Genomic DNA, 114953 nt, shown 5'->3' with positions numbered 1-114953 from the left:
GGAGCGAAGCGTTGTCATGGTCAACGTTGTAACGCATCGGTGCTGAACGTGAAATGAACGGTGAAGGCTACTGAAAACATGCCCGCCACACCCCTTGCAACTCGAGACATTCAACCTGAGATTTCACCGCCCAACCCGGTGAAACCGGCGTAAGTCCAGTCTAGACTCCGTTTCACCGATATTGAAAGCGCTCAGGCGTCTTCCCGCGTGATGGCGCGAAAGCGCAGCAGCCCATGATGGACGGCCAGATCCTCGTCATAACGGGCCTCGGCGAACTCCAGCGACAGCCGTGTCTGGCCACGCGGGCCGATGACCAGCGCCGCGTCGGCGAGGCGCGCCTTGATGCGGTCCATGATGGCAAGCGTCTCGGCTTCGCCATGGGCCTTTGACCAAACATGCAGTGTCACCAGCTGATCGGCGTTGTTATCGGCGCCAGTGTCCCAATCAAAAGCGCTGGTCAGGCCGCAGGTCACGTAGGGAAAGGCGACGTTGTCGGTTGCCTGCTCAAGCAGGCCGGCGCCAGCCAACAGCGCCGACAGCGGCGCATCGCTTTTCAATCTCTGGAACAAGGCCTGCTGCAAATCGCCGGGCGCCGTCATTCGTCATTCCCCTCGCCCTTCGCAGTTGAACAGGCTGCGCACCCGTCAACGCTTTCTCGTTCCAGCCTAACCGCGCTGATGTTCCGGCGCTAGATCACGCCGGTCGTCATGTGCGGCCCTTGGCGGCAGCGGCGCCCCTTACGGCCAAGCTGGTTTTTATTTGGTATGCAAGGTGTTTGAAAAACGGTGCTATGACGGCGCTTGGTCTTCTCCAAAACAGTCGAGGTCATTTTCGTGCGCGAGCCATCGGTGCTGCCTGTCTTCGGAAGACTCGGGGTCAAGGCGCCGGTCGTGATTGCCGCGCCGACCGCGTCGAAGGGACTGGAGAAGACGATGACCAGCCTGCGGGCGGCCCTGTCTGCACATGGTGGCCTGGTTTTGAAGCTGTCCGTGGTGGTCTGGACAGTCGTTGTGCTGGCGGCGGTGTTCTTCATCACCAAGGCCTGACACCAGCGCGTCGGTCGCTCGAACGTGGCAATCAAAGGACGTCAGCATGGCAAACCGCTACGCACTGCGCATGGAGCAGCCTGGCAGCTGGACCATTTTCGATATTTTCACCGGCCAGCCCGTCGAGCTCAAGCACCAGGTGATGGTCGGCATGAACATGCGTGACGCCGAGGCGACGGTCGACCGGCTGAATAGCCGAGACGTCAAGCGGCGGGCGAAAGCAGACCGCGGGACCTGATCGTAACCCGGGCGGATTACCGCGGAAGGGTGCGCATCGGCTGAATGTTCTACAGACAGGGGGTTGCCGTGAGACCGAGCCTGAAACAGAAGGTCCTGGACGTCTGCGACCGCAAGATCGCGGAGAAAGGCGCCGGCGTCAGCCTGTCGTTCTATGCGTTCTTTGCAAACAGGAATGACGACCCCGAACTTCTCATGGAAGCTGCGGAATGGTGGATCAGAACCCACCGGCTCGACCATTTTGAAAGGGCCGTGAAGATACGGGCCATGGTCGAGGAGATGGACGCCGGCTGATCCTAGATTTCATACACGTCGTTATCCCAAAAACGCTGCGCAGTTTTGGGCGACGTGCATTAGCCGAAATCAGCCGCGGTCAGCACATACATGCTCCTGCGGGTGCGGGCATAGGCGTTCCTGGCAATGTCGTGGATGGAGCTGGACGCCGTGTCGAAGGCCGCCAGATAGGTGGCCTCGGAGGTCGCCGTCCCCGATGGCGCCTTCGAGATGGCATCGGCGGTGACAGAGAAGGAAATCTGAAACATGCCGTCATGGCCGACAAAGCGGATACGCTTGCCCGCCTCGTCATAGCTGCGGCTTCGGTTGGGGAATGTAAGGCTCATGATTTTACTCCCTTTGGCGCGGCGACGGCTTTCTTGACTGCCGCCCGCTTCTTCTTCGGCGTCGGGTTCAAGGCTTCCGCCACCCGGTCGGCCTCTTCCTTGGCCAGCCGCAATTCGCGCAGCCTGGCCGTCTTGATGACGCGGAGCCTCGCCTCGGACATATATTCGGCAGTCGCCTTGCTGCGCTCGGCGGTTTTCTTCTGCTTGTCGACGAAGCGTGCCTCAGCTTTTTCCATGATCGTTTGAGCGACTTCAGCCATGGACGAAATCTCCTTTTTGACGCGAGAATGTGAAAATGCGTTTCCCCGCTAAAATAGGCACTCGAAAGCGAAATTTCAATTTTCGGATTATTTTGCGATCTTCGAATTCCCGGAATTGAACGGGTCGAATAATACTACCCAATATTTCTGCCGTCCCGCGATTAATTTTTGGCACTCCTATCTATCGAGTGCCAACGGGCCTATATGGAGGCAGCGGCCGCCTATGCCGGCCCCAGAAAGAAGTTCCCATGAAATTTCGGCCACTCCACGACCGCGTCGTCATCAGGCGCGCGGAAAGCGACACCAAATCCAAGGGCGGCATCATCATCCCCGACAATGCCAAGGAAAAGCCGCAGGAAGGCGAAGCGATCGCCGTTGGGCCGGGCGCACGCGACGAAAGCGGTGCGCTGATTGCGCTCGACGTCAAGGCCGGCGACTTCATCCTGTTCGGCAAATGGTCCGGAACCGAGGTCAAGATCGATGGCGAGGACCTTCTGATCATGAAGGAAGCCGACATTATGGGCATCATCGACAAGAGCGAGACCATCGACAAGACCGTGGCGACCAAGAAAGCCGCCTGACGACGCTGTCCATGCCTTACTGCTCTCCAAACGAACTGGATGAAAAATCATGTCTGCCAAGGAAATCAAATTCTCCACCGATGCCCGTGACCGCATGCTGCGCGGCGTCGAAATCCTCAACAATGCCGTCAAGGTGACGCTCGGTCCCAAGGGCCGCAACGTCATCATCGACAAGGCCTATGGGGCGCCGCGAATCACCAAGGACGGCGTCACCGTCGCCAAGGAAATCGAACTTGCCGACAAGTTCGAGAACATGGGCGCGCAGATGGTGCGCGAAGTGGCCTCGAAGACCAACGACCTCGCCGGTGACGGCACCACCACCGCCACGGTGCTGGCCGCTTCGATCCTGCGCGAAGGCGCCAAGTTCGTTGCCGCCGGCATGAACCCGATGGACCTCAAGCGCGGCATCGACCTTGCCGTGACCGCCGTGGTCAAGGAAATCCAGGCGCGTGCCAAGAAGGTCAAGTCGTCGGCAGAGATCGCGCAGGTCGGCACGATCGCCGCCAATGGCGACGCCACCGTCGGCGCCATGATCGCCAAGGCGATGGACAAGGTCGGCAATGACGGTGTCATCACCGTCGAGGAAGCCAAGACCGCCGACACCGAGCTCGACGTCGTCGAGGGCATGCAGTTCGACCGCGGTTATCTCTCGCCCTATTTCGTCACCAATGCCGAGAAGATGCGCGTCGAGCTGGAGGATCCCTACGTCCTCATCCATGAAAAGAAGCTCGGCAATCTGCAGGCGCTGCTGCCGATCCTCGAAGCGGTCGTGCAAAGCGGAAAGCCGCTGCTGATCATCTCCGAGGACGTCGAAGGCGAAGCGCTGGCGACTTTGGTCGTCAACAAGCTGCGCGGCGGCCTCAAGGTCGCGGCCGTCAAGGCGCCAGGCTTCGGCGATCGCCGCAAAGCGATGCTGGAAGACATCGCCGTGCTCACCGCCGGCCAGATGATTTCCGAGGATCTCGGCATCAAGCTGGAAAACATCACCATCGACATGCTCGGCCGCGCCAAGCGCGTGCTGATCGAGAAGGACACGACGACGATCATCGACGGCGCCGGCCCGAAGGCGACCATCCAGGCGCGCGTCTCGCAGATCAAGGGGCAGATCGAGGAAACCACCTCGGACTACGACAAGGAAAAGCTGCAGGAGCGTCTGGCCAAGCTGTCGGGCGGCGTTGCCGTCATCCGTGTCGGCGGCGTCACCGAGTCGGAAGTCAAGGAAAAGAAGGACCGCATCGACGATGCACTGAACGCCACGCGCGCGGCGGTTGAAGAAGGCATCGTTCCCGGCGGCGGTGTCGCACTGCTGCGCGCCAGGTCGGTGCTCAACGGGATGACCGGCGCCAATGCCGATGTCAATGCAGGCATCTCGATCGTGCTTCGGGCACTCGAAGCGCCGATCCGCCAGATCGCCGAGAATTCCGGCGTCGAAGGCTCGATCGTCGTCGGCAAGCTCTCCGACAGCAAGGATCACAATCAGGGCTTTGATGCCCAGAACGAGATCTATGTCGACATGATCAAGGCCGGCATCGTCGATCCGGCAAAGGTGGTGCGCACCGCATTGCAGGACGCCGGCTCGATCGCTGCCCTGTTGATCACCGCCGAAGCCATGATCACCGACATCCCGGCCAAGGACGCCGCGGCTTCGGCCGGTGGCGGCATGGGCGGCTACTGACCATCGCCTGAAGTGCCCGCCCGGCAAGCCGAACGGGCCAAACCAGAACAACGGCCGCCGGGAGCACTTCCCCGGCGCGCCAAGGATTTCCGCCAGTCAGGAAGACTTCCATCAGTCAGCAACGACAGGGAGATCGACAGATGATTACCTTCGTCCCGAAGCCAAATGGCGTTCCTGCGACCAAGCCGGCCGAGGAAAGCCGCTTCGACCGCATCCGCAGGATTGCCGCCGACAAGCACAGACAGACCGACACCGGCACGATACGCCGCGATCCGCAAAAGGCCGGCGACAAGCGCCCGATGTGAGGCGGCGGCGCGTCCCTCAGGGGGCGCTGCGGGCTGATCAGTTCCAGGGAAGCGGATGATGAAACTGCTGATCTTTGGCGCCTCGGGTGCGACTGGACGCGTCCTCGTCTCGGCGGCGCTGGCAAAAGGCCATGCCGTGACCGCCTTCGTTCGCACCCCGAGCAAGCTTGCCGTCAGCCATGAAAACCTGACGGTGATTGTCGGAGATGTCGCCGATCAACAGGCGGTGAAGCGCGCCATTGCCGGTCATGAGGCAGTTTTGAGCTGTCTCGGGGTCGGCGTGCCCCTGAAACATGACCCGGTCGTGGTTGCCGGCATCGGCTTCATCGTCGATGCCATGCAGCGGACCGGCCCTGCCCGGCTCATCTATCTTTCCTTCCTTGGCGTCCGCGACAGCCGGCGGCAATTGGGGCCGCTGCTCGGCGGTGTCATCGTGCCGCTTGTGCTGCGTCATGAAGTGGCCGATCACGAGGCCAAGGAAAACCTTATCGTCCGATCCAATCTCGACTGGACCATCGTGCGGCCACCCAAGCTCATAAACGCTGCGGCAACTGGCAAATTCCGCCACGGCAATGGTATCCGGGCAGCGTCCCTGCTGCCGACATTGGCACGTGCCGATGTGGCAGCCTTCATGCTCGGCCAGCTCGACGATACCACCTACTCGCGCAAGGCGGTCGCCATCCTGCGCTGACCTCCCGGGGGCAGGTCCTTGAAGGCCATTTGAAGCGTAATTATATCAATGACTAAGCGTGCGGTGCACGCGAAACGCAGTGCTTTGGTCAAGCTTCTCTATGGAGGTTGTCATGGCCAATAAACTCATGGAAGGAAAACGTGGCCAGGATCTGATCAATCTGATCCTTGCCGTTTGCCTGTTCGTCTCACCCTGGATAATCGGTTTCGCCGCTGAAACCACTGCCGCTTACAACGCCTGGATTGTTGGCGTTGTGCTCGGTGCGCTGGCTTTCGCGACGCTCTCCGTATTCGCCGAGTGGGAAGAGTGGGTGAACCTTGTTCTCGGACTTTGGCTGATCGTTTCACCCTGGCTGCTGGGGTTCGTGCCCAACGCTGACGCGATGGCGACGCATGTCATCCTGGGCGTGCTGGTGGTTGCCGCATCGGCCTGGGCAGTCTGGGACGTCCATCACCCGCACGCGCATGCGTGATCGGTGACGACAAAGGAGGGGCCCGGCGCGTGAGCGGCGGGCTCCGCTGATCGCAAAGAGCGATGCGCCGGCCGGCACCACCTCACGAGACCGGCGCCGCGCCGCCTTGTTCAGTGCGCCGGGCGATGAACTCATCGAGAATGCCGGCGGTGGCGACGGCGGACACCGGCGGCGTGAAATCGGCAAGCGTCCGTTTCCAGATGCCGGTGGCGCGCTCGGTCGCTGTCTTCGACCCTGAAAGCGTCCAGTTGCCGAAATTCGACCAATCGGCCACCAGCGGCTCGTAGAAAGCGGTGCGGTAGCGCGCCATTGTGTGTCCGGCCGAGAAGAAATGCCCGCCTGGCTGCACCTCGGCGATGGCCTCGAAACCGATCGCATCATCGTCGCCGGGTGTGGCGGCGCAGAGTTCCGCGACCGTTTGCAACGCCTCGATATCGGTGATCAGTTTCTCGAAGGAGACGCTGAGGCCACCTTCGAGCCAGCCCGCGGCATGGATGCACACCGTGGCACCGGCCAGCACCGAACCCCACAGCGCGAACTGCGTTTCATGCGCAGCCTGCACATCCGAGATGTTGGCGGCGCTGCCGCCGCCGGAGCGCCAGGGCAGGCCGGTGAAGCGCGCCAACTGGCCGGCGCCCAGCGTCGCCTTGACATGCTCGGGCGTGCCAAAGGCCGGCGCTCCCGACTTCATGTCGACATTGGACGAGAAGGAACCATAGACCACCGGCGCGCCTGGCCGCACGATCTGCGCCAGCGCCAGCCCGGCCAGCGCCTCGGCATGCTGCAGCGTCAGCGCGCCGGCGACGGTGATCGGCGCCATGGCGCCAGCCAGGCAAAACGGCGTGATGATCGACACCTGCCCTGCCCGGGCAAAGTCGATGATGCCTTGCGCCATCGGGATGTCGAGCTGGCGCGGCGAATTGGTGTTGATGACCGTATAGCAGTGGGCACCCAAACGAAACGCGTCCTCGGACAGACCACGCGCCAGCCGCAGCATCTCAAAACTGTCCTCGACCTGCGGCGTGCCGCGGGCGAAGACGAACGGGAATTTGTCGGACAGTGTCAGCTGCGCACGATTGACGGCATAGTGACGGAAGCGATTGTCGACGTCCTGCGGCTCGATGCAGGGTCCAAGCATGTGCAGCACGTCGAAATGCTGCACCAGCCGCATGAGGTCCTCGAAATCAGTCAGCGTTCCCGGCCGCCGGCCACGTTCGAGATCGGTGACGTTGGGCGCGCCGGCTCCGGCCAGGAACGTCATCGAACCCAGTTCGAGCATCAGGTCGCGGGAACGGTCGCCGGCCAGCGCCCGGATCGATTTGGGCGCCGAGGCCAGTGCCGCCGTGACGATATCGCGACCGATGCGAACCATCTGGCTGTCCTCGTCGACCAAGGCGCCGGCGCGGGTAAGGAGGGTGCGCGCTTCGGGCAACAGAACCTTGACGCCAAGCTCCTCGAGCACCCGCAGAGCCGTGTCGTGGATGGCGGCGACCTGGTCGTTCGTAAAGATCGGTTGCGGCAGGAACGGATTCTTCAGCGAACGGTAGTCCGGCCGACGGCTGGACTCGCTGCCAGCTTCGCCGGTTCGTCCGCGCCGGCGCTCGCGCCTGACGTCACGTGCGGCGTCATCGACCATGGCCATACCTCCTCATTGCCGCATCGCCTTCCCCTCGGGATCGTAGGGAGAGGCCGGGATGATGCGCGCCGGCCGCTCTACGCCGACAATATGCACCGACAGCGCCGTGCCTTCGCCAGCGAACTCGCGATCGACAAGCGCCAGCGCCAGGCTCTTGCCGACCGTATAGCCATAGCCACCCGAGGTGACGAAGCCTACGCGCCGGCCGTTGTGCCAGACCGGTTCGAAGCCGCTGGCGTCGGCGTCGACGGCGTCGATTTCCAGCGTCACCAGGCGTTGTTGGGCGCTGCCATCGTCCCGTTGCCGCAACGCCGCCTCGCGACCGATGAAGTCACCCTTGCCGAAGGCGATGAAACGGTCGAGGCCGGTTTGGGCTGGCGTATAGGCCTGGGTGAATTCGCGCGACCAGATGCCAAAGCTCTTTTCCAGCCTGAGCGCATTCAGCGCATAGAAGCCGATCTCGGCAAGGCCGAGATCCTCGCCGGCGGCGAGCAGTGTTTCGCGCAAAGTGGCATGCATGCTGGCCGGACAGTTGATCTCGAAGCCGACTTCGCCGGCGATGGAAAGGCGGGCAACCCGCGCGCGCACCATGCCGATGTCGAACTCGCCGCAGGCCATGAACGGCAAGGCACTCGACGAGGCATCCTGATGCGTCGTGCGCGCCACGATGGCCCGCGCATTCGGTCCGGTGACGAGAAAACCGGTCATGATGTCGGAGAGGTCGGTGACGGTCACGCCGTCGGCCGCATGCGCCTCGAACCAGCGCATGTGGAACTCCCGGAGATAGTAGGAGCCCATGATCCAGTACGTTCCGCCGCCCCAGTTGAAGACGGTGAGATCGCCCTTCAGCCGGCCGTCATGGCCGAGCATCGGCGCGAGTTTTGCCTGCCCCGGCTTCGGCACTTTCGAGGCAAGCAGCCGGTCGAGCCAGGCTTCGGCGCCCGGACCTGACACCGCGTAGCGCGAAAAGGCTGAGGTATCGACGAGGCCGGCGGCGCGGCGCACCTGCAGCGCCTCGTCGCGGACGATGTCGAAGGCGTTGGAGCGCTTCAGGGTGGTGTTTTCGCGAAAGCCCATCGGTGCGAAATAGGCCGGGATTTCCAGGCCCCATGACGACGTCCATTCGCAGCCCGCCGCGGTCATGCCGTCATAGGCGCCGGGCCGTTTCAGCGGCCGGCCGGCGGGCAGGCGCTCGTTGGGAAAGGTCATGACGAAGCGGCGCGAATAGAACTGGCGCGTCGTCTGTTTCAAATACTCGCGGTTGGCGGCAAAGGCGCCATAGCGGGCGATGTCCATGCCAAAGATGTCGGCTTGCGGCTCGCCGTGGATCATCCACTCGGCCAGTGACTTGCCGACGCCGCCGCCCTGGCTGAAGCCGGCCATGACGCCGCACGCGACCCAGTAGTTTTTGAGGCCGCGCACCGGACCGACGAGCGGGTTGCCGTCCGGCGTGAAGGTGAAGGCGCCGTTGACCCATTTGCGGATGCCGGCCGTCGCCAGGCAAGGAAAGCGCAGATAGGCCTTGGAGAGTTCCGGGCTGATGCGGTCGATGTCTTCCGGGATCAGTTCGATGCCGTAGTCCCACGGCGCGCCGTCGATGTTCCAGTGTTTCGGGTTCTGCTCGTAGACGCCGAGCAGGACGCCTTTGCGCTCCTGTCTCAGATAGGCAAAGCCGTCGAGATCGACGGCGAGGCCGAGTTCCTTGTCGAGTGCGGCGACCTCCGGAATTTCCTCGGTGATGAAGTAATGGTGCTCCATCGGCGTCACCGGCAGGTCGACGCCGACCATGCGGCCGACCTGCTTGGCCCACAGACCACCAGCATTGACGACATGCTCGGCAACGATCGTGCCTTGCTCGGTCAGCACATCCCAGCTGCCGTCGGCGCGCGGCTTGAGGTCGAGGACACGGTTGCGCAGGATGACATCGGCGCCGCGCTTTTTCGCGGCTCCGGCATAGGCATGCGTGGTGCCGTAGGGGTCGAGATGGCCCTCGTTGGAATCGTAAAGGCCACCCAGCACGTCGCTGACATCGACGATCGGGCAGATTTCCTTGATTTCTTCGGGGGTCACCAGCCTGGCGGTTTCGATGCCGACCGACTGGAACACCGCCCAGGCCGATTTCAGCCATTCCCAGCGGGCGGGATCGCTAGCCATGTTGACGCCGCCGGTCATGTGCAGGCCGGCATTCTGGCCGGATTCGGCCTCGATCTCGCGGTAGAGCTTGATCGTGTAGTCCTGCAGGGCGGCGACGTTGGGATCGGCGTTGAGCGCATGGAACCCTGCCGCCGCGTGCCAGGTCGAACCGGCGGTCAGTTCGGCGCGCTCGATGAGCGCGACATCACTCCAGCCGAAGCGCGCCAGATGGTAGAGCACCGAGGCTCCGACCACCCCACCCCCGATGACGACTGCACGATAGTGCGACTTCACGAGCCTCTCCCTCTCGTTGGAAGCCTCATCATACAAACTCTGTACACATGTGTCTAGACACTTGTGTACAGTTGGCTTGCGCACCGCTTCGCACCATGCCACTTGTGTGTCCATGATCATGATCGCTCCGCAAGACGAGCCGGCGCCCGGCAACATCAAGGTGACGCGCTGGGACTGGATCAATCTTGCCCTGCAGACACTGATTTCGGATGGCATCGAAAGCGTGCGCATCCTGCCGCTCGGCCAGAAGCTCGGCGTGTCGCGCTCCAGCTTCTACTGGTATTTCCAGAGCCGCCAGGATCTGCTCGACCAACTGCTCGCCCACTGGCACGACACCAACACCAAGGCGATCGTCGAACGTGCGCAGCGGCAGGCGCAATCGATCATCATGGGCGTCATGAACGTGTTCGAATGCTGGGCCGACGAGCGGCTGTTCGACCCCAGGCTCGACTTCGCCATCCGCGAATGGGCGCGCCGCTCCGACGATGTGCGCCGGGCGATCGACAAGGCCGACAATGACCGGCTGGGCGCCATTCGCGACATGTATCGCCGCCACGGCTATGACGAGGAGGACGCCTTCATCCGGGCGCGTGTGCTCTACTACATGCAGATCGGCTATTACGTGCTTGACCTCAAGGAGCCGGTCGAGGCGCGGGTCAGCCATCTGGCCGCCTATCTGCGCAGCTTTACCGGCCTGGAGCCCAGCGAGGCTGATGTCGCGCATTTCATGCGCTTCATCGCGGCACGGTGAGCTCCGCCTGACGATACCAGAATCAAAGCCATCTCTACCCGGTCAACAAACCGTGCCGTGTGGCTTCGCCGCCCTTGTGAGCGGTGCTAAAATGGACGAATAGTCTTGCCTGGTGCGCCGCCCTGAAATTGCCCGCAAGCGGGTCTCAGGTAACGGCGTGGGGCGGAATTCTGGAATGACCAGTCCTTTGGAACCGCGCAAGAGAAGAGGTCCGATCGCCGCAACACTGCTGGCGGTGGATGCGTGGCTCGATTCCTCGCTCTACGAGATCGGCTTCAAGGCCAGTCAGTTCTGGGAAACGGCCACCATCTTTTTCCGGCGCTTCCGCGTGACCGGCTGGCGCCGCGGCATCATCGAAGTGTTGAGCGAAGGTTTTACGATGGGCGCCGGCGGCATCGTCGTCCTTTTGGCGCTGGCCTTGCCGGCCTTCCAGATTACCACCGGCGACTGGCGCACGCAGGGTGACTTCGCCGTCACCTTCCTCGATCGATACGGCAACGAGATCGGCCAGCGCGGTATCATCCAGCGCGATTCGGTGCCGGTCGACGAGATGCCCGACCATGTCATCAAGGCGGTGCTGGCTACCGAGGACCGGCGCTTCTTCGAGCATTACGGCATCGACGTGCTCGGCCTGTCGCGCGCTATCTTCGAGAATGTGCGGGCAAATTCCGTCGTGCAGGGCGGCTCGAGTATCACCCAGCAGCTGGCCAAGAACCTGTTCCTGTCGAATGAGCGGACCTTGCAGCGCAAGATCAAGGAAGCCTTCCTGTCGCTGTGGCTGGAAGCCAATCTGTCGAAAAAGGAAATCCTGCAGCTCTATCTCGACCGCGCCTATATGGGCGGCGGCACTTTCGGCATCGAGGCGGCGGCCGATTTCTACTTCGGCAAGAGCGTCAAGGATTTGAACCTCGCCGAGGCGGCGATGCTGGCCGGCCTGTTCAAGGCGCCGACCAAATACGCGCCGCACATCAACCTGCCGGCGGCACGCGCCCGGGCCAATGTGGTGCTGTCGAACCTGGTCGATTCCGGCTTCATGACCGAAGGCCAGGTGCTGCAGGCGCGGCTGCATCCGGCCGAAATCGTCGACCGCGGCGAGCAGAAGAGCCCGGACTATTACCTCGACTGGGCCTTCGACGAGGTCAAGAAAATCGCCGCCAAGACCGGCCAGCATTCGCTGGTCGCCCACACCACCTTCGACGCCAACATCCAGAAGGCGGCGGAGGAATCGATGGAATTCCATCTGCGCCAGTTCGGCAAGGAGTACAACGTTACCGAGGGCGCGGTGGTCGTCATCGAGACCAATGGCGCGGTCAGGGCCATCGTCGGCGGCCGCGACTACGGCGCCAGCCAGTTCAACCGCGCCACCAAGGCGCTGCGCCAGACCGGCTCCTCGTTCAAACCCTATGTCTATGCCACGGCGATGGAACACGGCTTCACGCCGGACTCCGTCGTCTCAGGCGGGCCGATCACCTGGGGCGGCTGGTCGCCCAAAAACTACAGCGGCGGATCGGCCGGCAATGTCACGTTGATCACGGCGATCGCCAAATCGATCAACACCGTGCCGGTGCGGCTGGCCAAGGACCATCTCGGCATCGCGCCGATCAAGGCGATGGCCGAATCATTCGGCGTCGAATCGCCGCTCGAATCGCACAAGACGATGGTGCTCGGCACGTCGGGCATGACGGTGATGGACCAGGCGACAGGCTACAGCGTGTTCGCGCAGGACGGCTTCGTCGGTTCGCGCCACGGCATCACGCAGCTGGTCACCCGAACCGGCGAGGTGGTCTACGACTTCGCCAAGGATGCGCCGCCGCCGCATCGGGTGCTGTCGGAACAGGCGCTCATCTACATGAACACCATGCTGGCAGCGGTGCCGGTGATCGGCACGGCCCGGCGGGCCCAGCTTCCCAACATCGTCGTCGCCGGCAAGACCGGCACCACGCAGTCCTACCGCGATGCCTGGTTTGTCGGCTTCACCGGCAACTACACGGCCGCCGTCTGGCTCGGCAATGACGACTTCACTCCGACCAACAAGATGACCGGCGGCTCGCTGCCGGCGATGGTGTGGCAGCGGCTGATGGTCTACGCCCACCAGAACATCGACCTCAAGCCGATCCCCGGCCTCGAACACCCCTTCATCGACGCGGAAATCGCGGCCAAGGCCGAGGAAGCGGAGAAGAAGGATGCCGATCAGGCAGCCGCCGACGCAGCTGCCGAGCGCCCGGCGGTGCTGTCCAGCCGGACCACGCAGACGCTACGCGACATGACCAGGCTGTTCCAGACCGCGCCGGTGCTCGAGAGCCCTGCGACGCCGGAGACCCTGTCGGCGCTGTGACCAGGCAATTGCGCGACGCCCGCTTGCCACATGCCCCTGCGCCGCGATATCCCCGAGCGGCAATCCTGCTTGTCCCCGGCCTTTCATGCTCAAGAACGCCTTCCTGACGCTCCTCGCGCTTGCCATAGCCATCGGTGGTGGCGGCGGCAGCGTCTGGTATGCGCTCAAGGTGCAGGACGGCGTCGGCGCCATCAGGATCGGCCAATGGACCGCATTCCCCGATATCGGCACGCAAGGCGCGGACCCCTATTCGAAGGCGCGCGTGGCGCGCGAGGGCGTGCTGGCGCTCGGACAGGCCGAAGGGCTGTCCTTCATCGCCGAGCGCGATGCCGGCGGCGACCAGCTGAAGCGGGAATGCGCCTACAGGATCGAAGGCGGATTTCCCACCGCCCGCTTCTGGACCCTCTATGCCGCCGATCAGTCGCTTGGCGTGGTCGAGACCGGCAAGCCGAGGTTGGCGGCGTTGCAATCCTACCAGGTGCTGCGCCAGCCCGACAATTCGGTGATCATTTCCGTCGGCAACCGCCCCACCCCCGGCAACTGGCTTTTGACCGACGGCTTTGGCCGGATGTATTTCGTGCTCACCTTCTACGACACGCCGATCGCCTCAAGCACCGGGCTTTCGGATGTGACGCTGCCGAAGATCGAGAAGGTCGACTGCAATGCGTAGGTTGCTGCACGCCGTCCTGCTTGGCCTGGTCGGCGCCGGCATCGTGCACATCGTGGTGCTGCTCTTGGTGCCGGAGTTTTCCGAACGCGACGCCTGGTCGCGACTGGCCATGGCCTCGGACCTCTACAAGATGACCAGGCTCGATGCCGAGGCCGGCGGCGCGCCGGTGGTCAAGTCCGTCGATCCGCTATTCTATGCGGCGGCCTGCCGCTTCGATCTCGCCGAGGGGATGGTGCGGGTCAAGGCGCCGGGCAATGTGCCGTTCTGGTCGGTGTCCGTCTATGACCGCAACGGTCACAATTTCTATTCTTTCAACGACCACACCGCGACCGGCGGCGTGCTCGACACCGTCGTGCTGACGCCGGCGCAGATGATCGAGGTGCGCAAGGAACTGCCCGAGGATCTGCAGGGCGCGATCTTCGTCGAAGCCCCGATCGACGAAGGCATATTCGTCATCCGCTCGTTCGTGCCCGACGACAGCTGGAAGCCTGTCGTATCGCGGTTTCTCGAGCAGAGTTCCTGCGAACTGCAGGACTACTAAGCCTACCCCGAAGTCGACTCAGTGATGCGGTACCGGCATCGATCCCGGCGAGCCCGGTGACCCCGGCTTGTCCGGACCGGCGCCGCCTGGCCGTGCCTCGCCCGCCAGCGACCGCTGTTCGTAGCGGACGCCGGGGAAAATGATGACTGCCGCCGGTGTGCCGGTGGTTTGACTTGCTCTGCTGGTTGCCGCCGTTCGCGGCACGAAAGACAGGACCATGCCCATGGTTCGCGTATTCCTCTCGGTTGCCCCGGAGCACAACGCAACGCCTCCAAATGTGATTAAGGCAGGCAGAGGGTTAACGGAGCGCTAACGGATCAGCGCTAACTTGATCTTTGTTCTAGACGTACGCGAAACCGACACAGTCCCGGTCGAGCGTGGTCCAGATTGTGTCGAGTGTCGGGCGTATCCTTCGTGTCAGCTTCGGATTTCAGGCAAATCGCTATACGGGCTGAATCGGGAAAGGCCGAAAGGCTGTTCCGCGCGGTGGTCTCGGCGTTCTGTTGCCTGACCCGTCCTTCGCGCCGCGAGATCGCCCAGCTCGAGGATCTGACGCTGCCGCTGTTCGACAATGTGTCGGTCGAATCGCGCCGCTACGTCGCCGCCGCCCTTTCCGAATGCGAATATGCGCCGGCCGCGTTGGTGCGGCGGCTTTGCGAGGAACCAGTCGACATTGCCGCCCCTTTGCTCATCCGCTCGCGCGCGCTCAGTGACATCGACCTTATCGCGCTGATCGGACGTCACGGCCTGCCGCATGCGCGCGCCATAGCGCGCCGCAAGGACCTCAACCCGACCATTGCCCAGCTGATCAAGGTGCTTGAAAAGCCGACACTGGTGCGGGTGCGGCCGCCGGAAGCGGTCGTGAAACCGGCGACCGAAAGCGCCGAAGCCACGACCGTTGCGTCCGACCGGCAGGAGACCTCAGGCGTTGCCGCCGAAAACGCCCGGCAGCGGCTGCGCTCGATGATGCGCACTGATGCCGTGAGTGAAGGGGTTGCCGCAAATGCGTTCGTCGGCTCCAGCACCTATGCCAGGCTGCGCGAGACGGCGCTGACCGGTAACGCGGCCTTCTTCCAGACCGCGCTTGCCGACGCGCTCGAAATCGATTTTTCGACGGCGCGATCGCTGACGGAAAGCTCTACCTATGCCTCGCTGCTTGCCGCCTTACGAGCGCTCGACCTCAGCGAAGACAGGGCATTCCTGATCACGGTTGCCGTCTATCCCAATGCGTTTCCGCACCCGCAGGCCATTCGGACCTTCCTTGATCGCTACCATCTGCTGCATCGCGAGGCGGCAGTGGACAAGGTCCGCAACTGGAAAGCAGAGACGCTGTCGAGGGCGGTTCGCGCCACCGCCAACACCGCCGTGAATGCCGATGCACGCAAGGCATCGAACAGCGACGACGCTGCCGGCAGCCTCAAGGCGTCTTGACGGAGAGAAGCTCCTCGACCGGAACCGCGCCGGCCTCGATCTCGACCACCCAGATGTCGGGATCGAATTTTTTTTCCCGCTCCAACCTGGCATCGAACAGGGCGGCGTCATCGCCAGTGCCGAGCAGGCTGAAAAACCGGTCGTCGGGCTTGGCCGAATCGTAGCTCGTCTGCGGCGCCGGGCCGAACAGGGTAATTTCACCCAGCCTGCCGCGCGCCAGCACAAAGACGGCACCCGCCTCGGTGGCGCCGCGCTTGACGACAGCGGCAAAACCGCCGGCGCCGAAAACCCGGCGCAGCAAAGCCGACACCCATAGGTCGGTGGTCACGCGCATGACAGGGCTCCGGACGACATGCGACGGGTCTTAGCCGGATTTTCGCCGATCGGCGAGCCTCGTTTCGACCGTCAGTTGGTCAGACCGATCTCGCGCATCTTGACGTAGACGACCTCGTCGGGCTCGCCGGTCTGCGGCAGGCCGAACAGCGACTGGAATTCCTTGATCGCGGCCTTGGTGCGGGCGCCGACGACGCCATCGAGCTGCATGTCGTCATTGCCGAAGGCCTTCAGCCCGGCCTGGATCTTGACGATGCGGGCGTCAGGCGCCTGAGCGGATGCGGGCGCCGAGACCGGGATGGCAACCGGTGCAGTCGCTGGCGCGGCGGCAGGAGCAGCGGCCATATCCACCGGGCGCGGGACCGGATGCGGGATGCCCGCTGTCGTCTGCTTGGCGCCGAGCTGGTCGAGCAGAACGGCGTCGATCTCACCGGTTTCAGGCAGCCCGACCTTCTGCTGATAGGCCTGGATGGCCTTGCGCGTGTTGGGGCCGGAAAGGCCGTCGACAGTGCCGGAATAGAAATCGAGGTCCTTCAATATGCCCTGGACCTGTTCGACGACCGGGTCGCTTTTGACTGGGCCTGGCCGCACAATGTTGATGGTGGTCTCGGGTTCGTCGCTGCCCGCCCGCGAAAAGCTCTCCATGCTCCTGGTGGCGAAGAATGCGCCGGCATGCGGAAAGGGCTGGTACCACAAGGCGTTGGCCGAGACGTAGAATAGCGTCACCAGGAATGCGGTGGAGCCGCCGACCAGGACCGGATTGCGCGAGATTATGCTGCCGACAGCCAGCGCCCCGTCCTCGAAGGCGTTGCTGCGGTGCTTGACCGCCTTAAGCTGTTTTGCGGAGCGAGCCATTCCTGTCCCCTTTCGCTTCCCCCTTCGTCCAGGCTTTGGGCATCGGCAACACGCCGGTCTTGTCGGTCGAGCGATCTTTCGGTCCGTTCACCGGAAAGCTGATCGCAACCGTGGTGCCCTCGCCCGGCATGCTCTCGATCGACATCGTGCCCTCGTGCAGCGCCACCAGCCCCTTGACCAGCGACAGGCCAAGCCCGGTTCCCTCGAAGCGGCGCGTATAGTCGTTCTGGATCTGCATGAACGGCTTGCCGAGATTGGCAAAGTCCTCTTCGGCGATGCCGATGCCGGTATCCTTGACCCAGAAATGCAGCCGCGAGCCGATGCGCTTGGCGCCGACGACGACAGCGCCGCCATCGGGCGTGAACTTGATCGCATTGGAGACGAGGTTGATGAGGATCTGCTGCACGGCGCGGCGGTCGGCGTTAATCTCGCCGGCGTCCGGTGCAATCTGCGCCTGCAGATCGATGTTCTTTGCCTCGGCCTGCAGCTGCATCATCGACTGGCACATTTCCACGGCGTCGATGAAGCGGAACGGCTCCGGCTGGGTCGCGTAGGCGCCGGCCTCGATCCTGGACACGTCGAGGATCGAGGTGACGACGTCAAGCAGATGCTGGCCTGAATCCCGGACCAGGCCGACATATTCCTTTTGGCGCGGATCCTTGAAGCCGCCGAACATCTCATGCAGCAGCATGTCGGAAAAACCGATGATGGCGTTGAGCGGCGTGCGCAGCTCATGGCTGACGATCGCCAGGAACCGTCCCTTCGCCACCTCAGCCGACGCGGCCGCTTCATTGGCAACGGCGAGATCCTCGCGCAGCCGGGCAATTTCGCCGTCCTCGCGCAGCACCAGCGTGAAGATGTCCTGCTGCAGTTCGCCCCGCACCAGTTCGAGAAAAAAAGGCCGGTAATTGTCGGCCGTCGGGCCGTCGCCGTTCTGCGGCAGCCGGACGCGAAGATCGAGCCGGCGCGCCGGCGCGCCATCACGCATATCCGCGAGCGCGCTGAGATAGGCGACGCGATCGGACAGATGGATACGATCGAACAGGCCGGTGCCGAACAGCAGCTCCGGCGGCAGCTTCAGGATCGTGCGTGCCTTTGCCGACGCGTCGACAACCTCGCCTTGCCGGGTGATACGCAGGACGACGGCGTCGATTGTGTCCTCGAGCCGGTCGCTTGCGGCCAGCGCGGGCTGTGCCTGCGCGGCATCGCCGAAGGCGGCAAGCCGGGGGACCAGCGTCAGCCCCCAGGCTAGCGGCAGCAGCCAGTGCCACGCGGCAATTTCCATGGCACCGAAGGGCAGGACGGAGCCGGCAAAGGGCTGCAGCAGCACGGCGAGCAGAGCGGAGACGCCGCCCCACAACACTGCGCGCCGCGAGGCGCCGATCCACCAGGCTTCGAATGGCAGCGCCACGGCAAGCAGGGCGACCGGCGAGGCGAGGCCGCCCGCCGCGGCAATGACAGCGGCAAGCGCAAGACCGCCCACGCCAAGGGCGACCTGGCTGGCGAGCGCCATCTTGCCCGAGGCCGCCACCAGCAAGGCGGCGAACCAGCAAAAGCCGAAAGCGGCGAAGATCGTTGCGACCGTGACGGCCGCGCCCATGCCCGAAGTGACCAATGTGACCGCGGCACCGGCGGTGAAGAACGGGGCAGCCAGCATGACGCCGATGAAGCGGCGCTGGCGCAGGCGGTCATCCCGCCCGATGATATCAGGGTGAACCATACGTTCACAGCTGGCAGCCAGCGCGCCAGGCAATCCAACGTATCTGGCCGAAATCGAACTCAATGCAACGCACTCGCACCCGGTCGTGAACTGCCCTGCTTCGCAGGTGGCTTTTGTTGATTTGAAACTCGCATCCAGCGTTTAAGGAATGGATAAGGCTGAACGGACCAACGCCCGCCCTGCGGCAAATATTGTGGTGCGGTGCCATGAAATCCCAGGCAATTGCCGCCATAGTAAACGGAGCGTTATCCGCGCGGAGCGCCCTGATGCCGACGACAGTCAGCGCCGACGTTTCGCCATTTTCAGAAATACATAGAGAAAACAGTTAGATAGATGGTTACTGAGTACTGAAGAAAACCAGCGGCATTTGCGGCAAATCTATTGCAAAACGCATGGTTTCGAATTTGCCTAAAATTTGCGGAAAATTCTCACTGTCCCTGCAAGCCGTCCTTTGCGCGTCTGTGACAGTGTCGTGTCCATAAAAGAGGTCATGCCGCATGGACGCATGATCCGGCTACGGACGAGAGGGCATTGAGATGGGCTTTCTGATAAGAATGGCTTTCTGGTTTTCGCTGGTGCTTCTGGCGCTGCCGCTGACCGTCGGTCCCGACGAGGCAGGCCGCGAGAGTGTCGGCCCGCTCCAGGCCCTGTTTGCGGCGCGTGAAGCTGTCGGCGACATCGCCGGCATCTGCGAACGCAAGCCCGATGTCTGCGAGACCGGCAAGTCGGCGATGCACACGATCACCGCCCGGGCCAAGGAGACCGCCAAGATCGCGGCCGCCATGCTGGACGACAAGACAGCCACCGAACCCGACACATCCGTTTCCACCGGCAGCGTGGCCGAGCAGATCGTCCTGCCGGCAACAGTCAACATTCCGGCGAAAAACTGAGACAGCTTCCAGCCGTGTCTATGGCTACACCGCAGGCCCGCAGACCTCTCGGCGCCTGCGGTGCTTTCTTCTTTTTCCGTGACGCGGCGGCGCTGGATCACTATATCCGGCGTGATGACGACAACGATCCAGACGATCCGTGACGACTTTTCCCTGCTCGACGAGTGGGAAGACCGCTATCGCTATGTGATCGAGCTGGGCGAGGCCCTGCCGCCGTTTCCCGACGCGGAACGCAACCCGGCCAATAAGGTGCCGGGCTGCGTCAGCCAGGTCTGGCTGACCACCGAACATGGAGCAGGTGCCGACCCGGTCATCACCTTCACCGGCGATTCGGATGCCCATATCGTTCGGGGGTTGGTCGCCATCATGCTGGCGCTGTTTTCGGAACAACCGGCCAGTGAGATTCTGAAAACCGATGCGGAAGCCACGTTGAAAGGGCTCGGCCTTGACGAACATCTTTCGCCGCAGCGCGCCAATGGCCTGCGCTCGATGGTCAAGCGCATCAAGCGCGACGCCGAAGTGGCGCTGAAACAGACCGCCTGATCAGATCTGAGGCGAAGGATGATCGGGCGCGCGATTGCGCGTCGGCATGGAGAGCCGGGCATCAGCTGGACGCATCCGCCAAAAAGCAAAAACGGCGCCCACAGGCGCCGTCGATGGTCGAAATTTAGGAAACGAAGCCGGTATCAGCGCCCCTTGCGCTTGCGGCCAAGACCCATCTTCTTGGCAAGCTGCGAACGGGCAGCAGCATAGTTGGGCGCAACCATGGGATAGCTTGCGTCCAGGTTCCATTTTTCACGGTATTCGTCGGGCGTCAGACCATAGTGGGTCATCAAGTGACGCTTGAGCGACTTGAACTTCTTGCCGTCTTCAAGACAGACGATGTAGTCGTCATGAACAGAGCGTTTCGGGTTCACCGCAGGCTTCTGCTTGTCGGCAGGAGGCGCTTCGGCGACCCCGCCCACACGCCCGAGAGCGGCATGCACATCGGCAATAAGGTTCGGCAGTTCGCCGACAGGCACGGGATTGTTGCTGACATAGGCGGCCACCACATCGGCGGTCAGTTCGATCAGCGCATCGCTATTTCGGGAAGGCGTTTCGGCGATATCCATAGTGTTCAAGACCCCAACGAGGTTGTTTCTGTCTGCGCCCTTTTTCAGGAAACGGGCATCGCGCGAATTTCAGGCAGGAAGAACCTCCACGATTCGCGTCGGGGCATCTTAATGAGCCAGTCAACCAAGTAAGTCAATTCGCTTGTTGCGCTATATTCAACGATATTAGTCAAACATTCCGAATTCAGCTTCAATCTTCGGTGCACTGTGTAACTTTGCGATATTTTTCTGGTCAGGCCAGCAACGGCTGACGCTGCGTCACGTCCACCATTACATCGGCGGCGTGAGGTAAAATGGTTCGAATGCTTCGGCTATGCTTGGTCGCGCCATGGGCCAGCCGGTTATCAGGCTCTAATGAAATCACAGGTTGAAAACCATTACTGAATGTTCATGATCGGATATGCCGGCGCCGCCAAGGCGAGCCTCATCAGTAAGGGGTGATGTATTTTCCATACACCCAGCCGGTGGTGAAATTGCCGTTCTGCGCCGGATCGTGCCAGATTTCGCACCAGCGATAGCGGATTGTCTGTTCCTGCTTCCAGTGCGGTTGATTGGCGATATCGAGCAGGTTTGTCCCGCCTGTGCACTTGCCGGTCATCTGCAGAACCGTCCCGTTGGGATAGGCGGCCTGCTTCTGGGATGCGCCCGACGGGTATTTGCGCACGTTGAGCGTGTCGCCAAACGGCACGCCGGTCACTTGCCAAGCTGCGAACGCAGTTGCATGAGACTGGCCAGCGAAGGCCAAAACTGTCGAAGCGACGGCCAAAGCCGCAGCTGTGCGAATATAGAACTTCATCATTCTCTCCTCCCGGCCCCTCTGCCTGGAGCCCGACGACGCCAATAGAGCCTGGCTCTTGAACCCGCGCTGATCGGCGTGTTCATTCGCCATTCAAGATTTCTGCCACAGCGAGACATAATGACCAAATCTCCAGCATTCCCGACCGCCAGCCCACCACAGCCGGAGAAACGGCCGGTCTTCGACACACATCATGGGATCACGCGGAGCGACGACTACGCCTGGCTGAGGGCCGACAACTGGCAAGAGATGTTCCGGGATCCTTCCCTGCTCGATGGCCAGATCCGTGCCCAGCTCGAAGCCGAGAACGCCTACCAGGCGACGCTGATGGCCGACACCGTGCCGTTGCAGAAGCAGCTTTTCACCGAGATGAAGGGACGCATCAAAGAGGATGACTCCACAGTGCCGATGAAGGATGGACCCTATGCTTATGGTTCCTCCTTCAAGCTTGGCGGCGAGCAGCCACGCTACTTCCGCATGCCACGCGACGGCGGCGACGAGCAGATCCTGCTCGACGGTGACGCCGAGGCCGAGGGCAAACCCTATTTCCGCCTCGGCGAGGTCGACCATTCGACCGATCACGGCAGACTGTTGTGGGCGTTCGACGACAAGGGCTCCGAATTCTTCACGCTCAGAGTGCGCGACCTCGCCAGTGGCGAAGAGCTGGCCGACATCATCACCGACACTGGCGGCGGCGGCGTCTGGAATGACGGCAATGACGGTTTTTTCTACACACGCCTCGATCCCAATCATCGTCCGTCCAAGGTGCTGTTCCATGGCCTTGGCGACCAGCCTGGAAACGATCGGCTGATCTATGAGGAAACCGATCCCGGCTTCTTCATGAGTGTCGGCGGCACGCGTTCGAACGAATGGATCATGATCGGCATCAACGATCACGAGACTTCCGAATATCGGCTGATGCGCGCCAGCGAGCCGTTCGCCGAACCCAGGCTGGTCGCAGCGCGCGAGACCGGCCTGCAATACGACCTTGAAGAAGGCGGCGACATCTTCTTCATCCTCACCAATGCCGACGGCGCCAAGGACTTCAAGATCATGACGGCGCCGGCCAGCGACCCGGTGCGCGCCAACTGGCAGGAACTGGTGCCGCACGAAGCTGGCCGGCTGATCCTTTCGGTGATCGGCTTCAAGGGTCACATGGTCAGGCTCGAGCGCAAGGAAGGCCTGCCGCGCATAGTCGTGCACGACCGCAAGAGCGGCGAGGAGCACCTCATCTCGCTCGACGAGGAAGCCTTTTCGCTTGGCCTGTCGGGGTCCTACGAATACGACACCGAGATCATGCGCTTTTCCTATTCGTCGATGACGACGCCGGCGCAGGTCTTCGACTACAACATGCGCAGCCGCGAACGCGTGCTGCTCAAGACCCAGGAAGTCCCGTCCGGCCACGATGCGAACCACTATGTCACGCGCAGGCTGATGGCGCCCGCCACTGACGGCGAACTGGTGCCGATCTCGCTGATCCATCACCGGCAGACGCCGCTCGACGGATCGGCGCCTTGCCTGCTCTACGGCTATGGCTCCTACGGCATCACCGTGCCGGCGGCGTTCAACACCAACTGCCTGTCGCTGGTCGACCGTGGCTTCGTCTATGCGATTGCCCATGTGCGTGGCGGCAAGGACAAGGGCTATGGCTGGTACGACGACGGCAAACGGGCGCACAAGATGAACACGTTCACCGATTTCATCGCGGTTGCCCGTCATCTCGTCGCCGAGCGCTACACCACCCATGACCGCATCGTCGCGCAAGGCGGCTCGGCCGGTGGCATGCTGATGGGCGCGGTCGCCAACATGGCGCCGGAGTGTTTTGGCGGCATCGTTGCCGAGGTTCCCTTCGTCGACGTGCTGACCACCATGCTCGACGCCACCTTGCCGCTGACACCGCCTGAATGGCCCGAATGGGGCAATCCGATCGCTTCGGAGGAGGACTACCGGACGATTTCAGCCTACTCGCCCTATGACAATGTCGCGGCACTCGATTACCCGCCGATCCTGGCGCAGGCCGGCCTCACTGATCCGCGCGTCACCTACTGGGAGCCAGCCAAATGGGTGGCGCGGCTGCGCGAGCGCAAAAGCGGCGACAATCCGGTGCTGTTCAAGATCAACATGGACTCAGGACACGCCGGCGCATCGGGCCGGTTTTCGCGGCTCGAGGAGATCGCCTTCACCTATACCTTCGCGCTCAAGGTTACGGGCAAGCCTGAACCCGAGGTGACGGGGAAGGCCGATCTTGTCGCACACGAAGTTTTGAGCTGATTTTCCACTCGCAATTGCTACCGCCGCGCGCTACCCAGTGCGCGGCTTTTTTACAGCCACGTCATCAAATCTCGCAAGGTTTCGCCATGTTGCTCGTTGACGTCTATCTCGACAAATCGTCCATCCAGGGCATCGGTGTGTTTGCCAGGGCCCACATTCCGCGCGGCACGCTGATCTGGAAGCTGGACCCGCGTTTCGATCGGATCATCGACGTGGAAACTTACGAGAGCGAAAGCGGATCGGTGAAAAGCTATCTCGACCGCTATTCCTACCCCGACCGGCGCGACCCGAACTACATCGTCTTCGAAGCCGACGATGCGCGCTTCATGAACCATGCCGATGAGCCGAATTGCGACGTCTCCTCGCCTGAGGAAACATACGCCTTGCGCGATATCGCGCCCGGCGAGGAACTGACCTGCGACTACAATCATTTCTTCGAGACGGGCTTCGACTTTCTCGGCGACCGCCATTTGTCGCCGGAAAACTAGACACGAGTATCAAGGCAACATTCGTACCGTAGGGTTCGGGTATACTTGGCGTACTCCAGTCTAGAAGCCAGTCAACCCGAGACAGAAAGCCGAAGTGGCTGTCTTTGCCACAATGTCCGCGGCTGCTCGCGATCATGCCCTGACACACCACCGCAGAGCTTCAATAGGTCACCACATTATCGACGCAGCCCTGCACTCCCTGAGCCAGGCGCCGGCCGGCCGATAGAACGCTGATCTCAAACACATTCAGTGCGGCCAAGACTTTCAGTGACCTGATTCGGATGGGTTGATTCGATTATGTCGCACGCCCGGGCAAGACCGGAGAAAAGGTTTTGGTCAGCGTACTCGACCCCACGTCGGCAATAATCAGCCGCCTCGATCCCACAGAGCCGAGCCAACGCCCGGACAAACTCGTCGAGATCAAAAGGCTCTTGGAGAACGACCCCTGCGCCGCTCTTGGAGATGTGGTCTGAAAATCCGCAGACGCTGGTGGCAACGACCGGCAAGCCGTTGACTATGGCTTCGAGGATTACCCCACCCGTGACATCTGCGCGCGCCGGGTGAGCAAGCACATCGGATGCGCTCAAAACAGCCTTGAGACGGGCATCGGACGCATATCCAACGAAATGGACCCTGTGTTCCAAACCGAGCCTGGTGACCGTAGCCCTGTAGGGCCTAAGCTTGGGACTGGAGACTTCGAGACCCGCGACCACCAAATGCGCGTCGTGGGACTTGGCCAGTGCCTCGATCACGCGGTCCAGACCTTTTGTATGCGGCTGTAGGGCCAGCCAGAGCCACACCTTTGCGTCGGGCGGCAGCCGAAGCTCGCTGCGCGATGCCGCGCGCAGATGGGAAGCGCGGGCATCTGGATAAACCCGGTCCCGCGAAACCGTTGGTGGCAGAACAAGAATTCGATCTTTCACTGCAGGGTATGCGCTCTTTGCGGCATCCAGTTGCCGCGAAGACAGGCACAGAACCACAGTCTTTGATCGAGGTCCGAATGCGTTGGCTTCAATACGAAGCAAAGTCTGATAACGCGGAGTAAGCCGTTTCCAGAGTGGCAGATTGGGCCTGTTGAGTATCGGGTCCGCCAGGAACAAAACATCAACTGCAGCCATCATCTGGAACGCTACCGTTTTGTCGAACCCACGCTTGGAGGCCTCCACGAAGTTCTGACCAAACCGCCTCATTCTCTCATGATTCGTGAAAGCGTTGTCATTCATCGAAAGGCAAACGGTTGGAAAAGGTATCGGATTTTTTGCTCGCGCGACGAAGAAGACGGGTTCATGACCTCGTCGAGACAATTCACCCGCAAGGCGCAGTGCCGAATCCTCGAGCCCACCGCGCGGATCAAGCGAAAAAATTCCCAGCGCAATCTTCACGGGCGGCACCAAACCGTTTATTTGCCAAAGCCATATGGTTTTGCAGCGTCGATGTCGGCGCCTGAGAAAGCGCTGTGTGTGGTCGCGCGATGCCCAGAAAACTCTCTGACTATGGTCTGAACGATTTCTTGCATCTTAGGCCTCTCACCCAACGGTATAAGACGCTCCGCTACCGTCTTGTCGATGACAAGTATGTGAAGATGCCTGTCCAGTCGACTGAATTCGCCGATATCGTAAGGTGTATCCGCGGCAAGAACGTCATAGCGACGGTCGCCTTTGAGGATCCTGACTGCCTGGCGCTTCACTTGGCTCTTCTCAGGAAATACGTCGTTCTGGATCAGGTGATCGTGTTCGACAATTCCAGGCTTGAAAAGACGCGCGTCGTTAACGCCGAGGTCGCGAACGCTTACCATGCGAACTATGTTTGCTTGCCTCCCAATCCCTGGACAGGCCGTAACGGCAGCCGGTCCCATGGCACAGCCCTCAACTGGATCTGGCACAACGTCCTGAAGCCGGGAGAGCCGAACGCCTTCGGCTTTGTTGATGACGACCTCTACGCCATCGCCCCTACCAATCCGTTTGCTCCCCTGGACAAGTATCCGTACTACGGCGATATCCGCGTGGCAGCAGACCGTTGGTTTCTTTGGGCCGGATTTTGTTTCTACCGTTTCGCCAGCGTGAGCGATCAACCGCTGGACTTTGGGCTCGATTGGTTCGTCGGGCTCGACACTGGGGGCGCAAACTGGGATGTTCTGTATAAGCACTTGCCACGCGACACGTTGCCAGCACGTCCCGTGGAATGGATGTCCATCCTGGCCGGGGTCGACGATCACCAAGCAGGGATCGAACGGCGAGGTGATTGGATCCATGAAGTCGGATGGACCTGGTCGATAGATCCGGTGCTAAATTATCGCAAACGAAAAGCGGTGCTGGAGTTGCTGGCGCCGCATCTGCCGGCTAATTTTCACCTTCCGTGCGAAAGAATGAGCGACCCGCGTTGGGAGCCCGTAAAGTGATGATGTGGTGAGCAGGTTCAGCGCCGAAGTCGCCGTCGTCTTACCCGTCCGCAATGGCGGCATTTTCCTGGACGCTGCGATTGGCAGCATCCGCGATCAGACATTCAGCGATCTTGAGATAATCGTCGTCGATGACGGTTCGACTGACAATACCGCAGAGATAGTGGCCGTCCATGCCGCTCAAGATGAGCGCGTCACGCTCCTGAAAACATCAGGGCAAGGGATCGTCGACACACTCAATACGGGGCTGGCACACACGATCGCGCCACTTGTCGCCAGGATGGATGCCGATGACGTCGCCGAGGCCAGTCGCATCGATTTGCAGCGCAAAGCGATGATGCGAAAACAGGATCTGGTTGTTCTCGGAAGCTCGGCATGGACGATAGACAGCGATGGCAAGTTGGGCGCGCCCATCGACATGCAGATCGATCCTGACCGCATAAGACACCAGCTTCGCACGCAAAATCCAATTCTGCACCCAACCGCAATGATAAGAAATGCGGCCTTAAGGAAAGTGGGCGGATATCGGGGCGGCTTTCCCTATGCTGAGGACTACGATCTATGGCTGCGGCTTTCCCGTGAAGGTCCGATCGGTTCCCTGCCTGATCGATTAATGCGTTTGCGCAGGCATCGCAACCAGACGTCCAGGCTCCACCGGTTGGACCAGAGGGCGGGGGCGGCATTGGCGAGACTTCGATTCTTCAGTCCCCTTGCCGTTGGGCCGGAGACTGGAGTTGCTGCCACCAATGATCCCTTCACCAGCTATCTGACCGCGCGAGTCAACTCAGGCGTCGCATTCGGCGAAAGTRATTGGAAGGAGATAGCCTTGATTCTTCGCGCGTGTCAGGGACGACGAATGTTGGGCAAGAAGCTCAGGAGAGAGATTATCGCGATGCTCTCGGGCCAACTGTCGGTGGCTTCGCTCCTTGCCTTGCGCGTGAAACTGTTGGCCCGCCAGTGAGCCGTCTTGTCATCGATCTGTCGACCCTGCTGCAATGGCACGGACCCGCGGTCGGCATCACGCGCTGCCAGCAGCAATATGCTCTGTATGCGTATCAAAACATCCCAGGAACGGTATTTACCGTCTTTGACCCATCGCAGCTCTGCTTGCGCCCAATCTCGCATCACCTTGTCGAATCCGTGATTGAGGGGCGCACGAAGCTCTACCTCGGGATGTCGAAAATCCCTGGGGAAACGAAAGTTCGTTTCGTCGACACGATTCCACAGTCCTTGCGGATGCCTTTCTTTTGGTTGACGAAATTCAGGCGAACGCTCGCGCTCGCGCTTGAAGAGCGCCGCATTGCTGCGGTCTCGCCAATCGCCGCAAGCAGATGGGCGCGACTGCAAGAGCGGATTCTCAGCCCAAAATTGCGTCGAGTCTTTTTCGACGACCGGGGTCAGAGGGTCAACCTCCCCAGTCTCGACCAGTTGGCCGGCCAAGCCCTGCAATTCGGCAAGAACGACGTCACTGTGGCTATCCAGAACGACTGGACGCATACGGCGATTGGGCCGATTCTGGATCAAAGAGATCGAACGGGCTCGCGACATGTTGTCCTGTGTCATGACATCATTCCGATCCGATTTCCGGAATGGTTCGCTCCACATGATGTCGTGGCTTTCCGCCGCTATTTCGACCTGGCGTTCGCTCGTGCCGATCGCTGTGTTTTCACATCCCGAAACACCATGAAAGATGTGGAGCAGCATTGTCTGGCAAACGGTCTCGAAATGCCTGATTGCCGGATCGTCCCGTTGGGGTCAAACCCTTTCATACCGATCACGCAGCCTTCGCCACTCCCAGCAATGCTGCATCCCAACAGGTTCGCGTTGTTCGTGTCCACGCTGGAACCGCGCAAGAACCATCGCCTCTTGATCCGAGTCTGGCGCCAGCTGATCGAGGACGGAACTATTGGGCGCTCCGGGTTCAAGCTGGTTTTTGTCGGCCGCAAGGGCTGGATGATGGACGAGTTGTTCGCCGAACTCGAAGGCGACGCCATGCTGTCGTCGACTGTCATCCATCTGGAGGGCGTCGATGACGCGACACTGAACTCTCTTTATGAAGCCGCTGCTTTTTGCCTCTATCCACCGCTCTACGAGGGCTTTGGACTGCCACCTGTCGAGGCGCTTCAGCATGGCAAGGCACTGATCGCGTCGAATACAGGTCCCATACCGGAAATTGTCGGCGACTTTGCCATCTGCCTTGATCCAAACGATGAGCAGGCCTGGACCCGGCGGCTGCGCGCCTGGCTCACCGGCGACGCCGAACCTCGAAGACTCGCCGCACACACCAAAGCAGTCTTTCAGTCCGTGACCTGGTCGCAGTCGGCTCGGTTATTCTTTGAGGCAGCTTTGTCTTCGACCTCACGACCGCACTGACACACGGCTGCAAATGCTAAGCGCGCCTTTGTCACCGATTAGGACGGATGCTATCTCGCCAAACTCCCTGCTCGATAAGGGTTATGACCCAGAGCCAGGAATTTAAGCCGGACCACATGAAAAAATCCGGGCCATGGAGAGGAAGGAGCCAGTGCTCTTGGATAGCGGAGATAAGTCCAGGACGAAATCGTAGAAAACGCGTGCTCGGCTCAAATCTTCCTTTGCCTTCGCATCAAAACATCGACATAGCGCACGTCAAAAGCCTCCATAATACAACTCGCAAGGGAAAAGGCCGTGGCAAAAAGGACCGCATTGATAACGGGCATCACCGGTCAGGACGGAGCGTATTTAGCCAGGCTACTGCTTGACAAGGGATACCGTGTAGTCGGCTCCATGCGTCGCACGTCGGGGATTGGAACGTGGCGCTTGCAGGAATTGCAGGTTCTTGGTGACATCGAATTCGAGTCGATGGAACTGACCGAGGAATCTAACGTCCGAACGATTCTGGAGAAGGTCAAACCGGATGAAATATACAACCTCGCGGCTCAAAGCTTTGTGGGGGATTCGTTCACGCAGCCCATTTACACAGCCCAGGTTACCGGAATTGGCGCTTTGAGACTGCTGGAAAGCGTCAGGACCGTCCTTCCCACGGCGAAATTTTATCAAGCTTCAAGTTCCGAAATGTTCGGCAAATCGCAACAGGTTCCGCAGACCGAAAAGACCCCCTTTTATCCGCGCAGCCCTTATGGGATCGCCAAGCTTTTCGCGCATTGGGCCGTCGTAAACTACAGAGAGGCGTTTGGACTACATTGCTGCAGCGGCATCCTGTTCAACCATGAATCGCCCTTAAGGGGGAAAGAATTCCTGCCTCGAAAAGTGAGTCTGGGCATGGCAAAATATGCCGTGAGAGGGGAAGGTCCTTTGAGGGTTGGCAACCTTGAGGCAAAGCGGGATTGGGGTCACGCCAAAGACTATGTCGACGCTATGTGGAGAATGCTGCAGTCGACGCCTGCAATGGATTTTGTTGTCGCGACGGGCAGAACGCACACCGTTCGTGAGTTCATCGAAATGGCCGCTGACGCCAGCGGAATCGCCTTGGATTGGAAAGGAACCGGGCACGACGAGTTGGCAATCGACAGAGCAAGCGGAAACATCATTGTGGCTATCGATCCGACTTTTTATAGACCATCGGAAGTTGACCTGCTTGTCGGGGATCCCTCTCTGGCGAAAGACGTGCTTGACTGGAGGCCATCTGTTCGATTGGAGGATCTGGTCGCCGAGATGGTAGAGGCCGATCTCCGGCGTGTATCTTCAAACGAGATTTCAGGTATCTAGCTCGCCGGCTTTTTGCGCGGCGGATAGCCGTTGGGGTGCGGTGGTATCGCCTTCAGATAGGCTGATATCGCCGCACGATCTTCCGGCGTCAGCTCGGCCATATTCTTCTGCACATCGACCATGGCGCCACCGACGGAATCGAAATCAGGCTTGAAGCCGGTTTCGAGGTAGTTGGCGATGTCGGCCTCCGACCAGTCGCCAATACCGCCCTCGCCCGATGTGATGTTCGGCACGATGCCGCTGCCCTCGGCGGCCGCGGCGCCCGCCAGCCACTGGCTTTTCTTGCTGCCGCCGGTGAAGGCGCGCGGCGTATGGCATTCGCCGCAATGGCCAGGCCCCTCGACTAGATAGCGGCCGGCCTTCACCGGATCCGGCGTGCCGTCGGGCAAGGGAACGACCGGCTGGTCACTCAGATAGAGGCGTTTCCAAAGCCCGAGACCGCGACGGATGTTGAAGGGAAAGCTCAAGGCGTGGTCCGGCGCCTTGCCAGCGACCGCCGGAAGCGTCTTCAGGAAGGCATAGAGATCGGCAATGTCTGATGGTTTCATGCGCGCATAGGAGGCGTAGGGAAAGGCCGGGTAAAAATGCTCGCCGGTCGGCGACACGCCCTTCAGCATGGCGTTGGCCAGATCTTCGACCGACCATGCACCGATGCCGTCCTTGGTATCCTGCGAGATGTTGGGCGGCACGAAGGTGCCGAACGGCGTCTTCAGTTCGAGGCCGCCAACCAGTTGAAGGCGGGCGTCACCCTTCGAGCCCGGCTTCGAATGGCAGGATGTGCAGCCGCCGGCGTTGAAAATGCGCTTGCCCCTGGCGGCATCGCCGGGGCCGAGCTTTGCCACGGTCTCGGCGTCCAGCCTGACCGGCGCCGACAGCACCCAGCCGGCAACCGCGCCGACGCCACCCAGAACAAGGGCGGCGCCGATGAATTTTTTCAGCCAGGGCATCGGCTGCGATCAGCCTTTTTTGACCCTGTAGGTTTGATGGCAGGTGCCGCAATCGCTACCGAGGGTGCCGATCTGCGCCTTGAGCGCGTCGACATCCGCAGGCGCCGCAGCGACCGCCGCTTTGACGTCGGCGATGAATTTGTCGTTGGTTGCCTTGAAGCCGGTCATATCTTCCCAGATCTTCGGCGATGCCGTGGTGTCGCCAGCGTCGCTGCCGGCGGGGAAGAGCGCGTCGACATCGACCTTCTCGGCATTGGCCTGCAGCGCCTGCAATGCGGTGAGCACGGCAGCGGCGTCGAACGGATCCTCACCTTTGACCACTTTCGACAGGCCGCCGACGATCTTTCCACGTTCCTTCATCAGAGCCTGCCGGTCGAGGACCGGATCGGCAAAGGCCGCCGAACCGGCGAGAGCGAACATAGAGATGGCGAGGACAAGCTTTCTCATTCATTTGGCTCCATGATGGACAGAGTTTGGGACAGAACGGTAACGGCGACGATGGGTTGAATATTCCCGGATTTGACCTCGAGGCTGCGTGATTTCTGAAATTATCGGTTTTCTGGAATGTCAGCCCTGGACCCGAAAAAAGAAAAGCCCCGGTTGCGCCGGGGCTTTTCAGCAAATCGATCAGGCCTTGGCCTTCTCGTAAAGCTCGAGGACATGGTCCCAGTTGATGAGACTGTCGACGAAGGCTTCGAGATATTTCGGCCGGGCGTTGCGGTAGTCGATGTAATAGGAGTGTTCCCAGACATCGACGCCGAGGATGGGCGACGCGCCATGGACGAGCGGGTTCTCGCCGTTCGGCGTCTTCGAGATGGCCAGCTTGCCGTCCTTGACGGAAACCCAGGCCCAGCCCGAGCCGAACTGGGTGGTGCCGGCGGCGATGAAGTCGGCCTTGAACTTGTCGTAGCCGCCAAGGTCGCTGTCGACGGCCTTTTGCAGGGCGCCCGGCAGTTTGGTGCCGCCGCCGCCCTTCTTCATCCACTTCCAGAAATGGATGTGGTTGTAGTGCTGGGCGGCATTGTTGAAGAGGCCGGCATTCTTGCCAAACGACTGTTTCACCACGTCCTCGACCGAGAGATCGCCGAGGCCCGCTTCGGCGGCCAGCTTGTTGCCGTTGTCGACATAGGCCTTGTGGTGCTTGTCGTGGTGATACTCCAGCGTCTCCTTCGACATGTAAGGCTGCAGGGCCTCGTAGTCGTAAGGCAAGGCGGGCAATTCAAAAGCCATCGGTCATACTCCTCGTGGAAAAAATCCGGTGTCGATACCGGATAAACATAGGTCTGGATTGGTCTGGAACAACTCCGGGATGAAGCGCCGGTTCCCTTTTTAGCGGCTCAGCCGGCGGAAGTCGAATGCGCCCAATCCCAATAAAGTTCGCGCGCCTTCTTGGCCACCGGCCCGGATTGCAGGTTGCGATCTTCGATGCGCGTGATCGGCACGACTTTCGAATGGTTTCCGGTCGAGAAGATTTCATCCGCTTCGAGGAAATCGCGCACCGACAGCGTCCTTTCGGTGGTCTTGAAGCCGTATTCGCCAAGCAGCGTCATCGTCCTGGAGCGGGTGATGCCGGACAGAAAGGTGCCGTTCGGCGCTGGCGTCAGCACGTGGCTGTCCTTGACCAGGAAAATGTTGGAGCTTCCGGTCTCGGCGACATTGCCCAGCATGTCGAGCACCAGCGCATTGTCGAAGCCGCGCATCTTGGCTTCGAGGATGGCCCTGCCATTGTTGGGATAAAGGCAGCCGGCCTTGGCATTGGTCGGCATGGTTTCGATGGTCGGCCGCCGGAACGGCGACACCGTGACCGAAAAGCCGGTCGGCGAGATCATCGGCGATTCGTAGAGGCACAGGCAGAAACGGGTCGAGACCGGGTCGGCCGGCACGCCCATATAGCCGCCATGCTCGGCCCAATACATCGGCCTGATATAGACCGCCGTCTTGCCGTCGAATTTCTTCAGCCCGTCCCAGGTCAGCCCGACGATCTTGTCGGGGCTCATCGTCGGCTTGAGGCCAAGGGCGATGGCCGAGGAATTCACCCGCGCGGCGTGGAGCTCGAGGTCGGGAGCCACCCCTTCGAACCAGCGGGCGCCGTCGAAGACGCTGGTGCCGAGCCACATGGCATGGCTGCGCGGTCCTAGAATGGCGACGTTGCCTTCATGCCAGTCGCCATCGACGAAGGTCCATGTCACGGATTGCGCCGCTGCCGCCAGTGTCATTGCTTGGTTCCGTTCCGATCCTATCGCGTTCGGTCATTGGAAGATGCTTTGGCCGGCGCCGTCAACCGGCATGAGCCAGATTTTGTTGAGGCCAGCAGAGCTTAGCTACAATCAGCGCTTGCACCTTGCCTTGCCGCGCCTCAAGACTGTTGCCATGCACCATGCAGCCTATGTTTTCGACGCCTACGGCACTCTGTTCGACGTGCACGCCGCCGTGCGCCGTCACGCCGACCAGATCGGACCGGACGGCCAGCTGCTGTCAGAGATCTGGCGCGCCAAGCAGCTGGAGTATTCCTGGGTGCGGACGCTGATGGGCGCCTATGCCGATTTCTGGCAGCTCACCGAACAGGCGCTCGACTTCGCCTTGCGCAAGGTTCCCTCGGCGGACAAGGGGCTGCGGGCCAAGCTGCTCGAGGCCTATTGGCGGCTCGACTGCTACCCGGAAGTACCGGCCGTGCTCAAGGCGCTCAAGGCTTCGGGCGCCAGGCTGGCGATCCTGTCCAACGGCTCGCCTGAAATGCTGGAAGCGGCGGTCAAATCCGCGGCACTCGACCAGGTTCTGGACGACATCTACTCGGTCGACGCGGTCAGGCGCTTCAAGACCGACCCTGCTGTCTACGAGATGGTGACGACGGGCTGGCGCCTCTATCCGAGTGCGGTGTCGTTCCAGTCGTCCAACCGCTGGGACATTGCCGGCGCCACCAAATTCGGCTTCCGGACGGTCTGGATCAACCGCTCAAACCAGCCCGAGGAATACCGCGATTTTCCGCCGGCCCTGATCCTGCCGTCGCTCGAAGGGCTCTTGACCGGCGGCTGAACACCTGTTGCCGCCCAGCAACAGTGGCAGAGCCGCCACAGCTTTGCCTTTGTTTGCCCACCCTCAGGCCAGAATCGGAACCGCCTATCGCGCCGGGCATTGGTAGGGTTAGCGCCGTACCGGCTAGCGTATTGACGCTTTGTTTCTACTTGAGACTTCATAAAGGCAACCATGTTCACAACCGAAATCGAATCCTATCGTGTGAGCCGTCGCGGCTTTCTCAATGCCGCAGCGCTTGGCGCCGCCTCGATTGCGGTTTCCGCTTGCGCCACGGTGGCGCCGCCGGTCGAACCGCCGCCGCCGGCCTATGAAGAGCCCCCCCTCGGTGACTATGCGACAATGTACGGCCCGATTTCAGACAGCGGCTTCGACCTGCCGGCCATCCCGATCAACAAGATGGACCCGCAGTTCTTGCGCCAGATCGTTCCCGACCCGACCGGCCAGAGGCCCGGCACCATCATCGTCGATACGACGAACCATTTCCTCTATCTGGTGCGCGAAGGTGGCCAGGCCATCCGCTATGGCGTCGGCCTCGGCCGCGCCGGCTTCGAATGGTCAGGAGACGCCGTTGTCCAATGGAAGCAGAAATGGCCGAAATGGACGCCGCCGGACGAGATGGTTGCCCGGCAGCCTGAACTGGAGCAGTACAGCGCCAAGAATGGTGGCATGCCCGGCGGGCTAAAGAACCCGCTCGGCGCACGTGCGCTCTATTTGTTCCAGGGCGATGTCGACACACTCTACCGCCTGCACGGCTCGCCCGAATGGAACTCAATCGGCAAATCCGTCTCGTCGGGCTGCGTGCGCCTGATGAATCAGGACATCATCGATCTGTTCGACCGCGTGCCCTCGAAGTCGCCGGTGATCGTCACCGCCAATGTCGGTCAGGACATGGTTGCGACGGCAAACCGCAGAGCCATTCCGATCGATGCCGGCGTGCCGGAAGGATCCATCCTGCTCGGCCCGGTCAAGGCGATCACCAACTCGATCTTCTGATCTGCCGAAGCGAAGGAGCGGCGGGCTTTCGCCGCTCCGGCTTTCTCAGCGTCCTCTGGACAGGCTCCCCAATATGCCGCGCACGATGGCGCGGCCGACAGACGAGCCGACCGAACGCACCACCGATTTGATCGCGGCTTCGGCCACCGTCTGGCGATTGGACGGCCGCGGCGCCGGCGCCCGCCGGCCGGTGGGCTGCGGCGCCGGATCGTCATTGCCAAAGCCGGGGATGGTCCAGCGCGAGCGGCCGCTGTCTGCCTGCTGCGCCTGTTCTTCGGCGTCCTGGGCATCCTTGGCTTTCTTCTGCAGCATCTCGAAGGCCGATTCGCGATCGATGGTCTCTTCGTATTGTCCCGCGACCGGGCTCTCGGCGATCAGCTTGCGGCGCTCGTCTGAAGTGATCGGGCCAAGCCGCGATGATGGCGGGCGGATTAGCGTTCGCTGCACCATGGACGGCACACCCTTGGTTTCCAGCGTCGAGACCAGCGCCTCGCCGGTGCCGAGCAGAGTGATGGCGGTGGCGCAGTCGAAGTCGGGATTGGGCCGGAAGGTGTCGGCGGCGGTCTTCACCGCCTGCTGCTCACGCGGCGTATAGGCGCGCAGCGCGTGCTGGACGCGATTGCCGAGCTGGGCCAAAACCTTTTCGGGAATATCCAGGGGGTTCTGGGTGACGAAATAGACGCCGACCCCCTTCGAGCGGACCAAGCGAACCACCTGCTCGACGCGGTCGATCAGCACCTTCGGCGCTTCGTCGAAAAGCAGATGCGCCTCGTCGAAAAAGAACACCAGCTTCGGCTTGTCGGGGTCGCCGACCTCGGGCAATTCCTCAAACAGCTCCGACATCAGCCAGAGCAGGAAGGTTGCGTAGAGCCTGGGGTTCATCATCAGTCTGTCGGCGGCAAGCACGCTGATGGCGCCGCGGCCGTCACGCGTGGTGCGCATGATGTCGGCGATCCGCAGGGCCGGCTCGCCAAAGAAGTGCGTGGCGCCCTGCTGTTCCAGCACAAGCAGCGTGCGCTGGATGGCGCCGACCGACGGCTTGGTGACATTGCCGTAACGGGAGCTTATCTCCTCGGCGCGGTCGGCGATGTTGGCGAGCAGCGCCTGCAGGTCCTTCATGTCGAGCAGCAGCAGCCCGTCCTCATCGGCGATGCGGAAGGCGATGTTCATGATGCCTTCCTGCGCCTCGGACAGGTTCATCAGCCGCGATAAAAGCAGCGGCCCCATCTCCGAAACGGTGGCGCGGATCGGATGGCCCTGCTCGCCGAACAGGTCCCAGAAGATGACCGGGAATTCCTGGAAATCATAGGGATCGAGCTCGACCTGCGCGGCGCGCTTGACCAGGAAATCCTGGGCTGTGCCCATCATGGCGATGCCGGACAGGTCGCCCTTGATGTCGGCGCAGAACACCGGCACGCCGGCATTGGAGAAGCCCTCCGCCAGAATCTGCAGGGATACGGTCTTGCCGGTGCCGGTGGCGCCGGTGATCAGGCCATGACGATTGCCATATTGCAGCAAAAGCTGTTCGGCGCGCTGATAGCTGTCATCGGGCTTGCGGCTGGCGCCAAGGAAAATGCTGGTGTCGTCAGCCATATGTCGGTCTCCGCAAAGCTGATGGCATCGATGCCCGATCCTTTGAAGGCCCGATCTTTTGAGGGCAAAGCGGCCTCGCCGCAGGTATAGTCAGGCCATTGCGCAGCGACAATGGCCATCGTCGAAATGGCTTTTTGCCGCTTGCGGATTTTGCGCATGTTTGGCAATCGGTTGCTGGTTCGCGGTCAGCATGTTGCATTGTGATATCGAACCGGGGACCGTAGACTGACGTTTCAGGCTGATGCGGCCGACAAAATGAGGAATGTGGATGGGCGCCGGTGCCTTGACCAGGGATGACGACCTTCCGAACGCTGACCGGCAGCGATGGCTGGCATTGGCGGAGAAGGCGCTCGCCGGCGGTTCCTTCGAGGAAAAGCTGGTCTCCCATACCGACGATGGCATCCGCATCGAGCCGCTCTATGATCGTTCGCTGACGGCTGAACCGCTGGTCCGCGTCAATCCGAGATCGCCGTGGATCGTCAGCCAGCGCATCGACGATCCGGATGTCGGGCGTGCCAAAGCCCAGGCGATGGACGACGTCGCACAGGGCACCACGGGATTGTCGCTGGTCTTCGAAGGGGCGCCGAATGCGTTCGGCTATGGCCTGCCGCGGACGGCGAAGGCGCTGGAAACGGTTCTGGACGGCGTGCCGCTCAACCGCATCCAGGTGCGCATCGACGCGCATCCGTGGAGCCGCGCCGTGGCCGACTGGCTGGTGGCGTTCCTCGGTAAACGCCGCTCCGACCCAGCCAAGCTCAACCTCTCCTTCGGCATCGATCCGGCGGCGATCTTTGCTGGCACCGGCCGGCTGCGCATGTCGATCGAGGCCTTGCAGGCATCGATGCCGCAATCGCTGGCGCATTTCTTCTCGATGGGTGTGCCCGGTGTCCTTCTGGAGGCGGACGGGCGGGTGTTCCACAATGCCGGCGCCACCGAGGCGCAGGAGCTCGGCACCATGCTGGCCTCGGCGGTCTCCTATCTCAGAATGTTCGAGCAGGCGCGCCAGCCGCTTGTCTATGCGGCTCCGCATATCGGCTTTGCGCTGAGCGTCGACCAGGATCAGTTCCTGTCGATGGCCAAGGTCCGGGCGCTGCGCCGGCTGTGGGCGCGGATCCAGGAGACTTGCTCGATCCCCGCCTCGACCGCCAATGTCCACGCCGAAACGTCGTTCCGCATGATGACGATGGCGGACCCGGAGACGAACATCCTGCGCACCGCGATCGCCGCTTTTGCAGCTGCCGCCGGCGGGGCGGATTCGATCTCCATCCTGCCGCACACCATCGCGCATGGCTTGCCGGCCGGCTTTGCCCGCCGCGTCGCGCGCAACGCGCAACTGATCATGGCCAATGAAAGCCATATCGACCATGTCGCCGACCCCGCCTATGGCTCGGGCGCCGTCGAAGCGCTGACTTTGGGCCTCTGTGAAGCCGCCTGGGACGAGTTCCAGAAGATCGAGGCCGAAGGCGGTGTGCTGTCCAGCCTGAGCCAAGGCCATATCCAGGAACGGGTCAAGGCGGCTGCCGCCCGCCGCAACGCCGCCTATCTGGCCGGCGAAAGGGCGATTATCGGCACGACGCTTTATCCCCAGACAAGCGAACGTCCGGTCGAGACACTGGCAGCGGAGCGGCGGCCAGCCTTCACCGAAGGTGTGGCGGTGTGCGAGCCGCTGTTTCCGATGCGCATCGACCAGTCGATCGGAGCAGCATCTTGATCCCGGATTTCAGCCAGATAGGCTGGGTGCCGCCACGCCGCGCGCCGGTCGAAATCAAGGGCCAGCGGCTGACGCCGGAAGGCCTGATCGCCAAGCATCTGTACAACCAGAGCGACCTCAAGGGGTTGCCGAACCTGGGCACCTATCCTGGTATGCCGCCCTTCGTGCGTGGCCCCTATCCGACCATGTATGTCCAGCAACCCTGGACGATCCGGCAATATGCCGGCTTCTCGACAGCCGAAGAATCCAACGCCTTCTACCGGCGCAATCTTGCCGCCGGTCAGAAAGGCCTGTCGGTCGCCTTCGATCTCGCCACCCATCGCGGCTACGATAGCGACCATCCGCGCGTGGCCGGCGATGTCGGCATGGCGGGCGTGGCCATCGATTCCATTCTCGACATGCGCCAGCTGTTCGACGGCATCCCGCTCGACGAGATGACGGTGTCGATGACCATGAACGGCGCGGTGCTGCCGATCATGGCGCTCTACATCGTGGCGGCGGAAGAACAAGGCGTTGCGCAGAAGGATCTGGCCGGAACCATTCAGAACGACATTCTGAAAGAGTTCATGGTACGCAACACCTACATCTATCCGCCAAAGCCTTCGATGCGGATCGTCTCCGACATCTTCTCCTACACGTCGAAGCACATGCCGAAGTTCAATTCGATTTCGATCTCCGGCTATCACATGCAGGAAGCGGGCGCGACAGCCGACCTCGAGCTCGCCTACACGATTGCCGACGGCATCGAATATGCTCGCGCCGGCGTCGCCGCCGGCCTCGACATCGATCGTTTCGCCCCGCGGCTTTCCTTCTTCTGGGCGATCGGCATGAACTTCTTCATGGAAGTCGCCAAGCTGAGGGCAGCGCGCCTTTTGTGGTCGAGCCTGATGAAGAAGAATTTCGCGCCGAAGGACGAGCGCTCGCTGTCGCTGCGCACCCATTGTCAGACTTCGGGCTGGTCGCTGACGGCGCAGGACCCGTACAACAACATCATCCGCACCATGATCGAGGCGATGGCCGCGACGCAAGGCCATACGCAGTCGCTGCATACCAATTCCTTCGACGAGGCGATGGCGCTGCCGACCGACCATTCGGCCCGCATCGCCCGCAACACACAGCTCATCCTGCAAAAGGAGTCCGGCACCACGCGCATTGTCGACCCGTGGGGCGGTTCAGCCTATCTCGAACGGCTGACGCATGATCTGGCGGCGCGCGCGCTTGCCCATATCGAGGAGGTCGAGAGCCTCGGCGGCATGGCCGCTGCGATCGAAAAAGGCATACCCAAGCTGCGCATCGAAGAGGCGGCGGCGCGCACGCAGGCGCGCATCGATTCCGGCGAGCAGATGCTGGTCGGCGTCAACGCGCATCGCCCCGAGAACGACATCGACGTCGATGTGCTGAAGATCGACAATGCCGAAGTCAGGGCGCGGCAATTGTCGAAGCTGCAACGGCTGAAGGGCACACGCGATGTCGCCGCTGCCGAGAGCGCGCTCGATGCCCTGACCCGTGCCGCCGAGAGCGGTGAAAATCTCCTGGAATTCGCCATCCGTGCCGCGCGCGCCAATGCCACGGTCGGCGAGATTTCATTGGCGTTGGAAAAGGTCTTCGGCCGCCATGTCGCTTCGGTGCAGACGATCTCCGGCGTCTATCGCAACGCGCTCGGCGACAACCCGGTGGTCGACCGGCTGCAGGAAAAGATCGAGGCCTTCGAGAAGAAAAACGGCGGCAAGCCGCGCATCCTCGTCGCCAAGATGGGACAGGATGGCCATGATCGCGGCCAGAAGGTCATCGCCACCGCCTTTGCCGATCTCGGCTTCGACGTCACCGTCGGCGCGATGTTCCAGACGCCGGAAGAGATCGCAAAGCTCGCGGTCCAACATGACGTGCATATCATCGGGGCTTCATCGCTGGCAGCGGGGCACCTGACGCTCATTCCCGAACTGCGCGACGCGCTGAAGAAGCTCGGCCGCGAAGACATGCTGATCGTCGCCGGCGGCGTCATCCCGCCACAGGATTACGACGCGGTGCTGCAGGCGGGTGCGGCGGAAATCTTCCCGCCGGGCACGGTCATCCCGGAAGCGGCGGACCGGCTGATGGACCGGCTGCTGGCTGGCGGTTAGAGGCGCCAATCGGCGCACCAGAGGTGAAAGCTCTAGCTATCCGAGAGCTTCACGATTTCCCATTCCTTGCCGTTGACGCTCGCCACGTCGCCGACCTTCTTGCCGTACAAGGCCAAGGCCATGGGCGAGACATGGGAAATGCTGCCCTTGGCAGGGTCTGCCTCGTCCTCGCCGACGATCCTCCAATGCACCTTCCTGTCGTCATCGCCTTGCAGCGTGACACCCATGCCAAAGCGCACCAGATCGCTGCCGGGCTCCGGCACGGACAGCTCGGCGCTCTCACGCCGTGCGGTCCAGTAGCGCAGGTCGCGCGACACCAGCGCGATGCGCTCGCGCTCGGCTTTCTTCTCCGCCTTGGCCAGTTCATCGCGCAGACTAGCCAGTTCCTGCTCGATCTGCGCCAGGCCGTGTTCCGTCACCAGATTGCGGTGCTGGCTGACCGGCCGCTCGCCGATACCGGCAATGGCGTTTTCGCTGTCTTCCTCGCGGGTGAAAGCTCTGCTCATGCATCGAATTTAGGCGCGTCGCTGCGACTGCACAAGCCATTGCCGGCAAGCCGATCTCAGGGCCCGCGGCGCCTGGCACGAATCCTGCGATATCACGACCGGACGCCAGGATTCTGTGCCGATGTTGAACAGACGAACGCTGCTGACGCAGACTGCCGGCTTTGCCGTGATCGGCCTCTCGCTCGGCAAGGCAGCCGCTGCCAGCCTGCCCGGCATCGAGAAGGCCTCGATGCGCGGTTCCATCAACGCGACCGATCTCGGCCTGCAGCCCGGCACGCTTGACGACCAGAGCAAGGCCTTCGCCAAGCTGTTGCGGGATGCCAGCGAGCGCGACATGCCGGTGTTCCTGCCGCCGGGCGCCTATGTCGTGTCCAACCTCACCTTGCCCGCCCGCGTCAGGCTCTCCGGCGTGCCCGGCGCCTCGCGCATCGTCTATGGCGGCGACGGCCATTTGCTGATGACCGAACAGGCTGAACACATCGAACTCACCGGGCTGGTGTTCGATGGCGCCAACCGCTGGATGGCCGATTACGCGCAAGGCCTGCTCGATTTGCGCCGCGTCGCCCACCTCGTCGTCGACAATTGCCGGATCACCGGCAGCGGCAAGCACGGACTGGCGCTCGAGCACGCGTCGGGCCGCATCGAGCGCTCCGAAATATCGGGGGCGGCGGACGCCGGCATCTACTCCGTCGAGGCCGGCGGTCTGGAAATATCAGGCAACACCGTGTCCGACTGCGGCAATGGCGGCATCCTCGTGCATCGCTGGCAAGTGGCGGAAGACGGCACCATCGTCAGCGGCAACCGCGTCCAACGCATTGGCGCCCGCAGCGGCGGAACCGGCCAGAACGGCAATGGCATCAATGCCTTCCGCGCCGGCAAAGTCTCGATCTCGGGCAACATCGTCTCCGACTGCGCGTTCTCGGCGATCCGCGCCAACAGTTCCAGCAATTTGCAGGTCTCCGGCAATACCTGTTCGCGGTCAGGCGAAACGGCGCTCTATTCCGAATTTGCCTTCGAAGGGGCGATCCTCAGCAACAACATCGTCGACGGCGCCGCCAACGGCATTTCGATCGTCAATTTCAACGAAGGCGGACGCATGGGCGTGTGCTCCGGCAACATCGTGCGCAACCTCTCGACGTCAGGCCCCTACCCTGCCGATGCGCCCGGCTTCGGCGTCGGCATCAGCGTCGAGGCCGACACCACGGTTTCCGGTAACGTCATCGAGAATGCGCCGCTCTACGGCATGCAGATCGGCTGGGGCGCGTATATGCGCAATGTGGTGGCGACCGGGAACATCATCCGCAAGGTGGGAATCGGCATCGCCGTCACCGTGGTCGAAGGCGCAGGAACGGCGGTCATCTCCGATAATGTCATCGACGGCGCGAAAAACGGCGCCATCATTGGCCAGCGCTGGGCCGAGCCGGTGACCGGCGATCTCGCCTCGCTAGGCAATGCGGGATACGCGCATCTCACTGTCGAGCGCAACCACGTCAGCTAGAATTCGGGTGAGGCCGGCCTGCAAATGGTGGCTCCCTCCGCTCCGGTACTCACGTACCAAAGTACGCTCCGTTCCGGTTCTCGGAACCCACCATTTTCGGCTCGGCCTGACCCGAATTTTCACCGAGAGGCGTGTATTCGTCAGCTAAGCGCAGCCGTCGGCCGTAGCGCGCCGACCTTGGCGCCGATCCGGCTTGCGATGGCTGGATTTGCCTGTTCGGTCAATGTCGCGGCGAGAGCCGCGTCGGTCCGTAGCAGCTTGGCCAGCACGGTGGCGATCATCGCCTCGGCGGCGCGGCCGGCGCCATCATCGCATTTCAGCGCAATGCCAAGACCAAGTTCGGGAACGGCAGCGCAATAGACGCCTTCGGCGCCAGTCTTGACGAAGATGCGGCCGGGCGCGGCCTGCATCAGCGCGACATCCGCCTTGCCGGTGCCGGCGACGAGGAACGGCTCGGCCATGCAGGCCGACAGCAGCCGCTTCGCCGCTTTGGCGCGCTCGGGCGCGAAGCCCCTGCCCGTCGCCATGCGGGCAAAGCCGAGAGCAAAACTGCGCAGCGGCACAGCGTAGGTCGGGATCGAACAGCCGTCGGTCGCCCAATCCTCGGCACCGTGGCTCGCGCCGGTCACCGCTTGCATGGCATCGCGCACCATCTCCTGCTGCGCATGGCCGGCCTTGACGTAGCCGTGGTGGTCGATGCCGGTGTGGACGCAGGTGCAGAGGAAACCCGAATGCTTGCCGGAGCAGTTGTTGTGCAGCGGGTTCGGCACGCGGCCGGTGCGGGCCAACGCAATCTCCGCGTCGTGGCTCGATGGCCAGTGCGCGCCACACTCCAGGGCGGTCTCATCGAGGCCGGCCTTGGTCAGCATCGCACGCGCCAGTTCGACATGCGCCGGCTCGCCGGAATGCGAGGCGCAGGCCAGCGCCAGCTCGCGGTCGCCGAAGCCATAGGCATCGGCGGTGCCACTTTCGACCAACGGCAGCGCCTGGATCGCCTTGACCGCCGAGCGCGGGAACACCGGGCGCGTCGTGTCGCCGATCTCCAGGAACGGCTTGCCGTCGGCATCGAAGACCGCGACGGCGCCGCGATGGCCGCTCTCGACGATCGCGCCGCGCAAGACCTCGACCAGAACCGGATTTGTCATGTCACCTCCCGTAAATGCGGGCGGTTTATCTGATCCGGTCGAGAATGGAAACGTAGTTGGCGACCGCGGCACCGCCCATGTTGAAGATGCCGCCGAGTTTTGCGCCCGGCACCTGGATGCCGCCGGCCTCGCCGACAAGCTGCATGGCGGTCAGCACATGCATGGAGACACCGGTGGCGCCGATCGGGTGGCCCTTGGCCTTCAGCCCGCCGGAGGGATTGACCGGCAGCCGGCCGTCCTTCGCGGTCTCGCCGCTCAAGGCGAGCTTCGCCCCCTCGCCCGGTTTGGCCAGACCCATCGCCTCATATTCGATCAGCTCGGCGATGGTGAAACAATCATGCGTCTCGACGAAGGACAAATCGTCGAGCGTGACGCCGGCCTGCTTCAGCGCCTGGTTCCACGCCTGCTCGCAGCCTTCGAAGGTCAGGATGTCGCGCTTCGACATTGGCAGGAAATCCTGCACATGCTGGTTGGCGCGGAAGGCAACGGCACGGCGCATCTTCAGCGCGGTTGCGGTGTCGGCAAGGATCAAGGCCGCGGCGCCGTCCGAGACCAGCGAGCAGTCGGTGCGCTTCAAGGGACCGGCAACGAAGGGGTTTTTTTCGCTTTCCTGGCGGCAGAACTCATAGCCGAAATCCTTGCGCATCTGCGCATAGGGATTGTCGACGCCGTTCTTGTGGTTCTTGGCGGCGATCATGGCAAGCGCATCCGACTGGTCGCCGTAGCGCTGGAAATAGGCTTGCGCGATCTTGCCGAAGACGCCGGCAAAGCCAGCCGGCGTGTCGCCGTCCTCGGGCAGATAGGAGGCCTTGAGCAGGTTCTTGCCGATCTCGGGGCCGGGCGTCGTCGTCATCTGCTCGGCGCCGACCACCAGCACGATGCGAGCGGCATTGGCATCGATGGCGCGGATGCCTTGCCTGACCGCCGCCGAGCCGGTGGCACAGGCGTTCTCCACCCGCGTCGCCGGCTTGAAGCGCAGCCGGTCGTCGGCCTGGAGAACCAGGCTTGCGGTGAAATCCTGGGCGGAAAAGCCGGCGTTGAAGTGGCCGAGCACGATCTCGTCGACCTCGTCCGGGCCGATGCCGGCATGGTCGAGCGCGTCCGTTGCCACCTTGACGATCAGGCTCTCCAGCGTCTCGCCTTCGAGCTTGCCGAAGCGCGAATGCGCCCAGCCGACGATGCATGCTGTCATCTCAACCTCCATCCTCGACGCCAGCCTAGCACGTCCTGCGGCGCCTGCGCTTCGAATATTGTTCAATCATGAACCGTTTTCCTCGCCGCGTGAAGAGCCAGAAACGCCTGTCGTTGGGCCACCTGATCTTCGCATCGAAATCGCACTGGATTTTTGTTGATTGATCCGTCAATAAAAAATAATCATGGCGGCAAGAGCCGGGAACAACAATGCCGAAAGTCGGAATGGAGCCATTGCGCCGGCGGGCGCTTATCGACGCGACGATCTCGGCGATCGGCGAGCGCGGCTCGCTTGACGTGACCATGTCGGAAATCGCCGGGCGTGCCGGCGTGTCGTCGGCGCTGGCCCATCACTATTTCGGCGCCAAGGACGAACTCCTGCTGGCGACGATGCGCTACATCCTGGCCGAGCTGACCGCCGACACGTTGCGCGCCCTGGGTTCGGCCACCACGCCGCGTGAGCGCGTCTCGGCGGTGGTCGCCGTCAACTTCTCCGACGTCCAGTTCCATCCGCAAACGATTGCCGCCTGGCTCGCCTTCTATGTCGAGGCGCAGAAATCAGTGGCATTGCGCCGGCTGCTCAAGGTCTATGCGCGGCGCCTGCACTCCAATTTGCTGAGCGGGCTGACCGGCATCCTGCCGCGCAGCGAGGCCGACCGCGTTGCCGAAGCGACAGCGGCAATGATCGACGGGCTCTACATCAGGCGTGCGCTGAAGGACGGCGTACCCGATGCCGCGACCGCGATCGCCTTGATCGAGGACTATTTGGAAATCAAACTCAGCGGGCGGCAGCAGCAGTGACAGCCAGGCGACCCAACTTCCTGATCGTCATGGTCGATCAGCTCAACGGCACGCTGTTCCCCGACGGGCCGGCGGACTTCCTGCATGCGCCGCATCTGAAGGCGCTGGCCGCGCGTTCGGCGCGCTTCAAGAACAACTACACGGCGTCGCCGCTCTGTGCGCCGGGCCGCGCTTCGTTCATGAGCGGGCAGTTGCCATCGCGCACCGGGGTCTACGACAACGCAGCCGAATTCGTCTCGTCGATCCCCACCTTCGCCCATCATCTGCGCGCCGCCGGCTACTACACCTGCCTGTCGGGCAAGATGCATTTCGTCGGGCCGGACCAGTTGCACGGTTTTGAGGAACGGCTGACCACCGACATCTATCCCGCCGATTTCGGCTGGACGCCGGACTATCGCAAGCCCGACGAGCGGATCGACTGGTGGTATCACAATCTCGGCTCGGTGACCGGCGCCGGTGTCGCCGAGACCACCAACCAGATGGAATATGACGACGAGGTCGTGTTCCTGGCCACGCAGAAACTCTATCAGCTTTCGCGCGAACAGGACGATGCGAAGCATCGGCCCTGGTGCCTCACCGTTTCCCTGTCGCATCCGCACGATCCCTACGTGGCGCGCAAGCAATATTGGGATCTCTATGAGCATTGCCAGGCGCTGGACCCGGAAACGGGATTCATCGCCTATGACGATCAGGACACGCATTCGCAGCGGCTGTACCGCGCCAGCGACTATTCGTCCTTCGAGATTACCCCTGAGCAGGTGCGTCGTTCGCGGCGCGGCTATTTCGCCAACATTTCCTATGTCGACGACAAGCTCGGCGAGCTTCTGGACGTTCTCGGCCGCACGCGCATGCTCGATGACACCATCATCCTGTTCTGCTCGGACCATGGCGACATGCTCGGCGAGCGCGGCCTGTGGTTCAAGATGAGTTTTTTCGAGGGCTCGGCGCGAGTGCCGCTGATGATCGCCGGCAAGGGTGTCGCGTCGGGCCTGATCGAGGCGCCGGTCTCCAATCTCGACGTGACGCCGACGCTTTGCGACCTCGCCGGCATCGACATCGGCGCGATCGCACCGTGGACCGACGGCCAGTCGCTTCTGCCGCTTGCCAAGGGCGGACAGCGCATGGCGCCGGTGTTGATCGAGTATGCCGCGGAAGGCTCCTCAGCGCCGCTGGTGGCGATCCGCGACGGTAAATACAAATTCGTTCATTGCGAGCTCGACCCGCCGCAGTTGTTCGACCTCGAAGCCGATCCGCTCGAGCGCGACAACCTCGCCGGCGATCCGGCAAACGCAGCTCTGGTGGCGGCGTTCATGGACAAGGTCCGGGCGCGCTGGGACATGGCGGCTTTCGACGCTGCCGTGCGCGAAAGCCAGGCGCGCCGCTGGGTCGTGTATCCGGCGCTGCGCAACGGCGCCTATTACCCTTGGGATTTCCAGCCGCTGCAAAAGGCCTCGGAGCGCTACATGCGCAATCACATGAACCTCGACAATCTCGAAGAGAGCAAACGGTATCCGCGAGGCGAATGATGACAAATCTTGTCCCCACCCTCGACCACCTTAGGCAGGCCTATGCCGTCACCTCCAGGGCGACGCAGATCACGCCGCTGCTGGAATCGGCAGCCCTTGCCCACGAGACCGGTGCGGCGCGCGTCTTCATCAAGCCGGAATCGCTGCAATGGGCCGGCTCGTTCAAGGTGCGCGGCGCCTATTGGCGGCTGAAGAAGCTGTCGGTTGACGAGGCCAAAAAGGGTGTCGTCGCCTACTCCTCCGGCAATTTCGCGCAAGGGCTGGCCGCCGCCGGCCAGGCGCTCGGCATTCCCGTCACCATCGTCATGCCGATCGATGCGCCGGCCGCCAAGCGCGACGCCACGGCCGGCTATGGCGCGCGCGTCGTGCTGACCGATCATGGCGATCGGGCGCGTGAGGAAGTTGCCGCCGCCAAGGCACGCGAGATCGCCGAGACCGAGGGCCTCATACTGCTCCATCCGTTTGACGATCCGGAGATCGTCGCCGGCCAGGCGGGCGCTGGGCTGGAGGCGCTCGACCAGCTAGCCGCCAAGGACGCCAAGGCCGATCTGCTGTTCTGCTCGGTCGGCGGTGGCGGACTGATCGGCGGCGTCTCGCTCGCCTTCCATTATCTGTCGCCGAAGACCGAGATCATCGGCGTCGAGCCGGAGGGTTTCAACGGCATGGGCGCATCGCTGGAGCATGGCGCCATCGAGACCATGCCGATCGCCCCGAAGTCGATCTGCGACGGGCTGATGTCGCGACGGCCCGGCGACGCGCCGTTCGCGGCGGTGAAGGCTGCCGGCGTTCGTGGCATCACTGTCGACGACCAATCGGTGCGCAGCGCGATGCGGATCGCCTTCGAGCGGATGAAGCTGGTGCTCGAACCTTCGGGCGCCGCGTCGCTGGCAGCACTGCTCGGCGGCAAGGTGGATGTGGCGGGTAAAACCGTCCTGGTTGTGGCTACCGGCGGCAATGTCTCGCTCGCCGACTTTATGGCGCATATGAACCATGCTTGAAGCAGATTTCGTCATCATCGGCTCCGGCTCGGCCGGCTCGGCCATGGCTTACCGGCTGTCGGAAGACGGCAAGCATTCGGTCATCGTCATCGAGTTTGGCGGTACCGATATCGGGCCGCTGATCCAGATGCCGTCGGCGCTGTCGATCCCGCTCAATATGAGCCTTTACGACTGGGGCTTTGCCAGCGAGCCGGAGCCGCATCTCGGCGGCCGCGTGCTGGCAACGCCGCGCGGCAAGGTGATCGGCGGCTCGTCCTCGATCAACGGCATGGTCTATGTGCGGGGACATGCGCGCGACTTCGACCACTGGGCCGAACAAGGGGCGACCGGCTGGGGCTTCGCGGACGTGCTTCCCTATTTCAAGCGCATGGAAGACTCGGACGGCGGCGAGGATGGCTGGCGCGGCCATGGCGGCCCCCTGCATGTCCAGCGCGGCCCCAGAAGAAATGCGCTCTATGGCGCCTTCGTCGAGGCAGGCCGCCAGGCCGGTTTCGAACTGACCGACGACTACAACGGATCGAAGCAGGAAGGCTTCGGGCCGATGGAGCAGACCATCCGCGGCGGCCGCCGCTGGTCGGCGGCGAGCGCCTATCTGAAGCCGGCTTTGAAACGCAAGAATGTCAGTGTGGTCAAAGGCTTCGCGCGGCGGGTGATCATCGAGAATCAACGCGCCATCGGCGTCGAGATCGAAGCTCACAAACAGATTCAGGTCGTTAAGGCACGACGTGAAGTGATCGTTGCCGCATCGTCGATCAATTCGCCAAAGATCCTGATGCTGTCCGGCATCGGCCCGGCCGAGCATTTGCGCGAAAACGGCATTGCCGTGGTGGCCGACCGGCCCGGCGTCGGTCGCAATCTGCAGGATCATATGGAGCTCTACATCCAGCAGGAATCGACACAGCCGATCACCCTGAATTCGGTGCTCAACCCATTCTCGAAAGCATTGATCGGCGCGCAATGGCTGTTCTTCAAAACCGGGCTCGGCGCCACCAACCATTTCGAGGCGGCCGCCTTCGTGCGCTCGCAGGCCGGCGTCGACTATCCCGACATTCAGTATCATTTCATCCCGGCGGCGGTGCGCTATGACGGCAAGGCGGCGGCGCAGTCGCACGGTTTCCAGGCGCATGTCGGGCCGATGCGGTCGAAGTCGCGCGGCTCGGTGACGCTGCGCTCGCCCGACCCGAAATCGAAGCCGGTGATCCGCTTCAACTACATGTCGCATCCGGACGACTGGACCGAGTTCCGCCATTGCATAAGGCTGACCCGCGAGATCTTCGGGCAGAAGGCATTCGACGCCTATCGCGGCAAGGAAATCTCGCCGGGCTCGCACGTCCAGTCGGACGACGATCTCGATGTCTTCATCAGGGATCACGCCGAGAGCGCCTACCATCCTTGCGGCACCTGCAAGATGGGTCGTGCCGACGATATGATGAGCGTGGTCGATCCGGAATGCCGGGTCATCGGCATCGATGGGCTGCGGGTCGCCGACTCCTCGATCTTCCCGCGCGTCACCAATGGCAACCTCAACGCGCCGTCGATCATGACCGGCGAGAAGGCCGCCGACCACATTCTGGGCCGCACGCCACTGGCGCCGTCCAACCAGGAACCCTGGATCAATCCGCGCTGGCAGGTGGCGGATCGATAGGGCATTGTCGGGCGGAGTGCTCCGCAATAGCGAATACAGTTTGGAGAAAATCATGCGCGCCCAGCCCACGGCATCGCACTATGTCAATGGACGCTACATCGAGGACGAAGGCGGCGCACCACTGCCGGTCATCTATCCGGCTACCGGCGAGACCATCGCCATGTTGCGTTCGGCGACGCCGAACGTGCTGGAACTCGCCATCGAAGCGGCGCGCGCAGCACAGCCGGCCTGGGCGCGGTTGAAGCCGGTCGAACGCGGACGCATCCTGCGCCGCGCCGCCGACATTTTGCGCGCCCGCAATGCCGACCTCGCCCGCATCGAGACGCTCGACACCGGCAAGGCGATCCAGGAAACGCTGGTCGCGGATGCGCCGTCAGCGGCAGACTGCCTCGAATATTTCGGCGGCGCAGTCGCTGCCTATAATGGCGAAGCGATCGATCTCGGCGGACCCTTCGCCTACACTAGGCGCGAGGCGCTCGGCGTCTGCGTCGGCATCGGCGCCTGGAACTACCCGATCCAGATCGCCGGCTGGAAATCGGCGCCGGCGCTGGCCATGGGCAACGCCATGGTTTTCAAGCCGTCGGAGAACACGCCGCTATCGGCTTTGGCTCTGGCCGAAATCTACACCGAAGCCGGCCTGCCCGACGGGCTGTTCAACGTCGTGCAAGGTTTTGGCGATGTCGGCGCCGGGCTGGTCGGCCATGATGTCGTGGCCAAGGTCTCGGTCACCGGTTCGGTGCCGACGGGCCGCAAGGTACTGGCGCTCGCCGGCTCAAAAATGAAGCACGCCACGATGGAACTCGGCGGCAAGTCGCCGCTGATCGTCTTTGACGACGCCGATCTCGAAAACGCCATCGGCGGCGCCATGCTTGGCAATTTCTATTCGAGTGGCCAGATCTGCTCCAACGGCACACGGGTCTTCGTGCAGAGCGGCATCCACGACCGCTTCGTCGAACGGCTGGTCGAGCGCACCAAAAAAATCCGCATCGGCGATCCGCTCGATCCCGAGACGCAGATGGGGCCGCTGGTCTCGAAGGCGCAGCATGAGAAGGTCGTCTCCTATATCGAGATCGGCAAGCAGGACGGCGCGTCGCTCGCCTGCGGTGGCAATTTGCCGTCGCTGCAGGGTTTTGGTGGCGGCTTCTTCGTTGAGCCTACGGTGTTCACCGGCGTCACCGACAGCATGCGCATTGCCCGCGAGGAGATTTTCGGACCGGTGATGAGCGTGCTGAAATTCGACGGCGAGGACGAGGTGATCGATCGCGCCAACGACACCGAATTCGGCCTCGCCGCCGGCGTGTTCACGCGCGACCTGCCGCGCGCCCACCGCGTCATCGCCGAGCTGCAGGCCGGCACCTGCTGGATCAACGCTTACAATCTGACGCCGGTCGAAATCCCGTTCGGCGGCTTCAAGCAGTCGGGCATCGGGCGGGAAAATTCACTGGCAGCACTGGCGCTCTATTCGCAGCTGAAATCGATCTACGTCGAGACTGGGGATGTGGCCAGTCCGTATTGATTAGCGAAATCGCCTTCGGCGTAATCTCCCCCCTTGAGGGTGAGATGTCGCCGAAGGCGACAGAGGGGGTCGCCGCGCGTGAAGTGCCACCCCTCATCGGCCGCAAGAAGGTCGCGTCCAGTCGAACCGACCCCCTCTGGCCTGCCGGCCATCTCCCCCGCAAGGGGGGAGTTGGCAGCTTATGCGTCTCACCCCTTCTCAGCCGTCCCATCCAGATACTGCGTCAGCGCGCAGACCAGATGATAAAAAATGCTGGCCGGCACGTCCGACGCCAGCGAGCGGCCGCGTTCGTCGATGCGGTCGATCCACAGGCCGAGCGGCGCCGGGTCGATGTGCCAGCGGAACAGCCGACCGACGCGGGCCTCGATCTCGGGCTTGAGGTCCGGTCCGCCCGAACCGTCCAGCGCAATCGCCGCCTTCACCGCTTCGGCCTGCGGCCAGCTGCGCGATATCAGGTCGAGCGGCAGGCCTTGCCGCGAGACGGCGCCATAGGAAAGGCCGGTGGCGCGGTTGAGGCCGTTGGCGATGGCCGAGGCGTAGAGTTTTCGGGCAAAGCCGGTCAGCTCGCTCTGGCCGCTGCGCGCGGCGAAATCGACCAGCAGCGAGGCCCATTCGAAATGGTGGCCGGGCTCCGTCCATGAGCCTTTTTCGCCGGCCGCCGGTTTCCATTCGGCGTCGAAATATTCGCCGAGCGTCCAGCTTTCCGTGTCGAAGAAATGGCTGCGGAACAGGTCGATGATGCGGGCGGCGCGACGCAGATAGGTGCGCTCACCAGTCGCCTGATGCCAGGCCAGGAAGGCCTCGAGCAGGTGCATGTGCGGGTTTGAACGCCGTTCGCCCTCGCGGTTCGATGTCTCGAGGAAACCGGTCATGCGGCTGTCCTCGAGGTGGGCGTCGAGGAAGGCGAAGGTTTCCTCACCAAGCCGCAGCGCATCCGGATTGCCCGAGATATGGGCGTGCGCCAGCGCCAGCAGCACGCAGGAATGATCGTAGGCATCCTCCGTGGCGTCGGCGACGCTGCCATCGACATGGAGCGTGCGCACCCAGCCGCCCCTGCCGGTGCGGCCCTTGCTGGCGATGAAGTCGATGCCGTGGCCGATCAGCCGGTCGGCGGGACCGTCCCAGTCGCGTTCCTTGGCGACGGCGAAGGCATAGATCTGGCGGGCCTGGGTCCGCATGCGCTTGGGCTTCATCAGCGGCGTGGCGTCAAAACCTAGTGCCTCGTGGAAACCGCCATGGCGCTCGTCGACGCCGACCGTCGACCAGAGTGGCAAGGTCTCCTGAAACAGCCAGTGATGGACGCGGCGGCGCCAGGCGCCGCTTTCGATGACGCGGTCATGCGCCGGCGTAAATCGGGTCTCCAGCCGGCCGGATTTTTCCAGTTGCTCGACGATCTTCTTGACGTGCTGGCTGTGGCTGACCGGGGCGACGAAGGTGGCGTCTGCGGTCGAGACGATGGCGACGTCTTTCATGCCGATGGCCGACAACAGCCGGCCGTCGCTGCGGATGTAGGAGTTTTCGCAATCGATGGCGACGACGTCGCCGACGATGACATTGCCCGCGCTGTCGGAGGGACCGACATCGAGCAGCGACTGCCAGGAGCCAAGATCGTTCCAGCGGAAGCCGGCCGGCACCATCGCGATGCCCTTGGCGTGCTCCATGATCGCATAGTCGATCGAGTTCGACGGGATGGCGGCGTAGAGCTCCAGCGGCATGTAGAGGCCGGACAGGTCCGATGTCGCAGCCTTGTAGGCCGCCTCGGTCGTGTTCCAGATATCCGGCTGAAAGGCGGCGAAAGCGTCGCGCATGGCGCTGGCGCGAAAAAGGAAGATGCCGGTGTTCCAGTAGAAATTTCCAGCCTTGAGATAATCCTGCGCCGTTGCAAGATCGGGCTTTTCGACGAAACGCGACACGTCGAAGACGCCATCCTTCTCGCTAGCGACCTCGATATAGCCGTAACCGGTTTCCGGCTGGGTCGGCTTGATGCCGAACACCACCAGCCGGCCCGCGCGCGCCGCCGCGCTTCCGGCTTCGACGCTCTGCCAAAACTGCCGCGCCGTTGATATCTCATGGTCGGACGGCACCACCAGCACCAGGCTGTCGCCGAAGTCGGACAATGTGCGCAGCGTCGCCAGCGCCACCGCTGCGGCAGTGTTGCGACCGGTCGGCTCGAACAGCGGGCCGCCTCCGGACAGGTCGATACCGGCGAGGTCGGCATGAACGCGCTCGGCATGCCGCTCCGAGGCGATCAGGAAGATCGGCGTTTCGCCGCTGGGCCTGTCCGTCAGCCGGCGCAACGTCTTGACCAGCATCGAGCCGTCACCCGACAGGTCATGGAATTGCTTCGGGTTGTCTTCGCGCGACAGTGGCCAGAGCCGCGAGCCGACGCCGCCACTCATGACAAAACTGACGATACGCTCGGTCATGAAGTGCCCATTCAAAAGGTCTGGTTGTAGGCGCCGACTTCCGGGCTGCGGCGCAGCACGGCATTGACGGCTTCGAACATCTGCCAGCGGCGCTCGGACGATACCGGGCTCTCCACCACCACGACAAGCGACGGCTCGTTCGATGAGGCTCGCACCAGCCCCCAGGTGCCGTCCTCGGCCACGACACGCACGCCATTGACGGTGATGAGGTCGGCGATCTTCTGGCCGGCGAAGACGGCGCCGTCCTTCTTCATGGCCTGAAAGTCGGAGACTACCCGCTCGACCACGCCATATTTCAGTTCGTCCGGGCAGTGCGGCGACATGGTCGGCGTGCCGAAGGTCAGTGGCAGGTCGTGGTAGAGATCGGCCATCGATCTGCCGGGGCTGCGATCCAGCATCTGGCAGATGGCGATCGCCGTGACGATGCCATCGTCATAGCCGCGCCCGACCGGTGGATTGAAGAAGAAGTGGCCGGATTTCTCGAAGCCGGCGATGGCACCGAGTTCGGCCACACGGCGCTTGATGTAGGAGTGGCCGGTCTTCCAGTAGTCGGTGACGGCGCCATTTTCCCGCAGCACGCTGTCGGTGTTGAACAATCCGGTCGACTTGACGTCGACGACGAAGGTCGAGCCCGGGTGGAGCCGCGAAATATCCCGCGCCAGCATGACGCCGACCTTGTCGGCGAAGATCTCATCGCCTTCATTGTCGACGACACCGCAGCGGTCGCCGTCGCCGTCGAAGCCGAGCCCGACATCGGCCCCGGTCTCCAGCACCTTGTCACGGATGGCGTGCAGCATCCGCATATCTTCGGGATTGGGATTGTAGCGCGGGAAGGTGTGATCGAGTTCGACATCGAGTGGAATGACCTCGCAGCCGATCCGCGCCAGCGCTTCCGGCGCAAAAGCGCCGGCGGTGCCATTGCCACAGGCGACGACCACCTTCAGCGGTCTCGAGATGCGCTTGCCCGCAGTCAGGTCGTCGAGATAGGTCTCGCGGAACCCGGACACGAAATCATAGGAGCCGCCGCCGACAAGGTCGAAGTCGCCGGCAAGCACGATCTTTTTCAGCGCGCCCATCTCTTCCGGACCGAAGGTCAGCGGACGTGCCGCGCCCATCTTGACGCCGGTCCAGCCGTTCTCGTTGTGGGAGGCGGTGACCATGGCGACCGACTGGGCATCGAGCGCGAACTGGGCGAAATAGGCCATCGGCGACAGCGCCAGGCCAATATCCCTGACCCGCGCGCCGGCGGCCATCAGCCCGGACACCAGCGCCAGCTTGATACCAAGCGAATAGGAGCGGAAATCATGTCCGGTGACGATGTCGGGCCCGGCACCGAGGCGCCGAATCAGCGTGCCGAGCCCCATCCCGAGCGCCTGGACGCCGATCAGATTGAGCTGAGGCGGCAGTTCCGAACCCGGATGGCCGAACCACCAGCGGGCGTCATATTCGCGAAACCCGGACGCCTTGATCAGCGCCGAGGTTTCAAATTCGAAGGTGTTGTGCCGGGCGTCGCCAACGATTTTCAGGGGCAAGACTGCAGAGCTCCAGAGCGGCGGAAATACGATCTATCGAGGCAGCGGCTTAGCACACAAGGCTTTAAGCCGGGTTTATCCCGGGGAGGAAATCCGGCCTTTGCGGCAATGCCCGACGAAAGCGGACGAAATGCGACAGAAGCGCTGCCATTGGCGCTTGCAGGAACGAAGTACGGCGGCTATAAGCCCGCGGTCTGGTCACGGAGTGTAGCGCAGCCTGGTAGCGCACATCGTTCGGGACGATGGGGTCGCAGGTTCAAATCCTGCCACTCCGACCAGAAAAAACAGCGACTTAGCTGTTCTCCCGAAAAACCGCGATCTCCTGGAAAATGTTTTGGTTGATACTGGCAGGCCAAGGTCAGCCGCGCAGCATCTGCTGCTGCCGCACTCCAGCTCGCACTTGACAGCGCGGGTCGCTTTTGACGAAACGATAGCCTGCTCTACCTCGACACTATGATCAGCATCGAAATAGCGGTGCTGGAGTGAGGTTGCCGACATGCAGTTGATTCCGACGGCACGGTTGCCGCTCCCTCTTTTGCTCCTCCTGCTGGCTGTCGGCGGCTGCTCGTCTATAGGCGGAGCGGTCAATCCGGCGAAATACGACACGATGACCTGCGTCGAGCTCAACAACGAAGTGGGAAGCATCGCCCGCAACATCTCACAAACGGCCATCAGTCGCGGCAAGGTCGCGAACACCAGCGTGCCGCGCTGGCTCTGGGGCGGCACACGCGTCAAGACCGCCGTCGCCGATCGCGAAACGGCCAGGATCGAACGGCTGAAGCAGCAGCAAGAGGCCATTTCGGCCGTCAGAGCCCGCAAATGCCAGGCATCGTCGGAATGAGCTGACACAGCCAGAACGCCTGGCTGTCGCCGTTTGCCTCAGGCACTCAACCTGAACCGCGTGACATCGATCGCTGCCGCCATCAGCGTCTGCGTGTAGATATCCTGCGGATTGCTGAAGATCGCCTCGGTCGGCCCCTCCTCGACGATCTTGCCTTGCTTCATGACGATGATGTAGTCGGCCATGGCGCGCACGACTGCGAGGTCGTGGCTGATGAAGAGGTAGGACAGTTCGTGGTCGGCCTGCAGCTTGCGCAGCAGCTCGACGATCTGCTTCTGCACCGAGCGGTCGAGCGCCGAGGTCGGCTCGTCCAGCACCACCACCTTGGGCTTGAGGATCATGGCGCGCGCAATGGCGATGCGCTGGCGCTGGCCGCCAGAGAATTCATGCGGATAGCGGTTGCGCGAATTGGGATCGAGCCCGACCTCGAGCAGCGCCTCGACCGCGCGCAGATCGCGCTGCTTGCCGGACAGGCTCGGCTCGTGCACCAGAAGCCCTTCGGTGATGACCTGGCCGATGGTCATGCGTGGCGACAGCGAGCCGAACGGATCCTGGAAGACCAGCTGCAATTCGCGCCGCAGCGGCCGCATCGCCTGGCGGTCGGCGCCGGAAATATCGCGGTCGCCGAAACGGATGACGCCGTCACTAGGCAGAAGCCTGAGCAGAGCGCGACCGAGCGTCGATTTTCCCGAACCGGATTCGCCGACGATGCCGATGGTCTGGTTGCGTTGCAGCCGGATCGAAATACGGTCGACCGCCCGCAGCATCAGCGGCTCTCCGGCGAGAAAACCGCCGCCGATCCTGAAGGTGACCTCGACATTCCGGCCTTCGAGCAGGACAGGCGCGTTGGCCGGCGGCGGCGCCTTGGTGCCGGTCGGCTCGGCGGCAATCAGCATCTTGGTGTAGGCATGCTGCGGGTTGGCGAACAGTGCCTGCGCCTCGCCCTCCTCGACCACCTCGCCGTAGCGCATGACATAGACGCGGTCGGCAAAGCGGCGGACGATGCCGAGATCGTGGGTGATGAAGACGATTGCCATGCCGAGCTTGCGCTGCAGTTCGGCGAGCAGCATCAGAATCTGCGCCTGGATGGTGACGTCGAGCGCCGTCGTCGGTTCGTCGGCGATCAGGATATCGGGATCGTTGGCGAGCGCCATAGCGATCATGACGCGCTGGCGCTGGCCGCCCGACATTTCGTGCGGATAGGATTTCATCCGCCGCTCGGGATCGGGGATGTGCACCAGCCGCAACAGCTTGAGCGCCTCTTCCCTCGCCTCGGCGGCACCAAGACCGCGATGCCGGCGGATTGGTTCGATCAGCTGGTTGCCGATCGAATAGAGAGGATCGAGCGAGGTCATAGGCTCCTGGAAGATCATGCTGATCTTGCGGCCGCGCACCTGGTTGAGCTCGGATTTGCTCAGTGTCAGAAGGTTGCGGCCGCGATAGTCGACGCTGCCTGATGCCTCGCCATTCGAGGCCAGCAGGCTCATCGCCGCCATCATCGTCTGGCTCTTGCCGGAGCCGGATTCGCCAACCACGGCAACGGTTTCGCCGGCTTTGACGTGGATGTTGATGCCCTTGACCGCTTCGACCGCGCCATCAAGCGTGCGGAAGCGGACGCGCAGATCCTTGACGCTGAGGATCGTTTCGGGAGTTTTCATCTCTGCGATCCCCATCCTTATCGATCTCTCGGGTCGAGCGCATCGCGCAGGCCGTCGCCGACGAAGTTTAGCGCGAACAGCGTCGAGACGAGGAAGAAGGCCGGGAACAGCAGCAGCCAGTTGGCGGTGCCGATGTTCTTGGCGCCGACCGAGATAAGCACGCCCCAGCTGGTCATCGGTTCCTGGACGCCTAGGCCCAGGAAGGACAGGAAGCTTTCCAGGATAATCACCTGCGGCACCAGCAGCGTCATGTAGATCACCACCGGGCCGAGCAGATTGGGAATGACGTGGCGGATCAGGATGCCGCGCTGGCCGACGCCCATGGCCTCGGCCGCCTGGACATATTCCTGGCGGCGGATCGACAGCGCCTGTCCGCGCACGATGCGCGCCATATCGAGCCACAGCACGGCGCCGACCGCCAAAAACATCAGCACGAAGTTGCGGCCGAAAAACACCACCAGCATGATGACGAAGAAGATGAACGGTAAGGAATAGAGCACGTCGACGATGCGCATCATCACCTCGTCGATCTTGCCGCCGGAAAATCCGGCCGCGGCGCCATAGAGGACGCCGATGACCACGGCGACGACGCCGGCAAGCAGGCCGATGGCCAGCGAGATGCGCCCGGCCATCAGCGTGCGCGAAAGCATGTCCCGGCCGGTGTTGTCGGTGCCGAACAGGAAGTATTGCTGCTTGATCGCCGCGCTCATCGTCACTTCGAGACCGTCGGGCGACTTGGTTTCGATCTTGGTGTCGTCAAAGGCGTCGGAACGATCGAGATAGCGGATGTTGCGGTCGTCGAGCGGCTTGGACGAGGTGACGGTGACGAAGACGCGATTGCCCTCCTGCTTCCACTCCTTGATGTCGACACGCATGCGCTTGATCGCCTCATTGAGCGCGGTCTCGATCATGTCGGCTTTCGGATAGGCCGAGAAGCTCGGCGGCATGCGCACATAGTCGGCATAGATCGTCGTGTATTGGTGCGGCACGAACAGGGGGCCGAACACGCAGACGACCGCAATTACCGCAAGATAGTAGAGGCTGAACATGGCGGCGCGATTGGCCTTGAGGCGCGCCCAGGCGTCGCCCCACAAAGAGCGCCCGATAACGGCCGGAGCGGTGGCTGCGATCTCAGTCATAGCGCACCCTCGGATCCACGACGGCATACATGACGTCGACGATCAGGTTGAAGAGGATGGTGAACAGCGCAATGACCACCACCGTGCCCATCACCAGCGTGTAGTCGCGGTTGAGCGCGGCATCGACGAAATAGCGGCCGACCCCGGGAACGGAGAAAATCGTCTCGACGATGATCGAGCCGGTCAGCAATGCCGCCGCCGCCGGGCCGGTGAAGGAGACGATCGGCAGGACGGCGCCGCGCAGCGCATGTTTAACGACCACCGACCAGTCGGACAGGCCGAGAGCGCGCGCGGTGCGGATGTGGTTTGAGCGCAGCGATTCGATCATCGAGCCGCGCATCAGGCGGGCAACGATGGCGATCTGCGGCAGAGCGAGCGTCAGGATCGGGCCGATCTTGTTGAGGAAGGCGCCGTCGCCCCAGCCGCCGATCGGCAACAGCTTCCAGGTCAATCCGAACACGAGCTGGATCACCGGTGCGATGACGAAGGTCGGGATGGTGCTGCCGGCGGTCGCCAGCGCAATCACCGCATAATCACCCAACTTGTTCTGGTTGAGCGCGGCGATGGTGCCGAGCACGCTGCCCAGCAGCAGCGCCAGGATCAGCGCCGAGGCGCCAAGCTGGATCGATATCGGCAGGCCTTTGGCAAACAGTTCGCCGACGGTGAAGTCAGGCATGTTGTAGCTGGGGCCGAAATTGCCGCGCAGCAGATTGCCGAGATAGTGGACATATTGCAGCCAGAGCGGATCGCTGAGACCGAACTGCGCCTCAAGATTGGCCCTGATCTCGGGGCTCAGGCCCCGCTCCTGGTTGAAGGGGCCGCCCGGCGCGACGCGAATCAGGAAGAACGCCATGGTCACAATGACGAATAGCGTCGGAATGGCGGTCAGAAGCCGCCTGAATACATAACGCAGCATCGGTGCCCCGCTTGACGTGGAGCGACGCGTCCAGTTGGACGAGCAAGCTCCAGCGCTTCAAATCTTCGCTTCGTGCTTTCCGAAAGTCGATTCCGAAGTTCGGGCCGAAGCGACGGCAAACCGGAACCGCCGCCCGAAGGGGGCGGCGGCTCGGCCAAGGAACTCAGTCCTTGCTGACGAAGCGGGACGGATGCACGTCCATCACATTGTCGACGAAGCCATGCAGCTTCGAAGAAACGATATCGTGGTAGCTGTAGTAGAGAAGCGGGATCTGGCCGACATCGTCGATGAGGATGCGCTCGGCCTCAGAGAGTTCCTTCATGCGCTCTTCGGGCTTGCCGCCGGCGGCAGCTGCCTTGTCCATGGCCGCCTCGTATGCCGGGCTGTTGTAGTCCGAATAGTTGTTGCCGCTCGCCTTGCGCGAGATGCCGAGGAAGGTTTCCGGATCCTTGTAGTCGGCGATCCAGGCGGCACGCGCCACGTCATAGTCGCCCTTCTGCTCGAGGAAGGAGTAGTGGGTCTTGGTGTCGGTGTTGAGCAGCGTGACTTCGACGCCAAGCGGCTTCAACTGTTCCTGGATGGCGACGGCCGTGTTCTTGTGGTTCTCCGAAGTGTTGTAGCGGATCTCCATCTTCAACGGCTTCTCGGGCGTATAACCGAGTTTCTCGAGGATCTTCTTGGCAGCGTCCTCGCGGTCGATCTGCGACATGTCGGCGTATTTGGCCATGGCCGGCGTGTAGCCCTCGATGCCTGGAGGCACCATCGAATAGCCGGGCAGCATCGAGTTCTGCCAGACCTTCTCGGCGATGAAGTCGCGGTCTATGGCCATGGAAATGGCGGTGCGCAGTTCAGGATTGTCCCACGGCGCCTTGTCGGTCTTGATCGCATAATAGTATGTGCCGAGATACGGTCCGACGTGAATCTGATCGCCGAACTTGGTCTTCAAGTCGGCCAGCTGTTCGGTCGGCAAATCGTCATAGCTGTCGAGCTCGCCGGCCTCAAAACGCTTCATCGCCGACGAGCGGTCCTCTGTCGGGATGTAGTTGACGACGTCGAACTTGACTGTCGCCGCGTCCCAGAATTTCGGATTCTTGACCAGCTTCATGTGGTCGTTGGGGACCCACTCGGCCAGCGTATAGGCGCCGTTGGAGACCAGATTACCCGGCTTGATCCAGTCGGCGCCGAGCTTGTCCATCGAGGCCTTGTTGACCGGATAGGTCGCCTGGTGGGTCAGCATCTCGAGGAAATAAGGCGTCGGCGCCTTCAGCGTCACCTCAAGGGTGGTCGCGTCGATCGCCTTGACGCCCATATCCTCCGGCTTGCCCTTCTTGGTGTTGAAGTCCTCGGCTCCCTTCACGGGATAGAGCATCGAGGCGTATTCGGCGGCCGTGGCCGGGTCTTCCAGGCGATGGAAAGCGTAGACGAAGTCTTCTGCGGTCACCGGGCTGCCGTCCGACCAGGCGCCGTCCTTGCGCAGCTTGAAGGTGTAGACGGTGCCGTCATCGGAAACCGTCCAGCTTTCGGCGGCGCCCGGAATGAGGTTCGCCTTCTCGTCCTGCATGACCAGGCCCTGGAACAGGTCACGCAAGACGTTGGCTTCGTAAACTGTCGAGGTCTTGTGCGGGTCGACCGACTCCGATTCAGCGGCGGTGCCACGGTTGTAGACGGTCTCGGCGAAGGCCGGCGCATAGAACGTCCCGGCAGCCAAGGTCATGGTTGTGGCGAACACTGTCGCCTTCAGCATGTTTTTCAGCATGAAGTTTCTCCCTGTGGCACGGCCATCAGCCACGCCTTTCGAGTGTTGACGCCCCGAAACCGATATCTGGCCCCTTTGAGCGCGCCGCCGGTTCCCTTTCCGGCAGCTGGTGGCAGGAGACTAGACAGACGGAAATCTTATTTCAACCGCCCCCTGCTTGACGTTAAGTGAGTAGCTGCGCGCTAAAACAGCAAAGGCTAAAGTTAAACGCAATCTTTCAACTGGCTGCATCTTCCGGTTGATCCACTTGTTTTGGCGTTCGCCGCACCACGCCCACGAATGCCAAAAGCCCTGCTTCGAGTTGACGTTTGCAGGCCAACAGCCTCGGCGACACCGGCGATCGATTACCCTGCAGGTGCCGTCTTTCGATACCTCTTCTGCCCGGCATGGTTGCATTACGATACGGATCGAGGCAAGCAGCGACGTTCACCAAATCGCCGCGGAACTGGCTAGCTGGCCCGTCCGAGGAAGCAGCCCAGCGGCAGCAGCGCAAGCCCGCCTTCCTGCAACACCGCACCGGCACCGCCAAGATCAATGCTATCTATGGCGGCCAGATCAGATGGCAATGGCCAGTTGGCCGGCTCGTCGGCAAAATTGAAGACGCAGAGCAGTCGTTCGCCGCCGCCTTCGCGGATGAAGGCAAGGACATCGCCCTCTGCATCGAGAAAGCTGATCGAGCCGTCCACCAGTGCCGGATGTGCTTTGCGCAACCCAAGCGTCGCCCGATAGGCGGCGAGCACGGACGCCTCCTCGCCATTCTCCACATCGACAGCACGGGCGCGATGGGCTTCCGGCACTGGGAGCCACGGCTTGCCCGAGGAGAAGCCGGCATTTTCGGCGCCCGCCTCCCAGACCATCGGCGTGCGGCAACCGTCCCTGCCCTTGATTCCCGGCCAGAAGCGAATGCCGAACGGATCACGCAAATCCTCGAAGGCGAGTTCCGCTTCCTCCAGCCCTAGTTCCTCGCCCTGATAGAGGCAGATCGATCCGCGCAGGCAGGACAAAAGCGCAATGGAGAACTTCGCTACGGTGTCCGGGTCGCCACCAGGCCGCGTCCAGCGGCTGACATGGCGAACGACATCATGATTGGAAAACGCCCAGCAGACCCAGCCATCGGCAACAGCCGCCTCGAATGCCTCGACGCATCCGCGCACATGAGCCGCCGAGAATTGCTGACCGAGCAGGTCGAATGTGTAGCACATTTGCAGCGTGTCGCCGCCGGAGGTGTAGGCGGCCAGCGTCTGCAGCGAACGGCCTTCGTCGCCGATTTCGCCGACGGCGGCACGGCCCTCATACTCGTCGAGCAGCGCCCGGAAGCGCCTGAGGAAGCCGAGGTTTTCCGGCTGCGTCTTGTCGAACAGATGTTCCTGATAGAGGTAGGTGTTGGTTTCGGTGTTGGTGCCGGCAACGCTCGCCGCCAGCGGCGGATTGCTGCGCAGCCAGCGGTCATGGACGTAATAGTTGACCGTATCCAGCCGAAAGCCGTCGACACCCCGCTCCAGCCAGAACCGCACCGTTTCCAGAAGCGCGTCCTGAACCTCGGGATTGTGGAAATTGAGGTCCGGCTGCGAGGCGAGGAAATTGTGCATGTAAAACTGCCGGCGCGTCGAATCCCACTCCCAGGCCGGGCCGCCGAACACCGACAGCCAGTTGTTGGGGGCGTTGCCGTCAGGCCTAGTGTCGGCCCAGACATACCAGTCCGCTTTGGGGTTATCGCGGCTGGCGCGGCTTTCGACGAACCATTCGTGCTTGTCCGAGGAATGCGACAGCACCTGGTCGATGATGATTTTCAGGCCGAGCCGATGCGCCTCGGCGACCAGCGCATCGAAATCGTCAATCGTGCCGAACATCGGATCGACATCACAATAATCGGAGACGTCATAGCCCATGTCGGCCATCGGCGACTTGAAGAAGGGCGACAGCCAGATCGCGTCGACGCCAAGCGAGGCGACATGAGCCAGCCTCGAGGTGATGCCGCTGAGATCGCCGCTGCCGTCGCCCGTCGTGTCCTGATAGGAGCGCGGGTAGATCTGGTAGATGACGCAGCCGCGCCACCACTGCGCATTGTTGTCGGCCACTAAAGTCTCTCCTTCGCGCTAGCCTGCCCGGCCTTGCGTTCGATCCTGAACATCACCGTTCGCCCCGGCACCGGCCGTGCGATGTCGGCAGCGTCGGTTGGCGCCGCAGTCCACAAAAATCCGTCGCGCGGCGGCAGGGTGAAAACACAGGCCCGGCGATCACCGTTGAAGATGAGGGCAAGGCGGCCATCGCCGTCGCTGGCGCCGCCAAGCACCATGACAAGACGATGCCGCTCCGGGTCGTGCCAGCCTGCCTCATCGAGCGGCGCACCGGTTTCAATCAGCCAGGCAACGTCCGGAATGTCCGTCCCCGTAGCCGGCCGGCCGCTGAGAAAGCGCGTGTCCGAGAGCGCCGGGGCGGCACGACGCATCGCGGCAAGCGCAAAGGCATGGCGTTCCAGCGCCTGATCGCGGCCAGCCCAGTCGAGCCAGGTGATCTCGTTGTCCTGCGCGTAGGCGTTGTTGTTGCCCTTCTGCGTGCGGCCGAATTCGTCGCCTGCGGTCAGCATGATCGTGCCGCGCGAGGCGAACAGCGTGGCCAGCAGGGCGCGCTGGTCATCGAACCGGGCTGTTGCGACAGCCGCGTCGCCGCTCTCACCCTCGACGCCGTTGTTCCACGACAAATTGTCGTTGTGGCCGTCGCGGTTCTGCTCGCCATTGGCCTGGTTGTGCTTGCGCTCATAGGCGACGATGTCGGCCAGCGTCATGCCGTCATGGGCGGCGATGAAATTGACCGAGCGGCTGGTCTGCTGGCCATCCCTGGAGAACTCGTCCGACGAGCCAGCCAGCCTTGTCGCGAGTGCGCCGACCATGCCGCGATCGCCGCGCCAGAAGCGGCGGATGTCGTCGCGGTATTTGTCGTTCCATTCGAGGAAAGGCGGACGAAAATTGCCGAGCTGATAGCCGTCCGGCCCGATGTCCCAGGGCTCCGCGATCAGGATGCGATCACCCAGAACGGGATCGCTTTTCATGGCCTGCAGCAGCGGCGCGTCGGCGTCGAACGTCCCCTCGGCACGGCCCAAAATGGGCGCGAGATCGAAGCGGAACCCATCGACGCCGGCATGACTGACAAAGTGACGAAGCGTGTCGAGGACCATTTCCCGGGCGACCGGATGATCGCAAGCAACCGTGTTGCCGGTGCCGGTGTCGTTGACCAGCCTGTTGCCGGCCTCGTGCCGATAGTAGGCGCGGTTGTCGAGCCCGCGCAGCGACAGCGTCGGGCCAAGCCTGTCGCTTTCGCCGGTGTGGTTGAAGACGAGATCGAGGATGGTGCCGATGCCGGCCTTGCGCAATGCGGCGACCGTCTCGTGCAATTCGGCCAAGCCGCCGGGCGCAAGCCGCGGATCGAGCGCCATGAAGGTGACGGGATTGTAACCCCAGGCGTTGCTCAAGCCGAGCGGCGGCAGGTGCCGCTCGTCGATCGATGCCGTCACCGGCATCAGTTCTACCGCACTGACGCCGAGCCTTTTCAGATGCTCGATGATGGCAGGGTGGGCAAGCGCTGCAATAGTGCCGCGCAGCTTCTGAGGGATATCAGGATGCAGCATGGTGAAGGCGCGTACCGGCACTTCGTAGACGAGGCCGCCCGGCTGGAACAGCGGCGGCAAGGCTTGCAGCGGCATCGGCAACGCGCCGGCGATGGCCTTCGGCAGCAGCGGGGCGGTGTCGGCCCCCTCGCCGCGGCGCTGGGTCAGGCGCCAGTCATAGGCGTAGGGCCTGTCGATGTCGACGGCATAGGGGTCGACCAGCAGCTTGTCGGGATCGAACCACAGCCCGCGACCCGGCGCGTAGTCGCCATCGGCGCGGAACCCGTATCTGGTGCCCGCGGCAAGGCCGGCAACGAAAAGCGCATGAACGCCCTCGCCTTGCGGTTGGAGTTCAAGCCGGTCGATCTCGCGGTTTCCCGCGTGGTCGAAGATCGACACCCAGAGGCGCCGCGCCGACGACGACCAGGCCGCAAAGCGAATGCCTTCGCGGGTGACGGTGGCGCCGAGTTGGGTCACAGGCGCGAGCCTTGTCGCATGTTGAAAACGTTGGAGACTAGCCGAGCCTTCCCCGACTTCGTCATCCTAGGGCGAAGCAGGAGCGAAGCTCCGTCGCGGAGACCCTGGGATCCATGCCGTGACCTTAAACGAAGAGCGCGGCGGAGCAGAATTCTGCTCTGCGGCAACGCCTTGATGTCACGGCATGGATCCTCGGGTCTGCGCCGCGTCGCTGCGCTCCTTGCTTCGCCCGTGGATGACGAAGCGATGGGCGTTTCGGACAAACTCCAAGGTATGCGATCCGTCCAACACCCCTCATCCGTCTCGGCGCTACGCGCCGATCCACCTTCTCCCACAGGGGGAGAAGGAAAGGCGGGTACCGCCAAGCTCAAGTAATCACGCTCGGCTTGTTGCGGCCGGTGTGGCTCTTGATGCCGGCGATATCGTCTGCGGCGGCAATCAGATCGGCGAGCGCCTCTTGCGTATCCAGATCGTGCCTCGATGTGTCCGGCTCGTAGCGCTCGATATAGACGCGCAGCGTAGCACCCGAGGTGCCCGTGCCTGACAGGCGGAAGACGACGCGCGAGCCGCCTTCGAACAGCACCCTGATGCCCTGGTTCTTGCTGATCGAGCCGTCGACCGGATCGTGATAGGCAAAATCGTCGGCACTGGCGATCTTCATGCCGCGCACGCTGGTGCCCGGCAGCGCAGCAAGTTTGGCGCGCAGTTCGTCGACCAGTGCGTTGGCGCGGTCGCTCTCGACTTCCTCATAGTCATGCCGCGAATAGTAGTTACGGCCATAGCTCGCCCAGTGCTCGGTGACGATCTGCTTGGCGCTTTCGCCGCGCACCGCCAGGATGTTCAGCCACAACAGCACGGCCCACAGGCCATCCTTTTCGCGAACATGGTTGGAGCCGGTGCCGGCGCTTTCCTCGCCGCAGATCGTCGCCATATCGGCATCGAGAAGATTGCCGAAGAATTTCCAGCCGGTCGGCGTTTCGTAGATGCCAATGCCGAGCTTTTCGGCGACGCGGTCGGCGGCACCACTGGTCGGCATCGAGCGGGCGATGCCCTTCAAGCCGGCCTTGTAGCCGGGCGCCAGATGGGCGTTGGCGGCAAGCATGGCCACCGAATCCGACGGGGTGACGAAAATGCCCTTGCCGATGATCAGATTGCGGTCGCCGTCGCCGTCGGAGGCGGCACCGAAATCCGGCGCGTCCGGCCCCATCATCTCGTCATAGAGGTGCTTGGCGTGGACCAAGTTCGGGTCGGGGTGGTGGCCGCCGAAATCCTCCAATGGCTTGAAGTTGCGGCAGGTGCCGTTGGGCGCGCCAAGCCGCCGTTCGAGGATCTCCTTGGCATAGGGCCCGGTGACCGCATGCATGGCGTCGAAGCGCATGCGGAAACCGTATTTGAAATTGGCGCGGATGGCGTCGAAGTCGAACAGGCTTTCCATCAGCTCGGCATAGTCGGTGACCGGATCGATCACCTCGACGGTCATGCCGCCCGCCTTGACCGTGCCGATCTTGTCGAGGTCGATCGTCTCGATGTCGGCGGTCTTGAAGCTGGAAATCGTCTTGGTCTTTTCGAAGATTGCGTCGGTCAGCTTTTCCGGCGCCGGGCCGCCATTGCCGGCATTGTACTTGATGCCGAAATCCTCGTGCGGGCCGCCCGGATTGTGGCTGGCCGACAGGATGATGCCGCCGAAGGTCTTGTATTTGCGGATGACGTGCGAGGCCGCCGGCGTCGACAAGATGCCGCCCTGCCCGACCATCACCTTGCCGAAGCCGTTGGCCGCCGCCATGGCGATGGCCTTCTGGATGACTTCGCGGTTGTAGAAGCGGCCGTCGCCGCCGATCACAAGGGTCTTGCCCTCAAAGCCTTCCAGCGCATCGAAGATCGACTGGATGAAATTCTCGGCATAGTGCTCCTGCTGGAACACCGGCACCTTCTTGCGCAGCCCGGAGGTGCCGGGCTTCTGGTCGAGATAAGGTTTGGTGGCGACGGTTCTTATCATGCCTCAGGCAGCCCTTTTCGAAAGCAGCAAGCGATAGAGTTCAACGTATTTTTCAGCGCTTCGATCCCACGACACATCGGCCTTCATGCCTTGCCGCTGGATCGACGTCCAGACCGCCGGGTTGGCGTGCGCCTCCACCAGCCGGCGGATGGCGTGCAGGAAGGCGCCGGCATTGGCGGGGGCAAACTGGAAACCGGTTGCAACGCCGGCGGAGACAGCGGCTTCATTGGCGTCGATGACCGTGTCGGCAAGACCGCCGGTGCGGGCGACGACCGGCACGCAGCCGTAGCGCAGGCCGTAAAGCTGGGTCAGCCCACAAGGCTCGAAACGCGACGGGATGATAATGGCATCGCAGCCGCCCTGCATGGTGTGGGACAGAACCTCGTCATAGCCGACGACGACGCCGATGCGGCCGCGATGACGGGCGGCGGCAGCAAGCAGCGCGCCTTCGAGGCCGGCGTCGCCGGAGCCCAGGATCGCCAGCCGCGCGCCGCGGGCGACGATGCCGTCGACGACGGCGGCCAGTATGTCCATGCCCTTTTGCCAGGTCAGCCGGCTGATGACGCAGACGATCGGGCTGTCGTCGCGGTCGAGGCTGAAGCGATCCTCGACAGCGGCCCTGTTGGGCAATCGCGCCTTGAGTGTCTTGGCCGTGTAGGTGGACACAAGCTGCTTGTCGGTCTCCGGGTTCCAGATGTCGGTGTCGATGCCGTTGACGATGCCGTAGAGATCGGTGGAGCGCATGTTGATCAGGCCATCGAGACCCATGCCGAATTCCGGCGCGCGGATCTCCTGCGCATAGGTCGGGCTGACGGTGGTGATCGCCCAGGCGGCTTGCAGGCCGGCTTTGAGGAAACCGACGCCGCCATAATATTCGACGCCGTCGAGCGCCATCGCGACTGCCGGCAAGCCAAGCTCGCCAAAGATGCCGGCGCCGAACTGGCCCTGGAAGGCGAGGTTGTGGACGGTGATCATCGACGGGATGCCGACCGCCTTGCCGTAGCGCATATAGGCGAGCGTCATCGCCGACTGCCAGTCATGGGCGTGCACGAGATCCGGCTGATAGCCCGAGATGGCGCCGCCGGCGATGTCGCCGCCGACCTGGCTCAAGGCCGCAAAACGCCGCCAATTGTCGGGCCAGTCAGCGCCGGCCGCATTGCCATAGGGACCGCCAGGGCGATCGAACAGATGCGGCGCGTCGAGCACGAACAGGTCGAGCCCGGCAACCTGGACGGCATGCACCGAAGCCTTGCCGCCCTGCAGCAGCGGATACTGGTGCACTGCCTTCTTTTTCTTGAAGGCATCCATCACCACGGGAAAGCCGGGAATGAGCGTGCGCATCGTCACGCCCTTGGCCGCCAGCGCGATGGGCAAGGCGCCAGTTACGTCGGCCAGCCCGCCGGTCTTGATCAGCGGAAAAATCTCGGGCGTGACCGACAGAACCTGCATGCGCTAGAGCCCCAATTTGTCGATCATGTCCTGCGTGACAAGGCAGATGCCTTTTTCGGAAACGCGGAAGCGCTTGGCGTCGAGGACGGGGTCTTCGCCAACCACCAGCCCTTCCGGTATCCTTACGCCATGATCGATGACTACGCGCTTCAACTTTGCGTTCCGGCCGACATGAACGTCGGGCAGCATGACGACTTCCTCGAGCGTCGAATAGGAGTTGATGCGCGCGCCGGTGAAGATCAGGCTACGCTTCAGCGAAGCGCCCGAGACGATGCAATCGCCCGACACCAGCGAGGACACAGCCGAACCACGGCGGCCATCCTCATCATGCACGAACTTTGCCGGTGGCTTCAGTTCGGCGTAGGTCCAGATCGGCCAGTCGCGGTCGTATAGATCGAGTTCCGGCGTGATGTCGGTCAAGTCGATATTGGCTTCCCAATAGGCGTCGACCGTACCGACGTCGCGCCAGTAGGCCTCGTTTTCCATCGTCGAGCGGACGCAGGATTTGGCGAAGCGGTGCGCGATCGCCTTACCGTGCTGGACGATGTAGGGGATGATGTCCTTGCCGAAGTCGCGGCTTGAGCCCGGCTCGGCCGCATCGCGGCGCAACTGCTCCATCAGGAATTTGGTTTTGAAGACGTAGATGCCCATCGAGGCCAGGGCGAATTCCGGCTTGTCGGGAATGCCCGGCGGATCGGCCGGCTTTTCGACGAAGGCGATGATGTTGTCCTTCTTGTCGACATGCATGACGCCGAAGCCGGTGGCTTCCATGCGCGGCACTTCGAGACAGCCGACGGTGACGTCGGCGCCGGCGTCGACATGCTGGCGAAGCATCAGTTCGTAGTCCATCTTGTAGATGTGGTCGCCGGCGAGGATGACCATGTATTCGGGTCCGTAGGCCTCGATGATGTCGATGTTCTGGTAGACGGCGTCGGCCGTGCCTTCATACCATTGCGTCTCCGAAACGCGCTGGCTGGCCGGCAGGATGTCAAAACTTTCGTTTCGTTCGGGCCGCAAGAAATTCCAGCCGCGCTGCAGGTGGCGGATCAGCGAATGCGCCTTGTACTGGGTGGCGACGCCGAGGCGGCGAATGCCCGAATTGAGCGCGTTGGAGAGCGCGAAATCGATGATGCGCGTCTTGCCGCCGAAATAGACCGCGGGCTTGGCGCGCCGGTCGGTCAATTCCTTGAGGCGACTGCCGCGGCCGCCGGCCAGCACATAGGCCATGGCATCGCGGGCCAGCGGCTGGGTTCGTTTCGTTTCTGCCATTTTTACCCTCCCAAATCACTCAGTCTGGAACATCGCTCAGTCCGGAACAAATTCGAGCATGATCGTCGACAGCGGCGGCAAAAGCAGCGTCACCGAAATGCCTCCTCCTTGCGCCCTGGCTTCGACCACGCCGCCATTGCCCTTGCCCGAACCGCCATAGTCGGAAGCATCGGTGTTGATGATCTCGCGCCATTTGCCGGCCTGCGGCAACGGCACGCGGTAATTGTCGCGCGGCACTGGCGTAAAGTTGGAAATCACGGCGACCGGATTGCCGCCCGGTGCGCTGCGCAGCCAGGCAAAGACCGAGTTGGCGCTGTCGTCGACGATCAGCCAGGAGAAGCCCTCCGGCTCGCAGTCGCGTGCATGCAGCGCCGGACGTGAACGATAGAGATAATTGAGGTCGCGCACCGTCTGCCAGACGCCGCGGTGCAGGCGGAACTCGAGCAGGTTCCAGTCGAGCGCGCGCGCCTCGCTCCATTCACGGCGCTGGGCGAATTCCTGGCCCATGAACAAGAGCTTCTTGCCGGGGTAGCCCCACATGAAGGCGTAAAAGGCGCGCAGCGTCGCGAATTTCTGCCAGTCGTCGCCAGCCATCTTGCCGAGCAGCGTGCCCTTGCCGTGCACGACCTCGTCATGGGAGAGCGGCAGCACGAAATTCTCGGAAAAGGCGTAGGTCAGGCCGAAGGTGAGTTCGTTGTGGTGGTGCTTGCGGAAGATCGGCTCCTTGGCGAAATACTCCAGCGTGTCGTGCATGAAGCCCATGTTCCACTTGAAGCCGAACCCCAGCCCGCCTTCATGCACCGGTGCCGAAACCTTCGGCCATGAGGTCGATTCCTCGGCGATCGTCATGACGCCGGGATGATGGCCGTAGACCTCCTTGTTCATCTTCTGCAGGAAGCTGACCGCCTCGAGATTTTCGCGGCCGCCCTTTTCGTTGGGGATCCATTCGCCGGCCTTGCGCGAATAATCGAGGTAGAGCATCGACGCCACCGCATCGACGCGCAAACCATCGACATGGTATTTCTCGGCCCAGAACAGCGCGTTGTTGACGAGGAACGAGACCACCTCGCGGCGGCCGAAATTGTAGATCGCGGTGTTCCAGTCGGGATGGAAGCCCTTGCGCGGATCGGCATGCTCATAGAGCGCGGTGCCGTCGAAATTGGCCAGGCCGTGCGCGTCGACCGGGAAATGCGCCGGCACCCAGTCGAGGATGACGCCGAGGCCGGCGCGGTGGGCGCCGTCGACGAAACGGGCAAAACCGTCGGGATCGCCGAAGCGGGCCGACGGCGCGTAAAGGCCGGTTGTCTGATAACCCCATGACGGGTCATAGGGATGTTCGGAGATCGGCATGAATTCGATATGGGTGAACCCGGTGTCGACCACATAGGGGATCAGCTGGTCGGCGAGTTCGTCCCATGACAGGAAGCTGCCGTCGTCGCGCAGCTGCCACGAACCGGCATGAACCTCGTAGATCGACACCGCTTCGCGCCTGTGGTCGGCGTTGCGCCAGAAATTGCGGTGCGCCTCATCGCCCCATTCATGCGCCGGCGGCACCGCCGTCACCGAAGCGGTGGCTGGGCGTAGTTCGGACTTGAAGGCGAAGGGATCGGCCTTCAGCGGCAGCCGGACGCCATCGGGTCCGATGATCTCGTATTTGTAGGGCCGGCCGGCACCGATGTCGGGAATGAACAACTCCCAGATGCCGGTGTCGCGGCGGTCGCGCATCGTGTGACGGCGACCGTCCCACTCGTTGAAGTCGCCGACCACCGACACCCGCTTGGCATTGGGCGCCCAGACGGCGAAATGCACGCCGGACGCACCCTCATGATCGATGAGATGGGCGCCGAGCTTGTCGAACAGCCTCAGATGCGAGCCTTGCGCGATGTAGTAGTCGTCGAGCGGTCCGAGCACCGGGCCGAAGGAATAGGGATCGGTCAGCCACCAGTCGGCAGTGGCATTCCTGGCGTGATAGCGCAGCGGCTGGCGTTTGCGCAGCGAGAGCTTGCCCTCGAAGAAACCGTGATCGTCACGCCTCGACAGCTCGCCGGCATTCTTGCCGGTCAGCGTATAGGCCGTGACGAACTCGGCATGCGGGACGAAACAGCGGGCGACGAAGCCCTTGCCCACCTCGTGCACACCGAGCACTGCAAACGGATCGCCATGCGTGCCGGCAACAATCGCCGCGACATCGCTGGCTGGTGCCAGTCCGTCCGACCCGCTTGTCGTCGCGGTCGCGCGCGGCTTCCTCATCAGCCAGTGACCCTCCCTGGGTACCTAGTCTTGTTGTTGTGCATGTCGTTGCCCCGACATGCACCGGACCACATTGTTCGTGGCCTCATGCAAGCATATCAGACGGGCACGTTCCAGATTTCTTTCGCATATTGGCGGATCGTGCGATCGGAAGAGAACCAGCCGACGCGGGCGACATTGCGGATTGCTCTCGCGTACCAGTCGGGACTGTTGCGCCAGACTTCGTCGACCTCGCGCTGGGCTGTGGCGTAGGCGTCGAAATCGGCGGCGACCATGAACCAGTCGCTCTGATAGAGACCGTTGATCAGCTCGCGATAGCGATCGGGATCGTCTGGCGAGAAGACGCCCGACGAAACGGCCGACACCGCCTGCGCCAGTTCCGACGATGCCTCGATCACGGCGCGCGGATTGTAGCCGTTGCCGCGCCGCTCGGCGACCTCGGCGGTGGTCAGGCCGAAGATGAAGATGTTGTCGTCGCCGACACACTCCTTGATCTCGACATTGGCGCCGTCGAGCGTGCCGATGGTCAGCGCGCCGTTCAGCGCGAACTTCATGTTGCCGGTGCCCGACGCTTCCATTCCGGCGGTCGAAATCTGCTCCGACAGATCGGCCGCCGGCATCATGATTTCGGCCAGGCTGACATTGTAGTTCGGCACGAACACCACTTTCAGCAGGCCGCGAACCGACGGGTCGCTGTTGATGACCTTGGCGACGTCGTTGGCGAGTTTGATGATCAGCTTGGCGTTGTGGTAGCTGGGCGCCGCCTTGCCGCCGAAGAATTTTACGCGGGGCATCCAGTCGCGCTCCGGATGCGAGCGGATCTGGTCATACAGCGCGATCGCTTCGAGGATGTTCAAAAGCTGGCGCTTGTATTCATGGATGCGCTTGATCTGGATGTCGAACAGCGCCGAAGGGTCGACCTTGATGCCAAGCCGATCGGCGACGAGATTGGCCAGCCGCGCCTTGTTGGCCCGCTTGACGGCGGCGAACTTGTCGCGGAAGGCGGCGTCGCCGGCAAAGGCTTCGAGGCCCTTGATGGCGTCGATGTCATCCAGAAAGCGGTCGCCGATCGTCTCGCGGGTCAGCGCCGTCAGGCCGGGATTGCACTGGATCAGCCATCGCCGCGGCGTGATGCCATTGGTCTTGTTGTTGATGCGATCGGGATAGAGCTTATGAAGGTCGGCAAACACCGTCTCCTTCATCAATTCGGTGTGCAGCGCGGAAACGCCGTTGATCGAGTGCGAGCCGACGAAGGCCAGATTGCCCATGCGCACGCGTCGGTCGCCGTTTTCCTGGATCAGCGAGATGCGGCTGATCTGCTCGTCCGAGAACTGATTGGACGCACGCGCTTCGAGCAACACCTCGGCGTTGATGGCGTAGACGATCTGCATGTGGCGCGGCAACAGCCGCTCGAACAGCGGCACCGGCCAGCTTTCCAGCGCTTCGGGCAGCAGCGTGTGGTTGGTGTAGCCGAAGGTGCGCTTGGTGACACTCCAGGCCTGGTCGAAATCCATGCCGTGGACATCCATCAAGAGCCGCATCAGCTCGGGCACGGCGATGGCCGGATGGGTGTCGTTGAGATGGATCGCCGCCTTGTCGGGCAGCGACTGCAAATCGCCATACTGGCTGAGATGGCGCTGGACGATGTCCTGCAGCGAGGCGGTGGAGAAGAAATACTCCTGCCGCAGCCGCAATTCCTGCCCGGCCTTGTGGGAATCGGCTGGGTAAAGCACGCGCGACAAGGCATCGGCCTTGTTGCTTTCGGCAAGCGCGCCGATGTGGTCGCCGGCGTTGAATTTGTCGAGCAGGATCGGGTCGATCGGCATGCCGGACCAAAGCCGCAGCGTGTTGACGCGGTTGGCCCGCCAGCCGGCCACCGGCGTGTCATAGGCGACGGCCAGAACATGCTCGGTCGGCTTCCAGACGTGACGCTCGAGCCGGCCGGTCTTCGAGGTGATCGATTCGACCGAGCCGCCAAAGCCGACCTCGAAGGAGCGTTCGCGGCGCTCGAACTCCCAAGGGTTGCCGTGGTCGAGCCAGGTCTCGGGCAGTTCCACCTGCCAGCCATCATGGATTTCCTGGCGGAACATGCCGTTGGCATAGCGAATGCCGTAGCCGTGTGCAGGAATGTCGACCGTCGCCATGCTTTCCATGAAGCAGGCGGCGAGACGGCCGAGACCGCCATTGCCAAGGGCGGCATCGGGTTCGAGCGCGGCGATGAGGTCGAGGTCGACGCCGAGCGACGACAGCGCTTCGCGCATATTGTCCATCAGCCCGAGATTGGAGAAGGCGTCGCGCATCAGGCGACCGATGAGAAATTCCAGCGACAGATAGTAGACGCGCTTTTCCTGCTGGTCGTAGGCCTCTTTCGTCGCCTGCATCCAATGATCGACGACGCGGTCGCGCACGACCTTGATCGAGGCGGTGAGCCAGTCGTACTGGGTGGCGACGGTGGTGTCCTTGCCGACCCGGTATTTAAGGGCCTTCAAGACTTCGTCAGCGAGCGTCTTGGGATCTGGGTTTTCAAGAATGGGCTTGGGGGCTTGGGATGTCATCGCGCGCGTCATGCTGCCTCTCGTGCGGTTGCCATGATCATACCGGCTTTCACCATTCCTCCCAGCCCATGCTACTGCATCTTATTATATATTCAATCGATTTAGCCGGCCACCGCTCCAACCGGCCCTGCGGCAATTTGGCAATCCGGGCCGCCAGTGCCCAGGCCGCCAGTTGCTCAGGCCGCCAGCGCCGCCTCCGGCGGAACCTTCGCCCCGGTCATGAAGGCGACGGCGTCGGACATGGTGTATTGCTTGGGATCGATGACGCACAGGCGACGGCCCAGACGGTGAATGTGGATGCGGTCCGCCACTTCGAAGACATGCGGCATGTTGTGCGAGATCAGCACGATCGGCAGGCCGCGCTTCTTGACGTCGAGGATCAGTTCGAGCACGCGGCGGCTTTCCTTGACGCCGAGGGCGGCTGTCGGCTCATCCATGATCACCACTTTTGAGCCGAAGGCGGCAGCGCGCGCCACCGCCACGCCCTGGCGTTGGCCGCCCGAGAGCGTTTCCACTGCCTGGCTGATGTTCTGGATGGTCATCAGCCCCAGTTCGGTGAGCTTGTCGCGGGCGCGCTTTTCCATCGCAGGCCGGTCGAGCATGCGCAGCCAGTCGCCGAGGAAACCGGGTTTGCGGATCTCGCGGCCGAGGAACATGTTGTCGGCGATCGACAAAGCCGGCGACAGCGCCAGGTTCTGGTAGACGGTCTCGATGCCGGCTTCGCGAGCCTCCATCGGCGATTTGAAGGCGACTGTCTTGCCTTCGAGGCGGATCTCGCCTTCGTCGGGCACGGCCGCACCGGAAATCGCCTTGATGAGCGACGACTTGCCGGCGCCATTGTCGCCGATGACAGCAAGGATTTCGCCCGGATAGAGGTCGAAATCGGCACTGTCGAGAGCTGTGACGCGGCCATAGCGCTTGATCAGACCGCGCGCGGTGAGGATGGGTTCCTGGGTCATGGTTATGCCGAAACCTTTCTGATCCATTGGTCGATGGCAACGGCGCCGATGATCAGCATACCGGTGAGCAGCACTTTCCATTGCGGATCGGCGCCCAGCATGTTGAGGCCCATCGAGACGACGCCGACGATCATGGCGCCGAACAGCGTGCCCAGGATCGAGCCGCGCCCGCCGAACAGGGAGATGCCGCCGATCACCGTCGCGGTGATCGCCTGCAGATTGTAGTCGGTGACGGCGGCTGACGGCGAGATCGAGCCGTTGCGGCCGATGGAGACCCAGGCGGCGAAAGCGGCGATCAACCCGGCAAGGGTGTAGACCGTCATCAACACCTTTTTGGTCTGGATGCCCGACAGCTTTGCCGCCTCCTGATCATCGCCAACGGCGTAGACATGGCGGCCCCATGCGGTGTGATTGAGCACGTACCAGAGGATCATGACGAGCACGACCGTGGCAATGACGCCGAGCGTCAGTACCGCAGAGCCAATCTTGAAGCTCATGGCAAAAAGATGCAGCAGCGGCGCCTGAGCATCGACGTCGGTGTCGCGGATCGTCTCATTGGCCGAATAAATGAAGTTCGTGGCCATGACGATATTCCAGGTGCCAAGGGTCACGATGAAGGGCGGCAGCTTCATGTAGGCGACCAGCACCCCGTTGAGCAGCCCACAGGCCGCGCCAGCGGCAAGCCCGATTGGCACGGCGAGAATGGCCGGCATACCGTAGCTGACAGCGCAATTGCCCATGATCACGGCCGAAATCACCATGATCACGCCAATCGACAGATCGATGCCGGCGGTCAGGATGACCAGCGTCTGCGCGGCGCCGAGAATGCCGACAATGGCGATCTGCTGCAGGATAAGCGTCAGCGTGTAGGACGAAAAGAACCGCCCGCCGATGGTGATGCCGAAGACAATGATCGCCAGAACCAGCACGATCAGCGGCACCGCGGCCGGCGTCGAATGCAGGAAATGCTGGATGCGTTTGACGGCCGATTTGTGCTCGTCAAAAGCGGCAACGCTTGTGTCGCTGCTCGAGAGAACTTTCTCGAATTCCTGAGCTTGAGCCATGTTTCCTCCCCGTGGGGCCTCAGCCGCGCGCTGAGACCCGTCCACGCCTTTCCGGTCTGCCGCCGGGATTATTCGCGTCTACAGTGACACATCGTCCACCCGAAACGGCCGGGGATCAAGCCCCCCGGCCGATCGGTTCTTTTTTGCCGGTCAGACCAGCATCAGCCCCAGCACTTGGCGAGGCCTTCCTTGGTGTCGATGGACTTCACGCCGGCGGCGGGTTTGTCGGTCACGAGGTTGACGCCGGTGTCGAAGAAGTTCTTGCCTTCGGTCGGCTTCGGCTTGGTGCCGTCCTTGGCGAAAGCGGCGATCGCCTCGATGCCGAGTGCCGCCATCTGCAGTGGGTATTGCTGCGAGGTCGCACCGATCACGCCTTCGGTAACCGATTTCACGCCGGGGCAGCCGCCGTCAACCGATACGATCAACACCTGCTTTTCAAGACCGACGGCCTTGAGCGCCTGATAGGCGCCGACAGCGGCCGGCTCGTTGATGGTGTGGATAACGGTGATTCCGGAGTCCTTCTGGAGAAGGTTCTCCATAGCCTTGCGGCCGCCTTCCTCGTTGCCGTTGGTGACGTCATGGCCGACGATGCGCGCATCGTCCTCGTCGCCGATCTTGTTGGGGTCCTTCACGTCGATGCCGTAGCCCATCATGAAGCCCTGGTCGCGCAGCACGTCGACTGTCGGTTGCGAGGGAGTCAGGTCGAGGAAGCCGATCTTGGCATCCTTGGCCTTGTCGCCGAGCGTCGCCGCAGCCCAGGCGCCGATCAGCTTGCCGGCTTCGAGATTGTCCGTCGCGAAGGTTGCGTCGGCAGCGTCGATCGGGTCAAGCGGCGTGTCGAGCGCGATCACCAGCAGGCCGGCGTCGCGCGCCTTCTTCACCGTTGGGACGATGCCCTTGGTGTCGGACGCGGTGATCAGGATGCCCTTGGCGCCGTCGGCGATGCAGCTCTCGATTGCCGCCACCTGGCTCTCGCTGTCGCCGTCGACCTTGCCGGCGTAGGATTTCAGGTCGACGCCGAGTTCCTTGGCTTTCGCGGTCGCGCCTTCCTTCATCTTGACGAAGAAGGGGTTGGTGTCGGTCTTGGTGATCAGGCAGGCGCCGACGCCGGCCGCCGATGCGGACGACGCAAATGCCATCAGACCCAACCCGGCAGCGGCAAAAACGGTGGACTTCAACAATTTTGACTTGGTCACGATTTTCCTCCCAGTGGAACCATTCCGGATGCCGGCCAACCGGCATCCTGCAGCACATCCAACGAAGTTCTCCCAGCGTGGACGCTGTCTCCAACAGACACCAGTCCGAAACCTCTGTCAATAATTAAATCACTCTTATTTATTATTGACAGCATTGCTCCGTTCACTCATTCTGGCCCAAAAGCATTGAGGGGAAACGACGGGAGGAAACAAGGGTGGAGACCGGCATTGCGAGGCACGGTTCGCCCGAGGCGGCCGAAAGCCATCTGCATCGCGGCACCAACCAGAGCGGCATGCGCGACCACAATGAGCGGTTGGTGCTGTCGCTGGTGCGTCAGCACGGCAGTCTGGCCAAATCCGACATTGCGCGCATGACCGGGCTTTCGGCCCAGACGGTTTCGGTGATCATGCGCGAGCTCGAGGAGGACAGCCTGCTTGTCCGGCAGGCGCCTTTGCGCGGCAAGATCGGCCAACCCTCCATCCCGATGGCGCTCAATCCTGACGGCGCCTATTTCATCGGCCTCAAGATCGGCCGCCGCAGCGCCGAGCTGGTGCTGATCGATTTCCTCGGGCATGTGCGCTCGATGCTGCAGCATTCCTACCGCTACCCCGCGCCGCGCGAGACGGTGGAATTCGTCACCTCCGGCATGAAGAAGATGCGCGGCGAACTCACCCCGGCGCAGGACAAGCGCATTGCCGGACTTGGCATCGCCATGCCGTTCGAACTTTGGAACTGGGCCGATACAGCAGGCGCGCCGCGCGACATCATGGACGAATGGCGCCATCGCGACATCCGTGCCGACATCCAGTCGCAATGCGAATTCCCGGTCTATCTGCAGAACGACGCCACCTCGGCCTGCGGCGCCGAGCTGGTGTTCGGCCAGGCGAGCGCGCGTGACTTCGTCTATTTCTATATCGGCGCCTTTGCCGGCGGCGGCATCGTGCTGAACGGCCGGCTTTTCGGCGGCCCGACCGGCAATGCCGGCGCGCTGGGCTCGATGCCGGTGCCTGGACCCGACGGCAAGCCGGCGCAACTGATCGACGTGGCGTCAATCGCCATGCTGGAGAAGGCGCTCAACGCCCGCGGCGTCGAAGCTTCGCATCTTTGGACCTCGCCGGAGGACTGGGGCGAGATCGGCGTCGAGCTCGACGACTGGATCATTGCTGCCGCGCAGGCGCTGGCCTATGCGATCGTTTCGGCATCATCGGTCATCGATTTCGAGGCCGCGGTGATCGATGGATGGATGCCGCTCACCGTCCGCCGCCGGCTTGTCGATGCCGTCATCGAGGCCATCGCCACGATCGACGGCGAAGGCCTGAAATTGCCAACCGTTCGCGAAGGCACCGTCGGCATTCATGCACGCGCACTGGGCGGTGCCAGCCTGCCGCTCTCCGAACGTTTCCTCATCGGCTCGACGACCATTTCCAGGAGCACCTGAATGCTGATCGGAATCCCGGCGCTGCTCGGTCCGGAGCTTCTGGCGACGTTGCGCGCCATGGGCCATGGCGACGAGATCGCCCTTGTCGACGGCAATTACCCGGCCGAAGAACAGGCAAACCGGCTCATCCGGGCCGATGGTCATCAGCTTATTCCGGTGCTTGATGCGATATTGAGCGTCTTGCCCGTCGACGACGCCGTGCCGGAAGCGCTGTTTCGCGCCTCGGTCAAAGGCAACCCCTCGCTCGCCGATCCCGTCCACCACGAGATAGAGGCGATCTGCGCCAAGCATGCGCCGGGCCGCAAGGTGGTTGCGCTGGCCGGCGCCGACTTCTATGCACGGGTCAGGTCGGCGCATGCGATCGTCGCCACCAGCGAGCCGCGGCTCTATGCCAACATCATCATCCGCAAGGGCGTGATCTATCCGCCGGAGGACAAGAAGCCATGATCCTTTGCTGCGGCGAAGCCCTGATCGACATGCTGCCGCGTACCACGACGAAGGGCGAGCCGGCCTTTGCCCCCTATGTCGGCGGCGCGGTGTTCAACACCGCCATCGCGCTTGGCCGGCTGGGCGCGCCCGCGGGGTTCTTTTCCGGCCTGTCGTCGGACCTGTTCGGCGGCCAGTTCCGGGATGCACTGGGGGCGAGCAAGGTCAGCTCCACCTACGCACACACCTCGCCGCGGCCAACCACGCTTGCCTTCGTGCGGCTGAACAACGGCCAGGCGACCTACACCTTCTATGACGAGAACACCGCCGGCCGCATGCTGACCATCGACGACCTGCCGGAGCTTGGCTCAGAGATTGAAGCCATGCTGTTCGGCGCCATCAGCCTGATCTCGGAGCCGGCCGGAGGGGCCTATGAAGAGTTCATGAAACGCGAGCATGAGCGCCGCGTGATGATGCTCGMCCCCAACATCCGGCCGAACTTCATCCCCGACAAGGCCAAGCATCTGAGGCGCATCCGCTCGATGATGGCGATTGCCGACATCGTCAAACTGTCGGACGAGGACCTGAACTGGTTCGGCGAAGCCGGGTCGCACGAAGACGTCATCCGCAACTGGCTGGATCGCGGCCCGAAGCTGATCGTCGTCACCCATGGCAGCGAAGGCGCCGTCGGCTACACCAGAGATCACGCCGTCACGGTGATGCCGGAAAAGGTCAAGGTGGTCGATACGGTGGGCGCCGGCGACACGTTCAACGCCGGCATCCTCGCCTCCTTGCATGAGCAAGGCCTGTTGTCGAAGACGGCGATTGCCGGCCTGTCGAAAGACGCCATCCACAAGGCGCTGGCGCTCGGCGCCAAGGCTGCGGCGGTGACGGTATCGCGGGCCGGCGCCAATCCGCCCTGGCGGCATGAAATCGCCTGATCCGATGACCATTTGGTCAAGAATGTGCGCTGCCGGCTGATCACTTTATGTTTCGCCGGGCCGGACAAATGCGATAAAAAGGCCGGATGATGCCCGCCGAAGCCCTGATTTCCGGCATCCGGCGAGGACAGGCCGGAAATTTGGGGTAACAGACTGCGACACATAGGCAATTCGCGGTTTTGCTCCTGCGGCTTTCTCGGCCGCGCCAACTCTGGTACCAGCGGCCAATTATCTGGCTAAACCATTGAGGCCGACATGCAGTTCATCGATCTTGGCGCGCAGCGCGAACGAATCCGCGACCGGCTGAAGGCGGCGATCGACCGCGTCGTCGATGAGGGCCGCTATATTCTCGGTCCTCAGGTCACCGAATTCGAAAACAAGCTCGCCGCCTATGTCGGCACCAAGCATGTCGTGGCCTGCGCCAACGGCACCGACGCGCTGCTGCTGCCGCTGTTTGCCGCCGGCATCGGCCCGGGCGACGCGGTGTTCGTGCCGAGCTTCACCTTTGCCGCCACGGCCGAAGTCGTGGCGTTGGCCAAGGCCGAGCCGGTTTTCGTCGATGTCGACCCGGCGACCTACAACATTGATATCGCCAGCCTCGAAGCGGCGATCGCCATGATCAAGAAGGAAGGCCGGCTGAAGCCGAAGGCGATCATCCCCGTCGACCTGTTCGGCCTTTCCGCCGATTACGAGGCGATCATGACCATCGCCAATCGTGAAAATCTGATGGTGATCGAGGACGCCGCCCAGTCGATGGGCGGTTCGGCCGATGGCAAGATGTGCGGCGCGTTCGGCCATGTCGGCTCGACCAGCTTCTATCCGGCCAAGCCGCTCGGCTGCTATGGTGACGGCGGCGCGATGTTCACCAATGACGACGCGCTGGCCGAACAGCTTCGTTCGTTTGCCTTCCACGGCAAGGGCGAGACGCAGTACGACAATGTCCGCGTCGGCATCAATTCGCGGCTCGACACGATCCAGGCGGCGATCCTGATCGAGAAACTGGCCATTCTCGAAGACGAGATGGTTGCCCGCCAGGTGGTGGCCAATCGCTATGCCGAAGGCCTCGGCGACATCGTCATCGCAGCCCGCAATCTGGACGGTAGCCGCTCGGCCTGGGCGCAATATGCGATCGAGACGCCGAAGCGCGACGGGCTGAAGGCGCATCTCGGCGAAAAGGGCATTCCGTCGGTGATCTACTATGTGAAGCCGCTGCACAGCCAAATCGCTTATCGCGACTATCCGCGCACGCCCACCGGCCTTGCCGTTTCGGAGGAACTGCCGAAGCGGATCCTGTGCCTGCCGATGCACCCCTATCTCAGCGAAGCCGACCAGGACCGCATCATCGAGACGATCCGCAACTATATCGGCTCGAATTCGGCGCACGTCGCGGCGGCGTAGAAGCGCCTAATCTCCCCCCTTGAGGAGGAGATGGCCGGCAGGCCAGAGGGCGCGTGGAGCGCTGACCTTCATCCGTCGCAGGAAGTCGCGCCCGGTCGCACCGACCCCCTCTGTCGCCTTCGGCGACATCTCCTCCTCAAGGGGGGAGATTACGCGTTTGCCGTCTTCCCGCTGGCAATAAAATGCGGATTGGCGAAGTCCTCGTCGTCGCTCTGCTTGCGCTTGCCATAGACGAGCGGCTGGCCGTCGAGCGTGCGCGTCATGCCGCCGGCGGCGCGCAGCACGGCGTCGCCTGCCGCGGTGTCCCATTCCATGGTGCGGCCGAAGCGCGGATAGACGTCGGCCTCAGCGGCGGCGACAAGACAAAATTTCAGCGATGAGCCAACCGAGACAAGCTCGGCAACGCCAAGGTCACGAATGTAAGCGTCGGTCTCAGGCGTGTTGTGCGAGCGGCTGGCGACAATGGTCAGCGGCGTTACACCGGTCCTTACGGAGACCGGCCGGCGACCGACGATCTGGTAGTCGTCACTGATTTCGAGGGCTTCCGCCCTTCCCGGCCGACCAGAAAAGAAACGTCCGGTGCAAGGCGCAAAGACGACGCCGATTTCCGGCACGCCATGGCGGATCAGCGCGATGTTGACGGTGAAATCGGTCCTGCGGTTGACGAATTCCTTGGTGCCGTCGAGCGGATCGATCAGGAAGAAGGCGCCATCGAGATCGGGCGGCACGATCCCGGCCGACGCTTCCTCCTCCGCCACGCAAGGAATGTCGGGGTATGCCGCGCGCAAGCCGGCGAGAATGATCTTCTCGCTTTCGCGGTCGGCTTCGGTGACCGGCGAACTGTCCGACTTGCGGTCGACCGCACAGCCGTCGCGATAGACGCGCATGACTTCGCGTCCGGCCGCGAGCGCCAGGCGCTCGAACACGGCGAGCATCAGTTCGTCGTCAGATGCCGCCGCCGTTGTCATATTGGTCTTCAACAATGTCGCGCTCGATCAGCCAGAGTTCCAGGGCCTCTACCATCTCCTCGGCCGATCTGCCGAGTGTCTTGAGATGGATTTCGGGTTTTTCCGGAGCTTCATAGGGTGAATCGACGCCGGTGAAATTCTTGATCTCGCCATTCAGCGCCCGCGCATACAGGCCCTTCGGATCGCGCCTGGCGCATTCCTCGAACGGCGTATCGACAAACACCTCGACGAACTCGCCGTCGGCCATCAACTCGCGCGCCATGCGCCGCTCGGCGCTGAACGGCGAAATGAAGGAAACAATGACGATCAGCCCGGCATCCGCCATCAGGCGCGCCACCTCGGCGACACGGCGAATATTCTCGACGCGATCGGCGTCGGTGAAGCCGAGATCGCGGTTGAGGCCGTGACGGACATTGTCGCCATCCAGAATGTAGGTATGGCGGCCGGTGGCGTAGAGCTTCTTTTCGAACAGATTGGCGATGGTCGACTTGCCAGAGCCGGAGAGCCCGGTGAACCAGAACACGGCGGGCCGCTGGTGCTTCATGTCGGCGCGGACGCGCTTGTCGACATCGAGCGACTGCCAGTGGATGTTTTCGGCCCGGCGCAGCGAATGCAGGATCATGCCGGCGCCGACCGTGGCGTTGGTGATGCGGTCGATCAGGATGAAGGCGCCGGTGGTGCGGTTCTCGGCGAAGGTGTCGAAGGCGATCGGCGCCCGCGTCGAGATGTTGCAGATGCCGACTTCGTTCATTTCCAGCGACTTGGCCGCCTCATGGGCAAAGTCGTTGACGTTGACCCGGTATTTCAGATCGGTGACGGTGGCGCTGGTCTGGTCGGTCTCGGTGCGCAGGATGTAGGAGCGGCCGGGCAGCAGCGCATGTTCGTCGAACCAGACGATGTTGGCGGCGAACTGGTCGGCGACCTGCGGCCGTGCTGCCGGCGACACCAGCATGTTGCCTCTGGAAACCTCGACCTCATCATCGAGGACAAGCGTGATGGCCTGGCCGGCGACTGCCTTCTGCAGGTCACCGCCATGCGCGACGATGCGCCTGACATGCGAGGATTTGCCGGATTTGGCGACAACGACCTCGTCGCCCGGCGAAACCGAGCCCGACGCAATGGTGCCCGCGAAACCGCGAAAGTCGAGATTGGGACGGTTCACATATTGCACCGGAAAGCGGAACGGCAATTCGACCGCGGCTTCGTCGACCGAGACGGTTTCGAGATGTTCGATCAACGTCGGGCCGGAATACCATTCCGTCTTGTCCGAACGGCTGGTGACGTTGTCGCCGTAACGGGCCGACATCGGGATCGGCACGATGGTCTGGAAGCCGAGTTCTTTCGAGAACTGCCCGTAATCTTCGATGATCCGTTCGAAGACCGCCTTGTCGAAGCCGACGAGGTCGAACTTGTTGATGGCCAGAACGACGTGGCGGATGCCAAGCAGCGAGGCGATGATCGAATGGCGCCGTGTCTGGCGCAGCACGCCCTGGCGGGCATCGATCAGGACGATGGCGAGATCGGCGGTCGAGGCACCCGTCGCCATGTTGCGCGTGTACTGTTCGTGGCCGGGCGTGTCGGCAACGATGAACTTGCGTTTCGGCGTGGCAAAGAAGCGGTAGGCGACATCGATGGTGATGCCTTGCTCGCGCTCAGCCTCGAGGCCGTCGACCAATAATGCGAAATCGATGTCGTCGCCGGTCGTGCCGTGCTTGCGCGAATCGCGCTCGAGCGCGGCGAGCTGGTCCTCGAAAATCTGCTTGGTGTCCGAAAGCAGGCGACCGATCAGCGTCGACTTGCCGTCGTCGACCGAACCGCAGGTCAGGAAGCGCAGCAGCGACTTCTTCTCCTGCGCCGCCAGATAGTCGCGGACACCGTCGGTGGGGGCGAGGCTCTTGGCCATGATGTGGCGCATGCTCAGAAGTACCCCTCGCGCTTCTTCTTTTCCATCGAGCCGGCTTCATCGCGGTCGATCAGGCGGCCCTGCCGCTCGGAGGTGCGTGCGGTGAGCATTTCGCCAACGATGGCCTCGAGCGTATCGGCGTCGGATTCGATGGCGCCGGTCAGCGGATAGCAGCCAAGCGTGCGGAAGCGCACCAGCCGGTTCTCCACCATCTCGCCGGGGCGCAACACCATGCGGTCGTCGTCTTTCAGGATAAGCATGCCGTCGCGTTCGACCACCGGCCGCTCCTTGGCGAAATAGAGCGGCACGATCGGGATGTTTTCCTGGAGAATGTACTGCCAGATGTCGAGCTCGGTCCAGTTCGACAGCGGAAAGACACGGATCGATTCACCCGACGCGATACGGGTATTGAAGATCTTCCACATCTCCGGCCGCTGGTTCTTCGGGTCCCAGACATGCTGGGCGTTGCGGAAGGAAAAGATGCGCTCCTTGGCGCGCGACTTTTCCTCGTCGCGCCGCGCCCCGCCAAAAGCTGCGTCAAAACCGTATTTGTCGAGTGCCTGGCGCAGTGCCACGGTCTTCATGACATGGGTGTGGGTGTTCGAGCCGTGATCGAAGGGATTGATGTTGTCGCGCACGCCATCTGCGTTGACATGGACCAGCAGATCGAAGCCGAGCTTTTGCGCCATCTGATCGCGAAAGGCGATCATCTCGCGGAACTTCCAGGTGGTGTCGACATGCAGGAACGGAAAAGGCGGCTTGGCCGGGTAGAACGCCTTCATCGCCAGATGCATCAGCACCGACGAATCCTTGCCGACCGAATAGAGCATGACCGGCTTGGCGAAGGCGGCTGCGACTTCGCGAAAAATATGGATGGATTCGGCTTCAAGCCGCTGCAGGTGCGTAAGCGCGATATTCATGGACTGTGAGCGTTCTCTCGTGCCATCCAGACCTTGTCTCGATGCATCAGGCGCAGTTTTTTCAGGCACCCGGTTCAAGCTTCACTTCTGGACAATATTTTTCGTGCCGGCGTTCTAGCAGATCGTCCTTGTTCATAACAACGCAAGACAGGCCTGCCACGGGGTGGATCGGGAATGAATTTTCCACGCAAGGACCAGAACTCGGAAATTTCTGCTCAACGGGCGGATGCGCCGGCAATGGCTGGGAAAATATTGCCTGGACCGGGAACGATCCCTCATCTGCCGGTGGCAAACTCGCACCGTCACGGCCGCATCAGCCGCGCTGTCGATTTTTGATGTTGGCGCGGCCCTGCCCGCACTATCGAAAACCGTACCCAGCGGCTATACCCGATCCGGAAATCCGGCGCACCAGGCTTGTCGCGATCCCAAGCGAATTTCGAAGTCAACGCGTGTGTTTCCACCAAATAGATCCGTCGTCCCGAAGACCAGAAAATTGTGAATTAGAGCATTGAACCGTCTGTCGTCCCTAAACAAACATTTCACGCCTTCGCGGATCAATGTCTACTTTTCCGTGGTCTGCTTTTTTTCTCCACCTGTCCTGGGCTCGGTGGTCAGTTTCGTGTTCAATGGCGGCGGCGTGTGGTCGGTGTTTCTGCTTGTCCTGAAGCGGCGGCGCTTCAATTTCGACCGACCGATGCTTGCGATGACGGTCGCGATCTATGCCTATTGCGCGGCCTATGTCCTGGCGTCGATCGCCAACAACGCGCTCAAGGTGGATGCGCCGCATCTTGCGGCGCTGATCACCTTCCTGTTCTTCCCGATCTCCTATTCGACATGGAGCATCACTGCGAAGGCTACTCTCGCCCGCATCGTCGTGGTCGCCAGCGCGGCGGCATGTTTTGGCGCGCTCGTGCTGGCCGTCGTGCAATATTACTGGCTTGGCATGCGGGCCGAAGGCGGCGCCGGGAATGCGATCCCGTTCGCGACTGTTGCCTGCCTTAGCGTCCTGATCTGCCTGGCCGGCGCGCTGTCGGGCATCGAAAAGGCCAGGGTTCTGCTCATTTCGGCGGCGCTGGCCGGAACAATCGCCATCCTTCTTTCGGGCACGCGCATCATTTGGCTAGCCATGCTGATTGCCGCCATCGCGGTTCTTCTGGTCAACCGGCGCAGGCTCGCCGGCCTGAATTCGATTCGCCTGCTGCCGGTCGCCGGCGCCCTCTTGATAGCGATCGTCACCGTCGGATACCCCATCATATCGGAACGCGCCGATTTCCTCTTCAGCGACTGGAACGCGCTCGCCACCAAGGGCGACCACTCGACGGCGCTTGGGCTGCGCGTGGCACTGTGGCAGATCGGACTCGGCGCCTTCCGGGACGCTCCGATCTTTGGCCATGGGATCGCCGCCAGCCAGGCGCTCATGCATCAGGGATTCCAGGACCAGTTCGGCTTGGACCGCGGTTTTAGCCATTTCCACAACGGTTTCCTGACCGCGCTGGTACAGGCCGGCCTGTTGGGCGCAATCACGCTCGCGGCGATCTTCGTGGTTGCCGGGCGGAACGCGGCGAGGGTCCTGCGTGTCAGCGACGATCCGGTCGAGCGGCTCGGCGCCACGATGATTGTGGTCACCGTGATCACTTACCTGACAGGCGGATTGACCGGCATCCTGGTTGGCCACGACATTCTCGATTCGACGCTGATGGTCTTTCTGGTGGCCGGGACATATCTTGCTTCGGGCCGGCAACAGATGTTGCCGGAACGACCAGCACCGGCCATGACGCCGCCGGCAAGCTCGCCATGAAAGTGCTGGTGACAGGCGCGACGGGTTTCGTCGGGCGCCAGGTCGTCAACCAGCTTCGCGCGGCCGGGTTCGAGGTGCGCATGGCATCGCGTCACCCGGAACGGCTCGATCCCGCGAGCGATGCCGTCCTGTTGCCGGACTTCGACGCCCCGGCCAAGACGTTCGAGGCGATGATGCGAGATGTCACCCATGTCGTCCACTGCGCGGCTCTCAACAATGACCGGGACGCAAGCGAAGCCGACTTGCTGGCCGCCAACGGGACACTGACCGCACAACTGGCGCGCGCGGCCGCCTGGCGGACAAGCGGGCGCTTCATCTATTTGTCTTCGATCCGGGCAGTGGCCGGTCCCGGCTTCAGCGGGACGATCACCGAGACGACGCCCCCTGCTCCGCAATGCGCCTATGGGCGCTCGAAACGCGAAGGCGAGATCAGGACGCTGGAAGCCTATGCGTCCAGGCCCTCCGATGCGACGGCACTGCGCCTGCCGCCGATTTATGGCGAAGGCATGAAGGGAAACCTGGCGTACCTGATGCGCATGGCCGGCATGCCAGTGAATTTGCCACTGCCGGCGGCGGTATTTAGCGGAATACGATCGCTGATGTCATGCGAGGCGGCGGCGCGGACCGTGCTGTATCTGTTGAGCCGTCCGCAGCCGCTTCGCCCCGTCTACGTCGCCTGCGACCTCCCCCCTCTCCCGGTCTCGGCAATCATCGGGGCTTTTCGGGACGGTTTTGGGTACTCGTTGCGGCTGTCTGCCGTGCCTGCCGGCCTGATGCGGGCGGTGGCGACTTTGCTGGGCAGGCGCAAGGCATGGCAGGCGATGACAGCCACCCAAATTTGCGATCCATCGCTGCTGGTGTCCGAAGGCTGGGCGCCACGGACCGATACGCTCGAACAGCTGGTGGAACTCGCGCGCCGCACCAAATCAGGCGCCGCTCAGCCGCGGTAGAAAATCGTGCCGATGAGAATGCGGATATCGAGGCCAATCGAGGCCGTCTTGAGATATTCGGCATCGGTTTCGGCGCAGAGTTTTGGGTCTGACATGTCGATGGCCCGCATCTGCGCCAGGCCGGTGATGCCGGGAAGCGCCGCAAGAACACCCAATTTCCTGCGGCGTTCGATCAACTCGGTTTGCGTGGGCAGGCAGGGGCGCGGTCCGACCAGGCTCATCTCGCCCCTCAGCACGTTCCAGAGCTGCGGCAGCTCGTCGATCTTGAACTTCCGCAACACTTGGCCGGCGGCAGTGACGGAATTTGCCGGCGCCTGGTGCGAGGGCAGTGACGGCGTTCCCACAAGCATCGTCCTCAGCTTATGGCAGCGAAACGGCACCCCATGCTGTCCGACCCGGGTTTGAGAAAACAGTGCGGGTCCCGGCGACGACAGCCTGATTGCCAGCATGGCAAGCAGGATGAAAGGCGACGCCAGCGGCAGCAGCAGCGCCGCCACGACCAGGTCGAAGGCTCGCTTTGGTCCTGTCATGGCCATCTCTGCATGCTCTAGATCCGCCGCCAGATGAAGGCCAGATAGAGCCCAAGAGTACCAGCCAGCGTCTGCCGGTAGACGCCACTTTTTCTGAGAAGACGCAGGCGACGCCGGACACCGCCCTTGCGCGACCTGATGAACAGGCCAAGGCAGGCGGCTGCATCCTTGGTGAGGATGTCGCGATTGACCGCCAGACCGCTGAGATTGTGATCAGTCCAGTCGGCGAACTCGCCCCTGAACAGGCGCCCGAGCCGCGACAGCCTCGCCTTCCACGACACGTTGGCGCCGACCAGATTTGCCTCGTGCTGGCGGTATCGCACCAGCGGCCGCGGATCATAGCGGACCATGCCGCCGGCGGCGGTGACGATGAGATAGGTCCACCAGTCATGGCTGACGAACTCGGTCCTTGCCGATGCCTTTGCCAGCAGCTCGCGGGCCGCGCGGTTGATCATCATCGTGTTGCCGCCGGCAATGCTTTGCACGAGCGCATTGCGAAACGACGGCGGCTTTTGGAAAAGCGGCGAATGCCCCAGCGCTGCTCCGGTTTCGGACATGGTTGCGGTCCGCGAACAAAACAGCAGCGGAATTGCGGCATCGTGCGCCTGCATCCAGGCAATCGCGGTCTCCAGCCTGTCCGGCTCCCAGATGTCGTCCTGGTCACAGAAGGCGTAGTAGTCGGCGTCGATGCGCGGATCGACAATCATCGAGCGGAAGTTGGCGGCAAACCCCTGGCGAGGTCCGTTCACCAGGGTCAATCGGCCCTTGTGCCAGCGGGTTTGCCAGGAGCCGATGACGGCATCCGTGCCGTCGGTGGAGCCATCGTCGGAAACCCACAAATCGACAAGGGGATGCGACTGCTCAAGCAGGGAGTCCAACTGCTCGCCGATGAAGGATGCGCCATCTTTCGTGGCCAGCAATATGGCCACGCGCTGATCTTGTTTGTTCACCGGCTTCGAATCACCTGCAATACGCGCGAGCGGCTATCGGATTGCCTTGAATACCCAATCCCAGCCGCCCGCAACAGGCTCTAGAGCCTGTTCCATCCCGACGGAATCGGGATGGGACTCTATCTTCTTGTTCGAGCATGATCTTTTCCGAAAACCGGTTCACACTTTTTGCTGCGCTGACCTTCGGTTCGGGATCATGCTCTAGCTTGCTTGTCCGACTGTTTTCGCGCGTGTTTCCCGATGCGCGTCGCTGGCAGGTGCTTCTACCTGATGGAGCCCTGCCAGGACTGCGAGTGCCGATGCCTTGTCCTGATCGCACATTGCCGCCTGCAGCGCCGTCAGCGCGGCCTGGACCCTGGACCAATCCACGACATCCGTGCTCAGTCCAAAAATCTTCGAGATGTCGAGCGCAACGACCTCTTCGTTCTCGCCATGAAGCACCTCATGCAGCTTCTCTCCCGGCCTTATGCCGGTGAAACGGATCGGAATGTCGGTGTAAGGGCTCTTGCCAGCCATGCGGATCATGGTTTCAGCGACTTCAAGGATCGGTACCGGCTTGCCCATGTCGAGCATATAGATGGCATAATCGTCCTTGCCCTGGCGGGTCTCGGCGTCGGCTGCCGCCATGATGACGAGGTCAACGGCTTCCGCCACCGTCATGAAATAGCGGGTCATACGCCGATCGGTGATGGTGACGGGGCCGCCGGCCTCGATCTGCGCCTGGAATATGGTTGCCACCGACCCATTGGAGCCAAACACATTGCCGAACCGCACGGCGATGAACTTGGTGCCGGAACGATGCCCGTTCGGCTCCGTTTCGTGCGTTTCGTGCAGCGAACTGACGATCTGCTCGGCCGCCCGTTTGGTCATGCCAAGCACGGAGGTCGGGTCGACCGCCTTGTCGCTCGAAATGAGCAGGAACTGCGGAACTCCGCATTTGGCGGCGACTTCGGCACAGACCAGCGTGCCAAAAATGTTTGTCTGGATCGCCGACTCCCAGTTTTCCTCGAGCAGCGGGACGTGCTTGAGCGCGGCGGCATGGAAGATGATATCAGGCTTGAACTCGCTGACGACGCGGGTCATCTGCCGCCGGTCGGTGACATCGATGATGCGGCTCTTGAGACGATCGTGGTCCTTTTCGTCGATATACTGGTCGAGCTGAAAGATCCCGAACTCCGAAATATCGGCAACCAGAACCGCCTCGGCACCGAGTTCCAGCGAGCGTTTGACCAGAATACGTCCGATGGAGCCGGCGCCCCCAGTCACCAGGACGCGCTTGCCGCTGACAAAAGCGCCGATACGCTCGATGTCGGAAGGAACCGTCGAGCGGCGCAGGATGGTTTCCATCTCGACGGCGTCGAGAACCAGCTTTCCCCCCTGCCCGAGCTCGGAAAAGCCGGAGAACTGCACAACGGCTATGCCGCTATGGCGGGCGACGCGAACCAGTTCGGAATATTCCTCGATCTCACGTTCGGCCCCGTTGCCGAAAATCAGCATGTCGAGGCTTTGCGTGCCTTTGGCATACTCCTCCAGCACTTCCACCAGGCGCGGCCGGATGGCCACCACCGGAACCCCGTGAATGCGCGTACCCAACGGCGCTCCGTTCTCGATCGCCATGATCCCGGCGATGGCGTACTCAGCCGGCTCCGCAGTGCGCGTGAAGCGGATGATCACATCGGCCTCGCCCAGCCTGCCGACGAACAGCGCCTGCTTGACCAGTTCATTATCTGCGCCGCGGCTCAGGATTCGCCAGCTCGCGCCGTCGCGTAGGAACCGGTAGTAGAGCCGGGGCGCCGAGATGATGGTGAACGAGACCAGGAAGAAGACGATGAACTGGCGCTCATTGAGGCCGATCACAGGCTGGAAGGCACGAAACGTCAGCGAGGCGGCATAGAGCAGGACAGTCAAAGTCGCACAACTCTTCAGGATGTTGAAGAAGTCGGGCGTGGAGGCGAACCGCCACACTGTGTTGTAGAGGCCGCAATATCTGAATAAAAGATGGCTGAGAACGACGATGCTCGCCCAGCATACCAGACCCGTGGGAGAGAGCACCCCGAACGACAGATCCGACCTCGACAGCACCAGGCTGAGCGCCACCGAGACCAGGACCATGACGATGTCCTGGATCATGATAATGGCGCGCCGCAGCTTCGGCCGAAGTCCGGACACGACTTCTACGTAGGATGTCATCGGGTAGTACTGAACTCCAGGCGCAAGGACATGGACACTAACGTGGCGCGAGCGCGAATATCATTCGTCACCGACTACCTGTTTAGAGTGCCAATCCTCAGCCCCGCCGCCTTTGTATCGCATAGCGTGGACTTAAGGTCATCGCCAGATATTTTTTTGGAAGCCTGCCTGGTTAAGATATTGGGCGCTCGGTCGGGCGATATTTTCGTGAGGTTTGGCAAAAAGTCGAGCCACAGGGCCGACTTTCGTGCGTTCGACCTGCAGCGGCGGCGCTGGAGAAGCGAGTGCGGCCGGATTCGAAGATGCGCCGCCTGTTGGTGATCGAAAGTCCGCGAACTTGGTGATTCGCGCCATTTTATGGTCGATGCCGATTGCGGAGTGGTTCGGAACGCCGGACGCACCGGAGCAAGATCTTCCGACAGATGGGCTGTCAATCAGCCACGGCCAAAAACGTGCTTTGCAATGCGATCGCTCTCAAAAGCCGGCATTGTCGAGCCGATATCGCGCGGATTGCGATCCAGGGTTGCGGGATTCGACTTTGTCGCAAGAAATTCCTGTCCCATCGCGACTTCATTGCGACGCAATGCGTTGCTAAATGCGCGCCGCAATGGCTATGAAGAGCAACCTTTGGTGGCCTTCGGGCTTTGGGATATGCAAGCACAACAAAAGATTGCGACCCACGAGCAATGATTGCGGCACTGAACGGCGCTGTCGACGATATCAGCAAGGCTATCCGGCTGCATCGGGTGTGGGTGGCGCTTGCCCACGAGGATATCGGCGACCAGCACAGACGCACGACGCTTGGCCCACTTTGGCTGCTGGTCAACTATGTTGCGTTCGTGGGCACATTCGTTTTCGTGTTCCAGCCCGCCGGCAACGATGCTGCGGGCTATGCCGCCTATGTCGCCATCGGCCTTCTGGTATGGTTCTACCTGATGGAGATCATTTCCCTCAGCGTCTCGCTCTTTCAACGCGAAGAGAGCTTCATAGAAGGTACGACGCTGCCGTTGTTTGTGTATGTGATGCGCTTGGCGCTGCAGTCTATTATTCGCGCGGGCTATGCGATCGCGGGTTGCGTAGTCATTCTGGTCCTGAGCGGTTCAGCACTTAACGCTGCATGGCTTTGGTCGCTCGCGGGGCTACTCGTGATCCTGCTGGCCACACCGGCCGTCATTACAGTCTTCGCTTTTGTCGGCGCTTTCTTCCCGGACAGCGAATTCATCGTCGGCAACATGATGCGGGTCGGTATGTTTTTCACGCCCGTCTTCTGGGTATACAACGGACAAGACGGCATTCAAAAATACGCCTACCACTGGAATCCGTTCACCTATTTTCTGGAGATCGTGCGTGTTCCGATCATCAGCGGCGAATTGCCTATGCACGCTTTCGCCGTAACCGGCATCATATCACTGGCAGTATGGGCGATTGCATTGCTGTTGCTTGGCCGATATCGCAAGCAAGTCGTCTTCTTGATTTGAGTTTTCGATGGTTTCCATCAAGCTGCAGAATATTAGCCTGGTCTACAAACTGCACGAGAAGCTGACGCTTTCCGCGCCCGATCGGCGCGCGGGCGGACCAGGCGGCCGAATCGAGAGCTCAGGCAGAAAGCAATTTGTGCAGGCTCTCGACGGCATCAGTTTCGAACTCAAGGCAGGCGACCGATTGGGGCTGGTCGGCCCGAACGGCGCCGGCAAGACAACACTTCTCAAGGTGCTCTATGGGATCTACGAGCCATCGGGGGGAAGCATCACCATCGAAGGCAAGGTCGACGCGCTGTTCAACATCAACATAGGCTTTCGTCGCGAGGCCACGGGGCGCAGGAACATCGTTCTGCGTGGATTGATCAACGGATGGACGGAAGCTGAGATCGAAGAAAAAATGGAGAGTATCATCGCCTTCAGCGAGCTCGGCGACTTCATCGACCTGCCGTTCAAGTCCTACAGCCAGGGCATGGCCGCGCGGTTGGCATTTTCACTGGCGACATCGCTCGAACCGGAGATCCTGCTGATGGATGAATGGATCGGAGCGGGTGACGCCTCTTTTCAGGACAAGGCCAAAAGGCGCATGGACGAACTTGCGGAAAAGGCAGGCATCATCGTTCTGGCGAGCCACAATGAGAGCCTTGTCGAAAGCGTATGCACAAAGCGACTGACGCTCAAAAGTGGTCGAGTGGATTCCCTCACAACGGTGCTCACTTGAGCTCAACTGAAATTCCGCGCAATTGCGTCAAGTCAACCGGGAGTCCTCCGATGAGTCGAGATTGGGAGAATTGGGACATTAGCGGCGTTGCCAACGAGATCCAGGCGATTTGGCAGGAGTCCGCCGAGGAAGCTGCTCATCGCGAACAGTTGGTCGACATCGTCTCTCGCTATGTTACTGGTGCGCAAACGTCCATTTTGGAAGTCGGCTCCGGAACCGGCCTTATTTACGAAAAGCTCGTAACCAATCTACCTGTGACCGCAAGATATACAGGGGTCGATTCGTCAGTGAAGATGCTTGAGATTGCGAGGGAAAACTTCCCTCAGGGACAATTTCTTTATGGCGACGGATATGAACTTGTTTTTAGAGACCAGGAGTTCGATGTCGTGCTGTGCTTCGAGGTGCTTGGTCATATTCCAGAGATCAAATCGTTCGTGAGTGAACTGCTTCGCGTCGCACAGACGGCATGCATCTTCACGACCTGGCTGAGCGACGGTCGTGATGTTGTTGAATTTTACGAAAACATCGATGGAGTTCGGTTTTTACATCGTAATTATTCAGACGCATACATTCAGAAAATCATCCGCACTGTCGGTCGAAAAAATCTGGATAGTGTCGAGTTGGCGAATCTTGGCTCCGGGGGCCAAGCCTATATCGTCACGTTCCAATCCTGACAGGACCTTGAGCTGGTTGCCTTGCCGGCGCGAGGATCGCGACGAGTTTTGGCAATCTTTCAAAAGAACTTATGCCTTCTTTATCGTCGCATTTTTCTCAAAATGCGCAAAACCACCAAAGGAACGCCGCCCTCTTCAAAAATTATACCGAGATGAAGCTTTATTCGCTCAAGCCGCCGCCAGAATCTCTTGGCATTCAAACTGCTTTGGTAGAGAGGTTTGGCATCTGCTGAAAGTTGCTCGGCAAGCTGCTTGAAAAAGCGCGCCCACTGGTGGGAAACATGTGACACGTCATAGCGCGACTTGACGTCCTCAAAGGCGGCATTTGCCAAAGCCGCTCGCTTGTCGGGCTGGTCAAGAAGGGTCGCAAGCGCTTCGAACCAGGATGATTGGATCCCCTCGACCAGCCACCCAGTGACTGAGTGCTTCACCACATCGCTATAGGGTGGAATGTCGGAGTAAATGCCGGCGATACGGCACGCGGCATATTCGCGGTATTTATTGTCGGTTTTGCCACGATTGGCTTCGTGATCCACTAGCGGCGCCAGCCCGATCGCCCAATTTCTCTGAGCCTGAAACTTGATGTACGCATTGTAATCGCCGGTGTGCGGAAAAAAGCGGACGCGCTCTCCAGTCGCAACGCCCTTTGGAAGAACGCCAGCGAACTCAAATATCGCCTTTGGGAATCTGACCAGAGTCGGTTCGATAAGCGGCGATATCAAATCCAGATCGTCAATGCGTGAGGGACTTCCCGCAAAGCCGATCCGGATTTCGTCGGTGGGAGATGGCTTCACTCCCTCAATGAGAGAGAAATCGAAAAACGACGGGAGAACTGTCACATGGTTGCTGAAACTGGAAAGAAACCGGCTCAACTCAACAGAATTGGTAACCACCGCTTGTGCGTGAGAGACAGCAAACTTTAGGGAAGCTCTCACCAGCGGATGCCGGTAATACGCGGCCAGCGGAGTATGACCAATGATACGCCAAAAATTATCATCGATATAGTACGCATAGGGTCGATTTGCGTCGAACAAGGCTTGCGTCCACGACAAGACCAAGGGATCGGCGCATCTTACGAACATCGGGATGGTATCTGGCGTAATATCAGAGGCTCGTAGCCGGTCGAGAAACTGCGTTCGATGGTGAACACCGTGCGAGGCGCACGCCGTCATAATCTGCTCGATCAAATGTGTAGTGGCGATCTCCGCCTCGATTATGACCAGTATGTTGGCGACGCTTGACATGGCTACCATGGATCGTTCACGGCTTGCAGCCTATGATCGCTGTTGGACCGGTGTCGTCGAGACACCTCCGATTGCTCTCCCGTTGGCAACATTCTTCACAACTTGCGCCTTGTCGGCGTATTCGACCTTAGCAAACGGAGCAACCGCTTGGCGGGTCCAACCGAAACGGGAATAGGTCGCGAACTCCAGCGCGTAGACTGGCCACTTGGAGCGAGCAAATAAGCGAAGCTGCCATGTACCACCTTGTGGGACCACGGTTTCTTTCAGATCAAAGGTGATCGGAAACTGAAGGTTTACTGACTCAAGAGGAAGTCCCGATTGAGTTACAATTTTCCCATCAGGATCAACCAATTCTACCCCGACAAATCCCTCGTGAAAGCCCTCTGATGAAAACGCGCAGGAAATGCTCCGAAGCGTCCCGCTCTTAAGCAGAATCGGATACTCGACAAAATCTTTGTCCTGGATAGCATCCGACAATTCGAGATAGCTGTTCGCGGTTCGTATCCTGTTCGCCAGGATGTATTGACGAATGTCCTCGAAGGCAGGCGAGATACGAGGCCACAAATCCTCATGAGACAATCGCGGCTTGAACCGGCGATAACGCCGAATTCTTGATCTCAAAGAAGAGAGCTCAAGCAGGCTCATTCTAAGTGGCTCGGCATCCGGCGAGCTCGTACTGGCGGATGCCTTGGAAAAATACATCTCCTTCAACCGAGACTCCACAAGCGTCGGGTTGACGACCGGTGCATTTTCGAGAATCTCATTCAGAACAATCAAGTTCTGTTCGCCGGAAAAATGTGTCCGGCAGAAGGTTGCGTTCGCCTGCTTATAGCGGTCCCAAGTTTCACGGGTCGAGATGATCTCCTTCAATGCGAGGAACCATGCTCTCGGTTCTTGAGACGGTTCCACTCTTATTGCAGAGGCATCAAACTCGGGCGTGTCGTAGGGCTCATCATTCGGAACGACGAGCAGTGCGTTGAGAAGATATGCGCATAGCGCGACATTCAACGTTTTATATTTGTTGTTGGCCGTTTGGCTCGGAGAATGAACAACAATGTCTGGGTTGTACTCAGAAATCTGCAATACGGCACGATTCCAATCAACGTCAAACGGAAGCAGTGTAATTTCAAAGTTTTCGTCCTGAATACCTATTTCCTTGAAATTATCGTAGTCCTCAGGAAAGCATCCCCCAACTACGATATGTATCTTACATGTTTTGTCTGCTATTTGTCTAAGCGCCGGCAATACATAATCTTTAAGGCCACGATGCCGATGTTTGCCACCAACGGACGCAATTGTCAGTCCAGCTCCAGTCTTTCTTTTGGCGACTGGAAGCTTTGGTGGGGAGGCTGCATAGCTAATTGGGAAGATGCATACATTCTTATGCAGAAGATTCGCCTCAAAATACTCGGCAAGTCGAGAGGTACTGACAAGAACCCCGGAAAAATTTCTGAGTTTTAGGCGAATGGCATTCAAAGAGAAATCTTCGATATCCTTATATGACTCCTTCAAAACAAGTTCCATAATATTATCGTCGATAAAGTAATACATAGGTATTCCGAGCTTTACTGCGGCATCAATCCAGTCGCCATGCACGTCAAAATGCCTGACGACGATGATGCATGAGGCGTGTGCTAGTTCAGAGAGCGGAAATCCGCCCTGAGAACGTATGATGCGCATGCTTCCGCGCACCGCTCGTGGGAGATAATCGAAACAAAGCGTCGTGGAAGCGTCATGACGCTGGGTCAAAACAAATATCGATTTGTCTTGCGCCGCTCCTCGGAGTGATGATTCTTCACTCAACCAAGGGCGATTAGTAATGTGATTTGCTGCAAGGTCCTCAATTGTGCCGGTTGTTCGGCTGGAGATACCCAGCCTCGACGAAAATACGTCAACTTCGAGAATATCATTGGGAGCAAGGCTTCTCTGTCCCGAGCGCATCCACTCTTCGCTGGCGCCGGGAACCAGCGCGTATGTTTTACCAAGTGAATCATCCGTTGCCGGGCCGGTGACTTCGCCAACGTCAACATTTACATGTTGCAGCAAATAGCGCTCGCCTACTCTGCGCCAAAGGTCCCAATCACAGATTCGCGACATGACAATATGAGGATCGTAGAACCCTATGTCTTCGATAACAAACCGCGGAAGCAAGACAGCGCAGTTTGGAATCGAGTTCCAGCTCCGTAGATTAAAGTAGTTTAGCGGCTGTCCTAGCCTTCCCAAATGGACGACTGAAGATCCGCGCTCCATCGCGCGTGTTACGACCTGTCCGTAGCAAACACGGCCAGGGTTCTCGAGGCTATGTTCGAGCAGTTTCTCTAGCGCGTCCGCATAGAAGAAATCGTCATCGAAGGCGAACGCAATGAAGTCGGCCCGGGCCTTGGTGAAAGCCTCGAATTCGGAGACGGCAGGCAACCCGATGTTGCGCGGATGTCTTAGGCAGCTCACGCGCCCGTCTTTGCGCATAAACTCTGCGATCTGGTCGGCGGTGCCATCAGTGCTTGCATCGTCGATGATGATGAGCTCGATATCTTCCAGCGTTTGTTCGAGAACGGATTCAACCGCCTTGCGGAATAGCCCGCTTGCGCCCCGCCGGTAAGTCGGCAGCAAGACGGAAATAGCCGGCTTATGATCGTCCGAATACCCGAAGCCAGGCGTCCAGAGGGTGTCCTTAATAATGTCTCTGACTTTCATCGGAATTCAGCCAATCATGTGTTTGGTAAATTAGCGCGCGAGTAGCAATCAAGAACCTCAGACGTTTCTCCATCCATGCGAACACCACCTGCTTCAAGCCAGATGGTCCGCTTGCAAAAAGATTCCAGGAGAGGCGCCGCATGGCTTGCGAAGACAAGTATCTTGCCTTGCTCCATGAATTCGTACATCCGGCGCTTGGCCTTGTCCGCGAACCTGATGTCGCCAGCGCCCATCACCTCGTCGATCAACAAAATCTCGGGGTTGATGCTGGTCGACACGGCGAAGGCGAGACGGACAAACATTCCGGCCGAATAGGTGCGAACGGGATAATCCAGAAACTCTCCGAGTTCAGTGAACGCCCCGATCTCAGGCAATTTTTCCTCGATCTCTGCGGGCGACATGCCAAGCAGCAGGCCGCGGATACGAATATTGTCCCAACCGGACTGGTTCATCTCGAAACCGGTCGCAAATTCGAACATCGGGCAAACATGGCCCCGCACAGTGACTCTTCCGGACGTAGGAGGGTAGATCTTCGCCATGACTTTCAGCAGCGTGCTTTTGCCGGCGCCATTGAGGCCGATCAGGCCTACCCGTTCGCCGCTTCCGATCCTGAGGTTCACCTGACGAAGCGCGTCTACGCTGTAGGTGAATGAGTTCGGGTTTCGACCAGTCAGGCGGGCAGCGAGCAAGTCCTTGAAGCCGCCGCTGTTGCGATCGCCCTCAAAGCGAATTCCTACCTCCTCGAGATTGATTGTGAGGTCGGTCAAAGCAGGAAAACCAAACGGTTGTCGAGGCGGCGGGCAACGGCTGCTGCAACAACCCAAACCACGAAAGCATATAATGTCGCAAAGGCGTAGTTCTCAAAAGGAGGAAATCCCCCTTCAAGAATGGGATGGCGAACAATATCTATCAGGTAGTAGAGTGGATTGTACTGATACACGAAATCGAGATGCTTGGCCTGAAGCACCTTGATCGGGAACATGATTGGGGTGACGAAAAAGATAACCTGAAGGATTCCCGCCAGCGCAAAAGGCAAATCTCTGAAACGGGTTCCGACATATGCTGAAATTACGATGTGGCCGAGGGCAGCAATCAATAACAGGCAAAGCCCAGGAACGGCGAATACCCAGCCCACGATGCTGAAGTTGTGAAATATGAGCTGCATCGGAATTATCGCCGAGAAGCCGATCAACAAGACGATGCTGTACGCAACAAGAGCCCGCAAAAGATAAATTTGTTTGGGGTAAGAGAATTGCTTGATGTAGCCCTCGGACCCAACGAAAGCCGCGCCGGCTTCGACGAATGATGAAAGCAGGAACCCCCAAATGACAAAGCCCGTGATCAAAAAGGGCAAAAAATCGGCCATTGGCTGGCCGAACATAACGCCATAGACAAAGCCAGCGCCGCCGACGAAGAACGCCAGATTCAACAGAATCCACAAAGGGCCAATAAATGAACGTCGGAAGCGCGCCTTGATGTCTTGAACGCCCAGGAAGGTCCAGACTCGCCAAAGCTTCAGCGACGCCAACGCGTCGTTGTAGAGCTGCTCGCTTGGTATCATTCGATCTCGCCTCTAGTGAGGCCCATGCGGACCAGGCCGTCGGAGCGGCTTTCCTCGACGAAGCCGCATCGAGCGTAGAGCCCGATAGCCCTTGTATTTTGCTCCATCACTTCAAGAAACACATAGGGCAATTTGAGGACATGAGTTCCGAAACGCACGAGTTCCGAGCACGAGCGCTTTATATAGCCATTCCCAGCCATTTCCGGAGCAACCAGAAATCGCCCGATCTCGGCGCTTCCGTCGTTGCGATCGATATCGTAGATCCCGCATTGGCCGACCGGCCGGCCGGCAGCTTCAACCAGAAAGAAAAAGTCATCCTCCTTTTGGAGGTAGCGCTTGTACCAGGCAAGGTGGCTGTCAAATGTGAGTTTATCGGACGTCTTGAACCACGTACGTGCGTCGTCACGATTGCGCCAATCGAGAAGCGTCTTGAGATCTCGCTCTTCCACAAGCCTCAAGACAATCGTGCCGTCTCCAAAGGGAGCAAGTTGCTGTTTCATTGAGCGTATTTGAGAACCAATTCTGAAACCAGATCCACATCCGCCTTGGTCATCCGAAGATGTAGCGGCAGCGAAATGATTTCCTTGCTTGCGGCCGCCGCATTCGGGCAGGTGCCCGCCGCGAAGGCGTACATCCGGTAGTCAGTGTTGTCGCGATAATGAACGCCGGGATAGACACCGTGCTCGTTGAGGGCAAGCATCAGATTGTCGCGGTTCTGAATCCGAATCTGGAGAAGGTGCTGGGCAGACTCACAACCCTCCACGGTCTGAACCACATTGACATGGTTGTGACCCTCAAGATGCTGACGATACCAGATTGCCAGTTGACGCCGGAAAGCGTTATCGACATCAAGATATTTCAGCTGAACGATGGCAATCGCAGCCATGATCGAGTTGCCGTGATATTTGTAGCCAACCTCCTCGACATCATACATCCATTTGTAGGCGCCCTGGGCAGCCGTGCGGGCATATGTGTCCTTGTTGATACCCAGCCAGGTTAGTTTGCGAACGCGCTCATCGTCCTCCGCTTCCTTGAAGCAGATCATTCCTGAATCGGCGGTAGGAAGGTTCTTGACGGCCTGAAAACTGAATATCGTCGCATCTGCATCACTGCCAATGTGCGTTCCGTTGACCCGCGTGCCTGACATATGGGCCGCATCGAGCACCAGCTTGATGTCATGCGCGCGACAAATCTCCAGTATCTTTTGATACCGGCCCGTATTGCCTCCCATGCCAACGAATATCAGCGCTTTTGTTTTGTCGGTGATTCGCTTGAGCACGCTTTCGGGGTCGAGGCAGAGGTATTCATCGACGTCTGCGAAGACCGGCTTGAGGCCTGCATAGAGAATTGCGTGATTGGTCGAAACGAAAGTCAACGGCGTCGTGATGACTTCATCATCGTCGCTCCATCCGTGCTTGGATTTGAAAAGCTCAAAAGCCAAGTGAAGTCCGACCGTGTTGGAGTTCAGGAAGTGGGCGTGCGGAAGTCCGGTATAGGTCTTCCACGCCGTCTCAAACTCGGCAGTCTTGAAGCCAAGGCCTGTCCATCCTTTTTCAAGACACTCACGGATTTCCGACAGGCATTCTTCAATGCGGAAATTCGGAACAAATAACTGAACTGCCATCAAAATTCTCCGGTGACGCCTGCTGGTTCATAAGGTCCGCGCCGGTCTCGTTCGTCAGCCAGGAGACGAGACACGACCTCTTCGGTGGAACGGTGCCAATCGGGCGCTGTCCATCCGAATGTGGCTGCGAATTTTGTCGTCGAGAGGCGTGAATTGGCGGGACGCCGCGCTTTGGTCGGGTAGTCCGCCGTAGTGATATCCCGCACTCGCGCGTAAGGACCACCATGCGCCTTGCTTGTGCCCAGGATATGACGGGCAAAGCCGCTCCAGTTGGTCTCGCCGGTGCCAGTAAGGTGGTAGATGCCGTAGCCCTCAAAGCCCTTGGCGCTATGCAGCATTGCCGCCGACAGCAGGATTGCGTCGGAGAGATCGAGCGCCGAAGTCGGGTTCCCCCACTGGTCGGCCACCACCGCTATCTCGTCGCGATCGGCGGCGAGCCACAGCACAGTTTTGACGAAATTCTTGCCGAACGGGCTATAGGCCCAAGCCGTGCGCAGGATCAGATGGCGCGGATTGGCCTTGGCCACTGCTTGTTCTCCGGCAAGCTTGGAGGCGCCGTAAACATTACGCGGAGCCGTCGCGTCGGTCTCGACATAGGCGCCGTCCTTCGTGCCGTCGAAGACATAGTCGGTCGAAAGATGGATGACGGGCACGCCGAGCTGGGCGGCAGCCTCGGCGACGTTGCCGGCACCGACGGCGTTCACCGCGAAGGCGAGATCAGGCTCGTCCTCGGCCTGGTCGACATTGGTGTAGGCGGCAGCCGACACCACTATGTCCGGTCGCGATGCCGCGAGTGCTTCGAACACTGTGTCGGGCCGCGCCAGATCGAGCGCTGGCCGGCCGATGGCGACGACCTCGACGCCATCGCGCCGTTGTCCGGCCTCCAGCAGGCTGGCGGCGACCTGACCGTCGCGTCCGGTGACAACCAGCCTCACGCCGCGCCCTTCCTGCCTTCGGCCTGGCCGTGGCCCAGCCGCTCGCCGGCATAGCGCTGTTCGCGGATCGGCGCCCACCACCATTTGTTGCCGAGGAACCAGTCGACCGTCCTTGCCAGGCCGCTGTCGAAACTTTCAGCCGGCGTCCAGCCGAGCTCACGGCCGATCTTGGAGGCGTCGATCGCATAGCGGCGGTCGTGGCCGGGGCGGTCGGTGACGAAATTGATCAGGTCGCGATGGCTTTTGCCGCCTTTTCGAGGCCGCCTGATGTCAAGCAGGTCGCAGATGGTCTCGACGACGCCCAGATTCGTCCGCTCCGAATTGCCGCCGACATTGTAGCTTTCGCCCGGCCTTCCCCTGGTCGCAACAAGCTCCAGCGCGCGCGCATGGTCCTCGACGAACAGCCAGTCGCGCACGTTGGCGCCGGCGCCATAGACCGGCAACGGCTTCTCGTCGAGCGCGTTCAGGATGACCAGCGGGATGAGTTTTTCAGGAAAATGGTAGGGCCCGTAATTGTTCGAGCAATTGGAGAGCACGACCGGCAGGCCATAGGTCTCGTGCCAGGCCCTTACCAGATGGTCCGAGGCCGCCTTCGAGGCGGAATATGGCGAGGATGGTGCGTAGGGCGTTTCTTCGACAAACATGCCGCTGTCGAAGGGAAGATCGCCAAACACCTCGTCCGTCGAAACATGATGGAAGCGAAAACGGCCTTGCCGCTCTTCGGGAAGGCCACGCCAATAGTCCAGGGCGGAATTCAGAATGCGATAGGTGCCGACGATGTTGGTCTCGATGAAGGCGCCGGGTCCGTCGATCGAGCGGTCGACATGGCTTTCGGCGGCGAGATTCATGACGACGTCGATCTCGTCGCGATGCAGGATCTCGAGAACCGCTCGCTCGTCGCAAATGTCGGCTCGCTCGAACTTATAGTTGTGCGCATTCTCGATCGGCCGCAGCGAGGCAAGGTTTCCCGCATAGGTCAGCTTGTCGAGGTTGGTCACCCGGTAGGCCGGATTGGCGCACAAATGCCGGCACACCGCCGAACCGATGAAGCCGGCACCGCCAGTCACCAGAAAATTCATGCCGCTCTCCTTATGCGAGCATCTCTCACGCAAACACCTCCGCCATGCCAAGCGTCGGCGCCTTGAGGTCCTTGTCCGAAAGCTGAAACCCGCCATGGATCGAAGGCCATTCAATGCCGATGGCAGGGTCGTCGAAACGGATCGATCGGTCATGCGCCGGTGAATAGGTGTCGGTTACCTTATACAGAACCTCGGTGTCCGGTACGAGCGTGACAAAGCCGTGCGCGAAGCCCTTTGGCACCAGAATCTGGTTGCCCTTGTCGGCCGATATCTCGAGGGCGACCCATTTTCCAAAGCTCTTCGAGCCGCGGCGGATATCGACCGCAACGTCGAGGATGCTGCCGCGGATAACACGCAGCAGCTTGTCCTGCGCGCGTGGTGAGAGCTGATAGTGCAGCCCCCTCAAAACACCGGCGGCAGCGGAATAAGAATGATTGTCCTGCACGAAACGCAAGTCGATGCCGGCCTCTGCAAAGCTCTCGGCATTCCAGGTTTCGATGAAGAAGCCGCGCGCGTCGCCGTGTCGCCTGGGGACGATCTCCAGCACTCCGTCGAGGCCGAGTGGCCTGATCTCCAGCACCCTAGTTCTCCGTCAACTCGGTGACGCGCCTGCGCAGATAGGCGGCATATTCGTTCTTCCCCAGCCGCGTGGCGCGCTGCAGAACCTTGTCCGCCGTCAGCCAGCCTTGCTCGAAAGCGATTTCTTCCGGACAGGCGACCTTGATGCCCTGGCGGTGCTCGATCGTGCGCACGAAGGAAGAGGCTTCATGCAGGCTGTCATGCGTGCCGGTGTCGAGCCAGGCATAGCCACGGCCGAGCTGATGAACATGCAGCAGCCCGCGTTCGAGGTAGACGTTGTTGACCGCCGTGATCTCGAGTTCGCCGCGCTCCGAGGGGCGGATTGTCGAAGCGATGTCGACGACCTCGTTGTCGTAGAAATAGAGGCCGGTGACGGCCCAATTGGATCGCGGCTTTTGCGGCTTTTCCTCGATCGTCAAGGCGGTGCCGCTGACCTTGTCGAACGAGACCACGCCGTAGCGCTGCGGATCGTCGACATGATAGGCGAACACCGATGCGCCGCCTTCGCGCGCCGCTGCGTCGCGGCAGAGCTGCGACAGGCCCTCGCCGAAATAGATATTGTCGCCAAGAATCATCGACACGCTGTCCTTACCGATGAAATCGCGGCCGATGATGAAGGCTTCGGCAAGGCCGTTGGGATGATGCTGCTCGGCATAGGACAGGTCGAGCCCGAATTCCGAACCGTCGCCGAGCAACTCCCGGAAAATCGGCAAGTCTCGCGGTGTCGAGATAATCAGAATCTCGCGAATTCCCGCGAGCATCAATACGCTCAGCGGGTAATAGATCATCGGCTTGTCATATATTGGAAGGATTTGCTTAGAGATCGCTAATGTTAGCGGATAAAGACGCGTTCCACTGCCTCCAGCAAGGATTATTCCTTTCAAAAAGCTCTCCTTGAATTGCCGAGGCCCCCGCCAGGAAATCAAGTTGCTCGTGCTTAGGGTTTCGCGCCATGGCTTGTCAATCTCGACCGGCCATCATCCGCCAGATGATGGCGATTGCAAGATGGGCGTCGGTATCCATCCTGAACCGGTGCTCACACGCTTAACGCCGACCTGCCCCCGTTTGATCGGCGGCCCGGCAGGCGGCGGCATGAAAAAAGCCGGCAGGCCTGGCGCCTGCCGGCTTTTTCATGGATCGGATGATTTCAGGAGCTTTTCGGCAGCAGCGACCAGGCGGCCGGCACAAGGCTCGCGGCGAGCGCAACTTTGATCAGGTCGCCGACGACAAAGGGCAGGACGCCGAACTGCCACGACTTTTCCGGGCCGATCAAAAACGCCAGCCAGGCAAAGCCCATCGCCATCATGACGATTTCGGCGACCAGCATCGCGTTGAAAAGCTTGACCGGATGGCGATCCCAGCCGCGATCGGCCGCCCAGCCGACGATCGCCGCCATGACCACGAAGCCGGCGAGATAGCCGCCGGTCGAGCCGAGCATATAGGCGATGCCGATGCCCTTTTCCGGCGTGCTCTGGAACACCGGGAAGCCCATGGCGCCTTCGGCCATGTAGAGAAGCAGCGTGCCGACGCCAAGGCGCAGGCCGAACGCCGCGGCGATCAGCAACACGGCGAGCGTCTGCATCGAGATGTCGACCGGTCCGAGCACAACTTTCGTCTTGGCCGACAAGGTCAACAGCAGAGTGCCGGCGATCGCCAGCAAAAGCTGCGTTGCCAGGCGGGCCGCGCCCTCTTGCGGCAGAGCGAGAGAAACAAGCGGACGCATCGTCGTTGCAATTGCCATGGTCTACCCCATTCCGGATTGCCGCTGATTGCGGCCTCGCGTTTTCCTATATTGGCTTCCGTGCTATGCGGCAATCGGTTTTGCCGCCACCGGAAACAGGGTTGAACAACGTCCTCATGGCCCTCAAATTCGATACGAGCTTCGATCCCCGCTACGGCCATGGCGTCACTGTCGCGCCCGACGTCCAGCGCGTCACTGCCAAAAACCCGAGCCCGTTTACCTTTCACGGCACCAACAGCTACGTCATCGGACGCGAGACGCTGGCGGTGATCGATCCGGGTCCGGATGACGACGCACATCTCAGGACACTGCTCGAGGTGATCGCAAACCGGCCGGTCAGCCATATTTTCGTCAGTCACACGCATCGCGACCATTCCCCACTGGCAGCCCGGCTGAAGCAGCGCACCGGCGCCATCGTGCTGGCCGAAGGCCCGCATCGCCCGGCAAGACCGTTGCGCATCGGCGAGCTCAATCCGCTCGACGCCAGCGCCGACACCGCTTTCGTTCCGGATATCGCACTCGCCGACGATACGGTGGTCGACGGCGACGGCTGGGCGCTGAGAACGGTGCTCACGCCAGGCCATACCGCCAATCACGCGGCTTTTGCGCTAGAAGGAACCGGAATCCTGTTCCCGGCCGATCATGTGATGGCGTGGGCGACCTCCATCGTCGCGCCGCCCGACGGCGCCATGGCCGACTACATGGCTTCTCTGGACCGCCTGATCGAGCGCGGTGACCGTCTGCTATTGCCCGGCCATGGTGGGCCGGTCGGCGCCCCGCGCAGCTTCATGCGTGGCCTGAAAACCCATCGCAAGATGCGCGAGCGGGCGATCCTGGAGCGGATCAGGGGCGGCGACCGGACGATCAAGGATATGGTCGAGGCGATCTACAGGGATACCGACCCGCGCCTCCATGGCGCCGCCGGCCTGTCGGTGCTTGCCCATCTGGAAGACTTGGTGGCGCGCGGCCTGGTCAGCACCGACGGCGACCCGGCCATCGACAGCATTTTTGTGCCGGTGGGTTAGACCTCGGCACGCGTTCGCGCCACACCGCTGACAAACTCAGAAACGGCTGGAGCGCTCTGCTGGTTGAGGCGATTTCAAACCATGGCAAGAGCATTCCGGATTGACCGGAAGTCGTGCCGCGGTGTCCAGCGCGACCCGCGATGCCGTCATGGAGAGGCTCGGCAACACGTCCTCCTGCAGCAATTTCTGGCGATTGCGGTCCATGTAGTCGTTGAAGCCGGCGGTGACGAATGCCAAGGGCACGAAACATGCACCGATCTCGCGCGACAAGGTCGCCTCTGGGGCGATCGAATGGTTGAGCACATCCGCCCCCATGCTGCGAAACGCCAAGGCTTCGGCGGGAGTTGTCAGTCGCGGCCCGTAGCAGTGGGCAGCGACCAATTGCTGTTCGATGCCATGAACGCGGCATTCGGCAGGCCAATGGCGCCGGGCGGTTTCGACCAACAATGCCGCACATCTTGGACATACGATCTGCTTGCCCGAGCAGTCGAAGCTCTGGCGGCCAGGCAGCAGTGAAAACGGGGTCTGCGACAGTTCGATGATATCGGCGTTCACCACCATGTCTCCGGGCTGGATCGCCTTGTTGACGGCGCCGATGGTCGAACAGGCCAGCACTTGCCTTACACCCGCCTGCATCAAGACCCAGAACGCGCGGCGATGGCAGGAATGGTCGATATGGTCGCGCGGATTGCCGTGCGAATACATGCACAAGGCATGTTTCGCTTGGCCTTCGGCTGTAATCGATGCATCGAACTCAAGAAGCTTCCAGTTGTCGGAACGACCGAAAGGCGTTTCAAAACTCATGTCGCGCCGCAAGGTGTGCACGCCCTCGAATTCGACATCTTCCGGGAAGGCAAGCCCCCAGTTTGCCGAGCCGGTGATGATCGCCAACCCGACCTGGGGTATGTCTGATGATTGGTCCGCCGGAGCACCGGCTGCGCGATGATTTGTGGGCATTTTTCCAGTCTCGGTCAGGATTTTTGGCGAAGGGTCACAATCAGGACGACGGCCACGACGATGACGGTCCATAATGTCGAGATCGCCGCAATGGTCGGATCGATCTGATCGCGCAGCGACAGGAACATGAGCTTCGGCAGCGTGCTGTTTTGACCGCTGGCGACGAAGATCGAAATCACGGACTCGTCAAGCGAGGTCAGGAAGGCCATCAGCGTGGCCGACAGCAGACTGATCTGAAGCTGCGGGACAATTATGCCGCCAATGGCTCTCGCCCAGTTTGCGCCGAGGCTGCGCGCCGCCTGAACCTGGTTCCAGTCAAAGCGGGCCAGAGCCGGCAGCAACACAATGCACGCGACCGGAATGGCCAGCACCACGTGTCCGACCAGCACACCGAACAGCGTTCCGACCAGGCGTTGCGCCGCCAGAACAAAGAACAGACCGATCGCCAGCAGGATGCCCGGCACGACGGACGGGGTGAGCAGAACGCCCTGAATGGCTACGGCGGCCTTTCCGCCGAGCCTGTTCATCGAGATGCAGGCCAGCAACCCCAGGGGCACTGCGATCATCGCCGTCAATGTCCCGAGGATCAGGCTCGTCCTGAGTGCGGCCATCCATGTCGCCGAACCGAAGAAAGTCTCGTACCAGCGCAACGAGTATGCGCGTGGTGGGAACTCGAGAAGATTGGACGACGAAAAGGAGAGCGGGACGACGACCAGCGTCGGCAGCATCAGGAACGCCATCACGAGCGCGCAAAAGCTCCACAGGAGGATGCGGGCCAGCCTGTTGTCTGGATAGGCTTCAAGCATGGGCTGTACCGATCTTGAGCCCGGCAATCAGCCGCCGTGCAGCCAGGAACATCACACCCACCAACGCCATCAAGATGAGGAGCAGAATACCCAGGACGCTCGCCGATCCCCAATCCTGAAAGGTCGACAGCGTGCGCTCTATCCGGATGGAGAGAGGATTTACCTTGCCGCCGCCAAGCACCGCCGGCGTGATGAAGAAACCTATGGTGTAGATGAAGACGATGATCGAACCCGAGAAGATGCCGCCGGCTGAAAGCGGCAGAATGACGGTGCGGATCGTTTGCCCGAGCGTGGCGCCCATGCTCGCCGACGCGCGGACGAGGTTTGCGTCGATATCGCGCATCGCGGCATAAACGGGCAGCAGGAAGAGCGGCAGCATGTAGTGAACCATGCCGATGAGTGTTCCCGTGAAGTTGTAGACCAGCGGCAATGGCTCGGCTGTCAGGCCTGAGCCGGTCAAAGCCGCGTTGATCAGGCCATCGCGCCGCAAGAGCACGAGCCAGCCATAGGTGCGCACCAGAATGGAGGTCCACAAGGGCAGCATGACGAAGGCCATCAGCAGATTGGCCACCCTCGGTCTGGCGCTGGCTAGGGCGAGTGCCAGGGGGGTACCGAGTAGAATGCAGATCGCCAGCGTGCCCAGGGATAGCTCAAGCGTTGTGACGAGCGCCGACCATGTCAGTCCGCTCGAAAGCACCTTCTCGTAATTGCCGACCGTGTATTCGCCCCCCGTGGTCAGGAAGGATTGCCGGATGATCCAGACGATGGGCAGGATCGCCGCCAGTCCAACGATGACAAGCGCGGGCAGTGAAAGCGAGAGGAAGAACCGCCGCTCGCGTCGAGCGTCTGCCGCCAGCGCGGGATCGGCGATGACGGTCACGCTCTCGCTCCCGGTATCGCGTGAACTTTCGCTGCTGGTGCATAGGCGGTCACCCGCTGACCGGCGGCAAGTTCGGCGCAGCCACTGGCCAGCGCCGCCGGAATGCAGACAAGAATCTCCTGCCCGCCGTCAAGCGCCAGCGTCAAAAGCCAGTTTTCGCCGCGAAACGCCTTGGCGCGTAGCGTTCCCTCAAGCGCCACCCCGTCTCGCCCAACCAGCTTTGCATCGAGGTGGAAGCTTTCCGCGCGGATCATCAGAGCTTCGCTTGACGCATCGGTGCCGTCTATTCTGCGCAGCGAGCCCGGGGCCACAATGTTGGCCTCGCCCATGAACTCCGCGACGAAGCGGGTCGATGGACGATCATAAATCCGCTGCGGCGTGTCGATCTGCTGAATGCGGCCGGAATTCATCACCGCAACCCGGTCGGACATGATCAGCGCTTCGCGCTGGTCATGCGTCACATAGATGGTGGTGATCCCCAGATCATCGTGCAGACGCCGGATCTCGTACTGCATTGTTTCGCGCAGATTCTTGTCGAGCGCCGACAACGGCTCATCCATCAGCATCACGCGTGGTTCGAAGACGATCGCCCGTGCCAGCGCCACTCGCTGGCGCTGTCCGCCGGACAATGCGGCAATGTTGCGCTCGGCCAAACCTTCGAGCTTCACGCGAGCCAAGGTGTCGAGTGCCCGCTGGCGGGCCTCGGCTTTCGGAGTCTTGCGCAGCACCAAGGGATACTCGACGTTTGCCAGAACGTTCATGTGGGGAAACAAGGCGTAGTTCTGGAACACTATGCCGATGTCGCGCTTGTTGGGGGCCAGACGGGTAATGTCGCGATCGTCCAACAGGAGCCTGCCGGAATCGGGCCGGACAAACCCGGCCAGAGCCATGAGCAGCGTGGTCTTGCCGGATCCGGATGGCCCGAGCAGCGTGAGGAATTCGCCAGCCTGAATGTCGAGCGAGACATCGTCCAGCGCGACGTACGACCCATAGGTCTTGCGCACGCTGTCGATGGTGATCGGGAGCGACTTCATCATGAGCTGCAGCCTTGGAGCTGATGAATTCGAGACTCAGCGGTTCATCATTTCATCGAAGGCCTTTTGGGCGGCCTCGCCGTTCTTGACCCACCAGTCTGCGTTCGAGAACACCGAAGTGCCGGCATTTTCAGGCGCGGTCGCCAGGGTCTTCAGACGGTCCTCGGGAATAAGGCCACCCTCATAGCCAGCAGGATTGACAGGACCATAGGCGATGAAGTCGGTCAGCTTCGCCACGCGCGCGGGCTGCGTCATCGCCGCGATGAGCTTCATGGCTGCTTCCTTGTTCGGCGCTCCCTTCGGCACCGCCAGACAGTCGGTGCCGATGACCGAACCCTTGAACGTGTAGTCAACCGTGCCGCCATCGGCTTTCACGGTCTGCGCCCGGCCGTTCCAGGTAACGACCAGATCCGCCTCGCCGTCTTTCAGCAACTGCGCGGACTGCGCTCCCGAAGTCCACCAGACCGAGACATTCGGTTTGATCGCCTCAAGCCGCTTGATGGCGCGCTCCAGACCCTCCGGCGTGCTGAGCACGGGATAGACGTCGGCGGGCGCCACGCCATCGGAGAGCAGCGCGATCTCGATCAAGTCCTGCGCATTGGCGCGCAGGGCGCGACGGCCCGGGAATTTGGCAACATCCCAGAACTCGGCCCAGGTCTTCGGCGAATTCTCGCCATAGGTCTTGGTGTTCCACGACATGACGGTGCCATAGGAGTCGAACGGATAGCAGTAGTCGGACTTCGCGCCGGCCGGCACGGAGTTGGCATCGATGATCTTGTAGTCGAGCGGCTCCAGCAGCGACTGTGCGGCCGCCTGCGCGCCTTCCGGCGAGCCGAGATGGATGATGTCGGTCGTAATAGCCCCCGAGGTGACCTGCATCTTCAGCGCGGCCAAGCCGTCGCTTTGCGTCTCCTCGCGGACATCATAGCCGAGCTCTTTTGCAGCGGGGGCCCACATGGCCTCCTTGATGGCGTTGCCGTAGTCGCCGCCCGCGGTGGTGATGGTGACTGTCTGGGCATAGACGGGCAAGGCTGCCGAGACCGCGATCGCTGCCAGGGAAATGCGTAGTAAACGGGACATGGTTTCTCCTCCTCCGGATTCATCAAAGTGCCGATAAGATCGGCTTTTTTGTTAATCGTAACGTTACGATTGCCGAAAACAGTCCGCGAGTCAAGCTGGTGCCAGGCAGGTCGGTTCAGGTTCGCCGAGCCTGGATTTGACCCTCGGATCGAATCCGGTAACGTTGCGATGCCCAGCAAGATCAGCCGGCGCTCTCGCAAATGAAGTCGGGCGATATGGCCAATCTAAAACAGATCGCGGCGGAACTTTCCCTTTCGGTGACCACGGTGTCCCGCGCTCTGAAGGATGGGCCGGAAGTGCTGCCCTCGACCATAGCCCGGGTCAAGGAGGCGGCGAAGCGGGTCGGCTATGTCCCAAATCATCATGGTCGCGCGCTGAAAACCGGACGAACCCTGACGCTTACGGCAGTGCTGCCGATGGAGACACGCGACTACCTTTCCGATCTGTTGAAGCTTCCCTTGATCGAAGGCATGACGCTGGCGGCGCGGCAAGCGGGTTATAGTCTGTCCATCTATTCGACCACGCCCGACGACGATCCCGTCGAGAGTGTGCAGCGGCAGCTTCAGGCGCGCAGCTCAGACGGACTGATCATCACCCGCATGGTGTCGGGTGATCCGCGCGTCAAGCTGCTGCTGGATGAACGCATGCCATTCGTCGCGTTTGGAAGAACCGACCTGGATACCGCGTATCCTTATGTCGATGTCGACAATGAACAGATTGCCTACGAGGCGACCCGTCGGCTCATGGACAAGGGCTGTCGACGCATTGCTCTGCAACTTCTCGTTCCGGAGGATCAGGCGAGCGCCATGCGTCTTTCCGGGTATAAAAGGGCGATGGCCGAGGCTGGACTTCCTATCGACCAATCGCTGATCGGTCATGGCATGTTCACCATGGAATCGAGCGCGGCCTGGTTCGATCGCCTGCTGGCGTCGTCAGATCCGCCGACGGGCCTGGCATGTGCCAACGAACTGGGCCTCCTGGGAGCGCTGCACGCTCTCGGCAAGCGGGGTCTTGAGCCTGGCCGTGACGTCCACATCGTCACTCGTGACAGCACGCGGCTTGCCCGCTTCCTGCCGGCGAAGATTGAAGTTCATTTCGTGGACATGGCGGGGGTCGGACGCAAACTTATCGAGATTCTGGAGCGCCGGATCATCAATCCGCTCGGGCCGGTGGAGACATTCTTGCTGCAAGGAAGATACGAGCCGGCCGAATAGTCTGGCCGCAGACTCAATCCGCATTTTTGGCAAGCGATTCCGATTGGTTGCCAGCTGCTCTGCATATCACTCAGCCGGCGCCGGCCCCACCTGGCCTGCAACCTCCTGGTCAAGTTCGGCCAGAAACTCGACGATACGCGCGGCGTTGTCGCCGAGGTCGTAGCGGCCGTAGCGCGAGGCCGAGCGCATGTCGACGATAACCGCATCGCCATCATCGGTCACCCGCACGGCAACGTCGGCGGGAAGACCGAGCACGAAGCCCTTGGCCACGGCGTCGATCGTCACCTCGCTTTGCCCATCCGTTGCCGGATATGGCCCGGCAAGCTCCCAGTCGCGCCGGTCGAGCACGGCTTCGACCGCGTCGACGACGGTTTCGAAAGGCAGATTGTAGCTGCGTCCGGTGACCAGCGGATAGGCCTCGGTCTGCAGGCGCTGCTCGCCTGGCGTGGGCGGCGAAAGCACGTTCATGTCCCTGGTCCGCTCAGTCGTGTCGAGCGCCGGTGGATTGTCGAAATCCGTCGAGATGTCGCGCAGCGGCGGGAATGTCGCCGCCCAGTAGGCGGCAACGCCGTAGGGCGCCAGCACCAGAAGTGCCAGCAAGGCGCCGACAGTCAAGTCGCGGCCGCCGCGATCGCCGAAATTCCACAGCCGGGAG

The 114953-nt window shown here is 61.6% G+C and carries 105 protein-coding genes and 1 tRNA gene (2 of these 106 running past the window's edge); 45 read left to right on the top strand and 61 right to left on the bottom strand.

Features of this window, described 5'->3' with window-relative positions; translation table 11 throughout:
* Both AC1DVW_RS00810 and AC1DVW_RS00805 read right to left on the bottom strand, forming a co-directional pair.
* A protein-coding gene (locus tag AC1DVW_RS00810) for a hypothetical protein (RefSeq protein WP_477272048.1) crosses the window boundary here: on the bottom strand, positions 1–18 show its start. 282 nt of this gene lie to the left of the window's left edge; the window shows 18 of its 300 coding nt (coding positions 1–18); the start codon lies at positions 16–18; the stop codon falls past the left edge of the window.
* 173 nt (positions 19–191) lie between these two features.
* Positions 192–599, bottom strand: a complete 408-nt coding sequence (locus tag AC1DVW_RS00805) for a DUF3168 domain-containing protein (protein WP_477272046.1) — start codon at positions 597–599, stop codon at positions 192–194.
* Between the two features lie 234 nt (positions 600–833).
* Here AC1DVW_RS00805 and AC1DVW_RS00800 point away from each other — a divergent pair, with 234 nt between their 5' ends.
* From AC1DVW_RS00800 to AC1DVW_RS00790, 3 genes are all read left to right on the top strand, one after another.
* On the top strand, positions 834–1046 hold the full coding sequence (locus tag AC1DVW_RS00800; protein WP_477243793.1) for a hypothetical protein: 213 nt from the start codon (positions 834–836) through the stop codon (positions 1044–1046).
* A gap of 46 nt (positions 1047–1092) precedes the next feature.
* On the top strand, positions 1093–1284 hold the full coding sequence (locus AC1DVW_RS00795; protein WP_477320711.1) for a hypothetical protein: 192 nt from the start codon (positions 1093–1095) through the stop codon (positions 1282–1284).
* A 68-nt stretch (positions 1285–1352) separates the two neighbouring features.
* The gene (locus tag AC1DVW_RS00790) at positions 1353–1577 is read left to right on the top strand and encodes a DUF6500 family protein (RefSeq protein ID WP_477272042.1); all 225 of its coding nucleotides are present in this window, start codon (positions 1353–1355) and stop codon (positions 1575–1577) included.
* A 59-nt stretch (positions 1578–1636) separates the two neighbouring features.
* Here the strand turns inward: AC1DVW_RS00790 and AC1DVW_RS00785 are convergent, their stop codons facing one another.
* Both AC1DVW_RS00785 and AC1DVW_RS00780 read right to left on the bottom strand, forming a co-directional pair.
* Positions 1637–1903 (bottom strand): DUF1488 family protein, encoded by a 267-nt coding sequence (locus AC1DVW_RS00785; RefSeq protein ID WP_477243788.1) that lies wholly within the window; start codon positions 1901–1903, stop codon positions 1637–1639.
* Positions 1900–2163 (bottom strand): hypothetical protein, encoded by a 264-nt coding sequence (locus AC1DVW_RS00780; protein ID WP_477272040.1) that lies wholly within the window; start codon positions 2161–2163, stop codon positions 1900–1902. The genes AC1DVW_RS00785 and AC1DVW_RS00780 overlap by 4 nt, the downstream gene beginning before the upstream one ends.
* Positions 2164–2411: 248 nt before the next feature.
* Between AC1DVW_RS00780 and AC1DVW_RS00775 the strand changes: the two genes are divergently transcribed.
* From AC1DVW_RS00775 to AC1DVW_RS00755, 5 genes are all read left to right on the top strand, one after another.
* A complete protein-coding gene (locus AC1DVW_RS00775) occupies positions 2412–2744 on the top strand; it encodes a co-chaperone GroES (RefSeq protein ID WP_477320710.1) in 333 nt (110 codons plus the stop codon).
* 49 nt (positions 2745–2793) lie between these two features.
* A complete protein-coding gene (gene groL / locus AC1DVW_RS00770) occupies positions 2794–4419 on the top strand; it encodes a chaperonin GroEL (RefSeq protein WP_477243782.1) in 1626 nt (541 codons plus the stop codon).
* Positions 4420–4559: 140 nt separating this feature from the next.
* Complete coding sequence (locus tag AC1DVW_RS00765; RefSeq protein ID WP_477272035.1) at positions 4560–4724, top strand: hypothetical protein; 165 nt, start codon at positions 4560–4562, stop codon at positions 4722–4724.
* A 58-nt stretch (positions 4725–4782) separates the two neighbouring features.
* On the top strand, positions 4783–5415 hold the full coding sequence (locus tag AC1DVW_RS00760) for an NAD(P)-dependent oxidoreductase (protein ID WP_477320709.1): 633 nt from the start codon (positions 4783–4785) through the stop codon (positions 5413–5415).
* Positions 5416–5527: 112 nt separating this feature from the next.
* Positions 5528–5887 carry an SPW repeat protein gene (locus AC1DVW_RS00755; RefSeq protein ID WP_477320708.1) on the top strand — a complete coding sequence of 120 codons (360 nt, stop codon included), beginning with the start codon at positions 5528–5530 and terminating at the stop codon, positions 5885–5887.
* A gap of 82 nt (positions 5888–5969) precedes the next feature.
* Here the strand turns inward: AC1DVW_RS00755 and AC1DVW_RS00750 are convergent, their stop codons facing one another.
* Positions 5970–7523: a trimethylamine methyltransferase family protein gene (locus AC1DVW_RS00750; RefSeq protein WP_477320707.1), complete on the bottom strand. Its 1554-nt coding sequence runs from the start codon at positions 7521–7523 to the stop codon at positions 5970–5972.
* A 12-nt stretch (positions 7524–7535) separates the two neighbouring features.
* Positions 7536–9950: a GcvT family protein gene (locus tag AC1DVW_RS00745; protein WP_477320706.1), complete on the bottom strand. Its 2415-nt coding sequence runs from the start codon at positions 9948–9950 to the stop codon at positions 7536–7538.
* 112 nt (positions 9951–10062) lie between these two features.
* Between AC1DVW_RS00745 and AC1DVW_RS00740 the strand changes: the two genes are divergently transcribed.
* The 4 genes from AC1DVW_RS00740 to AC1DVW_RS00725 all read left to right on the top strand — a co-directional run bounded on the left by AC1DVW_RS00740 (position 10063) and on the right by AC1DVW_RS00725 (position 14247).
* On the top strand, positions 10063–10701 hold the full coding sequence (locus tag AC1DVW_RS00740; RefSeq protein ID WP_477272027.1) for a TetR/AcrR family transcriptional regulator: 639 nt from the start codon (positions 10063–10065) through the stop codon (positions 10699–10701).
* Between the two features lie 175 nt (positions 10702–10876).
* Positions 10877–13036, top strand: a complete 2160-nt coding sequence (locus AC1DVW_RS00735; RefSeq protein WP_477320705.1) for a transglycosylase domain-containing protein — start codon at positions 10877–10879, stop codon at positions 13034–13036.
* Positions 13037–13121: 85 nt separating this feature from the next.
* On the top strand, positions 13122–13706 hold the full coding sequence (locus AC1DVW_RS00730; RefSeq protein ID WP_477243768.1) for a DUF1214 domain-containing protein: 585 nt from the start codon (positions 13122–13124) through the stop codon (positions 13704–13706).
* Complete coding sequence (locus tag AC1DVW_RS00725) at positions 13699–14247, top strand: DUF1254 domain-containing protein (RefSeq protein WP_477272021.1); 549 nt, start codon at positions 13699–13701, stop codon at positions 14245–14247. Before AC1DVW_RS00730 ends, AC1DVW_RS00725 begins: the two co-directional genes overlap by 8 nt.
* A gap of 18 nt (positions 14248–14265) precedes the next feature.
* Here AC1DVW_RS00725 and AC1DVW_RS00720 read toward each other — a convergent pair whose 3' ends face one another.
* Positions 14266–14472 carry a hypothetical protein gene (locus AC1DVW_RS00720; protein ID WP_477243764.1) on the bottom strand — a complete coding sequence of 69 codons (207 nt, stop codon included), beginning with the start codon at positions 14470–14472 and terminating at the stop codon, positions 14266–14268.
* A 189-nt stretch (positions 14473–14661) separates the two neighbouring features.
* On the opposite strand from AC1DVW_RS00720, the gene AC1DVW_RS00715 reads away from it, so the two are divergent.
* The gene (locus AC1DVW_RS00715; protein ID WP_477243762.1) at positions 14662–15678 is read left to right on the top strand and encodes a hypothetical protein; all 1017 of its coding nucleotides are present in this window, start codon (positions 14662–14664) and stop codon (positions 15676–15678) included.
* Here AC1DVW_RS00715 and AC1DVW_RS00710 read toward each other — a convergent pair.
* The 3 genes from AC1DVW_RS00710 to AC1DVW_RS00700 all read right to left on the bottom strand — a co-directional run bounded on the left by AC1DVW_RS00710 (position 15665) and on the right by AC1DVW_RS00700 (position 18586).
* Complete coding sequence (locus AC1DVW_RS00710) at positions 15665–16012, bottom strand: DUF1491 family protein (RefSeq protein ID WP_477243760.1); 348 nt, start codon at positions 16010–16012, stop codon at positions 15665–15667. The genes AC1DVW_RS00715 and AC1DVW_RS00710 overlap by 14 nt on opposite strands.
* A gap of 71 nt (positions 16013–16083) precedes the next feature.
* A complete protein-coding gene (locus AC1DVW_RS00705) occupies positions 16084–16866 on the bottom strand; it encodes a peptidoglycan-binding domain-containing protein (protein ID WP_477243759.1) in 783 nt (260 codons plus the stop codon).
* Complete coding sequence (locus AC1DVW_RS00700; RefSeq protein WP_477320704.1) at positions 16841–18586, bottom strand: PAS domain-containing sensor histidine kinase; 1746 nt, start codon at positions 18584–18586, stop codon at positions 16841–16843. Before AC1DVW_RS00700 ends, AC1DVW_RS00705 begins: the two co-directional genes overlap by 26 nt.
* Before the next feature lie 536 nt (positions 18587–19122).
* Between AC1DVW_RS00700 and AC1DVW_RS00695 the strand changes: the two genes are divergently transcribed.
* Positions 19123–19476 carry a DUF5330 domain-containing protein gene (locus AC1DVW_RS00695; RefSeq protein ID WP_477272013.1) on the top strand — a complete coding sequence of 118 codons (354 nt, stop codon included), beginning with the start codon at positions 19123–19125 and terminating at the stop codon, positions 19474–19476.
* Between the two features lie 114 nt (positions 19477–19590).
* Positions 19591–20019 carry a SufE family protein gene (locus AC1DVW_RS00690; protein WP_477321552.1) on the top strand — a complete coding sequence of 143 codons (429 nt, stop codon included), beginning with the start codon at positions 19591–19593 and terminating at the stop codon, positions 20017–20019.
* A 143-nt stretch (positions 20020–20162) separates the two neighbouring features.
* Here the strand turns inward: AC1DVW_RS00690 and AC1DVW_RS00685 are convergent, their stop codons facing one another.
* Positions 20163–20588, bottom strand: coding sequence for a Ros/MucR family transcriptional regulator (locus tag AC1DVW_RS00685; RefSeq protein ID WP_477243752.1), 426 nt, complete (start codon positions 20586–20588; stop codon positions 20163–20165).
* A 427-nt stretch (positions 20589–21015) separates the two neighbouring features.
* On the bottom strand, positions 21016–21384 hold the full coding sequence (locus AC1DVW_RS00680; protein ID WP_477320703.1) for an SH3 domain-containing protein: 369 nt from the start codon (positions 21382–21384) through the stop codon (positions 21016–21018).
* Between the two features lie 120 nt (positions 21385–21504).
* On the opposite strand from AC1DVW_RS00680, the gene AC1DVW_RS00675 reads away from it, so the two are divergent.
* Both AC1DVW_RS00675 and AC1DVW_RS00670 read left to right on the top strand, forming a co-directional pair.
* The gene (locus AC1DVW_RS00675; RefSeq protein ID WP_477320702.1) at positions 21505–23655 is read left to right on the top strand and encodes a S9 family peptidase; all 2151 of its coding nucleotides are present in this window, start codon (positions 21505–21507) and stop codon (positions 23653–23655) included.
* 86 nt (positions 23656–23741) lie between these two features.
* Entirely contained in the window at positions 23742–24143 is a 402-nt protein-coding gene (locus AC1DVW_RS00670; protein ID WP_378978788.1) for an SET domain-containing protein, read from the top strand.
* Between the two features lie 236 nt (positions 24144–24379).
* Here the strand turns inward: AC1DVW_RS00670 and AC1DVW_RS00665 are convergent, their stop codons facing one another.
* Positions 24380–25525, bottom strand: a complete 1146-nt coding sequence (locus AC1DVW_RS00665; RefSeq protein ID WP_477320701.1) for a glycosyltransferase family 4 protein — start codon at positions 25523–25525, stop codon at positions 24380–24382.
* A gap of 89 nt (positions 25526–25614) precedes the next feature.
* On the opposite strand from AC1DVW_RS00665, the gene AC1DVW_RS00660 reads away from it, so the two are divergent.
* From AC1DVW_RS00660 to gmd, 4 genes are all read left to right on the top strand, one after another.
* Complete coding sequence (locus tag AC1DVW_RS00660) at positions 25615–26541, top strand: hypothetical protein (protein ID WP_477320700.1); 927 nt, start codon at positions 25615–25617, stop codon at positions 26539–26541.
* 7 nt (positions 26542–26548) lie between these two features.
* Positions 26549–27502, top strand: coding sequence for a glycosyltransferase family 2 protein (locus tag AC1DVW_RS00655; protein WP_477320699.1), 954 nt, complete (start codon positions 26549–26551; stop codon positions 27500–27502).
* Positions 27499–28914 (top strand): glycosyltransferase family 4 protein, encoded by a 1416-nt coding sequence (locus AC1DVW_RS00650; RefSeq protein ID WP_477271999.1) that lies wholly within the window; start codon positions 27499–27501, stop codon positions 28912–28914. The genes AC1DVW_RS00655 and AC1DVW_RS00650 overlap by 4 nt, the downstream gene beginning before the upstream one ends.
* Positions 28915–29208: 294 nt before the next feature.
* The gene (gmd, locus tag AC1DVW_RS00645) at positions 29209–30249 is read left to right on the top strand and encodes a GDP-mannose 4,6-dehydratase (protein ID WP_477320698.1); all 1041 of its coding nucleotides are present in this window, start codon (positions 29209–29211) and stop codon (positions 30247–30249) included.
* Here the strand turns inward: gmd and AC1DVW_RS00640 are convergent.
* The 4 genes from AC1DVW_RS00640 to AC1DVW_RS00625 form a co-directional block, all read right to left on the bottom strand.
* Complete coding sequence (locus AC1DVW_RS00640; RefSeq protein ID WP_477320697.1) at positions 30246–31196, bottom strand: cytochrome c; 951 nt, start codon at positions 31194–31196, stop codon at positions 30246–30248. The genes gmd and AC1DVW_RS00640 overlap by 4 nt on opposite strands.
* 9 nt (positions 31197–31205) lie before the next feature.
* The gene (locus tag AC1DVW_RS00635) at positions 31206–31643 is read right to left on the bottom strand and encodes a c-type cytochrome (RefSeq protein WP_477271995.1); all 438 of its coding nucleotides are present in this window, start codon (positions 31641–31643) and stop codon (positions 31206–31208) included.
* 180 nt (positions 31644–31823) lie between these two features.
* Positions 31824–32426 carry a superoxide dismutase gene (locus tag AC1DVW_RS00630; protein ID WP_477243733.1) on the bottom strand — a complete coding sequence of 201 codons (603 nt, stop codon included), beginning with the start codon at positions 32424–32426 and terminating at the stop codon, positions 31824–31826.
* Between the two features lie 107 nt (positions 32427–32533).
* Positions 32534–33412: a branched-chain amino acid aminotransferase gene (locus AC1DVW_RS00625; RefSeq protein ID WP_477320696.1), complete on the bottom strand. Its 879-nt coding sequence runs from the start codon at positions 33410–33412 to the stop codon at positions 32534–32536.
* A gap of 154 nt (positions 33413–33566) precedes the next feature.
* On the opposite strand from AC1DVW_RS00625, the gene AC1DVW_RS00620 reads away from it, so the two are divergent.
* Positions 33567–34229, top strand: coding sequence for a haloacid dehalogenase type II (locus AC1DVW_RS00620; RefSeq protein WP_477244030.1), 663 nt, complete (start codon positions 33567–33569; stop codon positions 34227–34229).
* 171 nt (positions 34230–34400) lie between these two features.
* Entirely contained in the window at positions 34401–35222 is an 822-nt protein-coding gene (locus tag AC1DVW_RS00615; RefSeq protein WP_477243729.1) for a L,D-transpeptidase, read from the top strand.
* A 45-nt stretch (positions 35223–35267) separates the two neighbouring features.
* On the opposite strand, the gene AC1DVW_RS00610 is transcribed toward AC1DVW_RS00615, so the two are convergent.
* The gene (locus tag AC1DVW_RS00610) at positions 35268–36815 is read right to left on the bottom strand and encodes a helicase HerA-like C-terminal domain-containing protein (RefSeq protein ID WP_477320695.1); all 1548 of its coding nucleotides are present in this window, start codon (positions 36813–36815) and stop codon (positions 35268–35270) included.
* The gene (locus AC1DVW_RS00605; RefSeq protein ID WP_477243725.1) at positions 36710–36973 is read right to left on the bottom strand and encodes a hypothetical protein; all 264 of its coding nucleotides are present in this window, start codon (positions 36971–36973) and stop codon (positions 36710–36712) included. Before AC1DVW_RS00605 ends, AC1DVW_RS00610 begins: the two co-directional genes overlap by 106 nt.
* Before the next feature lie 110 nt (positions 36974–37083).
* Here AC1DVW_RS00605 and AC1DVW_RS00600 point away from each other — a divergent pair, with 110 nt between their 5' ends.
* On the top strand, positions 37084–38526 hold the full coding sequence (locus AC1DVW_RS00600; protein WP_477320694.1) for a methylmalonyl-CoA mutase subunit beta: 1443 nt from the start codon (positions 37084–37086) through the stop codon (positions 38524–38526).
* Positions 38523–40646: a methylmalonyl-CoA mutase gene (scpA, locus tag AC1DVW_RS00595; protein WP_477320693.1), complete on the top strand. Its 2124-nt coding sequence runs from the start codon at positions 38523–38525 to the stop codon at positions 40644–40646. The genes AC1DVW_RS00600 and scpA overlap by 4 nt, the downstream gene beginning before the upstream one ends.
* 32 nt (positions 40647–40678) lie before the next feature.
* On the opposite strand, the gene greA is transcribed toward scpA, so the two are convergent.
* Complete coding sequence (gene greA / locus AC1DVW_RS00590; RefSeq protein ID WP_477243719.1) at positions 40679–41152, bottom strand: transcription elongation factor GreA; 474 nt, start codon at positions 41150–41152, stop codon at positions 40679–40681.
* Between the two features lie 121 nt (positions 41153–41273).
* On the opposite strand from greA, the gene AC1DVW_RS00585 reads away from it, so the two are divergent.
* On the top strand, positions 41274–42650 hold the full coding sequence (locus tag AC1DVW_RS00585) for a TIGR03808 family TAT-translocated repetitive protein (protein ID WP_477320692.1): 1377 nt from the start codon (positions 41274–41276) through the stop codon (positions 42648–42650).
* A gap of 140 nt (positions 42651–42790) precedes the next feature.
* Here AC1DVW_RS00585 and AC1DVW_RS00580 read toward each other — a convergent pair whose 3' ends face one another.
* Together AC1DVW_RS00580 and AC1DVW_RS00575 are read right to left on the bottom strand one after the other, a co-directional pair.
* Positions 42791–43795 carry an asparaginase gene (locus AC1DVW_RS00580; protein ID WP_477320691.1) on the bottom strand — a complete coding sequence of 335 codons (1005 nt, stop codon included), beginning with the start codon at positions 43793–43795 and terminating at the stop codon, positions 42791–42793.
* A 25-nt stretch (positions 43796–43820) separates the two neighbouring features.
* A complete protein-coding gene (locus tag AC1DVW_RS00575) occupies positions 43821–44987 on the bottom strand; it encodes an acetyl-CoA acetyltransferase (RefSeq protein WP_477320690.1) in 1167 nt (388 codons plus the stop codon).
* Between the two features lie 209 nt (positions 44988–45196).
* Here AC1DVW_RS00575 and betI point away from each other — a divergent pair, with 209 nt between their 5' ends.
* Genes betI through betB form a run of 5 tightly spaced genes read left to right on the top strand, consistent with a single transcriptional unit; the run spans position 45197 to position 51472 of the window.
* Positions 45197–45787, top strand: coding sequence for a choline-binding transcriptional repressor BetI (gene betI / locus AC1DVW_RS00570; RefSeq protein ID WP_477320689.1), 591 nt, complete (start codon positions 45197–45199; stop codon positions 45785–45787).
* Positions 45784–47313: a choline-sulfatase gene (gene betC / locus AC1DVW_RS00565; RefSeq protein WP_477320688.1), complete on the top strand. Its 1530-nt coding sequence runs from the start codon at positions 45784–45786 to the stop codon at positions 47311–47313. Before betI ends, betC begins: the two co-directional genes overlap by 4 nt.
* The gene (locus AC1DVW_RS00560; protein ID WP_477320687.1) at positions 47310–48311 is read left to right on the top strand and encodes a threonine/serine dehydratase; all 1002 of its coding nucleotides are present in this window, start codon (positions 47310–47312) and stop codon (positions 48309–48311) included. Before betC ends, AC1DVW_RS00560 begins: the two co-directional genes overlap by 4 nt.
* Complete coding sequence (gene betA / locus AC1DVW_RS00555; RefSeq protein ID WP_477320686.1) at positions 48304–49956, top strand: choline dehydrogenase; 1653 nt, start codon at positions 48304–48306, stop codon at positions 49954–49956. Before AC1DVW_RS00560 ends, betA begins: the two co-directional genes overlap by 8 nt.
* A gap of 52 nt (positions 49957–50008) precedes the next feature.
* Positions 50009–51472 (top strand): betaine-aldehyde dehydrogenase, encoded by a 1464-nt coding sequence (betB, locus tag AC1DVW_RS00550; RefSeq protein ID WP_477320685.1) that lies wholly within the window; start codon positions 50009–50011, stop codon positions 51470–51472.
* A 188-nt stretch (positions 51473–51660) separates the two neighbouring features.
* On the opposite strand, the gene AC1DVW_RS00545 is transcribed toward betB, so the two are convergent.
* Positions 51661–53898 (bottom strand): mannose-1-phosphate guanylyltransferase/mannose-6-phosphate isomerase, encoded by a 2238-nt coding sequence (locus tag AC1DVW_RS00545; protein ID WP_477320684.1) that lies wholly within the window; start codon positions 53896–53898, stop codon positions 51661–51663.
* Between the two features lie 11 nt (positions 53899–53909).
* Positions 53910–55430: a phosphomannomutase/phosphoglucomutase gene (locus tag AC1DVW_RS00540; RefSeq protein ID WP_477320683.1), complete on the bottom strand. Its 1521-nt coding sequence runs from the start codon at positions 55428–55430 to the stop codon at positions 53910–53912.
* Positions 55431–55631: 201 nt separating this feature from the next.
* Here AC1DVW_RS00540 and AC1DVW_RS00535 point away from each other — a divergent pair.
* Together AC1DVW_RS00535 and AC1DVW_RS00530 are read left to right on the top strand one after the other, a co-directional pair.
* A tRNA-Pro gene (locus tag AC1DVW_RS00535) sits at positions 55632–55708 on the top strand.
* 218 nt (positions 55709–55926) lie between these two features.
* Positions 55927–56271, top strand: a complete 345-nt coding sequence (locus tag AC1DVW_RS00530; RefSeq protein WP_477271963.1) for a hypothetical protein — start codon at positions 55927–55929, stop codon at positions 56269–56271.
* Positions 56272–56309: 38 nt separating this feature from the next.
* On the opposite strand, the gene AC1DVW_RS00525 is transcribed toward AC1DVW_RS00530, so the two are convergent.
* The 14 genes from AC1DVW_RS00525 to AC1DVW_RS00460 form a co-directional block, all read right to left on the bottom strand.
* Positions 56310–57929, bottom strand: a complete 1620-nt coding sequence (locus AC1DVW_RS00525) for an ABC transporter ATP-binding protein (protein ID WP_477320682.1) — start codon at positions 57927–57929, stop codon at positions 56310–56312.
* A gap of 17 nt (positions 57930–57946) precedes the next feature.
* Positions 57947–59068 (bottom strand): ABC transporter permease, encoded by a 1122-nt coding sequence (locus AC1DVW_RS00520; protein WP_477243696.1) that lies wholly within the window; start codon positions 59066–59068, stop codon positions 57947–57949.
* A complete protein-coding gene (locus tag AC1DVW_RS00515; RefSeq protein ID WP_477243694.1) occupies positions 59061–59984 on the bottom strand; it encodes an ABC transporter permease subunit in 924 nt (307 codons plus the stop codon). Before AC1DVW_RS00515 ends, AC1DVW_RS00520 begins: the two co-directional genes overlap by 8 nt.
* A gap of 163 nt (positions 59985–60147) precedes the next feature.
* Positions 60148–61740, bottom strand: a complete 1593-nt coding sequence (locus tag AC1DVW_RS00510) for a peptide ABC transporter substrate-binding protein (RefSeq protein WP_477320681.1) — start codon at positions 61738–61740, stop codon at positions 60148–60150.
* Between the two features lie 449 nt (positions 61741–62189).
* A complete protein-coding gene (gene bglA / locus AC1DVW_RS00505) occupies positions 62190–63818 on the bottom strand; it encodes a beta-galactosidase BglA (protein WP_477271956.1) in 1629 nt (542 codons plus the stop codon).
* Positions 63818–65821: a glycogen debranching protein GlgX gene (gene glgX / locus AC1DVW_RS00500; RefSeq protein WP_477320680.1), complete on the bottom strand. Its 2004-nt coding sequence runs from the start codon at positions 65819–65821 to the stop codon at positions 63818–63820. Before glgX ends, bglA begins: the two co-directional genes overlap by 1 nt.
* A gap of 367 nt (positions 65822–66188) precedes the next feature.
* On the bottom strand, positions 66189–67817 hold the full coding sequence (locus tag AC1DVW_RS00495; protein ID WP_477320679.1) for an alpha-D-glucose phosphate-specific phosphoglucomutase: 1629 nt from the start codon (positions 67815–67817) through the stop codon (positions 66189–66191).
* Between the two features lie 3 nt (positions 67818–67820).
* Positions 67821–69266: a glycogen synthase GlgA gene (gene glgA, locus AC1DVW_RS00490; protein ID WP_477271950.1), complete on the bottom strand. Its 1446-nt coding sequence runs from the start codon at positions 69264–69266 to the stop codon at positions 67821–67823.
* A 3-nt stretch (positions 69267–69269) separates the two neighbouring features.
* Positions 69270–70535 carry a glucose-1-phosphate adenylyltransferase gene (glgC, locus tag AC1DVW_RS00485; RefSeq protein ID WP_477243684.1) on the bottom strand — a complete coding sequence of 422 codons (1266 nt, stop codon included), beginning with the start codon at positions 70533–70535 and terminating at the stop codon, positions 69270–69272.
* Between the two features lie 36 nt (positions 70536–70571).
* Complete coding sequence (gene glgB, locus AC1DVW_RS00480; protein WP_477320678.1) at positions 70572–72785, bottom strand: 1,4-alpha-glucan branching protein GlgB; 2214 nt, start codon at positions 72783–72785, stop codon at positions 70572–70574.
* A gap of 98 nt (positions 72786–72883) precedes the next feature.
* Positions 72884–75352, bottom strand: a complete 2469-nt coding sequence (locus AC1DVW_RS00475; protein ID WP_477320677.1) for a glycogen/starch/alpha-glucan phosphorylase — start codon at positions 75350–75352, stop codon at positions 72884–72886.
* Between the two features lie 164 nt (positions 75353–75516).
* A complete protein-coding gene (locus tag AC1DVW_RS00470; RefSeq protein WP_477271946.1) occupies positions 75517–76299 on the bottom strand; it encodes an ATP-binding cassette domain-containing protein in 783 nt (260 codons plus the stop codon).
* A 2-nt stretch (positions 76300–76301) separates the two neighbouring features.
* Positions 76302–77363, bottom strand: coding sequence for an ABC transporter permease (locus AC1DVW_RS00465; protein WP_477243676.1), 1062 nt, complete (start codon positions 77361–77363; stop codon positions 76302–76304).
* 161 nt (positions 77364–77524) lie between these two features.
* On the bottom strand, positions 77525–78502 hold the full coding sequence (locus AC1DVW_RS00460; RefSeq protein WP_477316476.1) for a substrate-binding domain-containing protein: 978 nt from the start codon (positions 78500–78502) through the stop codon (positions 77525–77527).
* A 272-nt stretch (positions 78503–78774) separates the two neighbouring features.
* Here AC1DVW_RS00460 and AC1DVW_RS00455 point away from each other — a divergent pair, with 272 nt between their 5' ends.
* The 4 genes from AC1DVW_RS00455 to AC1DVW_RS00440 all read left to right on the top strand — a co-directional run bounded on the left by AC1DVW_RS00455 (position 78775) and on the right by AC1DVW_RS00440 (position 82763).
* Positions 78775–79998 carry an ROK family transcriptional regulator gene (locus tag AC1DVW_RS00455; RefSeq protein WP_477243674.1) on the top strand — a complete coding sequence of 408 codons (1224 nt, stop codon included), beginning with the start codon at positions 78775–78777 and terminating at the stop codon, positions 79996–79998.
* Positions 79999–80445 carry an RbsD/FucU family protein gene (locus tag AC1DVW_RS00450; protein ID WP_477243672.1) on the top strand — a complete coding sequence of 149 codons (447 nt, stop codon included), beginning with the start codon at positions 79999–80001 and terminating at the stop codon, positions 80443–80445.
* Complete coding sequence (locus AC1DVW_RS00445) at positions 80442–81365, top strand: carbohydrate kinase family protein (RefSeq protein ID WP_477320676.1); 924 nt, start codon at positions 80442–80444, stop codon at positions 81363–81365. The genes AC1DVW_RS00450 and AC1DVW_RS00445 overlap by 4 nt, the downstream gene beginning before the upstream one ends.
* Before the next feature lie 255 nt (positions 81366–81620).
* Positions 81621–82763 carry a DegT/DnrJ/EryC1/StrS family aminotransferase gene (locus tag AC1DVW_RS00440; protein ID WP_477320675.1) on the top strand — a complete coding sequence of 381 codons (1143 nt, stop codon included), beginning with the start codon at positions 81621–81623 and terminating at the stop codon, positions 82761–82763.
* A 149-nt stretch (positions 82764–82912) separates the two neighbouring features.
* Here AC1DVW_RS00440 and cysQ read toward each other — a convergent pair whose 3' ends face one another.
* From cysQ to cysD, 3 genes are read right to left on the bottom strand one after another with little or no spacing between them, the layout of a single operon-like run.
* On the bottom strand, positions 82913–83698 hold the full coding sequence (gene cysQ, locus AC1DVW_RS00435; protein ID WP_477321551.1) for a 3'(2'),5'-bisphosphate nucleotidase CysQ: 786 nt from the start codon (positions 83696–83698) through the stop codon (positions 82913–82915).
* A gap of 10 nt (positions 83699–83708) precedes the next feature.
* Positions 83709–85646: a sulfate adenylyltransferase subunit CysN gene (gene cysN / locus AC1DVW_RS00430; RefSeq protein WP_477320674.1), complete on the bottom strand. Its 1938-nt coding sequence runs from the start codon at positions 85644–85646 to the stop codon at positions 83709–83711.
* A gap of 2 nt (positions 85647–85648) precedes the next feature.
* Entirely contained in the window at positions 85649–86554 is a 906-nt protein-coding gene (gene cysD, locus AC1DVW_RS00425; RefSeq protein WP_477320673.1) for a sulfate adenylyltransferase subunit CysD, read from the bottom strand.
* A 174-nt stretch (positions 86555–86728) separates the two neighbouring features.
* On the opposite strand from cysD, the gene AC1DVW_RS00420 reads away from it, so the two are divergent.
* From AC1DVW_RS00420 to AC1DVW_RS00410, 3 genes are all read left to right on the top strand, one after another.
* Positions 86729–86890 (top strand): hypothetical protein, encoded by a 162-nt coding sequence (locus AC1DVW_RS00420; RefSeq protein ID WP_477320672.1) that lies wholly within the window; start codon positions 86729–86731, stop codon positions 86888–86890.
* Between the two features lie 172 nt (positions 86891–87062).
* On the top strand, positions 87063–88352 hold the full coding sequence (locus AC1DVW_RS00415) for an O-antigen ligase family protein (RefSeq protein ID WP_477320671.1): 1290 nt from the start codon (positions 87063–87065) through the stop codon (positions 88350–88352).
* Positions 88349–89302, top strand: a complete 954-nt coding sequence (locus tag AC1DVW_RS00410; protein WP_477320670.1) for an NAD-dependent epimerase/dehydratase family protein — start codon at positions 88349–88351, stop codon at positions 89300–89302. Before AC1DVW_RS00415 ends, AC1DVW_RS00410 begins: the two co-directional genes overlap by 4 nt.
* On the opposite strand, the gene AC1DVW_RS00405 is transcribed toward AC1DVW_RS00410, so the two are convergent.
* The 3 genes from AC1DVW_RS00405 to AC1DVW_RS00395 form a co-directional block, all read right to left on the bottom strand.
* Entirely contained in the window at positions 89290–89832 is a 543-nt protein-coding gene (locus tag AC1DVW_RS00405) for a sugar transferase (protein WP_477320669.1), read from the bottom strand. The genes AC1DVW_RS00410 and AC1DVW_RS00405 overlap by 13 nt on opposite strands.
* Before the next feature lie 17 nt (positions 89833–89849).
* A complete protein-coding gene (locus tag AC1DVW_RS00400) occupies positions 89850–90761 on the bottom strand; it encodes a glycosyltransferase family 2 protein (RefSeq protein ID WP_477320668.1) in 912 nt (303 codons plus the stop codon).
* Between the two features lie 222 nt (positions 90762–90983).
* Positions 90984–92972 (bottom strand): SDR family NAD(P)-dependent oxidoreductase, encoded by a 1989-nt coding sequence (locus AC1DVW_RS00395; RefSeq protein WP_477320667.1) that lies wholly within the window; start codon positions 92970–92972, stop codon positions 90984–90986.
* Positions 92973–93658: 686 nt separating this feature from the next.
* On the opposite strand from AC1DVW_RS00395, the gene AC1DVW_RS00390 reads away from it, so the two are divergent.
* From AC1DVW_RS00390 to AC1DVW_RS00380, 3 genes are read left to right on the top strand one after another with little or no spacing between them, the layout of a single operon-like run.
* A complete protein-coding gene (locus tag AC1DVW_RS00390) occupies positions 93659–94450 on the top strand; it encodes an ABC transporter permease (protein ID WP_477320666.1) in 792 nt (263 codons plus the stop codon).
* A gap of 7 nt (positions 94451–94457) precedes the next feature.
* Entirely contained in the window at positions 94458–95171 is a 714-nt protein-coding gene (locus tag AC1DVW_RS00385; RefSeq protein ID WP_477320665.1) for an ABC transporter ATP-binding protein, read from the top strand.
* Between the two features lie 50 nt (positions 95172–95221).
* Entirely contained in the window at positions 95222–95845 is a 624-nt protein-coding gene (locus AC1DVW_RS00380) for a class I SAM-dependent methyltransferase (RefSeq protein ID WP_477320664.1), read from the top strand.
* A gap of 80 nt (positions 95846–95925) precedes the next feature.
* On the opposite strand, the gene AC1DVW_RS00375 is transcribed toward AC1DVW_RS00380, so the two are convergent.
* The 11 genes from AC1DVW_RS00375 to AC1DVW_RS00325 all read right to left on the bottom strand — a co-directional run bounded on the left by AC1DVW_RS00375 (position 95926) and on the right by AC1DVW_RS00325 (position 107302).
* Positions 95926–97089 (bottom strand): glycosyltransferase, encoded by a 1164-nt coding sequence (locus tag AC1DVW_RS00375; RefSeq protein WP_477320663.1) that lies wholly within the window; start codon positions 97087–97089, stop codon positions 95926–95928.
* Between the two features lie 30 nt (positions 97090–97119).
* The gene (locus AC1DVW_RS00370) at positions 97120–99783 is read right to left on the bottom strand and encodes a glycosyltransferase family 2 protein (protein ID WP_477320662.1); all 2664 of its coding nucleotides are present in this window, start codon (positions 99781–99783) and stop codon (positions 97120–97122) included.
* A 14-nt stretch (positions 99784–99797) separates the two neighbouring features.
* Entirely contained in the window at positions 99798–100550 is a 753-nt protein-coding gene (locus AC1DVW_RS00365; protein ID WP_477320661.1) for an ABC transporter ATP-binding protein, read from the bottom strand.
* Positions 100547–101344, bottom strand: a complete 798-nt coding sequence (locus AC1DVW_RS00360; protein ID WP_477320660.1) for an ABC transporter permease — start codon at positions 101342–101344, stop codon at positions 100547–100549. Before AC1DVW_RS00360 ends, AC1DVW_RS00365 begins: the two co-directional genes overlap by 4 nt.
* Positions 101341–101844: a GNAT family N-acetyltransferase gene (locus AC1DVW_RS00355; RefSeq protein ID WP_477320659.1), complete on the bottom strand. Its 504-nt coding sequence runs from the start codon at positions 101842–101844 to the stop codon at positions 101341–101343. Before AC1DVW_RS00355 ends, AC1DVW_RS00360 begins: the two co-directional genes overlap by 4 nt.
* Complete coding sequence (locus AC1DVW_RS00350; RefSeq protein ID WP_477320658.1) at positions 101841–102968, bottom strand: DegT/DnrJ/EryC1/StrS family aminotransferase; 1128 nt, start codon at positions 102966–102968, stop codon at positions 101841–101843. Before AC1DVW_RS00350 ends, AC1DVW_RS00355 begins: the two co-directional genes overlap by 4 nt.
* The gene (gene rfbD, locus AC1DVW_RS00345; protein WP_477320657.1) at positions 102968–103903 is read right to left on the bottom strand and encodes a dTDP-4-dehydrorhamnose reductase; all 936 of its coding nucleotides are present in this window, start codon (positions 103901–103903) and stop codon (positions 102968–102970) included. Before rfbD ends, AC1DVW_RS00350 begins: the two co-directional genes overlap by 1 nt.
* Positions 103900–104982 (bottom strand): dTDP-glucose 4,6-dehydratase, encoded by a 1083-nt coding sequence (gene rfbB, locus AC1DVW_RS00340; RefSeq protein WP_477320656.1) that lies wholly within the window; start codon positions 104980–104982, stop codon positions 103900–103902. Before rfbB ends, rfbD begins: the two co-directional genes overlap by 4 nt.
* Before the next feature lie 25 nt (positions 104983–105007).
* Entirely contained in the window at positions 105008–105562 is a 555-nt protein-coding gene (gene rfbC / locus AC1DVW_RS00335; protein ID WP_477320655.1) for a dTDP-4-dehydrorhamnose 3,5-epimerase, read from the bottom strand.
* A 1-nt stretch (position 105563) separates the two neighbouring features.
* A complete protein-coding gene (rfbA, locus tag AC1DVW_RS00330; RefSeq protein ID WP_477320654.1) occupies positions 105564–106445 on the bottom strand; it encodes a glucose-1-phosphate thymidylyltransferase RfbA in 882 nt (293 codons plus the stop codon).
* Between the two features lie 263 nt (positions 106446–106708).
* Complete coding sequence (locus AC1DVW_RS00325) at positions 106709–107302, bottom strand: biotin transporter BioY (RefSeq protein ID WP_477320653.1); 594 nt, start codon at positions 107300–107302, stop codon at positions 106709–106711.
* A 116-nt stretch (positions 107303–107418) separates the two neighbouring features.
* On the opposite strand from AC1DVW_RS00325, the gene AC1DVW_RS00320 reads away from it, so the two are divergent.
* A complete protein-coding gene (locus AC1DVW_RS00320; protein ID WP_477321549.1) occupies positions 107419–108327 on the top strand; it encodes an MBL fold metallo-hydrolase in 909 nt (302 codons plus the stop codon).
* A gap of 36 nt (positions 108328–108363) precedes the next feature.
* On the opposite strand, the gene AC1DVW_RS00315 is transcribed toward AC1DVW_RS00320, so the two are convergent.
* From AC1DVW_RS00315 to AC1DVW_RS00295, 5 genes are read right to left on the bottom strand one after another with little or no spacing between them, the layout of a single operon-like run.
* The gene (locus AC1DVW_RS00315) at positions 108364–109284 is read right to left on the bottom strand and encodes a phosphorylase family protein (RefSeq protein WP_477320652.1); all 921 of its coding nucleotides are present in this window, start codon (positions 109282–109284) and stop codon (positions 108364–108366) included.
* A 14-nt stretch (positions 109285–109298) separates the two neighbouring features.
* Complete coding sequence (locus AC1DVW_RS00310) at positions 109299–110090, bottom strand: ABC transporter permease (protein ID WP_477243622.1); 792 nt, start codon at positions 110088–110090, stop codon at positions 109299–109301.
* Positions 110083–110970 carry an ABC transporter permease gene (locus AC1DVW_RS00305; protein ID WP_477243620.1) on the bottom strand — a complete coding sequence of 296 codons (888 nt, stop codon included), beginning with the start codon at positions 110968–110970 and terminating at the stop codon, positions 110083–110085. The genes AC1DVW_RS00310 and AC1DVW_RS00305 overlap by 8 nt, the downstream gene beginning before the upstream one ends.
* Positions 110967–112004 carry an ABC transporter ATP-binding protein gene (locus tag AC1DVW_RS00300; protein ID WP_477244022.1) on the bottom strand — a complete coding sequence of 346 codons (1038 nt, stop codon included), beginning with the start codon at positions 112002–112004 and terminating at the stop codon, positions 110967–110969. Before AC1DVW_RS00300 ends, AC1DVW_RS00305 begins: the two co-directional genes overlap by 4 nt.
* Positions 112005–112040: 36 nt before the next feature.
* On the bottom strand, positions 112041–113084 hold the full coding sequence (locus tag AC1DVW_RS00295; protein ID WP_477243618.1) for an ABC transporter substrate-binding protein: 1044 nt from the start codon (positions 113082–113084) through the stop codon (positions 112041–112043).
* Between the two features lie 200 nt (positions 113085–113284).
* On the opposite strand from AC1DVW_RS00295, the gene AC1DVW_RS00290 reads away from it, so the two are divergent.
* The gene (locus AC1DVW_RS00290; RefSeq protein WP_477320651.1) at positions 113285–114298 is read left to right on the top strand and encodes a LacI family DNA-binding transcriptional regulator; all 1014 of its coding nucleotides are present in this window, start codon (positions 113285–113287) and stop codon (positions 114296–114298) included.
* A gap of 66 nt (positions 114299–114364) precedes the next feature.
* Here AC1DVW_RS00290 and AC1DVW_RS00285 read toward each other — a convergent pair whose 3' ends face one another.
* Positions 114365–114953: the 3' portion of a DUF1499 domain-containing protein gene (locus tag AC1DVW_RS00285; RefSeq protein WP_477321547.1), read on the bottom strand. It continues 197 nt past the right edge of the window; 589 of the gene's 786 nt are visible here — the last part of the coding sequence; its start codon lies beyond the right edge, outside the window; its stop codon occupies positions 114365–114367.

Source organism: Mesorhizobium sp. P3_B5 (assembly GCF_056402815.1).
Note: the sequence above shows the minus strand (reverse complement) of the source record. Positions and strands in the feature narration are given on the sequence as shown.

Bases quoted from the DNA above. Each gene is read 5' to 3' on its own strand.
- glgB (WP_477320678.1), bottom strand. From the start codon at position 72,785: ATGAGGAAGCCGCGCGCGACCGCGACGACAAGCGGGTCGGACGGACTG.
- AC1DVW_RS00395 (WP_477320667.1), bottom strand. From the start codon at position 92,972: ATGACATCCTACGTAGAAGTCGTGTCCGGACTTCGGCCGAAGCTGCGG.
- greA (WP_477243719.1), bottom strand. From the start codon at position 41,152: ATGAGCAGAGCTTTCACCCGCGAGGAAGACAGCGAAAACGCCATTGCC.
- groL (WP_477243782.1), top strand. From the start codon at position 2,794: ATGTCTGCCAAGGAAATCAAATTCTCCACCGATGCCCGTGACCGCATG.
- AC1DVW_RS00680 (WP_477320703.1), bottom strand. From the start codon at position 21,384: ATGAAGTTCTATATTCGCACAGCTGCGGCTTTGGCCGTCGCTTCGACA.
- AC1DVW_RS00695 (WP_477272013.1), top strand. From the start codon at position 19,123: ATGGGCTTTCTGATAAGAATGGCTTTCTGGTTTTCGCTGGTGCTTCTG.
- AC1DVW_RS00440 (WP_477320675.1), top strand. From the start codon at position 81,621: ATGCAGTTCATCGATCTTGGCGCGCAGCGCGAACGAATCCGCGACCGG.
- betB (WP_477320685.1), top strand. From the start codon at position 50,009: ATGCGCGCCCAGCCCACGGCATCGCACTATGTCAATGGACGCTACATC.
- AC1DVW_RS00675 (WP_477320702.1), top strand. From the start codon at position 21,505: ATGACCAAATCTCCAGCATTCCCGACCGCCAGCCCACCACAGCCGGAG.
- AC1DVW_RS00310 (WP_477243622.1), bottom strand. From the start codon at position 110,090: ATGCTTGAAGCCTATCCAGACAACAGGCTGGCCCGCATCCTCCTGTGG.
- AC1DVW_RS00290 (WP_477320651.1), top strand. From the start codon at position 113,285: ATGAAGTCGGGCGATATGGCCAATCTAAAACAGATCGCGGCGGAACTT.
- AC1DVW_RS00670 (WP_378978788.1), top strand. From the start codon at position 23,742: ATGTTGCTCGTTGACGTCTATCTCGACAAATCGTCCATCCAGGGCATC.
- AC1DVW_RS00475 (WP_477320677.1), bottom strand. From the start codon at position 75,352: ATGACGCGCGCGATGACATCCCAAGCCCCCAAGCCCATTCTTGAAAAC.
- glgA (WP_477271950.1), bottom strand. From the start codon at position 69,266: ATGCAGGTTCTGTCGGTCACGCCCGAGATTTTTCCGCTGATCAAGACC.
- AC1DVW_RS00640 (WP_477320697.1), bottom strand. From the start codon at position 31,196: ATGCCCTGGCTGAAAAAATTCATCGGCGCCGCCCTTGTTCTGGGTGGC.
- betI (WP_477320689.1), top strand. From the start codon at position 45,197: ATGCCGAAAGTCGGAATGGAGCCATTGCGCCGGCGGGCGCTTATCGAC.
- AC1DVW_RS00705 (WP_477243759.1), bottom strand. From the start codon at position 16,866: ATGGCTCGCTCCGCAAAACAGCTTAAGGCGGTCAAGCACCGCAGCAAC.
- AC1DVW_RS00315 (WP_477320652.1), bottom strand. From the start codon at position 109,284: ATGCCCACAAATCATCGCGCAGCCGGTGCTCCGGCGGACCAATCATCA.
- cysD (WP_477320673.1), bottom strand. From the start codon at position 86,554: ATGAATATCGCGCTTACGCACCTGCAGCGGCTTGAAGCCGAATCCATC.
- glgC (WP_477243684.1), bottom strand. From the start codon at position 70,535: ATGGCAGAAACGAAACGAACCCAGCCGCTGGCCCGCGATGCCATGGCC.
- AC1DVW_RS00795 (WP_477320711.1), top strand. From the start codon at position 1,093: ATGGCAAACCGCTACGCACTGCGCATGGAGCAGCCTGGCAGCTGGACC.
- AC1DVW_RS00805 (WP_477272046.1), bottom strand. From the start codon at position 599: ATGACGGCGCCCGGCGATTTGCAGCAGGCCTTGTTCCAGAGATTGAAA.
- AC1DVW_RS00660 (WP_477320700.1), top strand. From the start codon at position 25,615: ATGCCCAGAAAACTCTCTGACTATGGTCTGAACGATTTCTTGCATCTT.
- AC1DVW_RS00685 (WP_477243752.1), bottom strand. From the start codon at position 20,588: ATGGATATCGCCGAAACGCCTTCCCGAAATAGCGATGCGCTGATCGAA.
- AC1DVW_RS00385 (WP_477320665.1), top strand. From the start codon at position 94,458: ATGGTTTCCATCAAGCTGCAGAATATTAGCCTGGTCTACAAACTGCAC.
- AC1DVW_RS00690 (WP_477321552.1), top strand. From the start codon at position 19,591: ATGACGACAACGATCCAGACGATCCGTGACGACTTTTCCCTGCTCGAC.
- AC1DVW_RS00325 (WP_477320653.1), bottom strand. From the start codon at position 107,302: ATGGCAATTGCAACGACGATGCGTCCGCTTGTTTCTCTCGCTCTGCCG.
- AC1DVW_RS00520 (WP_477243696.1), bottom strand. From the start codon at position 59,068: ATGACTGAGATCGCAGCCACCGCTCCGGCCGTTATCGGGCGCTCTTTG.
- AC1DVW_RS00760 (WP_477320709.1), top strand. From the start codon at position 4,783: ATGAAACTGCTGATCTTTGGCGCCTCGGGTGCGACTGGACGCGTCCTC.
- AC1DVW_RS00495 (WP_477320679.1), bottom strand. From the start codon at position 67,817: ATGATAAGAACCGTCGCCACCAAACCTTATCTCGACCAGAAGCCCGGC.
- AC1DVW_RS00355 (WP_477320659.1), bottom strand. From the start codon at position 101,844: ATGAAACAGCAACTTGCTCCCTTTGGAGACGGCACGATTGTCTTGAGG.
- AC1DVW_RS00725 (WP_477272021.1), top strand. From the start codon at position 13,699: ATGCGTAGGTTGCTGCACGCCGTCCTGCTTGGCCTGGTCGGCGCCGGC.
- AC1DVW_RS00465 (WP_477243676.1), bottom strand. From the start codon at position 77,363: ATGGCTCAAGCTCAGGAATTCGAGAAAGTTCTCTCGAGCAGCGACACA.
- rfbB (WP_477320656.1), bottom strand. From the start codon at position 104,982: ATGAATTTTCTGGTGACTGGCGGTGCCGGCTTCATCGGTTCGGCGGTG.
- AC1DVW_RS00515 (WP_477243694.1), bottom strand. From the start codon at position 59,984: ATGCTGCGTTATGTATTCAGGCGGCTTCTGACCGCCATTCCGACGCTA.
- AC1DVW_RS00525 (WP_477320682.1), bottom strand. From the start codon at position 57,929: ATGAAAACTCCCGAAACGATCCTCAGCGTCAAGGATCTGCGCGTCCGC.
- AC1DVW_RS00780 (WP_477272040.1), bottom strand. From the start codon at position 2,163: ATGGCTGAAGTCGCTCAAACGATCATGGAAAAAGCTGAGGCACGCTTC.
- AC1DVW_RS00360 (WP_477320660.1), bottom strand. From the start codon at position 101,344: ATGATACCAAGCGAGCAGCTCTACAACGACGCGTTGGCGTCGCTGAAG.
- AC1DVW_RS00620 (WP_477244030.1), top strand. From the start codon at position 33,567: ATGCACCATGCAGCCTATGTTTTCGACGCCTACGGCACTCTGTTCGAC.
- AC1DVW_RS00740 (WP_477272027.1), top strand. From the start codon at position 10,063: ATGATCATGATCGCTCCGCAAGACGAGCCGGCGCCCGGCAACATCAAG.
- AC1DVW_RS00585 (WP_477320692.1), top strand. From the start codon at position 41,274: ATGTTGAACAGACGAACGCTGCTGACGCAGACTGCCGGCTTTGCCGTG.
- AC1DVW_RS00755 (WP_477320708.1), top strand. From the start codon at position 5,528: ATGGCCAATAAACTCATGGAAGGAAAACGTGGCCAGGATCTGATCAAT.
- betA (WP_477320686.1), top strand. From the start codon at position 48,304: ATGCTTGAAGCAGATTTCGTCATCATCGGCTCCGGCTCGGCCGGCTCG.
- AC1DVW_RS00295 (WP_477243618.1), bottom strand. From the start codon at position 113,084: ATGTCCCGTTTACTACGCATTTCCCTGGCAGCGATCGCGGTCTCGGCA.
- AC1DVW_RS00390 (WP_477320666.1), top strand. From the start codon at position 93,659: ATGATTGCGGCACTGAACGGCGCTGTCGACGATATCAGCAAGGCTATC.
- AC1DVW_RS00450 (WP_477243672.1), top strand. From the start codon at position 79,999: ATGCTGATCGGAATCCCGGCGCTGCTCGGTCCGGAGCTTCTGGCGACG.
- AC1DVW_RS00610 (WP_477320695.1), bottom strand. From the start codon at position 36,815: ATGGCTGACGACACCAGCATTTTCCTTGGCGCCAGCCGCAAGCCCGAT.
- AC1DVW_RS00530 (WP_477271963.1), top strand. From the start codon at position 55,927: ATGCAGTTGATTCCGACGGCACGGTTGCCGCTCCCTCTTTTGCTCCTC.
- AC1DVW_RS00735 (WP_477320705.1), top strand. From the start codon at position 10,877: ATGACCAGTCCTTTGGAACCGCGCAAGAGAAGAGGTCCGATCGCCGCA.
- AC1DVW_RS00625 (WP_477320696.1), bottom strand. From the start codon at position 33,412: ATGACACTGGCGGCAGCGGCGCAATCCGTGACATGGACCTTCGTCGAT.
- AC1DVW_RS00560 (WP_477320687.1), top strand. From the start codon at position 47,310: ATGATGACAAATCTTGTCCCCACCCTCGACCACCTTAGGCAGGCCTAT.
- AC1DVW_RS00510 (WP_477320681.1), bottom strand. From the start codon at position 61,740: ATGCTGAAAAACATGCTGAAGGCGACAGTGTTCGCCACAACCATGACC.
- AC1DVW_RS00775 (WP_477320710.1), top strand. From the start codon at position 2,412: ATGAAATTTCGGCCACTCCACGACCGCGTCGTCATCAGGCGCGCGGAA.
- AC1DVW_RS00635 (WP_477271995.1), bottom strand. From the start codon at position 31,643: ATGAGAAAGCTTGTCCTCGCCATCTCTATGTTCGCTCTCGCCGGTTCG.
- AC1DVW_RS00730 (WP_477243768.1), top strand. From the start codon at position 13,122: ATGCTCAAGAACGCCTTCCTGACGCTCCTCGCGCTTGCCATAGCCATC.
- AC1DVW_RS00750 (WP_477320707.1), bottom strand. From the start codon at position 7,523: ATGGTCGATGACGCCGCACGTGACGTCAGGCGCGAGCGCCGGCGCGGA.
- AC1DVW_RS00410 (WP_477320670.1), top strand. From the start codon at position 88,349: ATGAAAGTGCTGGTGACAGGCGCGACGGGTTTCGTCGGGCGCCAGGTC.
- AC1DVW_RS00375 (WP_477320663.1), bottom strand. From the start codon at position 97,089: ATGTCAAGCGTCGCCAACATACTGGTCATAATCGAGGCGGAGATCGCC.
- AC1DVW_RS00320 (WP_477321549.1), top strand. From the start codon at position 107,419: ATGGCCCTCAAATTCGATACGAGCTTCGATCCCCGCTACGGCCATGGC.
- AC1DVW_RS00420 (WP_477320672.1), top strand. From the start codon at position 86,729: ATGAATTTTCCACGCAAGGACCAGAACTCGGAAATTTCTGCTCAACGG.
- AC1DVW_RS00545 (WP_477320684.1), bottom strand. From the start codon at position 53,898: ATGACCGAGCGTATCGTCAGTTTTGTCATGAGTGGCGGCGTCGGCTCG.
- AC1DVW_RS00700 (WP_477320704.1), bottom strand. From the start codon at position 18,586: ATGGTTCACCCTGATATCATCGGGCGGGATGACCGCCTGCGCCAGCGC.
- AC1DVW_RS00615 (WP_477243729.1), top strand. From the start codon at position 34,401: ATGTTCACAACCGAAATCGAATCCTATCGTGTGAGCCGTCGCGGCTTT.
- AC1DVW_RS00370 (WP_477320662.1), bottom strand. From the start codon at position 99,783: ATGAAAGTCAGAGACATTATTAAGGACACCCTCTGGACGCCTGGCTTC.
- AC1DVW_RS00460 (WP_477316476.1), bottom strand. From the start codon at position 78,502: ATGGCATTTGCGTCGTCCGCATCGGCGGCCGGCGTCGGCGCCTGCCTG.
- AC1DVW_RS00380 (WP_477320664.1), top strand. From the start codon at position 95,222: ATGAGTCGAGATTGGGAGAATTGGGACATTAGCGGCGTTGCCAACGAG.
- AC1DVW_RS00765 (WP_477272035.1), top strand. From the start codon at position 4,560: ATGATTACCTTCGTCCCGAAGCCAAATGGCGTTCCTGCGACCAAGCCG.
- AC1DVW_RS00605 (WP_477243725.1), bottom strand. From the start codon at position 36,973: ATGCGCAAAATCCGCAAGCGGCAAAAAGCCATTTCGACGATGGCCATT.
- AC1DVW_RS00580 (WP_477320691.1), bottom strand. From the start codon at position 43,795: ATGACAAATCCGGTTCTGGTCGAGGTCTTGCGCGGCGCGATCGTCGAG.
- AC1DVW_RS00575 (WP_477320690.1), bottom strand. From the start codon at position 44,987: ATGACAGCATGCATCGTCGGCTGGGCGCATTCGCGCTTCGGCAAGCTC.
- cysN (WP_477320674.1), bottom strand. From the start codon at position 85,646: ATGCGCCACATCATGGCCAAGAGCCTCGCCCCCACCGACGGTGTCCGC.
- AC1DVW_RS00470 (WP_477271946.1), bottom strand. From the start codon at position 76,299: ATGACCCAGGAACCCATCCTCACCGCGCGCGGTCTGATCAAGCGCTAT.
- AC1DVW_RS00710 (WP_477243760.1), bottom strand. From the start codon at position 16,012: ATGCGCGTGACCACCGACCTATGGGTGTCGGCTTTGCTGCGCCGGGTT.
- AC1DVW_RS00600 (WP_477320694.1), top strand. From the start codon at position 37,084: ATGGGCGCCGGTGCCTTGACCAGGGATGACGACCTTCCGAACGCTGAC.
- AC1DVW_RS00300 (WP_477244022.1), bottom strand. From the start codon at position 112,004: ATGAAGTCGCTCCCGATCACCATCGACAGCGTGCGCAAGACCTATGGG.
- AC1DVW_RS00405 (WP_477320669.1), bottom strand. From the start codon at position 89,832: ATGACAGGACCAAAGCGAGCCTTCGACCTGGTCGTGGCGGCGCTGCTG.
- AC1DVW_RS00630 (WP_477243733.1), bottom strand. From the start codon at position 32,426: ATGGCTTTTGAATTGCCCGCCTTGCCTTACGACTACGAGGCCCTGCAG.
- AC1DVW_RS00720 (WP_477243764.1), bottom strand. From the start codon at position 14,472: ATGGGCATGGTCCTGTCTTTCGTGCCGCGAACGGCGGCAACCAGCAGA.
- AC1DVW_RS00785 (WP_477243788.1), bottom strand. From the start codon at position 1,903: ATGAGCCTTACATTCCCCAACCGAAGCCGCAGCTATGACGAGGCGGGC.
- AC1DVW_RS00350 (WP_477320658.1), bottom strand. From the start codon at position 102,968: ATGGCAGTTCAGTTATTTGTTCCGAATTTCCGCATTGAAGAATGCCTG.
- cysQ (WP_477321551.1), bottom strand. From the start codon at position 83,698: ATGCTCGCCGTGTTCGAGCGCCTGGCGCTCGCGGCCGGACGCGAAGTC.